Source organism: Kitasatospora sp. MMS16-BH015 (assembly GCF_002943525.1).
Classification (GTDB): Bacteria; Actinomycetota; Actinomycetes; order Streptomycetales; family Streptomycetaceae; genus Kitasatospora.
Map to the genome: position 1 here is coordinate 7130111 of NZ_CP025394.1, position 113465 is coordinate 7243575.

A 113465-nucleotide genomic window follows, 5' to 3' on the forward strand; every position below is an offset into this window, starting at 1 on the left:
TGGCCGAGCACGAGATGCCCGGTCTGATGGCCATCCGCAAGGAGTACGCGGCCTCCCAGCCGCTGGCCGGTGCCCGGATCGTCGGCTCGCTGCACATGACCATCCAGACCGCGGTGCTGATCGAGACCCTGGTCGCCCTCGGCGCCGAGGTGCGCTGGGTCTCCTGCAACATCTTCTCCACCCAGGATCACGCCGCCGCCGCGATCGCCGCCGCCGGCATCCCGGTGTTCGCCTGGAAGGGCGAGACGCTGGAGGAGTACTGGTGGTGCACCGAGCAGGCGTTCACCTGGCCGAACGGCGAGGTGCCGAACATGATCCTGGACGACGGCGGTGACGCCACCCTGCTCGTCCACAAGGGACTCGAGTACGCCAAGGCCGGTGCGGTGCCGGACCCGTCGACGGCCGACAACGAGGAGTTCCGGATCGTCCTGGAGCTGCTGGCCGACAGCAAGCTCGACTGGGCCCGGATCGCCGGCGAGATCAAGGGCGTGACGGAGGAGACCACCACGGGTGTCCACCGCCTGTACGAGATGCACCGTGACGGCAAGCTGCTGTTCCCGGCGATCAACGTCAACGACGCGGTGACCAAGTCGAAGTTCGACAACAAGTACGGCTGCCGCCACTCGCTGATCGACGGCATCAACCGGGCGACCGACGTGCTGATCGGTGGCAAGGTCGCCGTCGTCGCGGGCTACGGCGACGTGGGCAAGGGCTGCGCGGAGTCGCTGCGCGGCCAGGGCGCCCGGGTGATCGTGACCGAGATCGACCCGATCTGCGCGCTGCAGGCGGCGATGGACGGCTACCAGGTGACCACCCTGGAGGAGGTCGTCGGAATCGCGGACATCTTCATCACCACCACGGGCAACAAGGACATCATCCTTGCCGAGCACATGGAGAAGATGAAGCACCAGGCGATCGTCGGCAACATCGGCCACTTCGACAACGAGATCGACATCGCCGGCCTCTCGAAGCTCCCCGGCATCGTGAAGACCGAGATCAAGCCGCAGGTCCACGAGTGGCGCTTCGCGGACGGCCACACGATCATCATGCTGTCCGAGGGCCGCCTGCTGAACCTGGGCAACGCGACGGGTCACCCGTCCTTCGTGATGTCCAACTCCTTCGCGAACCAGACGATCGCGCAGATCGAGCTCTTCACGAAGACCGAGGAGTACCCGGTCGGCGTCTACGTGCTCCCGAAGCACCTGGACGAGAAGGTGGCCCGCCTCCACCTGGACGCCCTCGGCGTGAAGCTCACCGTCCTCTCCAAGGACCAGGCCGACTACATCGGCGTCCCGGTCGAGGGCCCGTACAAGCCCGAGCAGTACCGCTACTGACTGTCAATCAGATCAGATGAGGAGGTCGGTGGTGACCACTGCCGTCGAGGTCCGCGACCCGCAGCTGCCCGGGAGGCTGCTGCTCACCGAGCGGGACGAGCTGATGCCGCTGCTGCGCCGCACGCCGGAGGAGTACTTCGAGCGGCCGACCGCCTGCCCGGGCTGGACGGTCCGCGAGGTGCTGGCGCACTGCGGGGCCGCGCTGGTGCGGATCGTGGAGGGCAGGCTGCCCGCGTTCACCCCGGAGCACAACGCGGCCGACGTGCTGGAGCGCGTCGACTGGCCGTTGGCCCGGGTGCTGGACGAGCTGGACGAGGCGATGGTCACCGCCGGCCCCGCGATCGCGGCGGCCGACGGGGAGTTGGACGTGATCGCGCTCGGGGAGTGGGTGCACGCGGGTGATGTCCGCGACGCCTTCCAGGAGCCCGGCGCCTACCAGGGCGCCGGGATCGAGGACGCCCTCACCCTGCTCGCCACCGCGAGCCGGGTGCGGCTGACCCCGCGCGTGCTCGCCGACACCCCGTTCGGCGAGCTGAGCTTCGGCAACCTGGTGGACGGGCGCGAACCGGCCCGTCTCAGCACCGACCCGGGCACGCTGATCCGGCTGTACGCCGGCCGCCGGCCCGCACCGGACCGCTACCGCCTGGTCGGCGCGGATCCGGCGGAGCTGGTGATCTACCGCTGAGTTGAGGCGAGTTGGGGCGGTCCGGGCTCAGGCCCGGGCCGCCCCTTCGGCGTTCAGTGCAGGGTGGCCTGGAGGGCAGCCAGGGCCTCCCACCAGACGGTGCCCGGGGCCGGCACGAGGGTGGTGATCTCCCGGGCCTCGGCGGGGGAGAGGCGGGCCACCAGCCGCAGCTCCAGGTGGTCCAGGGCGACGCGCTGGGTGTGCCAGCGGACCAGGGCCGCGTCCTGGACGAGCAGGGCCGCCACCTCGGCGCAGTGCTGCGTGCAGTCGAGGGCGGCGGCCTGGTGCAGGTGGCGCAGCGCGGTGTCCAGCGCGGCCGCCTGGTGTTCGCTCGGGTGCACGCCGCCGATGGTGGCGAGGCCGAGCAGGTGGTGCGCCCGGGCGTCCCGGGGCTGGGTGGCGAGGTGCTGCTCCAGGGCCCGGACGGCGCCGGGGTGGTCCCCGGCGCGCAGCAGGCCCTCCGCCAGCGCGTGACGGCTCACGGTGGTGGTGTCGGACGACATTGTCTTCCCCCCGGGTAAGGCCCGCCGAGGCCCTCTTGACGGGACGGCGGTCAGCCCCATTAACCACCCCCGGCGCGCGCGGGGACAAGGCGCTCGCGGGGGCGCGCGGAGTCAGAGCGGCCTCACACCTTGACGACCTGGAACGCTTCGGCGAGCCGCCCGGCGGGCAGCCCGCCGTCGAGCGCGTGTTCCGTCTGCCAGTCGCGCAACAGCGCCTCCAGATCGGCGAGATGAGCGGTCTGCGAGGTGTGCACGCTGAGCGCGGCGAGCTTGCGGGGGAACTCCTCGGTGACGTCCACCCAGTGGTTGGGGGTGGGCCCGGTCATCAGCCAGAGCTCGGGCACCTCCCAGACGTCCAGCCCTTCCTCCTTGAGCAGCGCGGGGTGGGCGAAGGGGTTGCGGGCGTCGGGGTAGACGGCCCGCAGTGCGGCCTCGCCGGCGGCCCGGTGGTCGGGGTGCAGATCGGGCATCCGGCCCCAGTTGATCTCGGGGCTGGGCATCACGACGATCTCGGGGCGGGTCTGCCGGATCACCCGGGCCAGGTCGCGCCGAAGGTCCATGCAGGGCTCCAGCCGGCCGTCGGGGTAGGAGAGGAACCTGACGTCGTCCACCCCGCAGGACTTGGCGGCCATCCGCTGCTCGGCCCGGCGCAGCGGGGAGATGGACTGGCGGGGGAGCGCCTTGTCGAAGCCCCCGTTGTCACCGTCGGTGAGCACGCAGTAGACCACCTCGGTGCCCTGGTCGGTCCACTGGATCACCGTCCCGGCGGCACAGAACTCCACGTCGTCGGGGTGGGCCGTCACCACGAGCACCCGCTCCGGGCGGGCGGCGCCCGTGCGGCCCGGTGCGTGCGGGAGGGGGGCGGGTGTCATGGGGTCGTCCTCTCGGGTGGGCAGTCCTCCTGGATCGGCAAAATATCATGGCGATACAGTGATTTGGTCGGACCAAAAAACCTGCACACCGGCCGATCGGCAGGTGGCGCACCCACGCCAAGGCGGGTGCGCGCCTTGACCGGTGGCCGATCCGACCGGGTCAGGCTGGCAGCATGGTCGGCGAGAACAGGCCGTCCGGACGGAGCGGCCGATGAGATCCGAGCACCCGTCCACCGGCGCCGCCCAGCCCGGCCGCTCGGATACCCCGGACTTCGTCACCTTCGGTAGCCACGAGAAGGAGGTCCCACCCGTGACCGCCGCAGCATGGATCACCGCGACCCCGCCCACCCCCAACGGAGAGCTCCACGTCGGCCATCTCGCCGGGCCCTACGTCGCCGCCGACGTGCTGCGCCGTTTCCTGCGCGCCGACGGCGAGCCCTGCCGGCTCACCAGCGGGCTCGACGACCACGACAGCGTGGTGGAGCTGTGCGCCCTCACCCAGGGCCGCAAGACCGAGGAGGTGGCCGACGGCTACGGCGAGGCCATCACGGTGGACTGGCGCCGGGCCGGCGTCGAGTTCGACCAGATCACCCGCCCCCGGGCCGAACCCGGCCACCTGGCGGCCGTCCAGGGCCTCTTCCGGGAGCTGCACGGCGAGGGCGTGATCGTCGCCCGCAGCCGGCTGCTCCCGTACTGCGCCCCCTGCGACCGCCCGCTGCACGGCGCCTACGTGGCCGGCGGCTGCCCCTCCTGCGGGGCCCCCGCCCACGGCAACCTCTGCCGCTCCTGTGCCCGCCCCAACGACTGCGGCGACCTGCTCGACCCGCGCTGCGTGCTCTGCGGCACCCCCGCCGGGCTGCGCCAGGTACGGCGGCTCTACCTGCCGCTGGAGCAGTTCCGCCGCGAGCTGACCGAGTACTGGGGCCGGATCGTGCTGCCGCCCCGGCTCGCGGTGCTCTGCGACCGCCTGGCGGCCGACGGCCTGCCCGAGGTGGCCGTCAGCCACCCCGGCGAGTGGGGCGTGCCGGTGCCGGTGGAGGGCTTCGCCGACCAGCGGATCGACCCCCGGTTCGAGCTGGCCGCCGGCCGGCTGCACCAGCAACAGGGCCGGGGCGCGGGCCCGGTGGAGTTCTTCGGCTTCGACCGCGCCTACGTGCACCTCGCCCTGCTGCCCGCCGTGCTCTCCGCGCGCGGCGCCGCGCTGCCGGCCGGCTTCCAGGTCAACGAGCACTACCGGCTGGACGGCCGCCGCTTCTCCACCGGCGCCCGGCACGCCGTCTGGGCGCTGGACGCGCTCACCGAGGCCGGCTCCGACACGCTGCGCCGGCACGTGCTCAGCGGCCGCCCCGAGGGCCGCCCGGCCGACTTCGACCCGGCCGCCCTGGACGCCACCCGCGACCACCTGCAGGCCAGTTGGAACAGCTGGCTGGCCGCGCTGCTCGCCGCGCTGCGCGAGGAGTGCGGCGGGATCACCCCCGAGGAGGCGCCCGGCGGGGCCGGCTGGGAGCAGCTGCGCGAGCGCCTGGAGCGGGCGGCCGGCGAGCTGCGCTGCGCGTACGGCCCGGGCGGCTTCGCGCCCCGTCGGGTGGTCGCGCTGCTCGACGAAGTGGTCCGGCTGGCCGAGGACTTCCACGCGGTGAACGCCCACGAGAAGGACCGGCCGAGCGGAGCCGAGCGCTACCGGGCCTCGCTGGCGGCCGAGTTGGCGATCGCCGGCGCCCTGACGGCCTGGGCTCACCCGGTGATGCCGGAGGGCGCCGAACGCCTGGCCGGCGCGCTGGGGCTGCGCCCCGGCGGCCCGGTCACCGCCGCGGCCCTCACCCCGCCGGCCCCCGGCACCCGGCTGGCGCCGCCGAGCGGCCCGGTCTTCGGCTACTGAGCCCCCGGTCCGAGTGAGCCCCCGCCCGGGCGGCGGGGGCTTCCGGCTGCCCGGGGACGCTCCGGTCACGATCTTGTTCTCTCTCCGAACTGCCCTGTCCCTGAACTGCGCTGTCCGCCCTGATGAGCACCCTGATGAGCACGAGGAGCGTGTCTAGGTTGAGGAACTCCACTGTCGTAAAGAGGCCGTCGCTCGGGCGCGGCGGCCTCCGGGTGCGCCGGGTGGCGATGCTGAGCGTGCACACCTCACCGCTGCACCAGCCGGGCACCGGCGACGCGGGCGGGATGAACGTGTACATCCTGGAGCTGGCCCGGCGGTTGGCCTGTCTGGGCACCGAGGTGGACGTGTTCACCCGCCGCACCTCGATGGAGCTGCCCACCGTGGTCGAGGCGGCCCCCGGCGTGCGGGTGCGGCACGTGACGGCCGGCCCGCCCGGCCCGGTGGCCAAGGAGCGGCTGCCCAGAGTGCTGCCCGCCTTCGCCGAGGAGGTGGTCCGCTCGGCCCGCGAGGAGGGCGCCCGCTACGACGTGGTGCACGCCCACTACTGGCTCTCCGGCCAGGCCGGCCGGGAGATCGCCGCCCGGTGGGACGTGCCGCTGGTGCACACCATGCACACCATGGCCAAGGTCAAGAACGCCGCCCTGGCCGACGGCGACACCCCAGAACCGCTGGTCCGAGTGCTCGGCGAGATGGGCCTGGCAGACTACGCCGACCGCCTGATCGCCAACACCGCGGCCGAACAGGCCGAACTGGTCGGCCATTACGGCGCCGCCACCGAGCGCACTGCCGTGGTGCACCCCGGCGTCTGCCTGGACAACTTCCGCCCGCTGGACGGCCGCTCGGCCGCCCGCCGCCGGCTCGGACTGCCCGCCGAGGCTCTGGTGGTGCTCTTCGCCGGGCGGATCCAGCCGCTCAAGGCCCCCGACGTGCTGCTGCACGCCGTGGCCGGACTCCTGCGGCTGCGGCCCGCGTTGCGCGGCCGGCTGCTGGTGCCGGTGATCGGCGGCCTGAGCGGGGCCGGGGCCGCCTACCCCGAGCGCTGCCGCCGGCTCGCCGAGGAGCTCGGCGTGGCCGACTCGGTCAGCTTCCGCCCCCCGGTCCGCCAGGCCGACCTGGCCGACTGGTACCGGGCCGCCGACGTGCTCACCGTGCCCTCGCACAGCGAGTCCTTCGGCCTGGTCGCCCTGGAGGCCCAGGCCTGCGGCACCCCCGTGCTCGCCGCCGCCGTCGGCGGCCTGCCGGTCGCCGTCCGGGACGGCGTCACCGGCCTGCTGGTGCAGGGCCACGACCCGCTCGCCTACGCCCGCGCCCTCTGCCGCTTCGCCGACGACCCGGCCTGGGCGGCCGGCCTCGGCACGGCGGCCGTCCGGCACGCGGCCGGCTTCGGCTGGGAGGCCTGCGCCCGGGCCACCGAACAGGTCTACGCCGAAGCCCGGACGGCCCGTTGGGCCGCCCGCCACCTGGTCGGCGCCGTCGCCTCCTGAGTCCTGGCGGGGGCCGTGGCACGTCCACGCCATGGCTTGGGCGCGACGGCCCGGGCCATGGAGATCGGATGGTCGGCGGGGAAGGATCGAGCCATCGACCGGCGCCGCCGACCGCCCCCGGGTACGGGGCGGCGCCCATCCGCCCCCACCCCACCGGAGCCTCGCATGCCCATCGCCGAGTGTCGCCACGACATCCTCTGGCCGCCGCCCGCCCCGCCCGCCCCGCCGAAGAACTGACCCACTCCCGGCCGCCCGCACCCCCGGAAGGAAGACCGTGACCACCGCCGTACGCCCCGCCCCCACCGCCCGCCGAACCGGCCATGCTCCGGCAGCGGTCGCGCACCACGGCTGCGCCCTGCCGCCCCTGCACATCCTCGCCTTCGACCCGGCCGACCTCCCGCCCGGCCGCCGTGCCGGCATCCCGGCGGCCGATCTGGCCGATCACCACGCCCAGTTGGCGGTCATGCGGCGCGCTGCCGCGGAGGGCGACTCGCGTCAGTTCGCGCTCACCGCCACGGCCGCGGCACTCCTGACGGTCCGCCACCGACCCCGGCCGGTGGTCGAGCGCGTGACGCAGCGGCTCCAACTGTGGGGCGCGATCGGGCTCCAGGCGGAGCAGGACTCCTCGCTGCTCGGGCTCTTGTACGCTCCCGACGAGGCCGACTTGGATGCGCGGGTGGCCCGGGCCAGGGCAGGCCTGCTGCGGCTCGGCATCCACCGTACCTGGCGCTTCGATGCAGGCTGAACTCTTCTGCTGAGTCGACCAGTTGCATCACCCAGGGGCGCGGGGAACCGCGCGAGGGCGGAGGGCGCAGGGCTGCCACCTTCCGCACGCGCGCAGTCCCCCGCGCCCCTGAACAGTGCAACTAACGGCAGTCAGGACACTGGCCGTGGAAGATCAGCTCGGTCTCCGTCATCCGCCAGCCGCGGAGGCCCTTGCGGGGGGCCTCGGGGGTCTCGGCGGCCACGTTCGTGACGCGGCCGCACTGGCTGCACAGCGCGTGGTGGTGCGGGGTGCCGGCCAGCTCGAAGACGGCGGGGCGGCCGGGGCGTTCGAACTTGCGGACCAGGCCGGTCTCCATGAAATGGCGCAGCATCTCGTAGACGGCCTGGCTGGTCAGGGTGCCCAGGCGGGCGCGGGCCCGGTCGGTGATGGACTCCACGTCGAGGTGGTCGCCGGCGGCGAGGAGTTGGAGCACCTCGAGCCGGGGGCCGGTGACCCGCAGGCCGACGTCCCGGAGGCGCTGGACGACCGCGTCCCGCTCCGTGGCCAGACTCCCGTGCTCCATCAAGGCGTGCTCCAGCTGAACGGCCCAAATATTTGGCCCCATCGTAGCTGGCGCGGCCCGGCGCTGCGGGGCACTCAGTCCAGCCAGCCCAGCTTGGCCGCGCGGACGCCGGCCTCGAAGCGGCTGGTGGTGCCGAGCTCCTGCATCACCTCGGAGAGCACCCGGCTGAGCGTGCGGAGCGAGATGCCCAGCGAGCGGGCGATCCGCTCGTCCTTCATGCCGGCGCCGAGCATCCGGATCGCGGCGTGCTGCTGCTCGGTGAGGGGGTGGCCGCCGCGGCGCTGCTCCTCGGTGCGGCCGAAGACGGCGGAGGTGTGCCAGCAGTAGTCGTAGAGCGCCTGGTAGGAGCGGACCAGGGCCGGGCCGCGGGCCAGCAGGGCGCCGGTCTCCAGGCGCTCCGGGTCGATCGGCAGCAGGGCGAAGCGGCGGTCGCTGAGGATCATGTTGAGCGGCACCACGGGGGCCAGCCGCACCTCCACCCCCAGCTCGGTCTGCCGGGCGAAGAAGTCGGCCAGGGCCGGCACGGTGGCGAACCGCTGCTGGTAGATCGCGCGGACGTGGGCGCCGGAGGCGATCAACCGGCCGTCCCGCTCCAGGGCCTCGTGCAGGAACTCGCCGGTGGGCAGGGCGCCGGGGTGCATGGAGGCGATCTCGTGCTTGACGGTGTCGGAGAGGTCCTCCAGGGCCTGCGAGATCCGGCGCGGGCTGGTCAACAGCTCCACCTCGATCTCGGCGTTGGCGGCCCCGCCGCCGCGCATGTAGCGGCCGGCCAGGTCCTCGATCGCGGTGTACCGCTCCTCGGCGCGCTGCTGGCGGGCCCGCATGTCCTGCTGCTCGTAGGCCAGCATGCGCAGCAGGGCGATCTCGGGGTCGACCACGGCGATGGTGGTCGGCTCGTCCTCGGGGCCGGGTTCGGCGATCAGGCCGAGCTGGAGCAGCTCGACCCAGCAGCTCTGGGCGTCCTGGTCGGTCATGCCGAGTTCGGCGGTCAGCTCGCCGAAGTTGCAGGCGCCGCGGGAGCGGAGCTCCTGGTAGAGGGCGAGGGCCTGCTCCGACGAGTTGCCGCTGGCGGGCTTGGACACCCCGTAACACCGTCCCCCGTGCACTGTTCACGTACTTCCCGTACGGACCCTTTCACAGCTCCGCCGGACTGCCTGCGACAATGCGTCAGATGTGACCTGGATCACGAAAGATCCCGGCCCGGCGCCGGCGGGGTCGGCGGGCTCAGCGGGGGCGGCAGAGCAGGAAGACGCTCTCGGTGCGGGCGTCCAGCGGGTGGCTGTCGCGCAGGCTGATCCGCAGGCCGGCCGCGCGCAGGTCGGTGGCCAGGCGCTCGGGGTCGACCAGCCACTTCTCGGTGGCGTGCACCCGCCGCAGGCCGGCGGCGCGGGAGCGGGTGTGGAAGACGATCTCCTCACGGGCAGTGGCCGGCTCGAAGCTCTGGCGGGCCGTCACCATGTCGTCGTCGGCACCGTAACGGGGCACCCGGAAGACCCAGTTGCGCACCGGGTCGGCGGCCAGACCGGCCGGGCGGTGCGCGGTGTAGTCGAGGGCGAGGGCGCCGCCGGGGCGCAGGTTTGAGGCGAGTTCGGCGAGCAGGGCCGGGCGGGCGGCGGGGCGGACGGCGGAGATCATCGCGCCGGCCAGCATCACGAAGCCGTAGCCCCGCTGGAGCCGGAGTCCTTCGAGCTCGGCCGCGGTGGTGCGGACCGGGTGTCTGGTGGGTCGGCCGCCGCGCAGCGCCCAGGCGCGCAGGCGGCCCAGACAGCCCTCGTCCCGGTCCACCGCCTCCACCTCGAAGCCGTGGTGGGCGAAGGGCACGGCGAGCCGGCCCGCCCCGGCGCCGAGGTCGAGCACCGGGCCGCCGGTGGTCCGGGCGGCTCGCAGGTAGCCGAGGATGTCGGCGCTGTGCGGGTTGAGCAGGTGGTCCTGGAGCCAGTCGGTGGCGAGGGCGGCGGGGGCGACGGATTCGAGGCCGGGCAGCCAGCCCGGCTCGGGCCAGCCGGGCGCGGCCGCCCGTGGCGAGGCGGCCCGGGGCGCGCCGGCGGCCCGGCGCGGGGTGGACGGTACGGCCCCGGGCGGGCCGAGGACGGTGCCGGTGGACAGGCTGATGGCGGCCATGGCTCCTCCAGGTGTTCGCGGAACTCCTGGAATCCAACTCTCCGCCGCCCGGTCGGGGCCAGCCGGAGCGGGGGCGGGCACCTGCGATGGCGTGGGGACGCCACCTGACATACCGTCTTCTCCGCAGGTGGGAGGCGGTTCTCCGGCAGCGGGCCCGGGCCGCCGGGCCGGACACCCTGTCAGGTCGGCGCCACTGCGTCAGGTCGATGTCAGGTCGTGGCGCCCGGGCGCCGCCGGTCAGACCGCCCGGTGCATCCGGAGCAGGCCCGGGCCCTCCGTCCCGTCCTCGGCGGGGGCGGCCTCCTCCTCGGGAGTGAAGCCCTGGCTGGTGTAGAAGGGGTACATCGGGTCCTCGGGGCCGTACACGGCGACCCACTGCCGCTCGGCGCCGCGCTCGCGCTGCTGCTGGGTGACGGCCGCCATCAGCGCGGGGCCGATCCCGAGGTGCTGGTGCGCGGGGGAGGTGCAGAGGGTGTAGACCTCTCCGGAGCCGACCGTGGTGATACCGCCCGCACCGGCACCGGCGAGTTCACCCTCGGCCCGGGCGATTACCCAGCCCAGCCAGCCGTCGCCCGCGCCGGTGGCGCCAATCTCGGCGGAAATCCGGTCGACCGTGCAGTAACGCGCGATGAGCCGCTCGGTCCGGTAGCCACCGAGGAACTCCGCGTAGTTCTCCCGCCAGGAGCGTGCGAGGAGGCTGGAGATCTCTGCCGCCTCGGCCGCCACGGCGGGCCGCAGTACCAGCACGTCGTCCATCACACATCCCTTGTTCCGACTCGGGAGTCAGTGCGGTCAGTATATTCACCGCGATCAAGATCCAGAAGGAAACGTGGGTATTTCGAAACCTACTGTTCCCAGTGGCAACGCTGGTTCAGGGGAAATGCCCGATTCCTTGTTTCGCCGTGTTACGTGATGTGGCCCGACCGCGAAATTACTAAGGAATATGGTAGATCGCCGAATGCGCCTGAAGGCCGGACCATGACGGTCCGGCCCCCAGGGGTGACGGGTGCTCAGCGGTTGTCGGGCAGAGCCGCGAAGCTGCGCAGCCGGAGGCTGTTGGAGACCACGAAGACCGAGGAGAAGGCCATCGCGGCGCCCGCGATCATCGGGTTGAGCAGGCCGGCGGCGGCCAGCGGGAGGGCCGCCACGTTGTAGGCGAAGGCCCAGAAGAGGTTGCTCTTGATGGTGGCGAGGGTCTTGCGGGAGAGGCGGATGGCGTCGGCGGCGATCCGCAGGTCGCCGCGGACGAGGGTCAGGTCGGCCGCCTCGATCGCGGCGTCGGTGCCGGTGCCCATCGCCAGGCCGAGGTCGGCCTGGGCCAGTGCCGCCGCGTCGTTGACGCCGTCGCCGACCATCGCCACCTTGCGGCCCTCGCCCTGCAGGCGCTTGACCACGCTCACCTTGTCGGCGGGCAGCACCTCGGCGATGACCTCCGCGATGCCCACCTCGGCGGCCACCGAGCGGGCCACCGTCTCGTTGTCACCGGTGAGCAGCACCGGGGTCAGCCCGAGCGCCTTCAGCCGGCGGATCGCCGCCGCCGAGGTCGGCTTGACCACGTCCGAGACCACCAGCACGCCCCGGGCCCTGCCGTCCCAGCCGACCGCCACGGCGGTGCGGCCCTCGGCCTCGGCCGCCGCCTTGGCCGCCGTCAGCTGCTCGCCCAGCGGCTGGCTCCACTCCTCCAGGAGGCGGGTGCGGCCGACCAGCACCGCGTGGGTGGTGTCACCCTCGCCCGCCACCACGCCCTGCACGCCCAGGCCCTCGACGTTGGTGAAGCCCTCCACCTTGGGCAGTGCGCCGATCTTCTGGGTGGCGCCCTTGGCGATCGCCTGGGCGATCGGATGCTCGGAGGCGTCCTCCAGCGCGCCGGCCAGCCGCAGGATCTGCTCGGCGTGCTCCCCGTCGGCCGGGACGACCTCGGCCAGGGTCATCTGACCGGTGGTCACGGTGCCGGTCTTGTCCAGCACCACGGTGTCGATGCCCTGCGAGGACTCCAGCACCTCGGGGCCCTTGATCAGGATGCCCAGCTGCGCACCGCGCCCGGTGCCGACAATCAGCGCGGTCGGCGTGGCCAGCCCGAGGGCGCAGGGGCAGGCGATGATCAGCACCGCGACCGCCGCCGTGAACGCCGAGGCGATGCCCGCCCCGGTGCCCAGCCAGAACCCGAGGGTGGCCACGGCCAGTGCGATGACCACCGGCACGAAGATGCCCGAGACCCTGTCGGCGAGCCGCTGCACCTCGGCCTTGCCGTTCTGCGCGTCCTCCACCAGCCGGGCCATCTGGGCGAGTTGGGTGTCCGCCCCGACCCGGGTGGCCCGCACAAGCAGCCGGCCGCCCGCGTTCACGGTGGCTCCGGTCACGCCGTCACCGGGGGAGACCTCCACCGGCACCGACTCGCCCGTCAGCATGCTCGCGTCGATCGCCGAGGTGCCCTCGGTGATGATGCCGTCGGTAGCCACCTTCTCGCCCGGGCGCACCACGAACACGTCCCCGACGGCGAGTTGCGAGACCGGCACCCGCTCCTCCCGGCCGCCGCGCAGGATCGCCACCTCCTTGGAGCCGAGCTCCAGCAGGGCCCGCAGCGCGGAGCCGGCCTTCCGCTTGGAGCGCACCTCGAAGTATCGGCCGGCCAGGATGAAGGTGGTGACGCCGGCCGCCGCCTCCAGGTAGATGTTGCCCGCGCCGTCGCTGCGCCCGATGGTCAGCTCGAACGGGTGGCGCATGCCGGGCGTGCCGGCGGTGCCGAGGAAGAGGGCGTAGAGCGACCAGCCCATCGCGGCCAGCGTGCCGACCGAGATCAGGGTGTCCATGGTGGCCGCGCCGTGCCGCAGGTTCTTCCAGGCGGCCCGGTGGAACGGCCAGGCGCCGTAGGTGACCACCGGGGCGGCCAGGGTGAGCGAGGCCCACTGCCAGTACTCGAACTGCAGCGCCGGGACCATCGCCAGCAGGATCACCGGCACCGAGAGCACGATCGAGGTGACCAGCCGCTCGCGCAGCGGGCGGGTCGGGTCCTGGGCGTCATCGGCGGCGGTCTCGGCCGGGCCGCCCTCGGCGGCGGGCGGCGGCGGGAGGAAGGCCTGGTAGCCGATCTTCTCCACCTCGGCGACCAGATCGGCCGGGGCCACCGTGCCCGCGTAGCTGACCTTGGCCTTCTCGGTGGCGTAGTTGACGGTGGCGGTGACGCCCTCGAGCTTGTTCAGCCGCTTCTCGATCCGGGCCGCGCAGGAGGCGCAGGTCATCCCGCCGATCTCCAGCTCGATCTGTTCGGCCTTGGTCACCACGGCCGTGGTGTCGTGCGTCGCGGAGCTCATCGCCCCTCCTTGCGGGGTGTGGTCGGTGCGGGTCAGTGGTGGTGGGCGTGCTCGTCGGCCGCCGGCGCCGGGCCGGTCGGCTCGCCCGCGTGGGCGGTGAAGGCCGCGGTGTGCACGGTGTCGCCGTGCTTGAAGTCCAGGAAGAGCCGGTAGTCACCGGTGGTCGGCGCCGTCACGTAGAAGGTGATGCCGGGGCCGGCCGGGGTCCGGCCGTCGCCCGGGGCGCCCTCGGGGTGCACGTGCAGGTAGGCGAGGTCGCCGTCGCGCAGGGCGACCAGGTGCCCGTAGGCGGCCAGGTACGGCTGGAGGTCGCCGACCGGCTTGCCGTCCTTGCTGACGCTCAGGGTCACCTTGCTGCTGCGCCCGGCCTCCAGCCTGCCCTCCAAGGTGACGGTGTATCCGTCGATCTCGTAGCTCGCGGAAGCGGCCGGGAGCGGCTTCGGCTGGTAGTCACCGGCGGCCGAGAGGTCCGCCCCGAGGGTCATCGCCGGGCCGCCGGCCACCTGGAAGTCGGTGAACATCCGGTACTGGCCGGGCTCCGGCAGGGTCAGCGGGTAGTGCCAGGTGCCGTCCGCCGCGAGGGAGGGGTGCACGTGGAGGAAGTCGGTGAGGTCGCGCCGCACCACGATCAGGTGCAGATCCTTCTCGTGGGTGGCGGCGTACTGCGTGATCGGCTTGCCGTCGGGGCCGCGCAGGACGAAGGCCAGGTCCTGGGGCTGACCGGCCCGGAAGACCCGGGTCAGCGGTTCGAGGGAGTAGCCGTGCTGGGCGATCATCAGTCCTCCTGGGACGTCCTCGGCCGCGGCGCTCGCGCCGTGGCCGCTGTGCTCTTCGCTCGGGGTGCCGGAACTCGTCCCGTCGTGGTCCATCGAGCCCATCGGGTCCGTCGCGGCGTGGGCGGCGGGCTTGCCGGTGTCGCCGACCGGGCCGACGGCGTGGCCGATCCCGGCCGCCGCGCCGAGCACGACGGCGAGGCCCAGGGCGAAGCTGCTGAGTTTGGCGGGGGTGTTCACGGGGGGCTCCTTGCTGCGGTGACCTGCGGCGTTCCGGTGGCGACCGGGGCGGCGGGTGCCTGCGGCGTTCTGTGGGGTGCTTGCGCTTCCCGGGCGGGTGCCCGCGCTGCTCGGACGGGTGCCCGGGCTGCTCGGTGCCGGCGGTCAGGACCGGAGCAGGCGGGCGATCGCGGCGGAGGCCTCGCGCAGTTTGGCGTCGGCCACCGGGCCGCCCGCCGTCGCGGCCTCGGCCAGGCAGTGGTTCATGTGCTCGTCCAGCAGGCCCAGGGCGACGGCCTGCAGCGCCTTCGTGGTGGCCGAGACCTGGGTCAGGATGTCGATGCAGTAGGTGTCGCTCTCGACCATCCGCTGCAGGCCGCGGATCTGGCCCTCGACCCGGCGCAGCCGCTTCGTGTACTCGCCCTTGGAGCCGATGTACCCGACGGTGGCCGTGGTGTCGGCCGCTGCGCCGTGCGCCGCGGTGGTGATCGCCGTGCCGCTCATGCCGTGCCCTCCGATCGTCCCGTGCTCGCCGCCCGTGGGGGCCGATAACCAGAAGGTACCCCCAGGGGGTATCAAGCGCAAGTACCCCCCGGGGGTTTGTGTCAGGGCGAGGCGAAGCGGTGTCGCCCGGCTCGATCGAGTGCTATCTTCCTTCGCAGATACCTGCCTACATACCCCCAACCGGTATGGAGTACCTGATGTCCTCTCCCGGAACCTCCCCCAACTCCCGCAACAGTGCGGCACTCTGGCTCATCGCCGCGGCCCAGTTCATGGTCATCATGGACACCTCGATCATCGGCGTGGCCCTGCCGAAGATGCAGGGCGACCTGGGCTTCACCCAGGGCAACCTCTCCTGGGTCTTCAACGCCTACGTGGTCGCCTTCGGCGGGCTGCTGCTGCTCGGCGGCCGGCTCTCCGACCTGTTCGGAGCCCGCAGGCTGTTCAGCACCGGCTGGGCGATCCTGGCCGTCGGCTCGCTGACCGCCGGTCTCGCGGGCAACGTCACCGTCGAGCTGATCGGCCGCGCCGTGCAGGGCGCGGGCGCCGCGCTGATCGCGCCCGCCGCGCTCACCCTGCTGATGATGCTCTTCGGGCACGACCCCAAGCAGCTCACCCGGGCCTTCGCGCTCTACGGCGCCGCCGCCCCCGCCGGTGGCACCGCCGGCGTCTTCCTCGGTGGCGTGATCACCGAGTACATCAGCTGGCCCTGGGTGTTCTACATCAACATCCCGGTCGCGGTCATCGCCCTGATCGGCACCCCGCGCGTGATGCCCGCCGCCACCCGTCGCAGTGGCGGCATCGACCTCTTCGGCGCGCTCACCGTCACCGCCGGCCTGGCCCTCGCCGTGTACGCCATCGTCCGTGCACCCGACGTGGGTTGGGGCTCCGCCCAGACCTGGCTGGTGCTCGCGGCGGCCGTCCTGCTGCTGATCGTCTTCGTGGTGATCCAGTCCCGCCGGTCCGAGCCGCTGATGCGCCTGGCGATCTTCAAGGCGCCCAATCTGGCCGGGGCCAACGTGGCCCAGCTGCTGCTGGCCGGGGCCTGGATCCCGATGTGGTTCTTCCTCAACCTCTACCTCCAGCAGGTGCTCGGCCTCGGGGCCTTCCCCTCCGGCGCGGCGCTGCTGCCGATGACCGTGGCCATCATGCTCATCATGATCACCACGGCGCCGAAGCTGATCGCCAGGTTCGGCCCGAAGCCGCTCGTCGTGGCCGGCCTGTTCATCCTGGCCACCGGCCTGGTCTGGCTCTCCTTCGCCCGCCCGGACGGCAACTTCTGGGTGGACGTGCTGCCCGCCTCGCTGGTCGCCGCGATCGGCATGGCCGTCGCCTTCATCCCCTCGCTGGGCACCGCCATCTCGGCCGCCCGCCCCGAGGAGGGCGGCCTGGCCTCCGGCATCGTCAACACCAGCTACCAGGTCGGCTCCGCGCTCGGCCTGGCCGCGATGACGGCCGTCGCCGCCTCCTACGGCGCCGACAAGCTCGGCGACGTCACCTCGCTGACCGACGGCTTCTCCGCCGCCTTCCTCGGCGCCGCCGCGATCGCCGTGGTCGGCGGCCTGCTCGCCGTGGTGCTGCTGCGCAGCCCGAAGCCGGGGGCCGAGCAGTCGGCCGAGGCCGTGGCGGCCGAGCCGGCCCAGGTCTGAGTCCGTGCCGCATCGGGGGTGCGGGGCCCGCCGGGGCCCCGCACCCCCGCGTGCCGCGACGGATAGGCTGGGGCGGCCGTGGACGGACCGGAGGAAGGTGGGGGCGTGCGAGGCTTCGGCCAACTGGAAGCGGAGATCATGGAACGGCTCTGGGCCTGGGGGCGCCCGGCCAGCGTCCGGGAGGTCGTCGACGACCTCAACCTGACCCGCCCGGTCGCGTACACCACGGTCAACACCGTGGCCGACATCCTGTACACCAAGGGCTGGCTGACCCGCCACAAGGAGGGCCGGGCCTGGATCTACCGGCCCACCCGCTCCCGCGAGGCCCACAGCGCCGACCTGATGCACGAGGCCCTCGGTGAGAGCGGCGACCAGCAGGCTGCCCTGCTCCTCTTCGTCGAGGGCATCGACGCCGAACAGGCCCGCGTCCTGCGCGACCTGCTCGACCGGGGGAAGGGCGCATGACCGCCCCGGCCGTGCGTACGGCGGGGTGGGCCCGGTGACCGTACCCGTGCTGTTGGTGGGCTTCCTGCTCGCGGTCGGGTGGGTGCTGCCCGGGCGGCTGGCCGGGGCCCGGTGGGCCGCCCGGATGCCCCGGGTGGCCGTGGGCGCCTGGGCCGCGCTGATCAGCGCCGGGGCGGTCGGGGTGGCGATGCTGCTGCACTGGGGCGTGACCCCCGCGCACCGGTCGGAGACCCCGCTCGGGTGGCTGCTGCGGCGCGGCGCCACGCCCACCGAGGGGATCGCCGGGCACGTCGAGGCGCTGCTGCTCGCGCTCGCCGCGCTGGCCGTGCCCGCCACCGTGGTCGCCGCCGGCTGGCGCCGGGCGGCCCGGGCCCGGGCCCGGCACCGCGCCACGGTCGACCTGGTGGCCCGGCGCGAGAGCGAGTGGTGGGTGCTGGAGGAGGAGCGGGCGGCGGCCTGGTGCGTGCCCGGCCGGGGCGGCCGGATCGTGCTGACCCGGGGTGCGCTCACCCGGCTCTCGGCCGCCCAGCGCGAGGCGGTGCTCGCGCACGAACGTGCCCACCTGGCCGGCCGTCACCACCTGCTCACCAGCGGCGCCGCCGCCCTCGGCCGGGCCCTGCCCTGGCTCCCGGCCGCCCGGGCCGCCGCCGCACAGGTGCCCCTGCTGGTGGAGATGGCGGCCGACGACACGGCGCTGCGCAGCTGCGGCCGCCGCACCCTGGCCGAGGCCCTCGCCCTGGTCGCCACCGCCTCGACCCCCGCCGCCGGCCTCGGCGCCGGCGGCCACGCCGTGGTCACCCGGGTCCGCCGCCTGCTCGCCCCGGCCGCCGCCCTCCCGCGCACCGCCCAACTGCTCGGCTGGACGGCGGCCCTGCTGCTGCCCGCCGTCCCGGTCCTGCTGGCCTGCGGTCCCTGAGCGGTCCGGGTACCCGGGGTGGGGTTCCTTCCGGCGGCGTGATCTACTAAGTTCCTTGGAAGTCGACGCGCCTGCCGCGCCGCTCCGCCGATGCCGCCTGCCCGAAGGAGCCCGAGCAATGGGGAACCGTCGTAAGCCGAACCCGCCGAGCCGGGCCCGCCTGGCCGTGGTGACGGCGGTGGCCGGGGGCGGGTTCCTCGCCTCGGCGGCCACCGCGCACGCCGAGCCCACGCCCGGGCTGGCCGAGGTGAAGGCGCAGGTGGAGCAGCTGAACGAGGAGGCGGAGGCCTCGATCGAGCAGTACAACGGGCTCCAGGAGAAGCAGCGCAACCTCCAGGAGGACGCGGGCCGCCTGCAGGACCGGGTGGCGCGCGGCCAGGAGCAGATCAACCAGCTCCGGACCAGGCTCGGCGCGCTGGCCGCCGAGCAGTACCGCACCGGCGGCATCGACCCCACGCTCAGCCTGATGTTCACCGCCGACCCGGACGCGTACCTGGACGGCGCCTCGCTGCAGGGTGTGGCGGCCGGCACCCAGACCGACGCGCTCAAGCAACTCAAGGCCGAGCAGGCCAAGTTGGACCAGCAGCGGGCGGAGGCCGCCGAGGTGCTGGCCCAGGTGGAGAGCGGCAACGCCAAGCTCGCCACCCAGAAGCAGGGCATCCAGGACCGGCTGGCCAAGGCCCAGGCCCTGCTCGGCCGGCTCTCCGCCGCCGACCGCGCCAGGATCAACGCCCAGGAGGACGCGGCCGGAGCCGCCCGCGCCTCCCGCTCCGACAGCCGCACCCCGTACACCGGCCCGGCCACCGGCCGCGCCGCCGACGCGCTGCGCTTCGCCTACGCCCAGCTCGGCAAGCCCTACCAGTGGGGCGCCACCGGCCCGGGCGCGTACGACTGCTCGGGCCTGACCGGCGCCGCCTGGCGAGCCGGCGGAGTCAGCCTGCCCCGGGTGTCCCAGGCCCAGTGGAGCGCCGGCCAGCGGGTGGCCAAGTCCGATCTGCAACCCGGTGACCTGGTCTTCTTCTTCTCCGACCTGCACCACGTCGGGATGTACGTCGGCGACGGCAAGATGATCCACGCCCCGCGCACCGGCAAGAACGTCGAGATCATCCCGATGAGCTACATGCCCGACTACATGGGCGCCGTCCGCCCCTGAAATCCACTGGCGCGGGCGCCCGCAGGGCGGGCAGGCTCGGGGGCGTGACTCTTCATGCGAACGAGATCCCCGTGGACGAGGCGGTCGTGCGGGCGTTGCTGCGGGAGCAGCGGCCGGAGTGGGCCGAGCTGGCGGTCGCGGCGGCCGGGGCCGGGACGGACAACCGGATGTACCGGCTGGGCACGGAGCTGCTGGTCCGGCTGCCGCGGACGGCGGAGAACGCCGAGGCCGTCCGGAAGGAGCAGCGCTGGCTGCCCCGGCTGGCCCCGCACCTGCCCTGCCTGGTGCCCGAGCCGCTGCACGAGGGCGCCCCGGGGGCGGCCTTCCCGCTCGCCTGGTCGGTTTACCGGTGGATCGACGGCGCGGTGGTCGGGCCGGATTCGGTGACCGACTGGGCCACCTTCGGGGCCGAACTCGCGTCGACCGTCCGGCAGTTGCATGAGGCGCCGCTGATGGGGGCGGTGCGCGGCGGCGAGCTCGGCTGGTACCGGGGCGGCGCACCGGCCGCCGTCGCCGAGCCGTTCGCCGAGTACTTCGCGCAGGCCAGAGACCTTCCCGAGCCGGTGCCGGGCCTGGACCGGCTGTGGGAGATCTGGCGGCGCGGCCTGGAGCTGCCCGCGCCGGCCGGCCGCCAGGTCTGGCTGCACGGCGACCTCAAGCCCTCCAACCTGCTGGCCCGGGAGGGTCGGCTGCACGCCGTGATCGACTTCGGCGGCCTCTCGGTCGGCGCCCCCGACGCCGAGCACGCCACCGTCTGGGACCTCCCGGCCGAGGCCCGGGCGGCGTACTGGGCGGAGCTGCGCCTCGACCGGGCGACCTGGCTGCGCGCCCGGGCCTGGGCGGTGGGCATCGGGATCGGCGGGGTCACGTACTACTGGGACCGCGACCCCGCCTTCGCCGCCGAGTGCCTGGCCCGGCTGCGGTCGGTGCTCGACTCTCCCGAGGGGTGGTGACCCGACCGGGGGAGCCGGTGCCGGAGTCGGTGCCGGAGCCTGCGTCGGAGCCGGGGAACGCCTAGAGCGGCCGGATGGCCGCCCGCAGTCGGCCGACCGGGTGCATCACCACGCCGTAGAAGGTGTCCTGCGGCAGCTCCTGGAAGTCCAGGTCGTAGGCGGTGAGCAGGAGTTCGAGCAGGGCGGCCATCTCGCGGTAGCTGAACTGCTGCCCCAGGCAGGCCCGGGCGCCCAGGCCGAACGGGTAGAACGCCCCCAGCCGGGCCGGCCGGCGGCCCGGCTCGATGAACCGCCACGGGTCGAACTGCTCCGGCTCGGGCCAGAGTTCGGCCCGGCGGTGGGTCAGGTACGGGCAGCTCAGCACGTGGCTGCCCGCCTCGATCCGGTACCCGCCCACGGTGTCCTCCGCCGCCGCGTACCGGGGGATCAGCCAGACGGCCGGGTGCAGCCGGAGCGTCTCGTTGATCAGCGCGTGGACCATCTCCTGCCGCTGCTCGGGTGATCCGGTGCGGCAGACGGCCAGCGCGCGCTCGCGCACCTCCGGGTGCCGGGCGAGCCGGAGGAAGAGCCAGGTGAGGGTCTTGGCCGTGGTCTCGTGCCCGGCCACCAGCAGGTTGACCAACTCGTCCCGGATCAGCCGGTCGGTGTACTCGGGCTTGGTGCGGGCCGCCTCCAGGAGCAGCCGGAGCAGGCCGCCGGGCGTCGGGTCCGCCTCGCCCGGTGCGCCCGCCTCGCTCGCGGCCAGTCGGGCCCGGGCGGTGTCGATCGCCCGCGCGCAGGCGGCGTCGATCCGGGCCAGGGCGGCGGTGACCTCGGCCTGGTCGGCCGGGGCGGTGGCGGTGAGCGCCGAGAGGGTGGCCACCACCAGGTTGACGGCGTCCAGCTCCGCGCGGGTCTCCTCGTCCAGCGGATCGCCGGTCAGCGTGCGCCAGATGGTATCCAGGGCGAAGAACTGCATGTCGGCGTCGATGTCGGTCGGCCGGCCGGCGGCGGCCAGCGCGGCCCAGTGCCGCTCGGTGCGCTGCGCCGCCTCGGTGATCCGCTGCTCCCACTGGCGCAGCCCGACCGAGGTGAACTGGCTCTGCAGCAGCCTGCGTTGCTGCTTCCAAGCCTCGCCGGAGGCCGAGATCACCCCGGCGCCGAGCAGCAGCCCGGCCCGGTGCGACTGCTTGACGTAGCCGTCCGGGTGCTGGGCCAGCACGTGCTGCACCTGCTCGGCGCCGGTCACCAGTACGGTCCGCCGCTCGCCGAGGGTGAAGGCCGCCAGCGGGCCCAGTTCGGCCGCCCGGGTGAGCAGTTCGACCAGCGGGCCACCCCGGGCCTGCCAGGCGGCGACCTCCGCCGCCGGCAGCTCGGGCAGCGGCGCGCCGGGCGGGGAGCCGGGTGAGGATCCGCGCTGGGCGGCGATGCGGTCGGCTGCCGTGGTCATGAGCTCTCCCCAGGTGGGCCCCGGCGCGTCCCGCGACATGGCGCGCGGTGGGGGCGATGACGTGACTCGCCGGATTCTATTCGATACGGTGAGCCACGGGTGATCTTGGCGGGCCGTCATGGCCGTCGCCAAGTGCCCCGTGGCGGCCGGAGCTTGGCCGCCCCTCGGAGCCCGCCGGTCGGCTCATCCGGCCATCGCCAGGACAGTTCAGCCGACTTTCCGACCGGCCGCGCAGGTGGTGGCAGCCGGCTCCGGGGGAAGGTGCGGAACGGAATCGTGGACGGGTGACGCCGGGTGGCGGATCAACAAGTGGACGTGGCACGGCAACGGCTCGGCGTCGAGGAGTCGGTGGACTACGTCGATGCGGCGGACCGGGTGGTGCGGCGCGGCCCGCGCGGGCGGGCCGCCGAGGTCGGTCTGTACTACCGGGTGGCCGCCACCGTCTGCCGGGAGGGCGCGGACCGGGTGCTGGTCTACCGCCGCCCGGCGGAGGCCGCCGTCTACCCGGGCTGCCACGACGTGCTGATCGGCGGAGCCGTCCGGACGGGGGAGAGCTACCGGGCGGCGGCCGAACGGGAGTTGGCCGAGGAGCTGGGCATCCGCCCGGCCGTCCGCGAGGTGTACCGCACCCGCTGGGACTCGCCGGTCGGCCCGTGCTGGCTGGCCGTCCACCAGGCGCAGCTCGACGGCGCCGCACTGCGGCCGCAGGAGGCCGAACTGGCCTGGTGCGCCCTGGTACCCACCGCCCGGGTGCTGGCGGGCGAGCTCCGCCCGTTCGTGCCGGCCGGGCGGGAGGCGCTGCACCGCCTGCTCGGCCTCGGCTGAACCGCCGCCGCGTACCGGGGGAGCCGTGCCTTGTGTGTGGGGGGCGGGGGGAGTTCTGCCGTTCAGCTACCGGAAGGCTCTGATGAGCATCTCGCCACCCCTGACCGCCGCCGCCCCAGCTCGGGGGAGGCGGGCCGAGCGCTGGCGGCGCTGCCTCGACCGCCTGGCCGAGCGGGTCGGCGGGCGGGTCGGCGCGGACGGGCTGGTGAGCGCCCCCTGCGAGAGCCGGGTGCTCGAATCGGCGCTCCTGCTCCACCTGCTCACCGTCGAGGAGGCGCACCCCGCCGCCCGCGAGCGCCTGACCCGCTACCTCAAGACCACCCTCGACCTCACCCCGCCGGACGCCGTCCAGACCGCCGCCGCCCGGGCCGCCCTCGGCGAGGCCGTCCCCGGCGACGCCTACGCCGTCCGGGCCCTGGGCGGTCCGGCCGTCCCGGCCCAGACCAAGGACCCCGCCGGTGGGCGCGAGAGCTGGTCCCTTGACTCCTTCGACCACTTCACCGCCGACCGCAAACGGGTGATGTTCCGTACGCTGCTGGCCGAACTCGGCGCGGTCGACCACCACCCCACCCCACCGGGGCTCTTCGCGAGCGGGGGCCAACAGAGCTGGCTGCAGCTGGAGATGACGGCCCTCAAGGTCTTGGCTCGCCACGGCGCTGCGCCTGGTGGCTCCGCAGGGGCCGGCGGGCTCTCCGAGGCGGAACTGGCCGCGCTGGCGCCGGCGTTGCGGCCCGGGCCGGTCTGGGAGGGGAACCACCTGGCCCGGCTGGTCGGCCTGGCCGCGCTCCGCAAGCACCCGGCGCAGCGGCAGGCCGTGCGGGCGGCGCTGGACCGGGTGGTAACCGATCTGCGGCCGGACGGGGGCCTGCCGTTCGTCACCGGCCTGGACGTGTTCGCCACCGCCATCGCGGGCCTGGCCCTGGCCGGCTCCACCCGCCCGGCCGGCCTGCTCGCCCGGATGGGCGAGGGGCTGGCCGCCCGGCAACACCCCGACGGCGGCTTCGGCTTCACCCGCGGCGTGGACCAGAGCGACGTGGACGACACCTCGTACGCCGTCGAGTTCCTCCGCGCGCTCACGGCCGTCCCGGCGGCATCCCACCCCGACGGAGCCCTGACCGTCCCGCCCAGCCGCACCCCCACCCCCGCCGCCAAGCCCACCCCCGCCGCCAGGTCCAGGCTCACCGCACCGCTCACCGCACCGCTCACCGCGGCGCTCGCCGCCGCCGAGCAGTACCTGCTCGCGCAGCAGAACCCGGACGGCGGGATGCCGACCTTCGCACGCGGGTGTCCGTCGGAGACGGCGATGACGGCGGCGGCCGTGAATGCGCTGGCGCCCGAGCCGCGGCACCGGGCGGCCGTGGACCGGGCGCTGGGCTTCCTGGCCGGGCAGGCCGAGTCGCAGGCCACCTCGGCCTTGCTGGAGCGGAGTTGGAGCCGCAACGTCACCAATGTGGTGTTCCGGGCCGTGCTCGCCTGTGAGGCGGCGGCGGAGCCGGGGGAGTACCGGGGGCTGCGGCGGCGGCTGCTCTCGCACCTGGCCCGGGGGCAGAACGAGGACGGCGGCTGGGGGCACCAGGCCGGCGATCCGAGCGATCCGATCAGCAGCGCGTACGCGGCCATCGCGCTCAGCCGCAGCCCGAGCCGGGCCGACCGGCTGGCCCGCTGCCTCGACTACCTGGCCGACTGCCAACTGCCGTGCGGGGGTTACCGCAGCCGGCCGGACCAGGCCGGGCCCCGGCCGCTGCTGTACGACGTGCCGGTGCTGGCCGAGGTCTGCGTGCTGCTCGCCCTCGCGCACGCGCTCGGGCCGGAGCCGCGCTGAGGGCGGTCGAGCGGGTGTGTGCGTTCACACCTTCGTACGCGCGCTCGGGCCGAGGGCCGCCGGGCGGGTGAGTGCGTTCACTCGTTGGGGTCGGCGGCCGGTCGCGGCTTGTGGCGGGTCTGGCGGGCGAGGTTCGATCGGTGGCCCGTCCGGCGTCGGCCGGTCGAGGGTGATGACGACGGTCGCTCGGGAACGACGATCAGGAAGCAGGGGGTGAGCCGTGGGGTGGCGCTGCGCCGCAGGTCCGGCCGGGTCGACGGCTGCCCGCCAGCCGGCTGCCGCTCCCGGTGCGCTGCCGCTGCTGGGCCACGCCTGGCCGTTGCTGCGGCACCGGTTGGCCTTCCTGGAGTCGCTGCGCCAGTACGGCGCGGTGGTGCCGATCCGGCTCGGCCCGAGCCGGGCGTACGTGGTGAACGACCCGGCGCTGGTGCGCGAGGTGCTCACCCGGCGGGCGGCCGAGTTCGGGCTCAGCCCGCAGTTCAAGGTGATGCGCCGGATCATCGGCAACGGCCTGCTGGCCACCGACGGGCCGTTCCACCGGGCGCAGCGCAAGCTCATCCTGCCGGCCTTCCAGCACGCGAAGATCGCCGGGTACGCGGCCGCCATGAGCACCCTCACCCGGGCCCGGCTGGAGGGTTGGCGGTCCGGCCGGGTGGTCGACCTGGAGAAGGAGTTCAGCGAGCTCGCCACCGAGATCGCCGTCCGCTGCCTGTTCTCCGCCGGGGTGGACCAGCGCGGGGTGGACGAAGTGGTGGCGGCGCTGCCGCAGTTGATGGCCTGGGCCGGCAGCCGGGGGCTGGACCCGAGCGGGCTGCTCGCCCGGCTGCCGACTCCGCTGAACCGGCGCTTCCGCCGCGCCATGGCCGGGTTGGACCTGCTGCTCGGCGACATCGTGGCCGGCCGACAGGCCGAGGGCCGGGGCGCCGAGGGTCAGGACCAGGTCGGCGCGGACGACCTGCTCTCGATGCTGCTCGCGGCGCGCTACGCGGACACCGGCCGGCCGATGGCCGCCCAGCAGGTGCACGACGAGGCGATGTCCTTCCTGGTGGCCGGCACCGAATCGGTCTCCCGGACGCTGGCCTGGAGCGTCCACCTGCTCTCCCGCGCACCCGAGGTGGCGGCCCGGCTGCGCGCCGAGGTGGACGCGCAACTCGGCTGCCGGATGGCCGGGTTCGAGGACCTCGACCGGCTGCCGTACACCCGGATGGTGCTGCACGAGGCGCTGCGCCTCTACCCGCCGGGCTACCTGATCTCCCGGGCGGCGAAGGTGGCGACCGAGCTGGGCGGCTGCCGCGTCCCGGCCGGGGGCGTGGTGATGTTCTCCTACTACGCGCTCCAGCGCGACCCGGCGGCCTTCCCGGATCCGGCCCGCTTCGACCCCGAACGCTGGCGCGAGGGCGGGCCGCCCGGGGCGGGACGGGAGGCGTTCCTGCCGTTCGGCCTCGGTGCGCACGGATGTCTGGGCGAGGGCTTCGCCTGGTGCGAACTGACCATCGTGCTGGCCTCATTGGCGGCTCGTTGGGAGTTCGAGCCGCTCACGCCCGGGCCGGTGGAGCCGATCCCCACCTTCTCCCTGACGCTGGACGGACTGCCGGTGCGCCTGCGCGAGCGGACCCCGGCCGGCGGTCCGATCACCGGCCAGGCCACCGACCCGCGGGCCGTCGGTCTGACGGCCGAGCCCTGAGTACCGCCCACCACCCTAGGGAGCAAGGACCATGTCGTTCGAGGAGCTGAAGGCCGTACTGCTGGAGCTCGGCGCGCCGGAGGAGGCGCTGGTGCCCGAGGCCGTCCGGGAGGAGGCCGGGCTCGACTCGCTGGCCACGGCCGAGCTGGTGCTGGTGCTGGAGCGCGACCACGGCCTGCGGGTGACCGAGGAGGAGGTGCACGGCACGGCCACCCTCGGCGAGTTGGCCGAACTCCTGGCGGAGCGCGGCCGGTCGGCGGTGGTGGCGCCGTGAGCCCGGCCGAGGTCTGTGTCACCGGCCTGGGGCTCTACACCCCGGCGGGCGACGGGGCCGCCGCCACCTGGGGCCAGGTCTGCAAGGGCCTGCCCACGGCCGAGTTGGTCGGCAGTGAGGGCGGGAGCCCGCGACTGGCCTGCCGGGCCCCGGCCTTCGACCCGGCCCGGCTGGGCCGGGCCCGGGCCCGCAAGCCCGACCGGGCCACCGCCTTCGCCCTGCTCGCCGCCCAAGAGGCGCTGGCTGACGCGGGGTTGGACCCGGCCGAGTGGGACGGGGCTCGGGTGGGCGTGGTGCTGGGATCGGGGCTGGCCGGGGTGGCCACCTACGAGGGCGAGCACCGCAGCCTGCTGGCCGGCGGCACCCGCAGCCTCTCGGCGCTGGCCTTCCCGAGCACCCTGGGCAACTCGCTCTCCGCCCAGCTGGCGATCGAACTCGGCGTCACCGGGCCTTCGTTCACCGTCAACACGGCCTGCGCGGCCGGGGCGACGGCGATCGGCCTGGCCCTGGACCTGCTCCGACTCGACCGCTGCGACCTGGTGGTGACGGGCGGGGCCGACGCGGCCCTGACGCCGTACTACTACGCGGGCTTCGACCGGGTGGGCGCGCTCTCCCGCCGGTACCACGACCCGGCGGGCGCGCTGCGGCCGTTCGACGCGGAGCGGGACGGGTTCGTGATCGGCGAGGGCGCGGGGGTGCTGGTGCTGGAACGGACGGCGGACGCCCGGGCCCGGGGTGCCCGGCCACGGGCCCGGCTGCTCGGCTACGGGCTCTCCTCGGACGCCCACCACGTGGTGAAGCCCGACCCGCTCGGGGTGGGTCTGCGGGCCTGCCTGGAGGGCGCGTTGGCCGACGCCGGGGTGGCACCCGGCGAGGTGGCACACGTCAACGCGCACGGTACCGGCACCCCGCTGGGCGACCGGGCCGAGGCCGAGGTGCTGGCCCGGCTCCTGCCGCACCGGCCGGTGGTGAGCGCGACCAAGGCCGTCACCGGCCACCTGCTCGGCGCGGCGGGCGCGGTCGAGGCGGCGCTCACCGTGCTCGCGATCGAGGCCGCCCTGGCCCCGCCCACGGCCAACCTCACCACCCCCGACACCGGACTCGACCTCCTCACCACGGCGCAGCCGCTCGCCATCCCGGTCGCGCTCTCCACCTCGGCGGGCTTCGGCGGGCAGAACGCCGCCCTGGTCCTCGCCTCGGCCTGACCGGGAGACCCCGTGGCCCTCGACTCCGCCCCCCGCCCGGCCGACCCGGCTCGCACCACTCCGCCCGGCCCGTCCCCGGCCGACCTCGTCGGTACCGTCCCGGCCCGGCCGCCCGTGGCCCCGGCGCCCGGGCGGCCGCTCGGCACCCAGGACCGGCTGGTGCTCGACCTGGCCCGGCGGGCGCCGGACCCGGCCATGCACCTGGGCTTCACCCTGCTGCTGGACGGACCGCCGCCCCGGCTGGCCGAGTTGCGGAGCTTCCTGGCCCCGAGGGTGGCGGCGCTGCCCGAGCTGGCCCTGCGGCTCGACCCAGGGCGCCCGCCGGCCTGGCGGCCCGATCCGGGCTTCGAGCTCGGGCGGCAGCTCTACCGGCTGCCGCCGCTGACCGACCCGAGCCCGGCCGCCGCGCTCGCGGCCACCCTCGACCAGGTGCTCCCGCGTGACCGGCCGCTCTGGTCGGTCAGCCTGCTGCGGCGCCCGGGCGGGTACGCGATCGGCTACCGCGCCCACCACGCCTTCCAGGACGGGCTGGCCGCCGCCGAGACGGTCGAGGCGCTGTTCGGGCCGGTCGGCCCGGCCCGCCGGGCCGGCGCGGGCGGCGCGGATCGGCCGCCGCGCTGGGACGCGGACCTGCTCCGCGAGTTGCTGCCGCCGCCGCGCCGGAGCACGCCCTGGTCGGCCCTGGCCACCCCGCTCAGCGGACGGCGCTCGGCCCACCCGGTCACCGTGGAGCTGTCCCGGCTGCACCGCCTGGGCCGGGCCACCGGGGCCAACCTCAACCAGCTCTGCCTCGCGGTGCTCACCAGCGCCCTGCGCGCCTGGCACCCGGCCGACTGGTCCACTCCGTCGGCCGGCCTGCGGGCCACCCTCGCGGTGAGCGTCCGCCCGGCGGAGGACCCGTACCGCCTGCTCGGCAACTGCAGCGGGGTGGCCGGGGTCGAGCTGCCCTGCGGCGAGGCCGACCCGCTGGCCGCGCTGGCGCGGCTGCGGGAGCGGGTGACCTTCGCCCGGTTCGCCGAACTGGGCCGTCGGCACCGGGTGTTGTACCAGCGGATGCCCTACTGGTGCGGCCGGCTCAGCCTGGACCGGAGCATCGACCCGCGCCGCACCCCGCTCACCCTGGCCGACGTGCGGTTCCGTCGCGGCCTGGCCTGCCTGGGCACCCCGGTGCGGGCCGTGCTGCCGCTGCCGGTCTCGGTGCCGGGCCAGCCGCTCTTCGTCGGCTGGACCGTCCACGGCGGCAGCCTGACCACCACCTTCCTCACCGACGCCGCCCTCCCGGCCGCCGAGGGCCTGCCCGCCCGCTGGCTGGCGGCCCTGCAGGCACTGGAGGCGGCGGTCCAGGGGCAAGGCCGGTGACCTTGCGCTAGCCGTGGTGCTCGATGCCCTCGGGGGTGACCCGGTACGCCCGCTCGACCCGGGCCACGTGGACGGCGAGGGCCTCGTACCAGTTGACGCGGCTGAACTCGCGGGTCAGGGTGTGCTCGGCGTGGTCGCGCCAGGCGGCGACGGATTCGGCGTCGCGCCAGTAGGAGACCGAGATGCCGAAGCCCTCGGCGTCCCGGGCGCCCTCCACGGCGAGGAAGCCGGGCTGCTGCTCGGCCAGTTCGCGCATCCGGACGGCGACGGCGGCGTACTCCTCGGCACCCTCGCCGTTGCGCAGTGAGGTGAGGATGGCGGCGTAGTACGGGGGCTCGGGCAGGCGGGCGGGGAGGCGACCGGGCACGGTGGGGCTCCTGGGGCGGCAGACGGCTGGGAGCCGTCCACCCTATCGGGAGGGGCCACCCGGTTGATCATGACGGAGTGTCAGCCTGGTGTCACTGGGGTGAAAAGTATCTGCCGGGCCTCTTTCGCGGCCATGTGATGTATGCAATGGTACATGTCACACTCCCCACCGTGTGCACGACAGCCGGGCCCCCAACTGCCCGGTTGCCGCTTCGGACACGGTCCGCACCTCCAGGCTGCGCCCCTAACGCAGCCGCAGACCGGCCGGGAGGCCCCCCACATGAAATCCGCCCTCAAGCGGCATGATTTCGCCAGAGTGCTGATCGCACTCCTGGCCTGCTGTCTTGGTTTCGGCCTGTTCGCGCCCGCCGCCCAGGCCCGCACCGCCGCCCCGTCCGGCGGCCCCAAGGCGCCGACCCCCACGGCCCGTCCGGGCCTGGCGCCGCAGCCCGCCACCGGCACGGTGGCCGCGCAGGCCGCCGCCGACGAGGCGCCCGCCGCCGGCAAGGCCGGCTCCGCCAAGCAGCGCGCCCCGCAGCAGGCCCCGGTGCAGCAGCAGTTGGCCGCGAAGCAGGCCGCCAAGCAGGCCACCCGTGGCCTGGCCGCCGCGGCCGCCGCCTCCTGCACCGCCGCCGACTTCGGCAGCCGCAGCGGCTCCGCGCTGGTGCAGCAGATCACCGCGTCGAGCCTCGACTGCATCAACTCCCTCTTCACGCTGAAGGGTTCGGACGGCCACGCGGTGTTCCAGGAGTCCCAGATGGTGGCCGCCGCCAATGCACTGCGGGACGCCTCGGTGAGCTACCCCGGTGACGACTCCACCTCCGTCGGCCAGCTGGTGCTCTTCCTGCGGGCCGGCTACTTCGTGCAGTGGTACGACAAGGACGACGTGGGCGCGTACGGCAGCGCCCTGCAGACCGCCATCCGCGGCGGCCTGGACGCGTTCTTCGCCAACGCCCACTCCAAGGACGTCACCGAGGCCAATGGCGCGACCCTCGCCGAGGCCGTCACGCTGATCGACAGCGCCCAGGAGAACGCCCGCTACCTGTACGTGGTCAAGCGCCAGCTGGCGGGCTACAACAGCTCCTGGAACAGCTCGTACTCGATGCTGCTCTCGCTCAACAACGTGTACACCGTGCTCTGGCGCGGCCACCAGAACGCGGACTTCCTGCCCGCCGTCCAGGCCGACCCGAGCGTGCTGACGGCGCTGCACGACTTCGCCTTCACCAACAGCGCGCTGCTGGGCACCTCCAACGACTACCTGGCCTCCAACTCCGGTCTGGAGCTGGGCCGTTTCCTCCAGCACCCCGAGCTGCTGAGCACCGTTCAGCCGCTGGTCAAGGACGTGCTGAACCGCTCCTCGATCGACGGGGCGAGCTCCACCCTCTGGGTCAACGCGGCCAGCCAGGCGTACTACAACGACCAGGCGAACTGCTCGTACTACGGCGTCTGCACCCTGCCGGCCGACCTCAAGGCCAAGGTGCTGACCATCACCTACGTCTGCAGCCCGAGCATCACGATCCTCGCGCAGTCGATGAACTCCGACCAGCTCGCGGCCAGTTGCTCCAGCCTGACCGGTGAGGACGCGTTCTTCCACAACATCGTGAAGGACAAGGGCCCGGTCGCGGACGACTACAACTCCGCGATGAAGCTCGCGGTGTTCAACTCCTCGGCGGACTACAAGAAGTACGCCGGCATCATCTTCGACATGAGCACCGACAACGGTGGTATGTACATGGAGGGGAACCCGGCCGACAAGACCAACCAGCCGCTCTTCGTCTGCTACCACGCCGAGTGGGTGCCGGACTTCTCGATCTGGAACCTCAACCACGAGTACACCCACTACCTCGACGGCCGCTACGACATGTACGGCAACTTCGCGGCCGGCACCTCGACCCCGACCGTCTGGTGGATCGAGGGCTTCGCGGAGTACGAGTCCTACGCCTACCGCAACGTCCGCTACGACGACGCGATCACCCAGGCGGGCCTGAACACCTACAAGCTGAGCACCCTGTTCGGCACCACCTACGACAACGCCGACCAGACCCGGATCTACAACTGGGGCTACCTGGCCGTCCGTTACATGCTCCAGTCGCACCGAGCCGACGTGGACACCATGCTCGGCTACTTCCGGGTCGGCAACTGGGCGGCGGCGCAGGCGCTGTTCAACACCACCATCGGCACCCGCTACGACGCCGACTTCGCCGCCTACCTGGCCAAGTGCAACCAGGGCGACTGCGGCACCCTCGGCCAGACCAACCAGCCGCCGACGGCCGCCATCGCCGCCGTGGTGAGCGGTCTGAACGTCAACTTCACCGACGCCTCCAAGGACGCGGACGGCACCATCGCCTCCCGCGCCTGGGACTTCGGTGACGGCACGACCTCCACCGCCGCCAACCCGGCCCACTCCTACGCGAAGTCGGGCAGCTACACGGTCAAGCTCACGGTGACCGACAACCAGGGCGCCACCGCCTCGGCCACCCAGACCGTCACCGTGGCGGGCACCCCCGAGTGCAGCGACCCCGACACCCGGGTGCTCGGCAAGAACTGCGCCCGCAGCGGCCTCTCGGCCACCACGGGCAACTACAAGTACTTCTACGTGCTGCTGCCCTCCGGCGTCTCCACCCTGAAGATCAACACCTCGGGCGGCACCGGCAACGCGGACCTGTACTACAGCAACAACGGCTGGGCCACCACCAGCAACTACAGCACCGCCTCGGTGCGCACCGGCAACACCGAGTCGCTCACCATCAAGAACCCGCCGGCTGGCTACACCTACATCAGCCTGTACGCGAAGTCCGGCTTCAGCGGCGTCACGCTGACCACTTCGTTCTGATGGGTTCGTGCTGATCCGTTCGTTCTGAGCGGTTCGCCGAGGTGAGCAGGCGCGGAGGGGACAACTCCCCTCCGCGCCCGTGTCGTTCGCGGGTCAGCCGCGCGGCAGCACCAGCTGCTGGACGCTCGGCAGGTGGCGCCAGTCGCTGGAGACGATGCTCGCGTGGGCGGCGGCCAACTGGGTGGTGCGGGCCTGGGCCTGATCGGCCGTCGGGTCGGTGGCGCTGATCGCGGGGGCCACGTTCTGGGCGTCCGTCATCACCAGCAGGTAGTGCCGGGCGTCGTACCAGGAGGTGTCGATCCCGCCGCCCAGGTAGGCGGAGGCGTCACCGTCGAAGACCACGAACCACGGGCGGATGGTCGAGTCGGAGTACGCGGTGCGGGGGTCGCCGGCGGCGGCGTTGTGCACCACCGGGAAGACTTGGGCCTGGCCCGCCTTGCCGGCCGCCACCAGGTCGCGCAGGTGCCGGGAGTACTCGACGTCGGTGTGCAGGGTGTCGAAGGGGTTGTTCTCCTCCACCGTGCCGGGTATCACGTCCACCAGCACCCGGCCCGAAAGCGCCTGCCGACTCGGCCAGTTGCCCGCCTGGGCCGCCGCGTCCAGGGTCGGGTACGAGCCGCCGCCGGGCTTGGCCAGGAGATCGGCCGGGCGGAAGACCCGGCTGCCCAGGTGGGCGGCGATCAGCGCGTCCAGCTGGTCCGGCCCCATCCCGTTGTTGGCCGAGAAGCCCGCCTTCAGCTCCAACTTGACCACCAGCGGCCCGGATTGCGGGTGCGCGTCGAGCCAGACCCGCAGGTCGTCGAAGCAGCTCTCCAGGTCCTTGTTGGCCCCGCCCGAGTAGAGCTGCGCGGCGCTGCTCGCATTGACGCAGTTGTTGCTGTTGCCCAGCGGGTTGGAGTGGCTGACCTTCCACTCCTTGGTCACGATGTCGGTCCACGCGTCCAGCTCGACCATGCTGGTGCCGGTGTCCAGCGCCTGCGCGAGGTAGCCGAAGGCGGCCGGGTCGTAGGTGTTGTGCAGCCCGACGGTGGTGGCCGAGGCGAACGGCAGCTGCCCGGCCCCGCTCGCGGTCGCCTGCTGGGTGGGCAGGGCGAAGGCGGCGGCGGCCACGGCCAGCAGAGCGGCGGCGACGGTACGGCGGACGGTCAAGGGAGTCTCCTGTCGAGGTGTCAGCTCGGCGCCACGGAGGGCGGCTGCCGTGCAGCAGCATGGGCCATCCGAGCGGATTCGAGGTGACATGACAAGGAAAAACTACTGACGAGTTGTGAAGCTGCCGTCCTACTTCAGCAACCGGGAGAGGCGGCGGTCGGCCAGCACCCGGCCGCCGGTCTGGCAGTGCGGGCAGTACTGGAGCGAGGAGTCGGCGAAGTTGACCGAGCGGACGGTCTCCCCGCAGACCGGGCAGGGCAGGCCCTCGCGGCCGTGCACGGCCATCGCGCTCTTCTTGTCCGATTTGAGCGTGTCGGCGGCGGCCCCGGCCCGGGCCCGGTCGAGGGCGGCCCCGAGGGTGGCGCGGATCGCGGCGTGCAGGGCGGCCAGCTGTTCGGGCGTCAGGCCGGCCGCCAGGGCGTACGGGGAGAGCCGGGCGGCGTGCAGGATCTCGTCCGAGTAGGCGTTGCCGATCCCGGCCAGGACCGTCTGGTCGGTGAGGAGGGTCTTGAGCCGACGGCGGACTCCGGCGGTGAGGGCGGTGAGCTGCTCGATGGTGAGGCCGAGCGGGTCGGCGCCGAGCTTCTCGATGCCGGGCACCTGGTGGGGGTCGGTGACCACGTACGCGGCGAGGCGCTTGGTGGTGCCCTGCTCGGTGACGTCGAAGCCCGAGCCGTCGTCCAGGTGCAGGCGCAGCGCGAGGGGCCCGCGGCCGGCCTTGAGCGGCTGACTCCGGGCCGGGAAGCTCGCGTGGTGGCGGATCCACCCGGCGCGGGCCAGGTGCAGCACCAGGTGGAGCCCGTCGGCCGTGACCAGGTCGAGGAACTTCCCGTGCCGGCCGACGGCCCGGATCGCCTGCCCGTGCAGGGCCGTGACCGGCGGGTCGAAGGTCTTGAGCACCTGGAACGAGAGCACGTCGACGCGGGCCAGGACCCGCCCGGCGCAGAGCTCCGCCATCCGCTCGGCCAGGGCTTCTACTTCCGGCAACTCAGGCATACGGCTAGGTTGCACTCTCCTCCAGGGGCGCGGGGAACGGCGCGCCCGGCCATGCACTCTGTCGCACGGGACGCACTGTGACCCGGTTGCACTATCCGATCGGGGTGCACCTGGCCATGAGCGTCAGGCGACGACTCCGCTGCTTCCGATTTCGCGCAGTTCCCCGCGCCCCTGAAAGACCACCTTGGGTTCTAGGAGTCGTTGCAACACCCCAGTTCAGGGGATGCGATGGACTTCGAGATCCGTGGCAACCGCAGACCGCAGGGTCGGCGGAAGCTGCTGCGGGAGCGGGCGGCATACTCCCGGCTCGTGCAGCAGGGCGTGAGCAACACCGAGGCATGCCGGATCGTCGGCGTCGACCGCAGGACCGGCCAGAAGTGGCGTAACGGGCGCAAGCCGACCGGCACCCAGCGCACGGCGCCGGCTCCCCTCGACCTCGACGGGAAGCCGGCGCCGCCGACCGGGCCGGCAGGGCGGTCACGGTTCCTGACCGAGGCGGAACGGATCCACATCGCCGACCGGCTGCGGGAGAAGGCCACCGTCCGGGCAATCGCCGCGGAACTCGGCCGCAGCCCGTCCACCGTCAGCCGGGAGATCACCCGCAACGCCCACCCGGTCAGCGGCGCCTACCGCCCGCACGCGGCCCAGGCCCGCGCGAACGCCCGCCGGCCCCGCCCCAAACCGCGCAAGATCGGGCAGACTCCCGAGCTGCGGGACTTCATCCAGCACCTCCTGGACCTGAGGTGGAGCCCGGAGCAGATCTGCCAGGCTCTACGGGAAACCTTCCCCGACCGGCCGGAGATGCACGTGGCTGTCGAAACCGTCTACCAGACCCTCTACCTCCAGGGCCGGGGCGAGTTGCGCCGCGAGGTCGCCGCCGCCCTGCGCACCGGCCGGGCCCGGCGGATCCCGCACCGGCAGGCCGCCACCCGCCGCCCCCGCTTCGCCCACCCCATGGTCATGATCAGCGAACGCCCCGCGGAGGCGGACGACCGGGCCGTCCCCGGCCACTGGGAGGGCGACCTGATCATCGGCAAGGACGGCGCCTCGGCGATCGGCACCCTGGTCGAGCGCGCCACCCGCTACGTCATGCTCCTGCACCTCCCGGCCGGCCGCGGCGCCGAACAGGTCCGCGACGCCCTCGTGGCGACCGTCCAGACCCTGCCCGCCCACCTCAGGCGGTCCCTGGCCTGGGACCAGGGCGCCGAGATGGCCCGGCACGCCGACTTCACGATCGCCACCGACGTCCCGGTCTACTTCTGCGACCCCGCCAGCCCCTGGCAGCGCGGCTCCAACGAGAACACCAACGGCCTGCTCCGCCAGTACTTCCCCAAGGGCACCGACCTGTCCGTCCACAGCCCCGAACACCTGGCCGCCGTCGCCGCCCAACTCAACGGCCGCCCACGCAAAACGCTCGACTGGGACACCCCAGCCGAGCGCCTGCATAAACTCCACACGGCCTAGACAACCAACCACGTGTTGCAACGACCGCTAGAAACCACCCCACTTCCCCGCGCCCCTGGAAATACCGCCCCACTCCTTCCACGACCTGGGTCGTGGTCGGGGCGGCAACGTAGCTCAGGCGGACGAAAGCCCCGGAGGGCTCTGCGGCGAAGTAGGGGCGGCCGGGGGTGAGGGCGACGCCGTGGCGGAGGGCTTCGGCCACGGCGTAGCGGTCGTCGGTGCCGTCGGGGAGGCGGAGCCAGAGGTGGTAGCCCCCGTGGGGGAGGTGGGCCGGGAGGAGGCCGGTGGGGGCGAGGGCGGTGGCGGCGGCGGTGCGGCGCTCCCTCAGGGCGGCGGAGAGTTCGCGCAGGTGGCGGGGCCAGACGGGGGAGCCGACCAGTTCGAGGGCGGTCTCCTGGAGGGGGCGGGGGACGAAGAAGCTGTCGGTGGACTGGACGGCGCGCAGGCGCTGCAGGGCGGGGCCGCGGGCGGTGAGGGCGCCGACCCGCAGGCTCGGGGAGGTGGGCTTGGTGAGCGAGCGGACGTGCACCACCACGCCGTCGGGGTCGTCGGCGGCGAGCGGGGCCGGCAGCGGCGGGGCGTCGGCGTGGCCGAGGAAGCGGGCGAAGTCGTCCTCGACCACGAAGGCGCCGGCGGCCCGGGCGATGGCCAGCACCTCGCGCCTTCGCGCGGGGGAGAGCACGGCCCCGGTCGGGTTCTGGAACAGCGGCTGGCAGACCAGGACGCGGGCCCGGGTGGCGCCGAAGGCGTCGGCGAGCAGGTCGGTGCGGATGCCCTCGGTGTCCATCGGCACGGGGACGGGCCGCAGGCCGGCCGCCCGGGCCACGGCCAGGGTGCCGGGGTAGGTGGGGGACTCGACCAGGACGGGGGCGCCCGGGGCGGCGAGCGAGCGCAGGGCGGTGGTGAGGGCGCTCTGGCCGCCGGCCGAGACCAGCACCTCGGAGGTGGTGAGGGAGCCGCCGATGTCGCGGGCGAACCAGGCCCGCAGCTCGGCCAGGCCGTCCACCGGCGGGCGCTCCCAGGCGCCGGGGCGGCGGCCGGCCCGGGCGAGTGCGGCGGAGAGGGCGCGTTCGGGTTGAAGCGAGGAGTGCAGGTAGCCGCTGTTCAGGTCGATCACGTCCGGCGGCTGCACGGTGAGCGCGCCGAGCACGCCGGAGGGGTCGGTGGAGCGGGCGGGGGGCTGCCCGGCCTCGGCGCTGAGCGCCACCTCCTGCCAGGAGAGGTCGGCGGTGGCGGCCGGGGGTCGTGGGGGCGCGGTGCGGAAGACCCCGGCGCCGGGCCGGGAGACCACGGCGCCCTCGGCGACCAGCTGGGCGATGGCCCGGGAGACCGTCACCGGGCTCACCTGGTGACGCTCCATCAACGCCCGACTCGAGGGCAACCGGCCGCCGACCGGGTAGCGGTCGAGTTCGCTGCGGAGGATGGCGGCGAGTTCGGCCCCACTGCTACGCTCGTTCATGACAGCACAAGATAGCGCTATCCGTCCGGTCTCGGTAGCGGTCGGCGGCTCCACCGCCGCCCTGGCCGTGCTCGCCTTCTCGTTCAGCTTCCCCGCCACGGTCTGGACGCTCCAGGGCTTCGGCCCCTGGACGGCCACCGCCCTGCGCGGCCTGATCGCCGCCGTCGCCGCCGCGATCTGCCTGCGCGCCGCCCGCGCCCCGCTGCCCACCCGCCGTCAGTGGCCCGGCCTGCTGGCCGTGGCGGTCGGCTGCGTGCTGGGGTTCCCGCTGCTCACCACGCTCGCGCTGCGCACCTCCTCCACCGCCCACTCGGCCGTGGTGATCGGGCTGCTGCCGCTGGCCACGGCCGTGGTCGGCGCGCTGCGCACGGGGGCCCGCCCGGCCCGGGCGTTCTGGTTCGCCGCGCTGGCCGGGGCGGCGGTGGTGCTGGCCTTCACGCTGGGTCAGAGCCACGGCGCGTTCTCGCGGGCGGACCTCTACCTGTTCGCGGCCCTGCTGGTCTGCTCGGTGGGCTACGCCGAGGGCGGGCGGCTGGCCCGGGAGCTGCCGGGCTGGCAGGTGATCGCCTGGGGCGTGCTGCTGGCGCTGCCGGTGCTGCTGCCCACGGCCGTCTGGGCGCTGGCCACCGAACCGGTGCACCTGGGGTGGCACGCAGTCACGGGCCTCGCCTACCAGGGGTTGGTCTCGCAGTTCGGCGGATTCGTGCTCTGGTACCGGGGCATGGCCCGGATCGGGGTGCCCCGGGCCAGCCAGTACCAGCTCGGTCAGCCGCTGCTCACCCTGGCCTGGGCGGTGCTGCTGCTCGGCGAGCCGCTCGGCCCGGCCGCGCCGCTGACGGCGCTGGCGGTGCTCGCCTGCATCGCCGTCACCCAGCGCGCCCGGGCCTGAGGAGGCCTCCGGTCAGTGCACGCCGGCGTCCTGGCAGGCGGCGGCCACCTCGGGGGTGCAGATGTCGGCGGCCTTGTAGAGCCCGCCGCCGACGATGGTGGAGGCGACGTTCTGCTTGGTCACCACGATCGGGGTCAGCAGCATCGAGGGGATCTGCTGGTCGCCGCTCTGGATGTTGCCCCGGGCCACCGAGGCGACGTCCAGGCCCTTGAGCAGGTACACCGCGATGTCGGCGGCGGCGTCGGCCTCCGGCTTGTACGGCTTGTAGATGGTGTAGGACTGGTCGCCGGTGAGAATGCGCTTGATCGCGTCCAGCGAGGCGTCCTGGCCGCCGATCGGGACGTTCTTCATCCCGGCGGCGTGCATGGCGTCCACGATCGCGGCGGCCATGCCGTCGTTGGCCGAGTAGACGCCCTGGATGTTGTCCTTGCCGAGGCTGCGGATGGCCTCGTTCATCTTCTGGGCGGCCAGGGTGGGCTGCCACTCGCCGGACTGCTCGTAGCCGATCGCCTTGACCTTGCCGTCCAGCGTCTGGTGCGCGCCGGCCTTGAAGGCGGCGGCGTTCGGGTCGGCCTCGGCGCCGTTGATCATCACGATCTGGGCGTCCTTGGCCTTGGGGCCTATCGCGTCGGTCAGCGCGGTGCCCTGGAGCTCGCCGGTGCGCTCGTTGTCGAAGGAGACGTACGCGGCCACGTTGCCCGCGGCCAGCCGGTCGTACGCGATCACCTTGGCGCCCTGGCGGTTGGCCTCGTCGACCCAGGCGGCGGTGTTCTTGGCGTTGACCGGGTCGAGCAGGATCACCTTGACGCCCTTGGTCAGCAGCGCCTCGAACTGTTCCTTCTGGGTGGACTCCTCGCCGTTGGCGTTGGCGTAGTCCACGGAGCAGCGGGAGCACAGGCCCATGATCGAGTCGGTGATCAGCGGCTTGTCGAAGGCCTCGTACCGGTTGGACGAGGCCTTCTCCGGCAGCAGCAGGCCGATGGTCTTGGCCCCCGTGGCCGAGGCACTCGGGGAGCCGTCGCTCGACCCGCAGGCGGCCAGTGCCAGTGCCAGTGACACGGCGGTGGTGCCGACGAGGGTGCGACGGAGGATCGCGTTCATGGTGGGTGGTGCCTCCCTGACAGCGCCGCGGCTTTGCGGCTGAGGGGAGGGAGTCAAGCCGCCCCACCGACTTGGCGTCAAGAATTAAAACACCAACTCGGAGAAATCACCCAAGTCGTTGTGAAACCCGAAGATCATTACCGCTTCGAAGACGCAAGTCGGGCTGTGAGATTGACAACTCTTCAAGACGTGTACGACAAGGCGTGCCGATGCCGTGCGACTACGAACCGAATCCCCGGCCGGTGGTGGGCAGCCAGGGGCCGGTCTCCGGCCGGGCCTCGCTGTCGGTGCCCGGCCAGGGCGGCATGGTCACGGCCAGCACGTGCAGTGCGCGCCCGCCCGGATCGGCGCGGAACTGGAAGGCCGTGCCCAGCGGGACCGTGAGGGTCACCCCGGGGCGCAGTTCGGTCTGCTCCTGGTGCCCGTCCTGACACCGCCACATCCACCCCGAACCCTGGACGACGTGCCAGATCTCCTGCACGGTGGCGTGCGAGACCGCCCGCGAGACGGCCCCCGGGGCCAGCTCGAACCGGGCCAGCCCACCGAGCCCGGGCAGCGCCAGCAGCGGCCGCACCGTCGAGCCGTCGGGCGCCGTCACCTGGCCGGCCTCGCCGAGCTCCTGCTGTTCGAACGGGACGTGCTCCATCGGACCCCTCCCCTTCCGTGCACCGTCAGCGTTCGGTCCGCACCACCAGGCAGACCCCGGCCACCACGATCGCACCGCCCAGCAGCACCGGCCAGGTCAGCGGTTCGGCCAGGATCAGCCAGCCGAGGAAGACCGCCACCACCGGGTTCACGTACGCGTAGGTGGCCACCAGCGGCAGCGGGGCGTGCTGGAGCAGCCAGGCGTACGCGGTGAAGGCGAGCAGCGAGCCGAACAGCACCAGGTAGCCGAGGGCCAGCCAGGAGGCGGTGGAGACGGTGCTCGGCTCGAAGCCGGTGAGCTCGCCCCGGACGGCGGCCAGCACGAGCGCGCCGAGGCCGCCCGCGAGCATCTCGTACACGCTGGCCACCAGGGCGTTGCCCGGCATCGGCAGCCGGGCGGCCAGGAAGGAGCCCGAGGACCAGAGCACGGTGGCCCCGATCACCGTGAGCATCCCGCCGAGGCGCACCTCGCCGCGCAGGCCCGGCACGGTCAGCACGCCGAGCCCGACCAGGCCGACCAGCACGCCCGCCAGGGTGGCGGCCGGGGTGCGGTGGCCGGTGGCCCGGCGCAGCAGCACCACCCAGAGCGGCACCGCCGCGACCAGCAGCGCGGCCAGCCCCGAGGGCACCGACCGCTCGGCGAAGACCACCAGCCCGTTGCCGCCGACCAGCAGCATCAGCCCGACCAGGGCCGCCGAGCCCAGCTGGCGGCCGGTGACCGCGAGCGCCTTCGGGCCCTGGCGCAGGCTCAGTACCACGGCCAGCAGCAGGCCCGCGCAGAGGAAGCGGATCGCGGCGGAGGTCATCGGCGGCACCGTCTCCACCGTCACCCGGATCGCCAGGTAGGTCGAGCCCCAGACCACGTAGACCACACCGAGGGCGGCCCAGGCCACCCGGGAGACCTGGGCCGGGTCGTCGGCCTTGCGTAGGTCGGGGGCCTGCGAGGTGGAGGGTCCGGAGGCTGCTGTCATCTGTCTCTCCCGAGGTTGCTCCTGTACACGGCCCTGCAAGGCGTATGCCACCACACCTGCCCCCGGAGCGCGAGGGCCGGGGCCCGCCTTTCCGGAGCACGGGCTCCGTGCGCCCCACCTCGGCGGTGGGTTCGACGGCCCACCGGGTACGGGTGCGCGCCGCTCCGCTGCTCGCCAGTCGCGTGAACTTCGCGCCGCGCCGCGGTCGGTGGGCGCACCGGGCCCGCCGGCGGGTGCACCCTGGGGCGATGGAGTGGATCGCGGCGCCCGACTACTGGCTCGGCCGGCTGCTCTGCCAGCGCCTGGTGGCCGCCGTCTACCTGCTCGGATTCCTGGCCGCAGCCCGGCAGTTCCGCGCGCTGATCGGCGCCCACGGGCTGCTCCCGGTGCCGCGCTTCCTGGCCCGGGTCCGCCCCCGGCAGGCCCCCAGCCTGTTCCACCTGCACTACTCGGACCGGGCGTTCGCGGCGCTCGCCTGGACCGGCGTGCTGCTGGCCGCCGCCGTGCTCGCGGGCGCGGCCGAACTCCTGCCGCTGGGTGGGGCGATGGCACTCTGGGCGGTGCTCTGGGTGCTCTACCTCTCGATCGTCAACGTCGGGCAGACCTGGTACGCCTTCGGCTGGGAGTCGCTGCTGCTGGAGGCCGGTTCTCTGATGGTCTTCCTGGGCAACGGGCAGGTGGCGCCGCCCTGGCCGGTGCTCTGGCTGCTGCGCTGGCTGGTCTTCCGGGTCGAGTTCGGCGCCGGCATGATCAAGATCCGGGGCGACGCCTGCTGGCGCCGCCTCACCTGCACCCGCTTCCACCACGAGACCCAGCCGATGCCCGGCCCGCTCAGCTGGTTCTTCCACCACCTGCCCGCCCTGCTGCACCGGATCGAGGTGGCCGCCAACCACTTCGTCCAACTCCTCGTCCCCTTCCTCCTCTTCACCCCGCAGCCGGTGGCCGGCTGGGCCGCCCTCGCGATGATCACCACCCAGCTCTGGCTGGTCGCCTCCGGCAACTTCGCCTGGCTCAACTGGCTCACCATCGCCCTCGCCGCCGCCACCCTCCCGGGCCGCGCCCCGGCCGGTTCGCTCCCGCGCCCCACCCCGCTCTGGTTCGGCGTCCTGGCCTGGGCGGTCACCGCCCTGGTCGCGTACCTGAGCTACCGGCCGGCCCGGAACCTGCTCAGCCGCCGCCAGCAGATGAACCGTTCGTACAACCCGCTGCACCTGGTCAACGCGTATGGCGCCTTCGGCTCGGTCAACCGGATGCGGCTCGAAGTCGTGATCGAGGGGGAGCGGGCCGGCCACTGGCAGGAGTACGGCTTCCGGGGCAAACCCGGCGAACTGCACCGAATGCCCCGGCAGTACGCGCCGTACCACCTGCGGCTGGACTGGCTGATGTGGTTCGCCGGGATCTCCCCGTCCTACGCCCGCCCCTGGTTCACCGGCCTGGCCGCCCGGCTGCTGGTCAACGACCCGGACACGCTGCGGTTGCTGCGCCACAACCCCTTCCCGCACGGCCCGCCCGAGCGGGTCCGCGCACGGCTCTACCGCTACCGGTTCACGGACTGGCGGGAGTTGCGCACCACCGGCGCGTGGTGGCGGCGCGCGCTGGTGCGGGAGTACCTCGCGCCGGTGACGCTCCACGAGGTGGGCCACCTGCTCGACGACCACCCCCACCGTCCCCGCCCATGACCGCCCCAGTCCTCACCATTCCCTCACGCCACGGCGCGAGACAGCCGACCGGGTGCGTGCACCCCTCGAACGCCCACCCGTATCCTGGGCGTCCGACTCAGCCGTCCACCCCGCACCGGGGCGGACGGCCCGGCGGTCGCCGCCACCCCGCCCGCCTGCCTCCCGCCATCCCTGCCATCCCTGCCATTCCTGCCACGAAGCGGACTTCCCCATGACAGTGAGCTACCTGCCCGAATCCGGCCCCGAGGCAGTCGACCCGGCCGACGGCTCCGACGCCACCACCCTGGGCCCCCGCGAGGCCCTCGCCCGCTACGCCGAACTCGGCGGCTTCACCCTCAGCGCGGAGACCAGCCCCTGGTACGCCGCCACCGAGACCATCACCACCCCCGAGGACGCCCGCTCCGCCTCCACCCTGCTCGCCGAACTCCGCGGCGGCGACCTGGCCGCGACCCGGGCCGCCGTCCTCGACCTCGCCCCCGAGGGCACCTTCGCCGAGCCCGACACGCTGCTCGCGCTCGGGCTGATCGCCAAGGTGCTGCTCCGGGTGCAGGGCACCACCGGCAAGCTGCGCAGCGAGGCGTACGAGGCCGACCTGGAGACCTTGGCCGCCGCCACCGCCGACTCGCGCTGGCGCAAGGAGCGCGGCGTCCGCCTCTCCTGGCTGCGCCGCCGCAGCCTGGTCGCCCAGGCCCGTTCGCTGGCCCTCACCAAGGGCGTCAAGCGGGCCGAGCTGCACGAGGCCCTCTCCTCCGCCGCCACCGAACGCTCCGCCTGGACCACCCTCGGCGGCACCGTCCGCCCCGCCGCCCCCACCGACCCGGCCCGCCTCACCGAGGTGGCCCAGGCCGTCGATGCCCTTACCCAGGCCGCCCGCGCCCTGGAGGGCCTCCTCCCCGGCCACGCCCTCGAAACCCTCCCCCTCGCCGACCTCACCGACCTCGTCGACCGCCTCGCCGCCGACGAGGGCACCCTCTACCGCCTCCCCACCCTCCGCACCCTCCGCACCACTCTCACCACCCACCACCTCACCCCCCTCCTCGAAGACCTGACCACCCGCCAGGCCACCCGAGACCTCGCCCTCACCACCTACGACCGCGAACACCCCACCCTCGTCCCCGAGCCCCGCGCCGCCGAGCCGGCGGCAGTGGCGGAGCCGGCGGAGCCCGTCGAGCCCGCGGCGGAGGCCCCCGAGGTGGCGGATGAGACCGCTGCGCCGGCGGCAGAGGTTGCTGCTCCGGCGGAGGAAGCCGTCGAGCTGGTGGCCGAGGCCCCGGAAGCTCCGGAGACCCCGGAGGCTTCGGAAGCTCCGGCGGAAGGGGTCGAACCCGCCGTGGCCGCCGAGGAGCTCACCGAGCCGACGGATGAGGTTTCGGCGGAGCCCGCTGAGCCGACGGACGAGGCCGTCACCGATGCTCCGGCCGAGCCGACTGCGGAGATCGCCGCCGAGATGGAAGCCGTGGCCGTGGCCGCAGCCGAACTCGCCCGCGAACTCGCGGCGGAGCCGGTGGCCGTGACTGAGCTTTCGACCGAGGAACTGCAGGCAGAGGCCGAGGTCGAGGCGGAGGTCCAGCCGATTGCCGAGGCCGAGCCGGTGGCTGAGCCCGAGGTCGAGGCGGTCGCCGAGGTCGAGGCTGACCCGGTTGCCGCAGTCGAGCCCGATGCTGCAGCGGCTGTCGACGCCGAGTCCGAGCTCGAGCCGACCGCGGAGGCCGTTTCCGCCGCCGCCGAAGCCGATGCCGAAGCTGCTGCCGAGCCGACGGACGAGCCCGAGACGGAGCAGGTTGCAGCCGTCGAGCTCGAAGCAGACGCCGCGCCCGTGGAGACCGTCGAGTCGGCCGCTGCCCCCGAGGCCGCCGTTGAGCCTGGCGCTGCTGCCGAGCTGTCGGCCGAGCCGGAGCCCGCCGACGCCGACGCCGACGCCGACGCCGACGCCGAGTCCGAGGTCGAACCCGCCGTGGCCGCCGAGGAGCTCACCGAGCTGGAGCCGGCCCCGGAAGCCGCTCCCGCGGAGGCCGAACTTCCGGCCCAGGACGAGCCCGAGGCGACCGTCGAGGCCGAGCCGTCGGCAGAGGAGCTCGCCGAGCCGGAGGCCGCCCCCGTCGAGGAGCCCGCTGCCGCCGCCGACTCCTCGAACCGTCCCGCGAAGCCCGACCTCACCCCGGGCCGTCCGGTCACCGCGTACAGCGCCGACGAGCTGACTGCCCTCGTCCGCTGGATCGACAGTGACGAAATCACCCGCACGGACGACGAGTTGCTCCGCGCGGCGATGAAGGAGCTCGGCTTCTCCCGCCTGGGCCCCCGCATCAAGGAGGCCCTCGGGACGGCCGTCACCACCGCCCGCAGCTGAACCCGACCGGGGGCGTCCGGGACCGACCAGTGGCCAAGTGCATCACCAGCACCGCCACTTCAGTCGCCCCGACGCCCCCTTCGTCATGTCGGACCGCCGCACTACGGTGACCCGGACCAGTCGGAACGGATCGGGGGAGCCAAGCCATGCCCAACAGTCGGATCATCGCAGCCGCACTGATTGGCGCCCCGGAGCAGCTGACAGACATCCTCGGCCCGGACGACCTGCTGTGCGTCGCACCCGAGTTGTCCAGCGTGTTCACGGTCCGGACCACGTCCACCGATGGCACCCAGACGGCAATGGTCGACCTCCCCGGCAGCACTGCGTTCGTCCGGCTACCACGCTCCTTCCGTCTACGACAGATCACTCACGACGGCGGACACTTCACCCTCACCAGCACCGACGGACGGTCCGTCACCGGCACTCCACGGCAATTCAGTACCCCCTACAAGGTGATCGCCGAGGAGTACAACCCTCGGTACGAGCAGCACCTCGAGGAAGCCTTCCTCGCAACGGGCCGACTCCCGGTCGATCCGACACCGCCCCACACCCTCCAACTCTCCTCCCCGGCAGCAGAACGGCAGCTGGAGCTCCACTTCGACAGCGCCGGCCCGGAGAAGGTCACCGACCTGCTGCCCCACGCACACCACCTGGCGTCCGAGCTCGAACGCATCCACCGCGAAGGCACCGCTTTCATCTGGTCCGCGTTCGCCGAGGGCGACGAGACCGCCGAAGAGCAGTCCCGCTTCCCTGAGTTGATGGTGCCGCAGGCCCTGGTCGTTTACCGCTCGGGAGACTTCGAGCTTCACTTCGAGGAGCCGGAGCACCACTACTTCATGGCGGGCTACTGGCCCGCTGTCCAGTACCGTGCCGACCTGACACCCGTCCACATCACGGTCGAATCCTGACCCCGGCCGACCTGCTTCCGGGATACCCCCGGAGGCGCCCGCCTCCAACGAGCGACCGGCAGGGCTGGGCGGGCCGCCTTCTCTGGTCCTCGCGGAGCTGACCCCGCAGGCCCCCGTCGCGGACTACCGGTAGGTCAAGGCATCTTGGCAGAGGGCGCCCGAGGCCGTGCAGAGCTGGGGAGGCTGGAGGTCCGGCGGCTCTATGACGGGGGACTGGGTGGCTGCCGTGCCCCAGTTGTAGTGGGCAATGGTGTAGGTGACGCCGTTCGTGGCCGTGGCAGTCCGCTGGTTCAGTGGGCCGATCCGGGGGTAGCTGCCCCGGAGTTCGAGCGGCTCGCGGGCGCCCGCCACGATCTCGAACCACTCCGAGCCATGGGCGTCGCTCAGGCCCAGGTACCGGGGGCCGTAGACGATCGAAGGCGCGTCGGCCGGCGACCGCGCCGGGACGTCGACGCAACTGCTCGACTCGTAGGCCATGCTGCCGGAGTCGGCGGAGTTGCGGAAGGCAGAGAGCAGGCAGACCCGGCCGCTGTCCGGCATCCAGGCGGCGTCCACGTGCCCGGTGCCGGTGCCGTCGAGCACCATCAGCTGATCGGCCGTCAGCGGTGAGAGTGCGTCCTTGGGCTGGTAGGCGAGCGCCCTGGCCAGGGCCCAGTCGTCCGGCTTCACGTAGACAGCGGCCGGGTTGGCGAACACCTGATACCGGACGGCAGGGGCCGTCGCCGACGGCTGGCTCGGCGGCGACGGGGCGGGCGGCTGCGGTGTGGGTGAGCTGCAGGCGCCCGCCAGCGCTGTCATGAGCAGGACCGCCCCGGCGCGGCGGCCCGCGGTGAAGCGGCCGTTCAATGTTCCCCCCCGATCGAACGTTCGTGTCGGTGCATCCTCGCACCTGTCGGCCGGGGCGGCACGGGAGTTCTCGATCGGAGGCAGCTGGTCAGCGCGGTGGTCCACCGAGCCGCCCGAAGGGCTTCGGCCAGCGCGCTCGGACGCAGCCCGATTACCTTGACGAACCCCATTGAGGCACCCCCGGGTCGGTATGCTCCGAATCTAGGGGCGGGTCTGATCTAGCGTCCAACACGTTTTCACCAGGCGAGAGTTGTGGTCCGACTGGTGGTTGTGAGCTGATCCGTCGGCCGATCGCCCGGCGGAACTCGATCCTGTTCTCCGCCCGGCGAAGGGGGACCGCTCAGGCTGCGGCCAGCCACGCCTCGTACCAGTCACGGAAGTCGGGTCCGGGCATCAGCCCGGCCCAGATCTGGTCGTCGATCCAGACCTGGCCGGCGTGCGCTCCGGTGACCACCAGCCGTGAGAACGTGCCGCAGCCGATCTCTCCGATGACCAAGGTCCCCGTCACCGAGTAGCGGTCCGTTCCGCCCTTGCCCGGCCCGGGGCATGCTTCGGTGTGCGGGAACGGGGTGGAGAGGAAGTCGGCGCGGAGCCCATCTGCCCGAAGGTCGTGCAGGGCCTCCTCCTCGTCCACCTCCTCGGTGAGGCCCACGATCCCGTAGTACGGGCCTGCCCCTCCGTCGGCGACGTCCTCGAGGAAGCTGCGGAAGGACGGGGGGAGGGTGATGCCGTGTCCTTGCTCGAACGAACGGAGTGTTCCTTCCGGCAGGGGTGGTCGGAGCAGGTAGCCGTGGTGGGACGAGCCGAAGCGCCGCTGCTCCGGGTCGCCCTGGGCGAGGGCGGCGACGCGGGCGTGCACCTGGGTGCTGTCCCAGGAGGTGGTGCTGTTCATGGGTGCACGGTATCTGGGTGCTGCTTCAGTCCCGGCGGAAGAGGGCCGTCCAGAGGAACGGTACGCCGAAGTAGGGCGAATCCGGCGGGAGTTGGTGCATGCGGCGGAGGGAGAGTTCGGTGAGGTCGGCGAAGATGTGGCGGAGGGACGTGGGGGTGTAGGCGAGGCCGCCGTGGAGGGTGTGGGTGGAGTACAAGGTGGCGTCGGGGAGTTCGGTGCCCATGCCGTCGGGGCCGGCGGCGAAGGTGGTGAGGGCGAGGTGGCCGCCGGGGCGTAGGGCGCGGTGGAGGAGGGCGAGGTAGCTGATGCGGCGGTGTGGGGGGAGGTGGTGGAAACAGCCCGAGAGCCCGTCCAGGAGTGTGAGGACGTCCTGTGCGTGCGGTCCGGTCCATTCGGCCCCCTTTCAACTCTGCTCGATGGTAGGGGTGTTGGGGGAGAAAAGCCAGGTCAGGAGGGGTGGGGCGAAGGGCTCGAAGGGGTGGCCGGCGGGCGGGGAGCGGGCGGTGCGCCCGCCAGGGGCGGGGAGGGGCGTGGGGCGGCGAGGGGGTGGTTCGAGGGGCGTGATGGGGCCGTTGGGCGGGGTGGCCGGGGAGGTTTTTCGAGAAGTCATGCGGGCTCCTCGGCGGCGGCCGGAGCCGGGGAGGGGGAAGTGGCCGGAGCGGGGGTGGGGGTCGACGGGATGCGGGTGGGGACGAGGGCGATCACGGCGAGCAGGAGGGCGCCCGCGTAGAAGGGGAGGCGGATGCCGCCCGCGGAGGCGAGGAAGCCGGCGATGGCGGCGCCGAGGGTGAGGCCGGCGCCGTAGACCATCTGGTGGGCCATCGTGACGCGTCCCAACAGGGCGGTGGGGACCAGGCGTTGGCGGAGCGAGACGGTGGCGATGCCCCAGGAGATGCTGGCCGCGCCGTAGAGGGCGATGCCGCCGGCGGCGAACAGGCCGGAGTGGGTCCAGCCGAGGAGGGCGGCGGCTGCGGCGGTGGTCAGGACGGTGCCGCGGAGCAGCCGCCCCACGCCGAGGCGGCCGGTCAGGCGCGGGGTGAGCAGGGCGCCGGTGACGCCGCCCAGGGCGAAGGAGGCGACCAGCAGGGCGAAGCCCAAGTCGCTGAGCTCGAGGGCCTGGTGGGCGTAGAGGACCAGCACGGCCGTCAGGCCGGCGCCCACCAGATTGGCGAGGCCGGAGAGCAGGCAGAGGCGGCGCAGGGCGTGGTGCTGCCAGAGCCAGCGCACGCCGTCGGCGACGTCCCCGCGCAGGGAGCGGATGGGGGAGGAGGAGGTGGTGGTGCGGGTCGAAGGCCTGAAGTCGCCGCGGAGGAGGAAGGCGAGGAGGGCTGCGGCGGCGAAGGAGGCGGAGTCGACGGCGAAGGGCAGGGCGGCGGCGAGGCCGAAGAGGACGGCGCCCAGCGGGGTGCCGAGCAGGGTGTCGGTGATCAGGGCAGCGGCCTGGATGCGGGAGTTGGCGCGGGTGAGGTCGGCCGGCGCGACGATGGTGGGGACCATGCCCGACCAGCCGCCGTTGTAGAGGGTCTGGCCGCAGCCGAGCAGGAAGCCGGCGGCGATCAGGAGCGGGATGGTGACGGCGTGGGCGGCCACGGCCAGCGCGAGGGCGCCGACCAGGACGGTGCGGACGGCGTCGACCAGCCAGAGGATGCGGCGGCGGTCGAGCCGGTCGGCCAGCGCGCCGGCGAACAACGCGAGGAGGAAGAACGGGAGTTGCTCCGCCATGGCGACGGCGGCGACCCGGCGCGGGTCGGTGGTGAGGCCGGTCGCGAGCAGCGGCAGGGCGACGAACCGCATGCCGTCGCCGAGGCTGGAGATGGTGACCGAGGCCCAGAGCCGGTGGAAGTCCGCGCCGAGCGTGCTGTTGGTCCGTCGTGATGGTGCCCCCGTGGAAAACATGAACCGAACTCTGGTTCGTGTTTTAAGGTATGTCAAGGAAGCAAGGAACCCCGTCAGAATGGCCCTGGAACGGGATGGCACGAACGGGCACCGCCCACAGAGGGCCGGCGCCGGGAGGAGATGGGGTCGAGCGTGGGTGAGCAGACCGCCGCACCGCAGCAGCAGCGTAGCCGGGAGAAGGTGGCCCGGATCCTGGCGGCTACCGCCGGGCTGTTGGAGACCACGCCGTACGAGGAACTCGGCACCAAGCTGATCGCCGCCGAGGCCGGCGTCTCGATCGGCGCGCTCTACCGCTACTTCGCGGACCGCGAGGCGATCCTGGTCGCGCTGCTCCGGGGCTGGCAGCGCTCGGACGTGGAGATCGCCGAGCGCCTCACCGCCGACCCACTGCCCGAGCGCTCCCGCCAGCTGATCGGCCGGCTGCTCACCGCGTACGCCGACCGGTTCCGCACCGTGCCGGGCTACCGCTGGCTCTGGTACCACGGCCCGCGCCTCCCGGCGCTCCGCGCCGAGGGCGAGCAGGTGGACCGGGAGATCGCCGCCCACCTGCACCGCGCACTCTCCGCCGGCTACGGCTACCCGGAGACCGAGGACGCCCGCCGCCGGGTCCGCCTGGCCGTCACCGTCGGCTCCTCGCTGCTCGACCAGGCGTTCAAGGAGGACCCGGAGGGCGATTCGCTGACCCTCGACGACGCGGCCCTGATGATCGACCGCTACCTCTTCGCCCCGACGGCGGGCTGAAGCACCCGGCTAGGGAAGGCCCGGGCGGCGAGCTTCCGCGAGCTTCCGCGAGCTTGCGTGGGCGGCCGTCGCGGCCGTCTGAGCCGCCGGAGCCGCCGGGCCCGGCGCCTCAGAAAGTGTTGGGTAATTGATCGACTGCTTGGTGTGATGTGCGGCCGGTGATCTTCGTGGTCGAGGAGCCCGCGAGGATCACCGGTATGTGTGTCTGTTCGTGCAAGCCTTCGTACGACTCGTCGTTGACGGATGCTCAGTGGGCGGTGATCGAGCCGCTGCTGCCGGGGCGGGATCCGCGCAGGGGCGGCCGGCCGCTGAAGTTCCCTCGCCGCCTGGTCGTCGACACGGTTCTGTACGTCCTGGTCAGTGGTTGTGCCTGGCGGCTGGTGCCGCACGACCTGGCGCCGTGGGACGCGGCCTACCGGTGGTTTCGTGCGTGGAGCGCCGACGGGACGTGGGACCGGGTCCACGACGTGTTGCGTGACCGGGTGAGGGTCGCGGACGGTCGGGATCCGCAGCCGTCGGCGGCGGTGCTGGACTCCCAGTCCGTACGCAGTCACCAGGGCGGCGAGGCGATCGGCTACGACGCGGGCAAGCGTGTCCGGGGCCGCAAGCGGCACCTGCTGGTGGACAGCTGTGGACTGGTCCTGAAGGCGGTCGTGCACTCCGCGTCCGTCCAGGAGCGGGCGGGCGCGAAGCTGGTCCTGGCCGGCATCCGTGGTCTGTTCCCGCAGGTCGGGCTGGTCTGGGTCGACGGCGGCTACGTCAACGCGATCGATGCCGGTCTGGTCGGCTGGGCTGCCGCGCACGAGAACCTGACGGTGGTGGCGGTGCCGCGCAACGCGGATGTGAAAGGCTTCCAGGTGCTGCCCCGCAGGTGGGTGGTCGAGCGGACATTCTCCTGGCTGGGGCGGTGCAGACGGTTGGCACGGGACTACGAGCGCAAGACCGCGCACGCCGAAGCGATGATCAAGGTCGCCATGATCCGCCTGATGGCCGCCCGCCTCGCCGGCGAGGAGGTCGAACCACGCGGCCCCATCGAGACCGAAGCAGCCCGCCGCCTCGCCGATGACCTCAAGAACGAGTAGTCACCCGCTTACCCAACACTTTCTCAGGCGGCCCGAGTGGCGGCCGGAGTGGCGGCCGTGCCCGGCTTCACGGCCTCGACGGCCGCGACCAGTGGAGCCAGGTCGGGGTTGCGGGCGGCCTCGTCGAGCGCGGCGCGGAGGGCGGCGTCGTTGGTCGGCCGGGCCGCTTCGAGCAGGGTGAGGCCGGCTTCGCTGACGTTGGTGTAGATGCCCCGGCGGTCGGTGGGGCAGAGGTAGCGGGCCAGCAGGCCCCGGTCCTCCAGGCGGGTGACCAGGCGGGTGGTCGCGCTCTGGCTGAGCACCACCGCGTCGGCCACCTGCTTCATCTGGAGGTGGCCGCCCTCCTCGTCGTGCTGGCGGCTGAGCACGTCCAGCAGCGAGTACTCGCGCACGCTCAGGTCGTGCTCGGCCTGGAGAGCGCGCTCGATGTGCGCCTCGATCCGGCCGTACAGCACGTACAGGGCGGACCAGCCGCTGGCGAGGGCGGTCAGTGCGGGGTCGGTGGCGGTCATGGGTGCCGCACTCCTTCCAGGGGCCGGGTGTCGAGATGACCCCAGGATAAGCCGCCCGAGTCGTTACCGGCCAGGGCCGGTAGCAGGCTTCTGCAAGCACCGGCGCCGCGCACTTCAATGCCCGCCGCCCGTCCCGCCCCCTCCGGCACCCAGGCCCAGGTGTCCCCTCCGGCACCCAGGCCCAGGCGTCCCCTCCGGCACCCAGGCCCAGGCGTCCCCTCCGGCACCCAGGCTCAAGCGGCGATCGGGCAATGCCAGCGCTTGCACATATAGCGCGCCTGCAACTATTGTCGAAGCTCGTAAGACGCACAGGCAATCGCACGGAGGGTAGCGCCATGCCTCTCGCACTCCTCGCCCTGGCCATCGGGGCCTTCGGGATCGGCACCACCGAGTTCGTGGTCATGGGCCTGCTGCCCCAGATCGCCGCCGACTACGGCGTGTCCATCCCCACCGCCGGGCTGCTGGTCACCGGCTACGCGATCGGCGTCGTCCTCGGCGCGCCGGTCATGACGGTGCTCGGCACCAGGATCAGCCGCAAGACGGTGCTGATGCTGCTGATGGGGCTGTTCACCGTCGGCAACCTGCTGTCGGCGCTCGCGCCGAGCTTCGGGCTGATGCTGGGCGGCCGGATCGTGGCCTCGCTCGCGCACGGCGCGTTCTTCGGGATCGGGTCGGTGGTGGCGGCCGAGCTGGTCGCCCCGGACAAGAAGGCCGGCGCCATCGCCACCATGTTCACCGGGCTGACGGTGGCCAACATCGTCGGTGTGCCGCTCGGCACCTTCATCGGGCAGGCCGTGGGCTGGCGGGCCACCTTCACGGTGGTCGCCGCGCTCGGGCTGGTCGGCCTGCTCGGGATCGCCAAGCTGGTGCCCGAGCTGCCCCGGCCCGAGGGCGCCCACCTGCGCCGCGAGCTGACCGCCTTCCGCAACCCGCAGGTGCTGCTCGCGATGGCGATGACCGTGCTCGGCTTCGGCGGGGTGTTCGCCGCCATCACGTACATCGCCCCGATGATGACCAACGTCGCCGGCTACTCCGAGGGCGCCGTCACCTGGCTGCTGGTGCTGTTCGGGGTCGGCATGTTCCTCGGCAACCTGCTCGGCGGCCGGTACGCCGACCGCAGGTTGATGCCGATGCTGTACGTGAGCCTCGGCGGGCTGGCCCTGGTGCTCGGGCTGTTCACCGTCACCGCGCACAGCAAGGTGGCGGCCGCCGTCACCATCCTGCTGGTCGGGGCGCTCGGCTTCGCCACCGTGCCGCCGCTGCAGAAGCGGGTGCTCGACCAGGCGCACGGCGCGCCCACGCTGGCCTCGGCCGTCAACATCGGCGCCTTCAACCTCGGCAACGCGCTGGCCGCCTGGCTCGGCGGCCTGGTGATCACCGCCGGCCTCGGCTACACCGCACCGAACTGGGTCGGCGCCGCGCTGGCCGCCGCCGCCCTGCTGCTGGCCTTCTGGTCCGCCGCCCTGGAGCGCCGCGCCCCGGCCACGACAACCACCGTCCCGGGCGCCACCCCGGCCGCCGCGCCCAGCCCCGTCCTCCACTGAACCCACCCCCGCACCAAGGCAAGGAACCGATCATGACCACCGTCCCCACCGTGCAGCTCAACAACGGCGTCCGGATCCCCCAGCTCGGCTTCGGCGTCTTCCAGGTCCCCGACGAGGAGACCACCACCGCCGTGAAGACCGCCCTGGCGACCGGCTACCGCAGCATCGACACCGCCGCGATCTACGGCAACGAGGCCGGGGTCGGCCGGGCGCTGGCCGAGTCCGGGGTGGCGCGCGAGGAGCTCTTCCTGACCACGAAGGTCTGGAACGCCGACCAGGGGTACGAGGCGACGCTGCGCGCCTTCGACACCAGCCTGGCCAGGCTCGGCCTCGAGTACGTCGACCTCTACCTGATCCACTGGCCCACCCCGGCCCGCGACCTCTACTTGGACACCTGGCGGGCGCTGGAGCGGCTGGCCGCCGACGGGCGGATCCGGGCGGCGGGCGTCTCCAACTTCCAGCCCGCGCACCTGGAGCGGCTGCTCGACGCGAGCGAGCTGGTGCCGGCCGTCAACCAGATCGAGCTCCACCCGGGGCTCCAGCAGGCCGAGCTGCGCGCCTTCCACGCCGAGCACGGCATCGCCACCGAGGCCTGGAGCCCGCTGGCCCAGGGCGCGGTGCTGGACGACCCGGCGATCACCGCGATCGCGGCCCGCACCGGCAAGTCCCCGGCCCAGGTGGTGCTGCGCTGGCACCTCCAGCTCGGCACCATCGTGATCCCGAAGTCGGTCACCCCGGCCCGGATCGCGCAGAACCTGGACGTGTTCGACTTCGAGCTGACCCCCGAGGAGCTGGCCGCCGTGGCCGCCACCGACCGCGGCCTGCGCACCGGCCCGGACCCGGACCGGTTCAACTGAGGCTGCTCGGACGACAGCGGCGCGCGGCGCCCCCCGGACTCGGGGGGCGCCGCGCGCCGCTGGGTGGGACGAAGGTCAGACGTTGACCGAGTGGGCCCGCAGGTAGGCGACCGGGTCGATGTCGGAGCCGTAGTTCGGGGTGGTGCGGATCTCGAAGTGCAGGTGCGGGCCGGTCACGTTGCCGGTGGCGCCGGAGAGGCCGAGCTGCTGGCCGGCCGTGACGGACTGGCCGGCGTGCACCTGGAGCTTGGAGAGGTGGGCGTACTGGGCGTACTTGCCGTCGGCCAGGCGGATGACCACCTGGTTGCCGTAGGCGCCACCCCAGCCGGCCGTCACCACGGTGCCGTCGCCGACGGCCCGCAGGCTGGTGCCGACGGAGGCCGCGAAGTCCACGCCGGTGTGGTGGCCGCTGGCCCACAGGTGACCGGGCACGCCCCAGTTCTCGACGATGCTCGGTTCGGCCAGCGGGGCGTAGAAGTCCGGCGCGGCGGGCGCGGGCGCAGTGACCGGAGCCGGAGCCGGAGCTGCGGCGGGGGCCGGAGCAGCGGCCGGGGCGGGGGCCGGCGCGGCGGCGGGGGCCACGGCGGGGGTGGCGGCCGGGGCCTGGTGGGTGGCGACCGGGGTGGCGGCGTCCAGGCCGAGGCGCTGGGCGACGTCGGCGAGGCCGGCCTGGGCGGCGGGCTTGCCGGTGTGGACCGGGTGCCAGTCGCCGTCCACCAGGTGGTGCGCGGTGGGGTCGGCGGCCTTGGCCGGGTCGGTGAGCGTCTTCGTGGCGGCGGCGGGCGCGGTGTGCGCGACGTGCTGGGCGTCCACGCTGCTGGTGAACGAGTGGTGGCCGGAGCCCGAGTCGGCGAGGGCCGAGGCGGTGGTGACACCGACCAGGGGGAGCGCGAAGGTCGCGGCCAGCGTGGTGGCGATGGCGACCTTGTTCAGCTGCGGGCGGGTGTGACGGCGTGCGTGCTTGCCCCGTGCGGACATGGGTGTTCCTCTCCGACGCCGACGAGGTGAGCTGTCGGGTTCGGGCTGGAGATGCCCGGCCGCGGAATGCGGCTTCACCCCAAGCCGCCCGGACGTGTCCGGACGGCGTACTGACCTGGGTCCCCCGCTCCTGCCGTTACAGAGCTCGGTAGTGCCCACGGGTGCCGGCAGGACTAGGCGTTGCACCCGGTGGACCCGCTCGGTCAGTGGCCGGGCGGTCCGATGAAGCAAAACCCACGAACCGGACAAAAGCAAAGGTGACGGTTGGATAACTGCCGGAATTGGTGACCGAAAGCGCTCGTCGAATCACCATCCGTGCACGAAACATAAGCAAGAGGTGAAGGTGGGAGGGCCCAAAGTGAGATTCGTGGCGGAATGCGACGGTGGAATCGCGGTGGGTGGTCGAAACCGGGCCGGGCGGTGAGCCTGCTCACGGCGGGCGGCCCGTAGGCTGCCGGTATGCGAGATCTTGCGGTGGGGATGAGGCTCCTTTTCCAGGGCCAGAAGTGGGTGGCCCGGCACGGGCGGTGGTGGGGATTCGGGATGATCCCGGCGCTGATCACGATGGTCGGGTACCTGGTGGCGATGGCCGCCCTGGTGGTCGAATCGGGCGGGTTGGTGCGCTGGATGACGCCGTTCGCCGACGGGTGGGGCTCGCCCTGGCAGGGGGTGCTGCGCGGGGTGGTGACGGCCGCGCTGATCGGTGGCGGGGCGCTGCTCGCGGCGGTCACCTTCACCGCCGTGACGCTGCTGGTCGGGCAGCCGTTCTACGAGTCGCTGGCCGCGAAGGTGGACGAGACCGAGGGCGGCGCCCCGGCGGCGCCGGAGCTGTCGCTCTGGCGGGAGCTGGTGATCGCCACCAGGGACAGCCTGGCGGTGCTGCTGCGGGCCGGCGGGTTCGGGGTGCTGCTGTTCGCCTGCGGGTTCGTCCCGGTGGTCGGGCAGACGGTGGTGCCGGTGATCGGGGTGGGGGTCTCGGGCTTCTTCCTGACCGTGGAGCTGACGGCCGTGGCGCTCCAGCGGCGCGGGGTGCCGCAGCCCGAGCGGCTGCGGATGCTGCGCGGGCGGCTCGGACTGGCGCTCGGTTTCGGTGCGCCGCTGGTGCTGCTCTTCCTGGTGCCGATGGTCACCGTGCTGCTGATGCCCGGCGCGGTGGCCGGGGCGACGCTGCTGGCCCGCGAGCTGGTGCCCGTGGAGAACGGCGCGGACGGCGAGGAATCGGACGAGAACGACGATATGACGAGCGCAGAAATGCATTCGAACGCACAGTAAAGGAAATTTGACATTCCGTCAGGCGGTACGCGATACAGGGTCGATGACCGCCACGGGTGTCCCCGCGCAGCACGCTCACTCCGTTCACGGGCCGGGGCCGAACCCCGCCCAGCCGGAGTTCTGGCAGCTCCCGGCCGAGGCCAGGGCCGCAGCCTTCGCCCGGCTGCGGGAGCTCGACCACCCCGTCCGCTGCACCGACCCCCGGACGGGCAAGGGCTTCCACGCGCTGGTCCGGCACGCCGACGTGGTGCGGGCCAGCCGCAACCCCGCGCTCTTCCTCAGCGGCCCCGGCGTCACCACCCCCGAACCGCCGCGCTGGGTGCGGATGGTGTTCGGCGACTCGATGGTCAACCTGGACGACCCGCACCACGCCGGGCTGCGCCGGATCGTGGCCCGGGCCTTCACCCCGCGCCTGATAGCCCGGGCCGAGGCCGACATCCGGCGGACGGCCGCCCAGCTCGTGGACGAGGTGGTCGCGCAGCGGCCCACCGACTTCGTCGCTGCCGTCGCCGCCCAGCTGCCGTACCGGGTGATCTGCGACCTGATGGGCGTGCCCGAGGCACCGCGCCGGGCCATCCTGGCCGAGATCGACCGGGCCACCGCCCCCACCGGGGTGCGGCGCACCCGGCTGCGGGTGCCGGGGCGCGGGCTGGCCGCGCTGGCCCGGCTGTACCTCACCATCGCCGCGATCGGCCGCGAACGCCGCCGCCGGCCCACCGAGGACCTGATCTCCGCCCTGGTCACCGCCGACGTGGAGGGGCACCGGCTCGGCGCCCGCGAGCTCGGCGCCTTCTTCTCCCTGCTGCTGGTCGCCGGGGTCGAGACCACCCGCAACGCGCTCGCCCACGGCCTGCACCTGCTCACCGTCCACCCCGAGCAGCGCGCGCTGCTCACCGCCGACCTGGGCGGGCGGCTCCCCGGCGCGGTGGAGGAGATCGTCCGGTACGCCACCCCGATCGTCCAGTTCCGCCGCACCGTGGCGGCCGACTGCGAGTTCGGGGGCGCGCAGCTGCGCCGGGGCGAGAAGGTGGTGCTCTTCTTCGGCTCGGCCAACCGGGACGCGGCCGTCTTCGCCGACCCGGACCGGTTCGACCTCACCCGCTCGCCCAACCCGCACCTGGGCTTCGGCGGGGGCGGCCCGCACTTCTGCCTCGGTGCCCACCTGGCCCGGCAGGAGATGCGGGCGGTGCTCGGCGAGCTGTACACCCGGCTGCCGGAGCTGCGGTCCACCGGGGAGCCCGAGCTGGTCGCCTCCAGCTTCGACCACCGGGTGCGGAGCCTGCCGTTCACCTTCTGAGAGCGACCGGGAGGCACCGTTCACCTGCCGAGACGGGCCGGGAGACAAGGGTCGGGAGGGCGGAAAGGGCGGCCCGCTTTGTCCGTTCCGGCGCGGGCCGGGCGGGGCGCGCGGGCCCTAGCGTGCCGGACACACCCCGACCCGTCCCGGAGGCTCCCGTGCACTGGCTCATCCACGACTACCGCGAGGACGACCTCGCGGCCGTCGTCCACCTGATCGACACCACGGCCGGCCTCGGGCAGGAGTCGGTGTTCTCGCTCGCCGAGTGCCTCTCGGCGCTCACCTCCCGCCAGCCCGCCGTGGTGGCCGTCAGCCAGGGCGAGCCGATCGGCGCGGCGCTCGCCCACCTGGCGGGCGACCGGGCCTGGGTGATGCGGATCGCGATCGCCCCGGCCTGGCGCGGCCGGGGCCTGGCCAGTGCGCTGCTGCGCGAGCTGGAGCGGCGGCTGCTGGGACAGAAGGTGCGGCGGATCGCCTACGTGCTGCCGGAGGAGGAGCTGCTCGGCGAGGGGCTGCGCAACGCCGGGTACACCCGGCGCCCGGCCGTGGCCTACTTCGAGAAGACCGAGCCGAACGGACCGGGCGACGGCCTGCTCGACGAGCTCGGCGGGCGGCTGCTGCCCGGCGACCTCTGGGAGAAGGTGGCCGGGATGACGGCGGAGAAGAGCCTGATCGAGCGCCGGGTGGTCCGGCCGCTGGCCGAGCCCGAGCGGGCCGCCCGGCACGGGGTGCTGCCGCCCCGCGCGGTCGCGCTGTTCGGGCCGCCCGGCACCGGCAAGACCACCTTCGCCCGGGCGGTGGCCTCCCGGCTCGGCTGGCCCTTCGTCGAGCTGCTGCCCTCCCGGCTGGCCGACGAGGGCAATCTGGCGGCGGCGCTGCGCACCGCCTTCGCCCGGATCGCCGAGCTGGAGCGGGTGCTGGTCTTCATCGACGAGGTGGAGGAGATCGCGCCGGTGCGCGGCGCCGGGGCGCCCGGCGGCATGCACGGGGTCACCAACGAGCTGCTCAAGCTCATCCCCGGCTTCCGGGAGGGGGAGGAGCGGCTGCTGGTCTGCGCCACCAACGCGATCGGCTCGCTCGACCCGGCCTTCCTGCGGCCCGGCCGGTTCGACTACCTGATCCCGATCGGCACCCCGGACGCGGCGGCCCGCACCGCGATCTGGTCCCGCTACGCCGCCGCCCGCCCCGAGGTCGACCTCGCGGTGCTGGTCGCCGCCAGCGAGTGGTTCACCCCCGCCGACATCGAGCACGCCGCCCGGGCGGCGGCCCAGACCGCCTTCGAGCGCGACCCGGGCCGGGGCGAGGCGGAGCCCGGGGCCACCACCGAGGACTACCTGACCGCCATCGCTGCCTGCCGACCGACCGTCACCCCCGAGCTGCTGGCCGCCTTCGAGACGGACATCGCCGCCCACGCCCGGGTCTGAGCCCCCGGCGGGCCGGGCCGGGTCAGCCCTGGGCGACTCCGGGGTGGGTGCCCACGGCGTCGCGGATCTGCTCGCCCAGGCCGCCGTCGCGGCGGGCGCAGTTGGCGCAGCAGAAGAACTTGCCGGAGACCTCGACCCCGTGGCCGACGATCCGCACCTGGCAGTACTCGCAGCGGGGCGCGAGCTTCTCCATCGCGCACTCGAAGCTGTCGAAGGTGTAGGTGTCGCCGCTGACCGTCTTGATCTCGAAGGCCAACCAGTAGTCGTTCTTGCACACCACGCAGACCGCCATGACCGCTGCACTCCGCTCGTCCTCGCCGGAGCGTCCGCACCGGGCGGGCGGACGCTGCCTCCGAGTCTTCGGGGGTGCGGGGGCTCCGGCAATCGGCGCGCGGCCGAACGGGCCGCGGGCCCCCGCACCGGGCTCTCAGCCGCAGCCGAGGCCGGAGGAGCGCCAGCCGGCCGCGTCCACCATCTGCGGGGTGACGGCCACCTCGGCAGGGAAGGGCGTGCCCTTGCGCAGCCGGTCGTACATGGTCTGGACGGCCCGGGCGCCCACGTCGGAGCCGTTGATGAACAGGGCCGCCTTCATCCCGGTCGGCTTGCCCGCCTGCCAGTCCTGGCAGGCCAGGTAGGCGCCCAGGCCCACCCCGAGGATCGACTCGGTGGGCACCCCGGCGGCCTGGAGCGCGTCGATCCCGCCCTGCACGTTCTCGTCGTTGCAGCCCCAGACGATCCAGTGCCGCACGCCGGCCTGGGCCCGGATCAGCTGGGCGAGCTGCGCCTTGGCGCCGTCCACGGTGTTGTCGGTCGGCACGTCCAGCTTCTGGATGCTGGCCCCGGCGGTGTTGATGAAGGTGTCCTTGGCGGCGTTCATCCGGTCGGTGCAGACCGTCACGTCGAACTTCCAGAGCGAGACGATCCGGGTGTCCGACTGCGACCAGCCGGCCTTGGTGTACTCCTCGGCGCTGCGCTTGCCGATCGCGGCGCCGAGCTGGCTGCCGTTGAAGCCGATCCGGGGCACCAGGTCGGTCTTCTTGCAGGCGGACGGGTCCGGGTCGCTCGCGCAGACCTGGTCGTCCGAGGTCAGCAGCGGCAGCCTGGCGTCGTTCGCCGCCTGCACCACGTCCGGCCCGGCGGCCGGGTCGGGCAGCACCGCGATCACCCCGTTGCTGCCGCCCTGGGCGGCGGCCTGCACCTCGTGCACCGCGCGCCGGGGGTCGGTGCCCAGGTCGACCACCTTGAGGTCCACGCCGAGTTGGGCCGCCTTGGCCCGGGCGCCGGTCGCCTCGGTCTTGAAGTACCCCTGGTCGCCCTGCTTCTGGAGGTACGTGAGGGTGATCCGCCCGGTCGCCATCGGCGCCGCGCCGTCGCTGCCACCGGAGGAACAGGCGGTGGCGCCGAAGGCGGCGACCAGTCCGAGGACGGCGGCGGACCGGTGAGGACGGGGTCTGGACATGCGGGGGCTCCTGGCGTGGCGAGGGTATTCCGATCAGAATCGGACACCCACTGAAGCGCATTCAAACGCAAAGCGCCAGGAGTAAACAAGAGTTAACGGTCCATGAGGGCAGACTGCCCCGTGGGGACGGCCGGTCACCGTCGCCCTCGGGGGCAGGTCGGGTCAGACGATCACCCCGGCGAGCGCCTCCTCGGCGTACGGCGGCCGCACCTCGGCCGGTACGTGTGCCACCGGGGCCAGCGCGAGCGCCGCCCGGGCGATCGAGTCCGAATCGCCCAGGGTCACCGAGTCCACGCCCGGGCGGATGCCCGCCGCGGTGACCCAGTGCACGGCCTCGGTCGGCACGCCGTAGGCGAACCGGCGCGGGTGGGCCCGGCCCCTGGCGTCGACCAGCCGGTAGGGGCGCTCAGTGACGGCCAGGCCGCCGGTCTCGTAGCTGGTGCCGTCCTGGCCGTCGATCCGGAAGGTGGTGGCCTGTTCGGTCTTGAGCAGGTGCAGCAGTAGCGGGTCGGCGGTGCGGCGCAGGTCCGGCTCGGGCAACCGGGCCTCGATCAGCACCGTGGAGCGCACCGGCGGGCCGGGCACCGCCTCGGAGTTCATCACGTAGGTGCCGCCGGCGACGTCGATCCGCACCACGGTCTGCGGGCCGGTCAGCTCCAGCACGCCCGCCTCGATCAGCGCGATCATCTCCTCGACCCGCGAGGCCGGCGGCCCGATCGAGAGGAAGGCGTTGAGCGGGGTGTACCAGCCCTCCAGGTCGTCCCGGTGCGAGTCGCCGTCCAGGCCGCCGTGGTCGACGGCCAGCCGGATCTCGTTGCGCAGGTCGCGCAGCACGTCCAGGGCGGCCTTGAGCGGGCCGCTCAGGTTGCCCAGGTGGGCGGCCCGGACGTCCCGGCGCAGGTGGTCCAGCAGCCACTCGCGGAATTCGGCCCGGTCGGCGAAGACCCGGTCGCCGTACGGCCGGGAGAGCTCGGCCCAGGACCAGCGCTCTTCCACCGGCACCTCGAACTCGTCGAGCAGCGCCTCGAGTTCGGACTCCAGGTCGGCCGCGAGGTAGCGGTCGGCCAGCTCCTCGCCGTCGGCCGGCCGGCCGTGCGAGTCGAGCAGGGTCTGGTAGTAGACCGTCTCCACCTCGCGGCTGATCAGCGGCCACAGGTCGAGGCTGAACTGCACCGGGTCCTCGCTGCCGGCCCGCTTGCGCAGCACCTCGATGTAGTCGGCGGTGAGCAGCTGGGGGTGGTAACGCCCGTACGGGCCCTTCTCGTTCTCGCCGCGCGCGTGGTACGGCACGCCCCGGCGGGAGCTGGCGTAGAGCTTGGGCTCGAAGCCGGAGGGGCGGTAGGTGAGCCGTCCGCCCGCGCGGACGAAGTGGCCGCCCCGGCCGGAGGTGAGCAGGGCCAGGTGGTCGAAGAAGCTGAGCCCGAGGCCCCGGATCAGCACGTTCTCGCCGGGCCGGATGTCGGCCAGGTCGAGGTCGGCCGGGTTGGCGGGGGTGATGTAGGCGAGGTGGTGGATCCGGGCCAGCGCCGCCGTCCGCTCCTCGCGGGCGGTGAGCCGGGCCGGCACGTGGCCCTGGGCCAGCACGATGGCGTCCAGCTGGTTGAGCCGGGTGCCGTCCTCCAGCCGGACGCCCTGCGGGCCGCCGGCCACCCCGTACACGTCGGACATGGCCACCGCCCGGCTGCGGTGCACCAGCACCATCACGTGCGCGGGGGCGTTCTGGACGACCCGCAGGAAGCTGGCGTTCAGGTAGCTGCCGTAGAAGGCCCGGCTCGGGTAGGTGTTGGGGCCCAGGTCGCGGGCCTCGGCGAGGGTGACGTCGTCGGCCTCGCCCCGGCCGCCCGGCTCCAGCAGGCTCTTGGCCCACTCGTAGAGGCTCGGGCCCGGCTCGATCGGGCCGTCGATCCGGACGCTGTGGTCGGTGTAGACGGTGATCTGGGAGGCCACGGTGTTCATCAGGAGGTGGCGCGACTGCTGGGGGCGCCACACCGCTCCTGCCCCGGGCGCCGCCGGGTCGACCACGTGCACGGTCACCAGCGGGTGCGTGGGGGAGTGCCGCTCGTTGGCGCACAGGCGCTCGAGGACGGAGAGCCCCCGGGGGCCGGCGCCGACGATGCAGATCTCGATCTGACTCTTGCTCATGAATACCCTTTCGATCCCGCCGGGTCGGCGTGGTCTCGGGACGGGAGACGGGTGCTGACGGCGGCAGCCTCTCAGCGGATCCGCCCGGTACCGTCGGGCATTCGGAGGATTCGTCAATTGCCGGACGGGGTAGCGGTGAATTCGCCCCTACCCCGTCAGATCGGCCCTGCGGGCGCCCGGCTCAGGCGGCGGCCCGGACGACCAGGCCGAGCGCGCCGGCCACCTCCAGCACCCGGCGGGTCTGGGTCTGCACGGCGGTGATCGCCTCCAGCTCGGCGTGCACCGGCTCCACGCCGTCCGTGCCGTCCTCGAACTCGTCGGCGGAGCCCGCGAGTTCGGAGCGGCGGGCGGGCACGATCACGGCACCCCAGTGCTGGAAGGCGTTGTCCAGGGCGGGCAGGCCGCGCTCGTGGCCTCCGCACGGGCCGGTGGCGCAGACGAAGGAGGAGACCACCTTGCCCCGGCAGCAGATCCGGCCGGTGGTGTCGATGAACTGCCGTATCTGGGCGGCCGGTTGGCCGAACAGGGTGGGTGTGCCGAGCAGCACCGCGTCGGCCCACTCCAGGTCGGCCAGGGTGGCCACCGGCAGGTCGGCGGTGGCCGCCGCGTGCGCCGCCCAGGCCGGGTCGGAGGCGATCAGCGGGGCCGGGGCGAGCTCGGCCACCCGGCGCAGCCGGACGGTGGCGCCCGCCTGCTCGGCGGTGGCGGCGGCGGCCACCGCGAGCTCGTGCACGCTGCCGGTGGCGGAGTAGTAGATGACGGCGACATTGATCACTGCGGCTGCTCCCGGGCTCGGGGCCGCCCGTACCTGCGGGACGGCCGTCAAGGGTCAGCATGCGAGCGGCACCATGCGCGGGCCAATGACGCCCCTTGATTCAGTCAGCTCCGGCCGTCCCCGAAGGAGTCCGGTCGCCACTGCCCGCCGCCGGGTGCGTCAGTTGCGCCAGACGCGCACCCAGTCCACCGACATCACGGCGGGGAAGACGGTGCCGGCGTCGGGCGGCCCGGGCCAGTCGCCGCCCACCGCGAGGTCGAGCACCAGGTAGAACGGCGCGTTGAAGACCCAGCGCCAGCCGGCCTGGCTCTGCAGCACGGTGTGGTGCACCACCCCGTCCACCGAGAAGAGCACCCGGTCGAACCGGCGCTCCACCCCGTAGACGTGGTAGTCCTCGCAGAAGCGCTGCCCGGCCGGCAGCGCGTGCGCGGTCACGTCCTGGAAGCCGCCCGGGCCGTGCAGCGCGCTGTGCACGGTGCCCGGCTCCGAGCCGATCTGCTCCATCACGTCGATCTCGCCGCCGGCCGGCCAGCCGATCCGGTCGGTGCTGGTGCCCAGCGCCCAGAAGGCGGGCCAGAGCCCGGTGCCGCAGGGCAGCTTGATCCGGGCCTCGAACCGCCCGGGCGCGGCGGCGGAGAACAGCCCGTCGGTGTCCAGCCGGGCCGAGGTGTACGTGCACGGCCCGTACCAGCAGGTGAGCCCGGCCGCCGGGTCGGCCGCCCGGGCGGTGATCAGCAGGTGCCCGGCGCCGTCCAGCGCCGCGTTGGCCGGATCGGCGGTGTAGTCCTCCAGCTCGTGGTTCCCGTGCCCCTGGCCGTCCAGCACGTGGTGCCAGTGCTGCGGGTCCGGCGCGGTGCCTTCGGGGCCGGCGAACTCGTCCGACCAGACCAGCGTGGGCCTCGCGGCGTGCGCGGGCGTGGGTGCCGCCTGCAGGGGCGCGAGGGCGAGGGCGAGCGCCCCCAGCAGGGCGGCGTACCGGCGGTGGTTCCTGGGCACGGCGGATCTCCTCGGGGCGGGCCGATCGGGGTTCGTGTGCGGTGCAGCATCCCCGGGTAGGGGGCGAAGGAGGTGAGAGATTGACGATCAATCAGTCATCCGGTCGTCACCCGTACGACCGATCGGCTCAGTTACACTCCGGCGGTATGACGCATGAAGGGTGGGGGGCCCTGCCGGTCGAGCCGTACGGCAACCATTACCTCGTCTGCGGCGGCAACGCACTGGCCCACCGGCTCGTCCGCGAGCTGGTCGAGCAGTACGAGGTCCCCGTGGTCGTCCTGGTGCCCGAACTGACGCGCGATCACGCGCCGCAGATAGCGGCCCTGCCCGGGGTCGCCGCCGTGCTGGAGTACGGCAGCCTGACCGCCGAGGCGCTGCGCGCCGCCGGGGTGGAGCGGGCGCGCGGCATCGCCCTCGTGGACGGCTCCGACCAGGACAACATCCACGCCGCGCTCCAGGCCCAGACCCACAACCCGGGCATCCGGATCGTGCTGCGGATGTTCAACCAGCGGCTCAGCGAGCACATCGGCCGGCTGCTGCCGAACTGCGCCGCCCTCTCCGGCTCGGCCACCGCCGCGCCGGCCTTCGCCAACGGCGCGCTCAGCCGCCCCAACACGGTGCGGGTCGGCGACCGCTACCTCTACGTGGCCTACGACGATGACATCCAGTCCAACCAGATCTGCGTGGTGGCCGACCAGATCGACCGCCACGACATAGGGAAGCTCCGCCTGCTGCCCGAGGCCCGCCACCGCTCCGCCGAGTTCATCGCACTCGCCCAGCGGACGGCCTCGGACGGGCCGGTCGAACTGCCCCGCGCGGTGGAGGGCGAGCCGGCGGCCGCCGCGTCGGCCGGGGGCATCGCCGCCCTGCAGACCCTGGGCAGCGAACCACCGGTGGCCATCCCCTGGTGGCGCCGACTGAGCTGGGGCCTGCTGGACGCCCTGCGGTTCTTCACCAGCGCCCGGCTGCGGCTGCTGCTGATCACCGCGTTCACCGCGGTGCTGCTCTCGGCCGGCGTGATCTGGTACTTCACCGGCCAGTTCGGCTGGACGGTCTACCTCACCCTGCTCGACATGGCGGGCGCCGCCCAACCCGACCAGGGCGCCCACGCCTCGGCCTCCGACGCCCTGCAACGTGTCGCCCAGGTCCTGATCACCTTCTGCGGCATCACCTTCATGCCGGTCTTCACCGCCATCGTGGTCGACGCCCTCGCCACCGGCCGCCGCGGCCTCCCCAAGGCCCCCGGCGCCGGCACCCGCGACCACGTGGTCGTGGTCGGCCTCGGCAACGTCGGCACCCGGGTCGCCACCCTGGTCCGCGAGGCCGGCGTCCCGGTGGTCTGCGTCGAACGCGACCCGCAGGCCCGTGGCATCGCCGCCGTCCGTGCCCTCGGCCTCCCCGTCCTGGTGGGCGACGCCCCGCTGGAGAGCCAGCTGCTGCGGGCCCGCGTCCAGCACTGCCGGGCGCTGGTCGCCGTCACCCCGGACGACGCGACCAACCTGGAGGCGGCGCTGGAGGCGCGGGCCCTGCGGGGCGAAGTCCGGATCGTGGTCCGCCTGTTCGACGACGACTTCGCCCAGCACGTCTACGCCACCCTGGGCAACGTCGCCTCCCGCTCGGTCTCCTACCTCTCGGCCCCGGCCTTCGCGGCGGCCCTGATGGGCCGTGAGGTGCTCGGCACCCTCTCGGTCTACCGCCACGTCCTGCTGATCGCCGAACTGGCCGCCGACGAAGGCTCCGGCCTCCTGGGCCTCAACCTCAACGAGATCGAACACGGCGGCGGCGTCCGGGTGATAGCCGTCCGCCTGGCCCGCCGCCCCGACGACTACCAGTGGAACTACGCCGACCGGGCCCGCCGCCTCACCCCCGGCGACCACGTGGTCGTCGCCGCCACCCGCGGCGGCCTGGCCCGGCTGAGCACTCCGCCGGAGCCCATGGCAGATGCTTCATGAGTACGGTCCAGGGGCGCGGGGAACGGCGCGGCCAGCCCGGTATGTGTCGCAACTTTACACAGTGAGCCACTTGCACTATCCGTTGACGGTGCAACTGGGCATCTCTGCGATCTGCGGCGAGCTCCCGGGCTGGGCGCGCAGTTCCCCGCGCCCCTGATGGTGCAACTACCGGTTTTCGAACTTGGGCGGGCGCTTCTCGGCGAAGGCCGTCATGCCCTCCTTCTGGTCCGCCGTGGCGAAGGCGGCGTGGAAGAGGCGGCGCTCGAAGCGGACGCCCTCCGCGAGGGTGGTCTCGAAGGCGCGGTTGACGCTCTCCTTCATGGCCACCGCAGCAGGGGTGGACATGGCGGCGATGGTCTCGGCCACCTTGAGGGCCTCGGCCTGGAGCTCGGCGGCGGGGACGATCCGGGAGACCAGGCCCGCGCGCTCGGCCTCCTCCGCGCCCATCATCCGGCCGGTCAGGCAGAGCTCCATCGCCTTGGCCTTGCCGACGGCGCGGGTCAGCCGCTGGGAGCCGCCGATGCCGGGGATGACGCCCAGCTTGATCTCGGGCTGCCCGAACTTCGCGGTGTCGGCGGCCAGCAGGACATCACAGAGCATGGCGAGCTCACAGCCACCGCCCAGCGCGTACCCGGCCACGGCGGCCACCACGGGCTTGCGGAGCTGGCCCAGGCGGTCCCAGGGGCCCAGCCAGTCGTCCAGGTAGACCTCGGGGAAGGTGTTGGTCTGCATCTCCTTGATGTCCGCGCCGGCGGCAAAAGCCTTCTCCGAACCGGTGATGATCATCGCACCGATCTCGGGGTCGCGGTCGAAGGCGGTGGCGGCGGCCACCACCTCGTTCATCAGCTGGTTGTTGAGTGCGTTGAGGGCCTCCGGCCGGTTGAGGGTGATGACCCCGACCCGCCCCTTGCGCTCGACCAGGATCGTCCCGTACTCGCCCATGCGTTCCAGCTCCATCCCTGTGGGCCGACAGACTCGGCGGACTGTCGACTGACTGACGCCGCCTACGATCTACGACCGAGTACCCTCGGCGCCAGTCTCAGCCCGCGAGACGGAGGTCACCCCCGGCGGGGTCAGCAGCCGGGCCGGGGCTCGGCGGGTTCGGCGGGGGAGCAGGCGACCAGCTCGGCACAGACGGTGAGCAGCCGATCCACGTCCGCCGCGTTGCTGGCCGCGCCGACCGAGGCGCGGATCGCGCCCACCACCGGCCGCCCGAGTCGGCGCAGATAGTCGGCGGTGGTGAGTGGGGCGCCCCCGCGCAGTGCCTTGCCGATCCGATCGGCCGTCAGGCCGTTCTGCTGCTCGCCCACGCCGGGGTTGCAGAAGCAGCCGGTCCGTACGCTGATCCCGGCGGCGGCCGTGGCAGCCTGGGCCAGGCGTTCGTCCAACGGGGTGCCGTCGGGCCGCAGCAGATGGAAGGCGACCGTGGGGCCCCGGTCGGCCGTCCCGGCCGGGCCGAGGATGCGGGCGGCAGGCTCGCCACCGGGGTGGCGCAGGGTGGTCAGGCCGTCGAGCAGACGGCGGGTCAGCAGGGTGCTGTGGGCGGCGAGGGCGGGGTAGCCGATCCGGCCGTGCCAGTGGGCGGCGGCGGTCACGTCGGGGAGGGCGAGGAAGGCGGTGGTGCCGTCCTCGAAGCCCTCCGGCGGCGGGGCGGGCAGGTGCCAGGCGGGGGCGGCGGCGGAGACCCGGACAGTGCCGCCGGCGAACCAGGGACGGCGCAGCGCCGCCAGCGCCTCGTGCCGGGCGAGCAGGCAGCCCACCCCGCTCGGGTAGCCGGTGATCTTGTACCAGGAGAAAGCCACGAAGTCGGCCTGGCAGGCGGTGAGGTCGAGCCCGGCGGTGGGCAGCAGGGCGGCGGCGTCCAGCAGCACGGCCCAGCCCTGCCGCCGGGCCTCACTCACCCAGTCGAGCGAGTGTCGCACCCCGGTCGCGTTGGACTGGGCGGGGTAGGCGAACAGGCCGGGCGGGCCGGCCGCCAGCGCGGCGGTCACCGCCGTGGCCTCGGCCCGCAGCTCCGGGCCGAGCGGCAGCACCCGCACCGGGGCACCGGCGGCGGCCGCGTGGCAGCGCAGGCCGAGCACGGAGTTGTGGTTGTCGCGGAGCAGCGCGAGCGGGCGATGCGGCCCGAACGGGAAGGCCTCGGCGACCAGCCGGAGCGCCCCGGTGGCGTTCGGGGTGAAGACCACCGCGTACTCCTCGGGCGCGGCGCCGCAGAAGTCGAGCATGGCCCGCCGGGCCTCGGTCAGCAGCCCGGTGGAGGCCAGCGAGGCGGGGCTGGCCGTGTGCGGGTTCCCGTACGCCCGCCCGGTCAGCCGCTCGGCGCTGCCCCGCACCAGCGAGACCGGCGCCAAGGCGGCCCCGGTGTAATCCAGGTACGCCTCACCGTGCGCATCCAGGTACGGGAACTCCTCGGCTCGCAGGCCGCTCAGTGGACCGGTGTCAGTCACGATCAGCTCCCTGCGCCGCCCTCCGGGGGGGCGGGGGCAGTTCCTCGCATATCCCCGCTCGTTGCATGGCCCATGCCCGGGTTCGGCCACTCGGGTGAGGGCCGACCCTGGGGCCGGTCACTTGCGGCCGGGCGTCCAGGACATCCCGAGCCGGTAGGCCCGCGAGATCGCCTCGTGCACGCTGACTCCCTGCTGGGGCGTGAACCAGCGCACCTCGCGCTCCACCACCAGCTCACCGCGCTGGCGCTTGATCAGGGCGATCGCGCAGCCCCGGGCCCCGGGCGGGCTGTCGTCCAGGTGCACCTCGAAGCGGTCGCCCCGGTCGGAGACCAGGCTGGTCACCGCGTCCAGGCCCCGGAAGTCACCGGAGCCCCCGTAGATGTAGACGAAGAGCAGCAGCTTCTTGAACTCGGCCTGGTGGTCCAGGTTGATTACCAGGTTCTCGCCGCCCGCGCTGGCGCCGGTGCGGTCGTCGGCATCCAGGGCGACGTACGGGTAGCCGTGCACGGAGCCGAAGGAGTTGCCCAGGGCCTGGACCACGGTCTTGCCGCCGTCGGCCAGCAGGATCATGCAGCCGAGGTCGAGGTCCACCTCCTTGGCCGCGCCGGCCCGCAGCGACGCCTTCATCCGGCCGAAGAACCCGGTCGCCTCGGTGGCCCGCCGCTCGGCGGCGGTCTTGGGGGAGGCCCAGTTGAGGTTGACGCGGATCAGCCCGGAGGCCGCGCCGTGCTTGGCGAGCGAGACGGTCGGGGAGCCCTTGGTGAGGATCACGGGAGCAGACATCGGCAGCCACCTTGCCACCCGGGCCGCCCCGGTCGGCGGCCGGCCACTTCCCATCAGACCCGCTGCGGCCGGTCGCCGCCCGCTGGTCCTGGCGGCCGGGCCCCTGCCGGACCCGAGTACGGTGTCCGGACGGATGTCACCGAGGGAGTGGAGCGGGCGGATGAGCACCGACGTACGGCTGTCCATCGAGCAGGGGGCCGGGCGGATCCGGTTGGACCGGCCGCGGGCTCTCAACTCGTTGACGTACGGGATGGTCCGGGAGATCCACGCGGCGTTGACGGAGTGGGCGGCCGACGGGGCGGTGCGGTCGGTGGTGCTGAGCGGGGCGGGGGAGCGGGGGCTCTGTGCCGGGGCTGACATCCGGGCCTTGCACGACAGTGCGAAGGCCGGGGGCGGGGAGGCGCGGGGGTTCTTCCGGGACGAGTACCGGCTGAACCACCTGATCTCGCGGTACCCGAAGCCGTACCTGGCCGTGATGGACGGGATCACCATGGGCGGCGGGGTCGGGATCTCCGCGCACGCGAACCTGCGGGTGGTGACGGAGCGTTCGGCCGTGGCGATGCCGGAGACCCGGATCGGGCTGATGCCGGACGTCGGCGGCAGCCGGCTGCTCGGGCGGGCCCCCGGGGAGATCGGGACCCACCTGGCGCTCACGGCTGCCGCGATGACCGGCGGCGACGCGCTGTACTGCGGCTTCGCCGACCACTTCGTGCCCTCCGCCGCGCTGCCCGAGCTGCTGGCCGCCGCGGATCCGGTGGCCGCGCTGCCCGAGTACACGGCCGAGGCTCCCGAGTCGCCGCTGGCGGCGCAGCGGGCCTGGATCGACGAGTGCTACGCGGCCGACACGGTGGAGGAGATCGTGGCCCGGCTGCAGGCGGCCGGTCTGCCGGAGGCCAAGGAGGCCGCCGAGCTGATCCTGGCCCACTCACCGACGGCCCTCAAGGTGACCCTGGCCGCCCTGCGGCTGGCCCGGCGCCACGCCGACCTGGCCGAGACCCTCACCCAGGAGTACCGCCTCTCGGTCCACGCCCTCACCCACCCCGACCTCCCCGAGGGCATCCGCGCCCAGGTGATCGACAAGGACCGCAACCCCCGCTGGACCCCGGCCACCCTGGCCGAGGTGACGGCGGCCGACGTGGCGGCCTTCTTCGCCGTGCCGGCCGAGGGGGAGCTGGAGCTTTCAACGTCCCGCTGACGGTGGGATGTTGGGTGCGGGAGGATGGGCGGGTTGGTCCGACGAGCCCAGGGGGAGCCCGTGTTCCGTTCGAAGCCCGGTGATCCGGTGCCGCACATTCCGACCGACGCCGAGCAACTCGCCGCCTACGGTGGGCGGGTGGCCATGCTCGTCGCTCCGCCCGCCGAGTGGATCTACGTGCTCGGCAGGTCCGGCCAGAACGGCCTCGTCTACCAGTTGGACGTCACCTACGCGACGCCTGGCCAGAACCGCCTGCTGGTGGCCACGGCCCGGCCCAGCGTGCGGCACCCCTCCCTCGCGGAGGTGCTGACGAACTTCGCGATGAACGCCCAGGACCTGCCGAGGGGTGTCAGCATCCCGGAGTGGCTGGACGGTTGGGACTTCGTCCGGCACCTGGAGACGACCGCGACCTCGCTCCGGGTGGACGGGAGCGAGGTCGCAGGCAGGCGGATGGCCTTCGAGGGGTTCTTCGGGGTGGAGCTGGAACTCACCGCTGAAGAGCTGGTGTTCGTCTGTGGCCGGGCGGAGATCGAGGAGCTCGCCCGCGAGCTGGTCACCGGGACGGAGCTGCGCGGGATGCCCTACCCCCGGCCGCCCTGGGCGAGTTGAGGAAGCGGGCGGCTACTTGACCGAGCCGGCGGTCAGGCCGGAGACGACCTGGCGTTCGATGAAGGCGAAGAGGATGACCACCGGGACGATGGCGACCACGGAGCCGGCGAACAGGTAGTTCCACTGGACGGTGTAGTTGCCGATGAAGTTGTTGATGCCGACCGTCAGGGGCTGGCTGCTGGGGATGGTGGTGAGCCGCAGGCCCATCACGAACTCGTTCCAGGCCGAGATGAAGGTGAAGATGACGGCGGTGACGATGCCCGGCATGGCCAGCGGGATGGTCACCCGCCGCAGTGCGCCGAGTCGGCCGAGGCCGTCGATCTGGGCGGCCTCCTCCAACTCGCCGGGAATGGAGGAGATGTAGGCGGTGAGGATCCAGATCGCGAACGCCAGGTTGAAGGCGGCGTTGCAGATGATCAGCGTCCAGACCGAGTTGAGCATGTGGAACTGGTAGAACTCGCGGTAGAGGCCGACCAGCAGCGAGGTGGGCTGGAACATCTGGGTGACCAGCACGAGCAGCAGGAAGAGCTGCCGGCCCCGGTACTTCATCCGCGCGGTGTAGTAGGCGGCGGGCAGCGCGACCAGCAGGACGAGCAGCGTGGAGCCGCCGGCCACCAGCAGGGTGACGCGCAGGTTGGTGCCGAGGGTGGAGTCGGACCAGACGTTGACGAAGTTGGACCAGGCGAAGTGCTTGGGCAGGTACGTCGCGTCGCGCAGCTCGTCGGCCGGCCGCAGCGCGGTGACGATCATCTCCAGGTAGGGCAGCAGGAAGAGCGCGGCCAGCAGCCAGGCCACCGCGGCGGTGACCAGCGTGCGCGGGCGCAACCGGGGCTTGAGTACGTAGGCTTGCGTGGCCATCAGCTCTCCTCGTTCCAGCGGCTGACCTTGAGGAAGGCCAGCACCATGACCACGATCAGTCCGAAGTTGACCACCGACATCGCGGCGGATTCACCGATGTCGGTGTTCATCAGCTGGAAGGCGAAGACCGTGGTGGTGGCCGTGGCGCTGTCCGGGCCGCCCTGGGTGGTGCCCCAGATGACGGGGAAGGAGTTGAAGACGTTGATCAGGTTGATCACCAGGCCGACCAGCAGGGCGGGCCGCAGCAGCGGGAGGGTGATCAGCCGGTAGGTCTGCCAGGTGGAGGTGCCGTCGACCTTGGCGGCCTCGTAGACCTCGGCGGGCACGGTCTGCAGGCCGGCCAGCAGGGTGTAGGTGGTGAAGGGCAGCGAGACGAAGACCGCGATGAAGATCATCCAGGGCTTGGCGGAGGACGGGTCACCCAGCCAGTCCTGCGGGGCGTCGATCAGGCCGAGGTCCACCATCACGGTGTTGAGCACGCCCGCCGTGCGGTCGAGCATCCACTTGAAGCCGATGGAGGTCATCAGCACCGAGGCCGCCCAGGGGGCGATCAGCGCCCAGCGGGTGAGCCGGCGGCCCGGGAAGTTCTGGTTGAAGAGCTGGGCCAGGGCGAGCGAGACCACCATGGTGAGCAGCACGACCGCGGCCGTCCAGATCACCGTCCAGCCGAGCACCTGGTAGAAGTCGGATTCGCCGAATAGCTTGGTGTACTTGTCGAACCCGGCCGAGCCGCGGACGAACCCGCTGGTGCTGATCCGCAGGAACGAGGTGTGCACCATCTCGTAGACGGGCCAGACCACCACGAAGAGGATCAGGAGCACTGCTGGGGCGATCCAGGGGAGCGGGCCGAGCCGGGCGAGGCCGGAGCGCCCTGCCCCTGGTGCGCCGGATTTGAGCGACAAGGTCGTGCCTTCCTTGGGAGTACGAGAAGTGCGGGAGGTGAGAGGAGATCACCTCCCGCACGGGACGGGCTACTTGTCGGCCGCGGCGGCTTCGGCCTTCTTCTGCAGGTCACCGAGCACCTTGGCCGGGTCGCCGGCGACGGCGGTGCCGCCGCTCTTCTTGATCTCGGCGGAGACGGCGTCCCAGCTGGTGTCGCCCAGCGGGTAGAAGGTGGCGCTCGGCAGCAGGCTGAAGAAGGGCTTCAGGTCGGCGTGCTTGGGGTCGGCGCTCATGGTGGTCAGGGTGTCCTTGGTGACCGGCATGAGGTTGTAGAGCTCGTCGAACTTGAGCGTGTTCTCGGTCTTGTACGCGTAGTCGAGGAACTTCTTGATCTGGTCCTTGTGGCCGTTCTTGTTGAAGGCCATCATCCAGTCGGCCACGCCGAGGGTGGACTTGAGCGGGCCGGTCTTGCCCGGGATCGGCACGGCGGCGTAGTCGACCTTGCCGTCCTTGGCCTTCTGGATCAGCGAGGGGTGGCCGTTGAGCATGCCGACCTTGCCGGCGCCGAAGTCCGCGAAGGCGGTCTTGCGGTCGGTGGTGGCCGGGTTGGCGTAGGTGAGGCCGGGGTCCACCAGGTTGGTCTTCAGCCAGCTGAAGGTGTCGATGTTCGCCTGGGAGTTGAGGGTGTACTTGCCCGAGGCGTCCTGGTAGCCACCGCCGTTGCCGAGCTCCCAGATCATGCTCTCGCCCTGGGCCTCCTCGGGGCCGAGCGGCAGCGCGTACGGGGTCACGCCCGGCACCTTGGCCTTGATGGCGGCGGCGTCGGCCTTGATGTCGTCCCAGGTCTGGGGGGCGGCGGTGATGCCGGCCTGGGCGAAGAGCGCCTTGTTGTAGAAGAAGGCGCGGGCCGAGGAGACGAACGGGATGCCGTACTGGGTGCCGCCGACCTGGCCGGCCTTGGCGAAGGTGTCGATCAGGTTGGACTGGGTGGCGGGGGAGAGCACGTCCGAGGCCGGGTAGAGCAGCTTGTCGGTGACCTTGTCGGCGTAGCCGCCGGTCTGCAGCACGTCCGGCACGTTGCCGCTCTGGATCATCGTCTTGACCTGCTTGTCGATGTCGTTCCAGTTGACGACCTGCAGATCGACCTTGATGTCCGGGTTGGCGGCCTGGAAGCCCTTGACCACGTCGCCCCAGTACCCCGTCGAGGAGTTGGCGGCGGAGTCGCCGTAGTCGGCGGCGACGAACTTGATGGTGACCGGGCCGCTGTTCTTGCCGCCGGCCGAGTCCTTGGAGTCGCTGCTCGCGCTGCTGCTACAGGCCGACAGGGCGAGCACACCCACGGCGCAGAGCGCGGAGAGGTTGAGGAGCTTCTTGTTCATGGGGGATACCCGCCTTCGGCGTCAAAGGTGCGCGATATTTCGGCAGTTGGGCCGGGTCGAGCGCCGCTCTCCCGGGGACGGCACCCAGAGTGCACCCAGCGCGAACACAGGTCTACACCAGTTATCCAGTTGCGGACTTCGTTGCACCCCGCGCAACACCGAATCGGGCAAGCCGCCCATAATGACCATTGGTACGTACCAATGCGGCGAAACTCTCGGGGATTTCTCAGGGTGGCCACCTCGGGGACGCTTCCGGGTCGTCACCCGATGCCGGTCGGGGGCGGGTCTCAATAGCGTGATGCACATGACCACTTCGCGTGCAGCCTTCATCGCCGCTCCACTGCTCACCGGCGCCTACGGGGTGTTCCGGCTCGTCAACGGGATGGGCGGTGAGCGGCAGCCGGGCTTCAGCTGGACGGCCGGTCACCTCTGCTTCCTGCTCGCGCTGGGGTGCTTCGTCCGGGCCTTCGCGGTGATGCGGGCCCGGGCGGGGGCGGGCCGACTGGCGACGGTGGGGTACTGGCTGGCGACGGTGGGGGCGACGGCGGTGGCCGGGCAGTTCGCGATCGACCTCGTGGTCGGGTGGATCTCGCCGGACCGGGCCGCGATGGCCCTGCGGTACGACCAGATCCAGGCCGTGCCCGGGGTGATGCCGGTGTGCTACACCGTCCTGCCCCTGCTGTTCTTCGTCGGCCAGACCATCCTGGTGGGCCAGTTGGCCCGCCGCCGGGTGCTCCGGCCCTGGGCACCGGTGCTGGTGCTGGTCGACAACCTGCTGCCCTTCGCGGACAAGGACCTGATCCCGCTCGGCGCGGTGCTGCTGCTGATCTCCTATGCCCCGCTGTACCGCTCGGAGCCGACCCCCGAGCTGCGGTTCTCCTGAAGCTCTGCCTTCATGCATACCGGGTATGCCATACTCCGTATGCATCGAGCCGTCGTTCACGGGAGGTTCCGCAGTGCCTCGTCATGCCCGCACGCCCAAAGCGCTCCGCCTCGGCCTGGCCACCGTCCTCACTCTGGCCCTGGTCGGCCCGCTGGTCTCGGTGGCCCAGGCCGCTGAATCCGACCCCGTCCCCGCCCTGGTGGCTGGGGACGGCACCTCCGCCCCGCAGCTGGTCACCGGCCTGGCCGACCCGGCCGCCGGCGACCCCGTCGCGGCGAGCCGCGCGTACCTGGCGGCCCATCAAGACCGCTACCGGATCGACGTCCGGCAGCTGACCGTGCTCGACACCCAGTCCACGTCCGGTGGTGGACACACCGTCAGGTTCCAGCAGACCCACGGCGGCATACCCGTGCTCGGCGCGCAGTACCTGGTGCACCTGACCGGGGAGGGGGCCGGACAGCGGGTCGTCTCGGTCGGCGGCAAGTACTTCACCGACCTCGCCGCGCCGACCACCGCCACTGCCCCGGCCGAGGTGCTGCGCGCACTGGCCCTCGGGGCGCTGAAGGGGGCGCGGGCCGGAGCCGCCGCCGAGGACCGGGGCCAGGTGGTGCTGCCCGCCGGCGCCGGTCGACTGGCGCGGCACTTCACGGTGACCGGCACCGACCAGGCCACCGGCCACCGGCAGGCCCGCGAGGTCTACCTGGATGCCGCCACCGGCGCCGTCGCCCTGGCCTACGACACGGTGGCCCGCGTCCCGACCCCCGCCGCCGCGCGAGCCGCTTCCGCACCCGCCGGGGGCGGCGCGGTGCCCGACACCGCCACCGCGCCCGACGCGCACGGGAAGACCGTGTCGGTGAAGGTCGGCCGACTCCCCGACGGGAACTACGAGTTCACCGACCTGACCCACTCCTCGCCGATCACCACCTACGACGCGGCCGGCGCCGACCAGTCCGTGGGCATCCCGGCGGGCAGCAAGCCGGTAAGCTCCCCGAGCCGCGCCTTCCCGGCCTCGGCCGGCACCAGCGGCGCCACCGATGCCCAGCTCAACGCCGGTCTCGTGTACGACTTCTACCACGACCGGCTGGGCCGGGACGGGCTGGACGGCAAGGGCGGCGCGATCACCTCGGTGGTCAACGTCTCCGACGGCGGCGACCCGTACCTCAACGCCTTCTGGGACGGGCAGAAGATGGTCTACGGCAACGGAGACGCCGCCCACTTCCCGTTCTCCGTCGCGCTCGACGTGGCCGGGCACGAGATGACCCACGGAGTCATCCAGCACACCGCCGACTTCGTCGACTACGGGCAGCCCGGCGCGCTGAACGAGGCGCTGGCCGACTACTTCGGCAACGCCATCGAGGTCACCGCCCGGGGCGTGTCGATGACCGACCCGCAGGCCGCGCTGCTCGGCGAGAGCCTCTGCCGCACCGGCACCCCGGAGACCTGCGCGACCCGCCGGATGGACGACCACCGCACCATGGCGGAGGACTACCTGGGGGTGGGGGCCGACGTGGACAGCGGCGGGGCGCACCTCAACTCCACCATCGTCAGCGGCGCGCTCTGGGACATCCGCCGCACCCTGGACCCGCTCACCGCCGACCGGGTGGTCTACCGGGCGCTCTCCGGCTACCTCACCCCGCTGGACGACTTCGTGGCCGCGCGGGCCGCCGTGCTCGCGGCCGGCCAGGAACTCGGGCTCACCCGGGCCCAACTCAAGTCGGTGGCAGCCGCCTTCGACGCGCACGGGATCAAGGCCGGCTGGCAGAAGAGGATCGGGGTGGACAGCCGGCTGCTACTGGGCGACGTCTCCGCCTCGGTCGCTCCGGCCGTGGCCGACGGCCGCTGGGTGATGGCCAACGTGGCGGGCGGCAAGGGCAATTCGGCCGTCTACACCGGTTCCACCGCCGCCGCCGGCACCCCGCTGAAGCTGAGCCCGGACGACGGTCGGACGCACAACTCCCCGGCCACCGACGGCACCACCGCCGCCTGGCTGGCCGTGGGGACGGACGCCCAGGGCAAGTGGGGGATGTCGGTGCTGGCCGCCCCGACGGCCGGCGGCCCGGTCCGCACGCTGTTCAGCTCGGCGAACCAGGAGCCCGGCGGGATCCAGGTGTCCGGCGGCGACGTGGCCTTCACGGTGACGGACTTCGCCACCGGCCACAAGCGGGTGCAGCTCTCCCGTGCCGGCGGACCGGCAGTGGAGCTCCCGCTCCCCGACGGCCACCGGCCGGAAGGGCTGACTTTCAAGAACGGACTGCTCGGCTGGGTCGAGTCCTGGGCGGCCGGCGCCGGGCAGGTCTACGCGCCGACGGTCTACTCCGTGGCCACCGGCAAGGTGACCGCCCGGTACGTGCTGGGCAACGCGGACGGCAGCGGCAAGGTGATGGCGGAGAGCACCCTGCTCGCCGGCGGGCGACTGCTCTGGACGGAGCGGCAGCTCGACGGCGAGCACCGCGCCTCGGTCCGCTCGGGTGCGGTGGACGGCTCGGGCACGACCAGCCTGCTGGCGGCGGACTCCCCGCTGGCCACCCAGCTCAACAGCCTGGTGGCCTCCGACCGGGCGGTCACCCTGGTGGTCGGCTCCACCACCAAGCCCACCGCGGGCTGGTCCAACGCCGCCCTGCCCAAGCTCTGGCAGCTGCCGATCACCGGTGGCGCCCCCGTACGGGTCTCCTGCAACCGGGGCAGTCAGGAGGCGCCCGCCGCCGCCCAGGGCAGCAAGCTCCTCTGGCTCGACTCCACCGCCGGCCGCACCGACCTGGTGACCAGGACGAAGGCGGCCGGCACCTGCTGACCGGAAACACCGAAGCCGGCCGGTCAGCCTCCGCTGACCGGCCGGCTCGCACCGGCTACGGGACGATGCGGCCCGTCACCTCGCCGAAGCCGATCACGGTGCCGTTCGGGCCCGGGGCGGTGGCGGAGATGGTGACCTCGTCCTCGTTCTCCAGGAAGGTGCGGGTGGTGCCGTCGGGGAGCTTGACCGGGTTCTCGCCGTTCCAGGTGAGCTCGATCAGGGCGCCGCGGGTCTCCACCTCGGGGCCGCTGACCGTGCCGGAGGCGAACAGGTCGCCCGGGCGCAGCGAGGCGCCGTTGACGGTCATGTGGGCGAGCTGCTGGGCGGCGGTCCAGTACATGCCGGCGAACGGGGGGCGGGAGATGAGGTGCCCGTTGAGGCGGACCTCCATCGAGATGTCCAGGCCCCAGGGCTCGCCCTCGCGGTCGTCCAGGTAGGGCAGCGGCTCCACGTCGCGGGCCGGCGGGGTGACCCGGGCCGATTCCAGGGCCTCCAGCGGCACGACCCAGGGGGAGACGGAGGTGGCGAAGGACTTGCCGAGGAAGGGGCCGAGCGGCACGTACTCCCAGGCCTGGATGTCGCGGGCCGACCAGTCGTTGAGCAGCAGCACGCCGAACACGTGCTCCCGGAAGGCCTCCAGCGGCACCGAGCTGCCGAGCCGGGTGCCGGCGCCGACCACGAAGCCGACCTCGGCCTCGATGTCCAGGCGGCGGGACGGGCCGAAGGAGGGGGTGGCGTCGGTCGGGGCCTTGCGCTGGCCGTGCGGGCGCACCACCGGGGTGCCGGAGACCACCACGGTGCCGGCCCGGCCGTGGTAACCGATCGGCAGGTGCTTCCAGTTGGGGGTCAGCGGCTCGGTGCCGGGGCGGAAGATCCGGCCCAGGTTGCTCGCGTGGTGCTCGGAGGCGTAGAAGTCGACGTAGTCGGCGACCTCGAACGGCAGGTGCATCTCCACCTCGGCGCGGGGCACCAGGCAGGGGCCGACGGCCTCGCGGAAGGACTCGTCGCTCAGCCAGGCGGTGAGCGAGGCCCGTACCGACTGCCAGACCGGACGCCCGGCGGCCAGCAGCGGGTTGAGGGTGTCGGCGTCGAGCAGCACCGAGGGCTCGCCGACGGCGCGGGCGGCGGCGCCCGCGTCCAGCACGGAGTCGCCGACGGCGACGCCGATCCGGCGCCGGCCCGGCTGGTCGGGCGCGGTGAAGACGCCGTACGGCAGGTTGTGCAGGCCGTAGGGCGAGTCCTGCGCGGAGGCGATCCAGCTGGCGGTCACGGGGTCTCCTGGTGCGGAAGCAGGCCGAGGGCGGCCAGGTCGTCGAGCGGTTCGGCGATGCTACAGGTGCCGAAGGCGGTGAACGCGGAACGGGCCTGCTCGATCTGACCGGGCGTCAGGTCGAGGACGGCCGAGGCCAGCAGCTTGCCGGAGCGCTCGGCCAGCACCTCCTCGGCCCGGGCCGGGTCGGCGGCGGCCAGCAGCACGTTGAGGAAGCCGTGGTGCTCGAAGCCGGTGGCGTGGTCGGTGTGCCGGACGGCGTTGTGCAGGCCGGCCGTGCACTTGAACGGCAGGTCGCGCTCGGCGCAGGCCCGGATGAAGGCGGCCAGCTCGGCCTCGGTCGGGAAGGCTTCGGCGGCCAGCCCGCCGGTGCGGTACTTGGCCCGGTAGGGCGTACCGGCCAGCACGTCCAGCTCCTCGAACAGGCCGGGCCCGCGCGGGAGTTCGACCGCGCCGGCGACGCCGTCCGGCAGCTGTGCGAAGGCGGCCAGCGCGGCCCGGGCCCCGGCGGCGAGCTCCACGCCCACCACGGTCAGCCCGGCGGTGGCCGCCAGCGCCGGGGCGAGCTGCTCGGGCCCGCCCGGCAGCACCAGGGCCACCGGCATGCCGGGCTCGGCCAGCGCGGCCAGGTCGGCGAGGCGGTTGGCCCCGCAGAGGAAGGGGCCGACCAACTCGGCGTACCAGGCGTCCTGGTGGGCCAGGTGGGCCGGCACGGCCTGGGGCAGCGGCAGGTCTCCCGGGGGGAAGACCGCCGCGTCGTCGAAGAGCCCGTCGAACGGGCCCGGGGTGGGCAACGGGTTCACTGCTGCGGCCCCCGACCGGACCAGGTCCAGGCGTACTTCGGGTCCTCGCTGGCGGTGGCGCCCTCGCCGAGCTCCAGCGGGCGGAAGGTGTCCACCATGACGGCCAGCTCGTCGAAGTACTCCGCGCCGATCGAGCGCTCGTAGGCGCCCGGCTGCGGGCCGTGGGTGTGGCCGCCCGGGTGCAGCGAGATCGAGCCCTGCTTGATGCCCGAGCCCTTGCGCGCCTCGTAGTTGCCGCCGCAGTAGAACATCACCTCGTCGCTGTCCACGTTCGCGTGGTAGTACGGCACGGGGATGGAGAGCGGGTGGTAGTCCACCTTGCGCGGCACGAAGTTGCAGATCACGAAGTTGTGGCCCTCGAAGACCTGGTGGGCCGGCGGCGGCTGGTGGATCCGGCCGGTGATCGGCTCGTAGTCGCTGACATTGAAGGCGTACGGGTAGAGGCAGCCGTCCCAGCCGACCACGTCGAACGGGTGGTGCGGCACGGTGTACCGGGTGCCGACCACGCCGCCGGGGCCGGATCCCCGGTGCTTGACCAGCACGTCCACGTCCTCGCCCTCGACCAGCAGCGGGCCCTCGGGCCCGCGCAGGTCGCGCTCGCAGAACGGCGCGTGCTCCAGGAGCTGGCCGTACTTGGAGAGGTAGCGGCGGGCCGGGGTGATGTGGCTGTTGCCCTCGATGCAGTACGCCCGCAGCGGCTCCTCGCCGGTGGGCACCCAGCGGTGCGTGGTGGCCCGGGGGATGATCACGTAGTCGCCCTGGCCGACCGTCAGGGAGCCGAAGACGGTCTCCAGGACGGCCGTGCCGGACTCGATGTACACGCACTCGTCACCGAGCCCGTTGCGGTAGAGCTCGCTCGGGGCACCGGCGGCCACGTAGCTGATCCGTACGTCACCGTTGCCGAGCAGCAGCCGGCGGCTGGTGACGGCGTCGGCCGACTTCCACTCCTGGCCGGGGAAGAGCTCGTGCAGCTTGAGGTGGCGCGGCAGCAGCGGCAGGTTGGGCGTGGTCGCCTGCTCGGGCAGCTCCCAGACCACCGCGTTCACCACCGAGGACGGGATGCCGCGGTGGTAGAGCAGGGAGGAGTCCGAGGAGAACCCCTCCTCGCCCATCAACTCCTCGTAGTACAGCCCGCCTTCGGGGGTGCGGTGCTGGGTGTGGCGCTTGGGCGGGATGCTGCCAAGCTGCCGGTAGTACGCCATGGTCACCCTCTCCTCGGTGTGGCGGGCAGTCTACGATCAGAGGTTGCCGCGACGGTCCTGCTCGCGCTCCAGGGACTCGAACAGCGCCTTGAAGTTGCCCTTGCCGAAGCCGAGTGAACCATGCCGCTCGATGAACTCGAAGAACACCGTCGGCCGGTCGCCCTGGGGCTTGGTGAAGATCTGGAGCAGGTAGCCGTCCTCGTCCCGGTCGACCAGGATCGCGCGCTTCTTCAGCTCCTCGACCGGCACCCGCACCTCGCCGATGCGCTTGCGCAGCTCCGGGTCGTCGTAGTAGGAGTCCGGGGTGTTGAGGAACTCCACGCCGCGGGCGCGCAGCACGTCCACGGTGGTGAGGATGTCGTTGGTGGCGAGCGCCAGGTGCTGGCAGCCGGGGCCGCCGTAGAACTCCAGGTACTCGTCGATCTGCGACTTCTTCTTGGCGATGGCCGGCTCGTTGAGCGGGAACTTCACCCGGTGGTTGCCGCTGGCGACCACCTTGCTCATCAGCGCGGAGTACTCGGTGGCGATGTCGTCGCCGACGAACTCGGCCATGTTCACGAAGCCCATGACGCGGTTGTAGAACGAGACCCACTCGTCCATCTTGCCGAGCTCGACGTTGCCCACCGCGTGGTCCAGCGCCTGGAAGAGGCGCTTCGGGGCGCCCTCGGGGCGCTGCACCTTGGTCTCGGCCACCACGTAACCCGGCAGATACGGGCCGTGGTAGCGGGAGCGGTCGATCAGGGTGTGGCGGGTCTCGCCGTAGGTGCCGATCGCGGCGCGGCGGACGGTGCCGTGCTCGTCCGAGACGTCGTTGGGCTCCTCCAGGATGCGGGCGCCCTGGGCGCGGGCGTGCTCGATGCACTTGTCCACGTCCGGCACCTCGAGGGCCAGGTCGACCACGCCGTCGCCGTGGCGGCGGTGGTGGTCCAGGATCGGGCTGTCGTTGGTGACCCCGCCCTTGATCACGAAGCGGCAGGAGCCCGAGCGCAGCACGAAGGACTTGCGGTCGCGGCGGCCGGTCTCGGGGCCCGAGTAGGCGACCAGCTCCATGCCGAACACGGACTGGTAGAAGTGCGAGGTCTGGGTCGCGTTGCCGACCACGAAGACGATCGCGTCCTGGGCGATCACGGGGAACGGGTCACCGGCGGCGTCGTGCTCGACCAGGCCCACCAGGCGGCGCAGCTGCTCCGCGTCGAGGCCGGCTTCGAGCTCCTCGGGGGTCAGTTCGACGGCGTTGGCGGTCATCGGTGGCTCCTCCACGTTGAGGCGGCGCGGCGGGTGGGTGTGGGGTGCCGCGTTCGAGCGCTGAGCTTGCTCCAGTCGGACGGGTTGGGCAACAGCTGGCCTTTGCACTGCACAGTGTGTACAAGGTGAGCAGGAAGCCCCTGCTAGCACTGGTCAGATTGTCCAGCGTTTCCGGGCGGCGTGTGCGAACTGTCCGGCCCGGGTTTGAAGTGCCGGCCGAACCATTCGGCGGCCAGCGAGGCCACCGCCGGCAGCGCCCCGGGCTCGGCGAAGAGGTGGGTCGCCCCCGGCACCACGGCCAGCGCGTGCTCGCAGGTCAGTGCGGCGGCGGCCGTCCGGTTGAGGTCGAGCACCGCGTGGTCCGCCCCGCCGACGATCAGCAGCGTCGGCGCCCGGGCCCGCCCCAGCCAGGGCCCCGCCAGGTCCGGCCGCCCGCCGCGCGACACGATCGCCGCCACCCGGGCCGTCGGCTCGGCCGCCGCCCGCAGCGCCGCCGCCGCACCCGTGCTCGCCCCGAACCAGCCGAGCGGCAGGCCCGGCGGGCAGCACCGCTCGGTCACCGCGATCAGCCGCTCGGCGAGCAGCGAGAGGTCGAAGACCAGCTCCCGGTCCTCCGCCTCGGCGGGGGTGAGCAGATCGGTCAGCACGGTCGCCAGCCCGGCCCGCCGCAGCGCCGCCGCCACGGAGCGGTTGCGCGGGCTGAGGCGGCTGCTGCCGCTGCCGTGCGCGAACACCACCACCCCGAGGGGATGGGCGGGCGAGGTGAGTTCGGCGGTGAGCGGCGTGGTCGCGGTCTCCACCGCGAAGGTCTCGGTCAGCTCGGGCCGGGGCGCCGCGGCGGCCAGGCAGGCGACCACCTCGGCGTCGGTGGTCTGGTCGAAGCGGGCGTAGTACTGCCCGATGGCCCGGAACCCGTGCGGGGTGAGCGGGCAGACCAGCTCCTCCGCCGCGCCGGCCATGGTGCGGGTCCAGTCGGACGGGGCGACCGGGACGGCGAGCACCAGGTGGGCGGCGCCCCGGGCCCGGAGGATCGCGCAGGCCGCCCGGGCGGTGGCGCCGGTGGCCAGGCCGTCGTCGACCACCACCACGGTGCGGCCCGCCACCGGGACGGCCGGGTGGCCCCGGCGGTAGCGGTCCACCCGGCGGGCCAGCTCGGCGCGTTCGGCCCGCTCGACCTCGGCCAGCTGCGCCTCGGTGACCCCGGCGACGGCCAGCACCTGCGGGTTGAGCACCCGGGCCCCGTCCTCGCCGATCGCCCCCATGGCCAGCTCCGGCTGCCCCGGGCAGCCCAGCTTGCGGATCACGCACAGGTCCAGCGGAGCCCCGAGGGCCGCCGCCACCCGGGCGGCCACCGGCACCCCGCCCCGGGGCAGCCCGACCACCACCGGATCGGCGCCCCGCAGGTGGCCGAGCACCTCGGCCAGCCGCAGGCCCGCCTCGGCGCGGTCGGCGTACCCGTCGGCGTACGGGTCGGTGTGCCGGTCGGTGTACCGCTGTGGGTGATCGCTGGCCATGGTGCGGGCACCTCCGCAGGGTCTCGCCCCCACTGTCCACCGTACGGCGCCGGGCTCGCCGGGGGCGGCCGCCGGTCCGGGGTCCCAGGGACCAGGTCGAGACCGTACGCCCGTGCGGCCGGGACACCGGGATGGCGACCGTGGAGGACAAGAAGTCCTGCCGTGACGAACGTGACGAAGGAGGCCGGTGTGCCTGCCAAGCGAGACGACTCTCACGGGCTCTACACCCTCGGGGAGCCCGTCACCGGGTGGACGGTGACCACCGCCCTGCCGGTGACCTACCAGGTGAGCTTCAGTCCGGGGGTGCTCAACCCGGCCAACCCGGCGCTGGCCACGGCCGGGGCCACCCCCGGGCGGCGGCTGGTGGTGGTGGACGCCACCGTGCACGCGCTGCACGGCCACCGGATCCGGACCTACTTCGAGGCCCGGGGCCTGCCGCACCGGATCTGCGTGCTGCCCGCCCACGAGCAGCTCAAGACCATGGACTCCGTCTTCCGGGTGGCCGAGGCGATGGAGGGCTTCGGCTTGGCCCGACGGGGTGAACCGGTGATCGCCGTGGGCGGCGGCGTGCTGATGGACGTGGTCGGCCTGGCTTGTAGCCTCTACCGGCGCTCGACCCCGTTCGTCCGGGTGCCCACCACGCTGATCGGGCTGGTGGACGCCGGGGTCGGCGCCAAGACCGGGGTCAACTTCGGCCCGCACAAGAACCGGCTGGGCACCTACCACCCGGCCACCGCCACCCTGCTCGACCCGGCCTTCCTGGCCACCCTCGACCGGCGCCACCTGAGCAACGGCCTGGCCGAGATCCTCAAGGTGGCCCTGATCAAGGACCGCCGCCTGTTCGACCTCCTGGAGCAGGGCGGGGAGACCCTGCTGGCCCAGCGCTTCCAGGGCCCGGCGGCGATCGGCGGCGAGGTGCTGGTGCGGGCCGTGCACGGCATGCTCCAGGAGCTCCAGCCCAACCTCTGGGAGCACCGGCTGGAACGCTCGATGGACTACGGCCACTCGTTCAGCCCGACCGTGGAGATGCGGGCACTGCCCGAACTGCTGCACGGCGAGGCGGTCTGCGTGGACATGGCGCTGACCACGGTGCTCGCCCAGCGGAGGGGACTGGTCGAGCCCGGGCAGCGGGACCGGATCATCGAGCTGATGCGCCGCCTCCGACTGCCGGTCTGGCACCCGCTGATGGAGCCGGCCACCCTCGGCGAGGCGCTCACCGACACCGTCCGCCACCGGGACGGCCGCCAGCGCCTCCCGCTCCCGGTCGGGATCGGCGAGGGCTGCTTCGCCGATGACCTCACCGCCCGCGAACTGGCCTCCGCGGCAGCCGAATTGAAGGAACTCTCATGCGTCACGCAGTGATCGTCGCGGACACCCGGCAGCCTGCCGAGGTGCACGGGGTGCACGGCACCCGGGGCCGCACCCGCTGGGCCTGCCTGGCCCGCCGGGCCGGCCTCGGCGGCGGCTGGGAAGCCGTCGAATGGGCCAGCGTGCCCCCGGGCGGGGTCAGCGGTGAACACCGCCACACCCGCACCGAAGAGGTCTACGTGCTGCTCGGCGGCCGCGGCGAGATCACCCTCGACGGCCGCCCCCACCCCGTCGAGGCCGGCGATGCCGTGCTCACCGGCCTCGGCACCACCCACGGCCTGCGCAACACCGGGCCGGAGAACCTGGACTGGCTGGTGATCGAGATGCCCGCTGCTCCTGTTGCCGATGCTACCGACGCCACCGACGGCCCGGTGGTCCGCCACAGCGTGGTGACCAACCTCCGCCGGGTCGGCCCGGTCGACCCGGCGGCCGTCTTCACCGGGCCGCTGCGCCTGCTCGAACACGTCACCCTGCCGCCGCGCGAGCGCGCGGTCTTCCGTACCGAGGGCGTCGAACACACCCTCTACGTCACGGCCGGCTCCGGCCGGGCCGCCACCGGTGACGTCCGGGTGCCGCTGATGCCCGGCCGGGCCCTCACCCTCCCGCTGGGCACCGGCGCCGCCCTGACCGCCGGCCTGGAGGGCCTGGAGTACGTCCACGCCGTCCTCACCGTCCCGCCCCGAGAGGTCGACCGATGATCGTCGCCGACATCGCCTACGCCACCGTCCACCTGGGCCCCGGCACCCAACGCGTCCGCACCCGCTGCCTGGCCCGCCGCGGCATGCTGCACAGCGAGTGCGAGTCCGTCGACCACGTCCGCCTCAGCCCGGGCGCCTGCTACGACCTGGCGGGCCGCACCGACACCGAGGCCGCCTGGTACGTCCTACGCGGCCCGGTCGCGTTGATCGACTGCTGCGACCACCCCCAACGCACCCTGCACGACGGCGACTTGCTCCTCGCCCCGGACGGCGAACGGGTCCACCTGCACGGCGGCCCGCTGGGCGCGGAGCTGCTCTGCCTGGCGGTCCTCCCGGCCGGGGTGAGCGGCGAACTGCCGGAGCGGCGGCCGGACTTGCCGCACTGAGGGCTCGGTGGCTCAGTCGGCCGGGGTGAAGGTCAGCCAGGGTAGGGGGGTGCCCGGGCGGGAGATGTCTTCGAGCAGGTCGGCGCAGGTCCGGCCGGTCTCGGCGAGGTGATCGGCGGCCTGGGCCAAGGCGCCCGGGAGGTTGCCCAGCGCGGCCGCGAGCACGATGAGGTCCGCGCCGGGTTCGTGCGGGAGTCGGGTGCTCAGATAGCTCATTGCTTCCGACGTGTGGTACTCGTGCACGGGATGGACCAACAGGCCTGTCTGGGACAGCACGCCGTACCGCCGCCGAGTGGTCACCAGAGTGCGTCCGGTCGGGCTCGATGGCGGCCAGAGGTTGGACAGATCGGCCGGGTCCAGCAGGTCGTCCAGCACCACCAGCCACCGGCAGGGTGGCTTCGTTCCCTTGGCTTCGAGCCAGGCCAGGAACATCCTCGCGGAGACCTCGGCCTCCTCGACCTCGGAGGGGATCAGTTCGGCGGTGGCCTGGGCGAAGCCTGCCACGATGCCCGCGCGGCTCCGAGCGTCGACCCAGACCAGCACGTCCAGGTCGCCGCGACCCTGGCTGCCCCGGGCGTACTCCGCAGCGAGTTGGGTCTTGCCCACCCCGCCTAGGCCGACGAGCGCCACCCCGTCGTGGTCGTCCAAGAGACGGGCCAACTGTGCGCTCTCGTCGCGTCCTTGGTACGAGAATGCCTGCCGGGGCACCACGCCGACCTGGTGCGGCCAGGGGGCCGGTTGGCGGGGTGCCGGCTGGACGATCGTGACACTGCTGTGGCCGCCGATCGTGATGTGGCTCGGCTCCGGCCTGGCGGGCTCTGCCGGCGGCAGCAGGCGGACGGTGACGAAACCCTCCTCCTGAAGCACGAGCGGCTGAGCGTTGCCCTTCTCCCGGCAGGCCTGGACGGCGGTCGGGATGCCGCTGCCCTCGCCCTCCACGTACCGTGACCAGGTGAGCATCCGGGCCAGTTGGTAGTTGCGCTTGCGCGAGTGGCTCTCCAGGGTGCCGAGCTCCACCGGGGTGTCTCCGGCCGGGGATTCGCCGTACCAGGTGCCGGGGCTGCTGACCTCCAGGCGGTCCGCGAAGACCCGGACGTGGACGCAGGAGTCGAGCCGGCTGAAGTCGCGGTGGACCACGGCGTTGGCGATGATCTCGCGGACGGCGATCTGCGGGTAGGGGTGGTAGGGCTCGGCCTTGGCGGAGGACGAGGAGGGGAGCTCACCTCGGACGGTGTGCGCGGAGATGAACTCCCAGGCGCCGTCGATCTGGGTGAGCACGGAGCCCTCCAGCGTCACCGCGTCGCGGCTCGCCGAGCGGTCGGTACCGTGGTAGCGGACGCACTTGACGGCGTAACTCGCCTGCCCGGGCGAGGGATGGCGGGCGAAGAGCACAGCGCCGGTGCGGGTCAGCGAGCCCTGGGCCCAGAGCCCGGCCAGCTCCAGGAAGTGCCGGGCCGGCAGCGCCGGCGGATACTCGGCCTGGACCTCCTCGCGCATCCCGCTGCGGAACTCGTGCAGGAGCAGGTGGTCGAACTCGGCGATGCCGCTGGGCTCGTCCAGGTACTGGCCCCCGGCCACGGTGACGCCAGGGGAGACCGGCTCGGGCGGTGGTGGCGGCAGTGTGGGCGGGAACTTGTCGTGCAGGGCAGCGATCAGGCGGGCCATGGCCTGCGCCGGGTCGTCGCAGTAGCGGGCCACCTCGGTGCCGACGGCGAGGTGGTCCACATACGCGTCCCGGTGCATCTGGACCACGAACACCGGCAGGCCGCCGACCCGGGCGGCGTTGACCAGTTGGTTGGTCCAGGTGCTGCCGGCGGCCTCCTTGGTGGCGCAGAGCACCACGGGGGTGTTCCGCTTCAGTGCTTCGGTCGCCGCCGCGATGATCGAATCGCCCACCCGCACCGTGCCGTTGTGGAGGACCACGTACCCCTCCGCCGCCAGCGGCAGCGCGAGCTCCTCGGCCAACTCCCGTTCGCCGTCCGCCGCGGCGACGTACACCTGCTGTCGTTCCATCACCGCCCCAGGTGCCCCGCCCCGCTCCAGGCGGCTGAGTCTAGCGGGACCGGAGCGGGCCCAGGACAGGACCGGCTGCCCGTGCGGCCGGGACGGCGGGCGCCGCACGGTGGAGGGGAGAAATCGCCGAGGGAGGGCCGAGATGGCCGACTCGTACCGGCTGGACCGGTTGTTGTGCGTGGGGGCTGCCCAAGTACCGCTGCGGGTACGGGAGGGGGACCAGGGATGGGACGAACTGGTACGGGAGATCGCGGGTTTGGCGGCTGACCGGTACGTGCTGCTGACCGACGGCGTGGTGCCGGAGCAGCTCGCTGCCCGGCTGCCGGCCGGGCAGCGGCTGCGGGTGCCGGGGGTGGTGAGTCTGCAGACCGTGCAGCGGCTGGCCGAACGGGTGGCGGCCGAGGGGGTCGGCCGGCGCACGGTGCTGATCGCGGTGGGCGGGGAGGGGCTGTGCGGCACGGCCGGAGTGCTGGCCGGGCTGCTGCTGCGGGGGTTGCGGCTGGTCCTGGTGCCGACCACGCTCGCGGCACTCGGTGGCTCGGCACTCTCGCTGCGGCAACGGCTGCCCTGCGGGCCGGACTTGGGCGCAGCGATCGGCGTCTGGCACGCTCCGGCCCTGGTCTGGGGCCAACTCGACCTCCTGGCCGCCGCTCCGCCCGACCGGCTCCGGGCCGACCTGGTCACCGTGGCCCGCCACGTCCTCGCCGTCTGCCCGTCCCAGCTCGACCGGATCGCCCCGGTTCTCGGCCCGACCATCGGCGCGGTTCTCGGCTCGGCTCTCGGCCCGACCGCAGACCCGGCGCTCGGCCCGACTCTCGGCCCGACCGTCGGCCCGGCCGAGCTGACGGCGTCCGTGGCGATCTGCGCGGACGCCCGCGCGGCCGTGGCCGAGCACGACCCCCAAGAGGTGGGCCCGGCCCGGGCGTTGGAGTACGGGCGAGTGCTCGGGCAGGCGATCGTTTCGGTGGCGGGGGAGGGCTCGGCGTGGAGCCGCACCGACGGTCGCGGCCGACTGCCGGCGCAGGCCGACGGCCCCGGGCTGTCCTCGGGCGCCCATGGTGCTCCCGGCGGGTCGCCGGGGCGGGCCGGTGATCCTGGGCTCTCCTCGGGCGCGCTCGGCGGTATCGGCCGGCCGTCGGGCCGGGCCGGTGGCCACGGCTTGCTGCCGGGGTACGCCGACGGTCTCGGTCTCCTGCTGGCGGCGCGGATCGCCGGGGTCCTGGGCCTGCTCGACCCGGCGGGGGAACGGGCCCACCGCGACCTGTTGCGCCGGATCGGTGCCCCGGTCGCACTGCCGCCCGGCATCGACCTCGCCGCGCTGCTCGAAGCCGTCGGCCGCGCCATGGCCGCCACCGGCGAGCCGGGCCTCCTCCTGTTGGCAGGCCTCGGCCGACCGCACGTGGCCGAGGGCAGCCTGCTCACCCGGATCGGGCCCGACACCCTCCGGAGCGCCCTCGACTCCCTGCACACCACCCCGACTTCGGAGCGGAGGAGCACCACCCTGGCTCCCGCCTCCGCCTCGGCGACCGGGGGCGCCGCTCCTGCCTCCGCCCCCGGTCCTGCCTCCGCCCCCGTTCCGGCTCCCGCCCCCAGTCCCGTTGTTCCGGCTGCCCGGGCGGTGTCGGAGGCGTGAGAGGGGCGCGCTAGCCTGCCGAGATGGGGATGACCACCACGTACCTGGAGATGACGGCGCCGAGTGAGCTCCGTCCGGCTGCCGTCGTGCCCGAGTTGGGGCTGCGGCTGCTCGACCGGTCCTCGCCGTTGGTGCGCGGCACCCAGGCGGCGGTCGGCGCGGACTACGGCTGGCGGAGTGCGACCTGCACCGACGAGCAGTGGCTGGCGAAGCTCGCGGCGCACCCGCTGCGGCAGTACTGGCTGCTCACCCACGGGGAGGAGCCGGCCGGGGTGGCCTACCTGGAGCCGCAGGCCCCCGGCGAGGTGGAGCTCACGGCCTTCGGGCTGGTGCCCGAGTACCTCGGCCGGGGGTTCGGCGGCTACGCGCTCACGTTGGCGTTGCAACAGGCCTGGGCCACCGAGCCGCTGGCGGCTGAGCGGGTCAACCGGGTCTGGCTGCACACCTGTTCCGACGACCACCCCCATGCGTTGGCGAACTACCTTCGGCGCGGCCTGCGTTCGTACCGGGTGGAGACCGAGTGAGGGCCGGGGTGGGCGGTTACGCTCCGTTCGAGTGAACGCGGCGGATGTGACTGGCCGTGTGCGGATGATCACTGCTACCAATTGCTGTGTACTCGAACCGAAATGCTCGGAGCGAGCCTCGAGTGCACCGATCGGCCGTGCCCGCATGGCACGGCCTACCAGTGAGAACGGAACCGCCCCATGGCAATCGCCCTCCGCAAGACGCTTGCCCTCGCCACCCTGGCGCTGACCGCTTCGCTCCTCCCCGCCGGTACGGCGGGCGCCGCCGCCCCGGCGGCCCAACCGGCCAAGCGCACACCCGGCCTCTACTGCCTCGCCAACGCCTGGAGCACCCCGAACGTCGGCACCAAGCCGTGCGACGGGGGCGACCAGGGCCAGCACTGGACCGTCACGGGCGAGCAGATCTCCCTCTCCGGCGCTCGGGCCTACTGTCTCGCCAACACCTGGGGCAAGCCCGACATCTCCACCAAGGGCTGCAACACCGGTGACCAGGGCCAGTACTGGAGCATCCAGGGCGACCAGATCCACCTGACCTTCGCCCCCGCCTACTGCCTCGCCAACACCTGGAACACCCAGAACGTCTCCACCAAGCCCTGCGACTCCGCCGACAAGGGCCAGCACTGGGTGGTCTTCGGCGACCAGATCAGCCTGGGCCAGGCCTGACCGACCCCTCGGTGCCCGTGGCGGCTGCAGCCGCCACGGGCACCGCTGTCGTACCGGGGGCCTTCCCGTCCCGGGCCGCCCGTCCTGACGTGCTCCTGAAGGCACTCCCGAACCGGCCCGGGACCGGGGCGGGAAGGCCGGGCCCGGGGTGGGACGGGAAGACGGGACCGGGTGCCCGTGTGGCCGGGACAGCGGGCGGGTGAGAGTCGAGGACAGAACGGAGTACAGCGAGGAGCACCCGAGATGTCCAGCACTGCGATCACCGCCCTGCACCGGGGCCGCGCCGTCGACCCCGGGCAGGTGCTCACCGGCCCGCTGCGTGGGGTCGGGCTCTCCTGGCTGGAGCCGGGGGAGAGCATCCTGCTCGAGGCCGACGAGGTCGAGCACGCCGTGTACGTCACCGCCGGCAGTGGCCTGGCCGCTGCGGAGGGTGACGGGGAGGGCCCGGACGAGGAGGTCGAGGTACCGCTCGCCGAGGGCACCGCGCTGACCCTGCCGCTGGGCGGCGAGGTCACCATCGTGGCCGGGGAGGCGGGGCTGGAGTACTTCCACGCCGTCCTGGCCGTGTCGCGAGGAGGCATCCGATGATCGTCACCACCGCAGGAGCGGCCGCCATGGTGGTCATGGGCCGGGGCAGCGAGCGGACCCGCGTCCGCTGCCTGGCCCGCCGCGACCTGCTGCACAGCGAGTGCGAGGCCTTCGAACACGTCCGGCTCAGCCCCGGCGGCTCGCACCGCCGGAGCGGTCGCCGGGCCACCGAGACCGCCTGGTACGTGCTGCGCGGCCCGGTGCTCGCCGTCCAGGGCCCGGACCCGGTGCAGCACCTCGCCGACACCGGCGACCTGCTGCTGATCGGCCGGGGCCAGGACCTCGACCTGGCGGCCGGCCCGCTCGGAGCCGAGCTGCTCTGCCTGACCATCGGCGCCGAACCCGCCCTCCCGGTCCTCACGGCCGCCCGGCGGGCCCGCCCCCGGCGGACGGACCGGCCGTGACCACCGCGGCCCAGGCCGGCCCGAAGGTGCCCGCGCAGGCGGGCACCATGGCGGCGCTGCGGATCGAGGGGCCGCACCGGGTCGCGCTGGCCCGGGTGCCGCGCCCGGAGCCCGGCCCGGGCAGTGTGCTGGTGCGCACCGCCCTGGTGGGCCTCTGCGGCACCGACCTGGAGCTGCTGCACGGCACCGCCTCGTACCTGCGGGACGGGCGGGCGGGCTACCCCGTGGTGTTCGGCCACGAGTGGACCGGCACCGTGGTCAGCCCCGGCCACGAACTCGCCGTCGGCGAACGCGTGGTGGGCCACACCATGCTGCACTGCGGCTACTGCCGGATGTGCCTGCGCGGGCGCCGCACGCTCTGCGAACGGCTCCGCGAGGTCGGCCTCTACGGCCAGCAGGGCGCCGCCGCCGAGTACGTGGTGATGCCCGAGGGTTCGCTCAGCCGGGTGCCGGACGGGGTCACCGACCGGGCCGCGGCGCTCACCGAGCCCGCCGTGACGGTGGTCGGCGGCCTGGAGCTGGCCCGCTGCGGGCTGGCCGACCGGGTGGCCGTGATCGGCACCGGCACGATCGGCCTGCTCGCCGTCCAACTCGCCGCCCGTACCGCCGGATCGGTGGACGCGATCGGGATCGACCCGGCCGGTCTGGAGCTGGCCCGTCGGTGCGGGGCCCGGCGCGGGCTCACCCCCGAGCTGGCCGGCCGCACCGGGCTCGGCCGCTACTCCCTGGTGGTGGAGGCCAGCGGCGCGGCCAGCGCCTTCCGGCTGGGCCTCGACCTGCTGGAGCCGGGCGGCCGGCTGACCGTGATCGGGGTGGCCGGCGCCCCCGCCGAGGGCTTCGCCCCGGGCGAGTTGGCGCTGCGCGGCCTGGAGGTGATCGGCGTGCGGCACGGCCTCGACTACTACGACCGCACCCTGCGGCTCTACCAGGACGGCGTCCTGGACGCCGACCCGCTGATCGCCGCCGTGCTCCCCGCCGCCGAGGGCCCCCGTGCCTTCGAGCTGCTGGCGAACGGGCGCAGCGGCCCCCCGAAGCTGCTGCTCGACTTCTCCGACTCGGCCGACCGTGGCCGAGCTGACGGTGACCGGGCCGACCGCAACCAGGCCGACCGCAACCAGGCCGACCATGACCCGGCCGACCACGACCGAGGAGGCTCCCGATGATCCTGGTACCCGCCGCGATACCCGAACGAGCGCCGTGCTTCCGGCGGTTGATCGACCTGCAGCTCTTCCCGCAGGCCCTGGGCGGCGTCACGGTGGAGGCCGTGCACGCCGGGACGCGGGCCGAGGAGTCGACCGGGGCCGAGGCCGTGACGGTGCTGCTGACCGGCCGGGCCGGCTGGCCCGGCGGTGAACTCCGGCCCGGCCACGGGCTCTACCACCCGGCGGGCACCCGGTACGGGATCAGCGTGGGCCGCTCGCCGGCCGTGCTGCTCACCGTGCACGCCCGTCCGGAGCCGGGGCCGCGCTGTGTCCTGCCCGCCGCGCGCAGCGAGGACGGGCACGGCGAGCACGGGGGGAGCGTGCCGCTGGCCCGGCGGCGCGAGCGGGGTGAACTCCGGCGGGCCGGTGGCTTCGAGGGGATGGCCGTGCACTGGCTGGCCACCACCGGCACCGTCGGTTCCCGCCGACTGGCCGTGGCCACCTCCACCTTCGTGCCCGGCGGCACCCACCACCTGCACCGGCACCCGGCGGCGGACGAGTTCTTCCTCGTGCTGCTCGGCGGCGGCGACCACCTCACCGAGAACGGGCGGGTGCGGCTCGGCCAGGGCGACTTGGCGTACGTGCCGGCGGGGGAGTGGCACGGCTTCCGGACCAGGCGCGGGGTCACCACGGTGGCGCTGTACGGGTACCTGGGCGCGGGGAGCCTGGCCGGGGCCGGGTACCAGGTGCGCGAGGAGGCCGCCTGATGGCCGCGATCGTGACCGGGGGCAGCTCGGGGATCGGCCGGGCGGTGGTGCTGGCCCTGGCGGCGGCCGGGCACCAGGTGGCCGTGGGGTACCGGAGCGACCGGGCGGGGGCCGTGCGGACGGCCGAACTGGCCGGTCAGGGGCTGGTGTTCGCGCTGGACCTGGCGGACCCGGCCGGCGCCGCGGCGGCCGTGGGGCGGGCGGCCGAGCGGTTGGGGCAGGTGGACGTGCTGGTCAACTGTGCGGGGGTGAACCGGCGTTCGCCGGTGCTGACGGAGACGCTGGCCGAGTGGCAGCGGATCCTCACCGTCGACCTGACCGGCCCGTTCGCCTGCGCCCAGGAGGCGGCCCGCCGGATGGTGGCGCTCGGGCGGGGCGGCCGGATCGTCAACGTCACCTCGGTGCACGAGTACGTGCCGATCCTCGGCGGGGCCTCCTACTGCGCGGCCAAGGGCGGGCTCGGCGAGCTGACCAAGGTGATGGCGCTCGAACTGGCGCCGTACGGCATCACGGTCAACGCGGTGAGCCCCGGCGAGACGGCCACCCCGATGAACGGCGTGCCGGACGGGCAGGACGCCGCCGAGTACCCCCGCCCCGAGATCCCGCTCGGCCGGCCCGGCCGGGCGGCCGAAGTGGCCGCAGCCGTGGCCCACTTGGCCGCACCCGAGGCGGCCTACACCACCGGCGTGACGCTCACCGTGGACGGCGGGCTCAGCCTGACGGCCGCGCTGGCCAACCAGCGCTACGCCGCGATCACCGAGAACGGAGACCCGCGATGACCGGCCATTCCCCCCAGCGCGGCATACCGGGTGCCCTCGCCGTGCACCATGTCGCCTACACCGTGCCGGATCTGGACCAGGCGGTGGAGTTCTTCACCACCGTGCTCGGCGCCCGGTTGCTCTACCGGATCGGACCGGTGGCGGACGCCGAGGGCGACTGGATGACCCGCCAACTCGGCGTCGACCGGGCCGCCTCCGCGCAGATCGCGATGCTGCGGCTCGGCCCGGTGACCAATCTGGAGCTGTTCGAGTACACCGCTCCCGACCAGCGCCGCACGCTGCCGCGCAACAGCGACTGGGGCGGCCACCACCTGGCCATCGCGGTGGCGGACGTGGACGCGGCGGTGGCCTACCTGCGGGCGCAGCCGGGCGTGGAGGTGCTCGGCGAACCGCAGACCATCACCGACGGCGGCCCGATCGACGGCGACCGCTGGGTCTACTTCCGCGCGCCCTGGGGCCTCCAGCTGGAGGTGCTGCGGATGCCGCCCGGCATGCCGTACGAGCGGGCCACCGAGGCCCGGCTGTACGCCCCGGACGGGCCCTGGAGCACACCGGGCGAAGGGAGTTGAGCGATGAACCTGGCGACGCAAGCGGCCGTGGTCCGCACCCCGGGCGGCCCGTTCGAGCTGGAGCAGGTCTGGCTGGACGTGCCCAAGGCGGACGAGGTGCTGGTGCGGATCGAGGCGGTGGGCATCTGCCACACCGACCTGAGCGTCCGAGCCGGGCGCACCCCCGGGCCGCTGCCCGCCGTGCTGGGGCACGAGGGCAGCGGGGTGGTCGAGGCGGTCGGCCCGGCGGTGACCCGGGTGCGGCCCGGGCAGCGGGTGGTGCTCACCTTCGCCTCCTGCGGCGGCTGCCCGCCCTGCCGGGAGGGCAGCCCGGTGCGCTGCGAGCACTGGCCGGCCCTCAACCTCTACGGCGGCGCCCGGCTGGACGGCAGCGCCACCCTCTGGGCCGCCGACGGATCGCCGCTGCACGGTCACTTCTTCGGCCAGTCCTCCTTCGCCGGCCATGCGTTGGCGAGCGAGCGGAACGCCGTCCCGGTGCCGGACGGACTGCCGCCCGAGCTGCTCGCCCCGCTCGGCTGCGGGGTGCAGACCGGGGCCGGTGCCGTGCTCAACGTGCTGCGGCCCGGGCCGGGCGAGACGCTGGTGGTCTTCGGCGCGGGCGGGGTCGGCCTGGCCGCTGTGCTGGCCGCCCGGCTGACCGCCGCCACCCGGATCCTGGTGGTCGACCTGCTGCCCGCCCGGCTCGCGCTCGCGCTGGAGCTGGGCGCCACCGAGGTGATCGACGCCGGGGCCGAGGATGCGGTGACCACCGTCCGGCGGCTGACCGGCGGCAGGGGGGCCGAGCACGCGCTGGAGACCACGGGCAGTGTGCGGGCGCTGCGGCAGGCGGTGGAGTGCCTGGCCGTCGGCGGCGCCTGCGGGGTGGTCGGCGCCCCGCCCGCCGGGACGGAGGTGGCCCTGGACGTGCCCGCGCTGCTCGGCCGGGCGCCCCGGATCCTCGGCATCAACCAGGGCGCGGCCCGGCCGGCCCGCTTCCTGCCCGCGCTGGCCGAACTGGTCCGGTCCGGGCGGCTGCCGGTGGAGCGGCTGGTGCGGTGCTACCCCTTCGCCGAGATCGAGCGCGCGGCCGAGGCGGCCCGCTCCGGAGAGGTGGTCAAGCCGGTGCTGGTTCTCACCTGATCGAGCGATCCTGACCAGGGAACCTATCGGGCTCGGCCGCGCGTTGGTCAGCTTGCGACAACGGATGATCACTTCGGAGGAGAGATGGGCGCGATCCTTTCCCGTGGCGGGAACGCATCGCTCGGCAAGGAGGCCCCCGGGGCCGCCGCCGTCACGGTGGCACTGGGCTGGCAGGCCGGGCCCGGCCTCGACCTGGACGCCTCGGCGCTGCTGTGCGACGCGGCCGGCCAGGTGGTCTCCGACCGGCACTTCGTCTTCTTCAACAACCTGCGCAGCCCCGACGGTTCGGTCACCCACGCGGGCGGCAAGGCCACCGGTACGGACCGGGAGCGGATAGCGGTCGCGCTCGGCGCCGTGCCGGCCGCCGTGGAGAAGATCGTCTTCGTGGTGGCGATCTACGAGGCCGAGCAGCGCCGCCAGAGCTTCGGCCAGGTCGGCGGCGCCTACATCCGCCTGCTCGACGCGGCCGACGACCGCGAGGTGTTCCGCTACGACCTCGCCGAGGGCACGGCCGGCGAGACGGCGATGCTCTTCGGCGAGCTCTACCGCCACGGCGCCGACTGGAAGTTCCGCGCCGTCGGCCAGGGCTACGCCACCGGCCTGCGCGGCATCGCCACCGACTTCGGCGTGGACGTGGGCGGCCCGGCCACCCCGGCCGCGCCGCCCGCCACCCCACCGGCCGCCGACCCGTACGCGGCGCACCCGGCCCCGTCGGCCCCAGCCGCCGCAGCGGGAGCGCGGCCGGCCGCACCTCCGTCGCCGCCGGCCGCACCCCCGCAGTCCTTCACCCCGCCGCCGCAGCCCCTCGGGCAGCCGCAGCCGCAGCCGCAGTCGCAGTCCTTCCCCGCCCCCATCCCGAGCAGCCTGCCCGTACCCCAGGAGAGCCCCGTGACCTGCTTCTTCGACCCCTCGCACGGCCCGGGCACGGCGGTCGCGCTCTGGTCCCCGCAGTGGGGCGTGCCGCGGCAGATCCAGTCCTGCCCGGCCTGCGCCCAGCGCGTCCAGACCACCGCCCCGCCGTTCTACACCCCGCAGCAGGGTTACCCCCAGGCCGGTTACCCCCAGCAGGGTTACCCGCAGCAGGGGGGTTACCCCCAGGGCGGCGGCTACCCGCAGCAGGGCTACCCCCAGCAGTACCAGCCGGAGGTGCACCAGCCGCAGCAGCAGCGCCGCGGCTACGGCACCGGCGCGCTGATCGGCGCCGGCGCGGCCGGCCTGGTCGGCGGTGCGCTGCTCAACGAGGTGTTCAGCGACGACGAGCCCGACGTCAACATCGTCAACGTCTACGAGGAGTAGGCCGAGGAGCGGCCCCCGCGTCAGCGGGCGTAGTAGGTCTCGATCGGCACCCGGGCCTCCGCGAGGAGGGCCGGGCCCTCGGCCGGCACCGGCGGCCACTGGCCGGAGGGCGGGTTGAGCTCGACCAGCTGCTCGGTGGCGAGGGCGTAGACCACCCGGCCGAGGCCGGAGCGGAGGATGGCGCCCTCGCACATGCCGCAGGGCTGGCAGCTGGTGTACATGGTGGTGCGGGCGGCCACCTCGGGGCTGAGGTGGCGGGCCGCCCAGCGGGCCAGCTTGAGCTCGGGGTGGGCGGTGATGTCTTCGTCCCGGCGGACGGTGTTGTGCTCCTCGGCAAGCACGGTGCCGTCCTCGGCCGCGAGCAGCGAGCCGTACGGGGCGTCGCCGAGGGTGATCGCGCGGGCCGCGAGGCCGATCGCGCGGCGCAGCAGGGCCTCGTCGGCAGGGGTGGTCATGCGTGCCTCCAGTAGGTGGCCACGGTGGTGAGGGCCCGCCAGGCGTCCTGGGGGCGGCGGGTCTCGGCCGGATCGCCGTGGTAGGGGTCGAGCACGACGGCCTCGGCGCCGAGCTCGCGCAGGGCGCGGAGGTCCTCGATCACCTGCTCCACCGTACCGACCCCGGCGAGCCGTTCGGGGTCGTGCACCGGCGCGTCGGTGAGTCGCAGCGCGATCCGGGGTGCCAGGCCGGGCAGGTCCTGGCCGGCCAGGGCGGAGCGCAGCCAGGGCAGGGTGACCCGCAGCGGGTGCCAGGCGTCGCCGAAGGCGAGGGTGCGGCGCAGGCCGGCGGCGCTGTTGCCGCCGATCCAGAGCGGCACAAAGACGCCCTCCTCCTGCCAGGCGGTGCGCAGCGCGGCCAGCGCCTGGTCGGTGCGGCGCCCGCGCTCGGCGTACGGCACCCCGAGGGCGGCGAACTCCTGCCGCGCCCAGCCCACCCCGACCCCCAACACCAGCCGCCCTTCGCTGAGTTGGTGCAGGTTGGTGGCCATCCGCGCGGTGAGCAGCGGGTGCCGGTAGGGCAGGATCAGCACGGTGGTGCCGAGCCGCACCCGGCTGGTCTGCCCGGCCAGCCAGGAGAGCGTGGTGAACGGCTCGTAGAACGGCGCCGGGTACCGCTCGGCCACGTCCTCGGTGATCGCCACGTGGTCGGAGACCATCAGCAGGTCGAAGCCGAGGCCCTCCACCAGCTGCGCCCATTCGCGCAGCACGCCGGGGTCGGTGCCGGGGCCGAAGTTCGGTACGTTGACGCCTAGTTGCATGCGTTGGTGCATGTCACGAGGCTAGCTCGAAGATCACTTCCGGCGGAACGGACTTCTCCCGGCAGAAGGGGCTTCTGACCGCCGAATTCCAGGTAGCATCGCGCCATGGCCGTGAATCTCGACGAAGTCGACTGGGCGATCCTGGAACAGCTCCAGCAGGACGGCCGCATCTCGCTCAGCGAGCTGGGCCGCCGGGTCAACCTCAGCCCCTCCGCCACCACCGAGCGGGTTCGCCAGCTGGAGACCCAGGGGGTGATCACCGGCTTCCGGGCCGTGGTCGACCTGGAGAAGGTGGGGTACCCGGTGCTGGCCGTGGTCCGGCTCAAGTACCCCGGCAACCGGCACCAGCCGCTGCGTGACCTGCTCGGCGAGCGCCGGGAGATCCTGGAGTGCCTGCGCACCACCGGCGACGACTGCTACACCCTCAAGGTGGCGGCCACCTCGATGGGCCACCTGGAGCAGCTGATGGACGAGCTGGCCGGTTTCGGCTCCACCACCACCAGCGTGGTCTACAACCAGACTCTCCCGTTCCGCGGCCCGGTGCGCCCCTGAGGCATCAACCACCTTCGCATGCAGTCGAGTTGGGGATACCCTACGGAGTTGCCGACCCTCGCCGAGGGCCGGCGTCTCAGCGACGGCATGACGGGGGAAGTCATCAACACACGCCTGAGAACCTTGGTGAGCGCTGCCCTGCTCGCCTTCACCCTGCTCCTGGCCTACGGCTTCGGGGCCGACGGCGCCCTGGCGGAGAGCGGTGGCCACCAGCTCAAGGCCACCGTGGCCACCACCGGTTCGTCCTACACGCCGATCACCCCGACCCGGGTGCTCGACACCCGGAGCGATCACGGGGCGGCGGTGCCGCCGGGCGACACGGTCGTGCTCCGGCTGGCCGGGCGGTACGGCCTGCCGGAGCACGGGTTGACGGCGGTGACCTTGAACGTGACGGTCACCCAGCCCACCGCCCCGGGCTACCTGACGGTCTACCCGACCGGGGTGCCGATGCCGGTGGTCTCCAGCCTCAACTGGACGGCCGGCCAGACGGTGCCGAATCAGGTCACCGTCCAGGTGGTGGACGGGTCGGTCAGCCTCCACAACGGGAGCCAGGGCACCGCGCACCTGGTGGTGGACCTGCTCGGCTCCTACGCCGAGACCGGCAACGGCTACCACGCGGACGCGCCGAAGCGGCTCCTGGACACCCGGACCGGCCTGTTCGCGGAGCAGCGGCCGGTGCCGCCGGGCGGCTCGATCGACCTCCGGCTGCTAGGGGTGCCGAGCAGCCCGCCCGAGGTGATGACGGCCGTGACGCTCAACGTGACGGTCACCCGGCCCACCGCCCCGGGCTACCTGACGGTCTACCCGACCGGAGTGCCCAGGCCGCTGGCCTCGAACCTCAACTGGACGCCCGGGCAGACGGTGGCGAACCTGGTCACCGTCCCGGTCAAGGACGACCGGATCACCTTCTACAACGGCAGCTCGGGCACCGTGCAGGTGGTGGCCGACCTGGCGGGGCACTTCGCCGAGACCGGGCTGCGCTACTACCCGGTGACGCCCCAGCGGCTGATCGACACCCGTGGCCGCTTCGGCCACGGCCCGCTGGTGCCCGGGGCCCGGTTCTTCTACAGCGGGCAGTGGTTCGACGGTCTGCCGGCGGCCCGGGTGCTGAACGTCACCGTCACCCAGCCCACCGCCCCGGGCTACCTGACGGCCTTCGGCCAGGGTGACGTGCCGCCGCCCGTCTCCAGCCTCAACTGGTCGGCCGGGCAGACCGTGGCCAACGGCGCGGTCACCACGATCGACGGCTACAACGAGATCGGCTTCTACAACGGCAGCCAGGGCTCGACGCACCTGGTGGTCGACCTCTTCGGCTCCTACGCCTACTGATCGGCGGTCAGGGAACCTACTGATCGGCGGTCAGGAAACCTGCTGATCGGCGGTCAGGAGTGGCGGAAGCCCTCCAGGGAGACGGTGTACTCCCCGGTCGCGGGGTGGTGGCGGAGGCAGTACCGGTCGGGGTACCAACCGGGCCGCTGCCACCCCGCCGGCCGTTTGACGGCGGTGCAGTCGGTGGCGGGGGAACGGAGTTCCGCGACGGTGATCATCGGCTCCAGGAAGGTGATCGCGCCGCCGTAGGCACCGTAGATGAAGGTGCGGGTGAACGGGCCGCCGCGCCACTCGGGGCCGGCCGGGTCGACCAGGTGGTTGCCCATCGCGGGCTCGACCAGGTGGCGGTCCTCGTAACCCGGCGGCAGGTACTCGGGCGGGACGGGCTCGGTCGCGGTCGCCTGGTCGGCGCAGTCGACCAGGACCTGGCAGGGGCCCGGGCGGATGGCGTCCCGTTCGGCCTTGGCCTGCAGGTAGAAGTGCACGTCGAAGTGCGCCCAGTCGTAGACCATCGGCGGCCCGTGGCCCAGCGGGTTCCAGTTGAGCAGCAGCCAGGAGTACGGCGCCGGTGCGCCCGGCGGCAGGTCCAGGACGTGCTCGTGGCCGTCCGAGCACTCGTGCACCGGGTCGATCCGGCCGTCGCCGTCCAGGTCGTAGCAGTGGTGGCCGTCGTTGGCCACGGTGGGCAGGTGGTCGAGCGCACCGGGGGTCAGCGCGAGGCCGAGGGCCAGCGGGCGCTCGCCGTCCCAGACGGCGTAGCTGCGCGCCGCGCCCGCGCCGAGCGCGACGGCCGGCCCGTACGAGACGCAGGCCGCGCGGGGGCAGGCGGCGGCCGGGGTGACGGGCGCGGCGAGGGCCAGCCCCGTGAGGGTGAGCGCGCCCAGCAGGGGGATGGTGCGTCGACCGCTCACGGCCGCTCCTCTCACGCGCCGGTGCGGCGCCGAAACCCCGCCCACCAGGTGCTGAACCTCCGCCCGCCCGCTGCCGGAGCCCTGCCGACGCGACACTGAGCCCCCGGCGGCGGCCGGTCCAGCATGTCACGGAAAGTCATACTGCGCTCACTGGTAGTGTCGGCCGGGTGGATGAGCAGCTGCGGGATGGGCAAGGCACGGCGGGGCCGGTTCGGGTACTGATCGTCGACGATCACCCCCTGTTCCGGGAGGGGCTGAAGGCGGCGCTGGAGAGCGCCGAGGGGGTGAGCGTGGTGGGGGAGGCCGAGACGGTGGCCGTCGTCGCGGAGGCGGTGGCGCAGAGCCGGCCCGACGTGGTGGTGATGGACCTGACGCTGCCGGACGGTTCGGGGCTGGACGCCACCCGGCGGATGGCCGAGCAGGGGCCGGCGGCGCCGCCGGTGCTGATGCTGACCATGGCGGACGACGACGGCAGCCTGCTGGCCGCGCTGCAGGCGGGCGCCCGGGGCTACCTGGTCAAGGGGGCCGGGCGGGACGAGGTGCTGCACGCGGTGCGGACGGTCGCCGCCGGCGGGGCGGTGTTCGGGGCCGAGATCGCCGGGCGGATCACCGCGCTGCTGGCCGGCACCAAGCTGCGCGAGGCCGGGCAGCTCTTCCCCTCGCTGACGGCCCGCGAGGCGGAGGTGCTGGCGCTGGTCGCCCGGGGCTTCGACAACCACCGGATCGCCCGCGAGCTGGTGGTGGCCGAGAAGACCGTGCGCAACCACGTGACCCACATCTTCGAGAAGCTGCACGTGGCCACCCGCGCCGAGGCGGTGGCCCGGGCCCGCGACATGGGCCTCGGCGAGGAGTGAACCCCGGCGCCGCGGGGGCGGCGGCAGGACGGGACTCCAGGCCCTCGCCCCTGGGACGGCGGGCGCAGCAGCATGGCGTCCACAGCCCGGCCACAGGAGGGTCCCCATGAGCCAGACCGCGCCGTTCCGCGAGTCCGTCGCCACCCCGAGCGGGCGGGCGGCGCCCGTCCTGCGACAGCGGCTGGCCCTGGCCGCCTGCGGGTTGACCCAGCTGAGCGGGTTGGCCTGGGCGGTGATGGCGCTCTCCCACCCGCACGCCGAGGTGAGCTTCTTCTACACGTACTTCGGCGGGCTGCTCGCGCTGGCGATGTGCTTCTCGCTGGTCGGCGCCTCGCTGGTGATCCGCCGCAAGGCGGCCGGGCTCGGCGTGGTCTTCCTGGTCGACGGCCTGCTGGAGGCCGTCACCCTGGCGGCCACCCTTGGGGCAGCGCTGACCGGGGCCGACGGCCTGGTGCTGGACGTGCTCACGGCGGTGGCGGTGGTCTTCTGGATCGCCAACAACTTCCTGATGATGGCCCTGCCGCTCTGGCTGCCCGACGGCCGGCTGCCGGGCGGCCTGCTCGGGCGGGGCCTGGTCGCGCTGACCGGGCTGGCCGCCGTGCTGCTCGGGTACTTCACGGCGGCCGGGTACCCGATCTGGTTCGTGGTGGACAACCCGCTGGCCCACGGGGTCTGGGGCGAGCTGGAGGACGGCCTGACCCACCTGCTCGGCGATCCGCACGCCACCGTGCAGATGGCCCAGCACGTGTTCGTGGCCTTCATGGCCGTCAACCTGCTGGTGGCCGTCCTGCGCTGGCGCCGCTCCACCGGCCCGCACCCGGGGATGGCCGGGGTGCTGGTCGCCTACCTGCTCTGGGCCACCGCCATCACCCTGCCGTACTACCTGGGCGTGGACGGCTGGCCGCTGGACGTGCTGACCATCCTCGGCCCGGTGCTGGTGGTGCCGCTGCTGGTGCAGGGGTACCTGCGGGACCGCTCGCTGCCGCTGGACCGCTCCACGCTGCGCTGGCTCGGCGCGTACACCTGCAGCGCGCTGCTCCACCTGCTGGCGGTGGCGCTGGTCTACGTGGTGCACGAGCTGCTGCCGGGGGTGCACTGGGGCGGCTCGGTCTGGTGGTGGAGCGTGCTCGGGGCGCTCGCGGCCGGGGCGCTGCTGCGGCCCGGGGCCGAGCGGGTGGTGCGCGCGGTGGACCGGTACTTCTACGGCGACCGCGCGCAGCCGTACCACGTGGCCCGCGGCCTGGCCGAGCAGCTGCGCCGCACCGTCGACCCGGCCGACGCGCCCCGGCTGCTCTGCGAGACGGTGGTCGGCTCGCTCGGCATGCCCGCCGCCGCCGTGCGGGTGGAGGGCCGGGGCGGTCGGCGCGAGCTGGCGGCGCTCGGGCCGGTGGACCGGGTGGCGGTGGTGCCGGGGGAGAGCTTCCCGCTCAGCTACGAGGGCACCGCGATAGGAGAGCTCTGGGTCAGCCCGCGGGCCGGGCAGAACGCCCTCGACCCGCAGGACCGCGAGGTGCTGCAACTGCTCGCCGACCAGGCCTCGCCGGCGATCGCCTCGCTGCGCCTGTACGAGGACCTCCAGGCCAGCCGCAAGCAGCTGGTGCTGGCCCGGGAGGAGGAGCGACGCCGGCTGCGCCACGACCTGCACGACGGGCTGGGCCCGGCGCTCTCGGGCCTGCGGCTCCAGGTGGACGCGGCCCGGGCCGGGCTGTCCGGGCCCGCCGGGCAGACCCTCGCCTCCGCCTCGGCAGGCATCGGGCTGGCCATCACCGAGCTGCGCCGGATCACCGACGGGCTGGCCCCGGCCGCGCTGGGCAGCGAGGGCCTGGGCGGGGCGCTGCGCCAGCTGGCCGAGCGGCTGAACGCCAGCTCGGTGCGGATCGCGCTGGACCTCGCCCCCGACCCGCTGCCGCCGCTGCCCGCCGCCGTGGAGGTGGCGGTCTACCGGATCAGCGGCGAGGCGCTCAACAACGTGGTGCGGCACTCGGGCGCCACCGACGTGCGGCTGGTGGTCCGGGTGGACGAGCAGGACGTCACGGTGGAGGCCCAGGACAACGGCGCCGGCTTCCCCGGCCACACCGACGGCGCGGGGGTGGGCCTGCGCTCGATGGCCGAGCGGGCCGAGGAGCTGGGCGGCAGCTTCAGCGCCGCCAACGACCTCAAGGGCGCGGTGGTCCGCGCCGTCTTCCCCCGGCCGAACGCCCTGCAGGAGGGCTGAGCCGACGGTCCCGCGCGGGCGGGCTGAGCCGATGGTCCCGCGCCGGAAGTCGGGACTCCGGGCTCATGTGGCCGGGACGGTACCGGGTCGATAGTCGATACATCGAGCAGTCGACACCTCGGAACCAAGGAGGAGACGAGATGGCCGCGATATCAGCCCGCAAGGGCGCGGTGGTGGCCGGCGCACTGGCCGTCGCCGGTGCGGCGGTGACCTGGGTGCGCACCCGCCTCGGGGCGAACTGCCTGGTGGCGGAGCCCGCGGGCACCAGCGTCCCGCCGCCGCCGACGCAGGGGTTCGCGGAGCCGCCCGGCACCAGCGTCCCCCCGCCGCCCAAACACGGAGCGGTCCAGCCGATGGGGACCAGCGTGCCCCCGCCGCCCCACCACTGACCCGCACTGGAAGCCCACCCGTCCCGAGGCCGGAGCCGCCGCTCCGGCCTCGGCCTCGTCCTGCCTGGGGTCAGAGCCCGACCCGGACGGTGCGGCTGCCGGGGCGGAAGCGAGCGAAGGACTGGTGCCAGGCGTCCTGCGGCCAGAGGTAGGAGACGCTGCCCTCGGCCGGGCGGTAGGCGGCGGTGTAGAGGGTGCCGAAGCCCTGGTCGTACTGGGTGCGGTAGAGCGGCCGGCGGGCCAGCGCGGCCAGCACGGTGGCCACCGGATCGTCCCCCGGCTCGGCCCGGGCGGCGCGCAGCGCGGTGAGCCGGGCCCTGGTCTGGGTGAACCGCTCGGTGGCCTCGTTGACCCGGCCGTGCTGGTGGTTGGTGGTGCAGATCTCGGCCACCGGGGTGGCCGGGATGTCCGGGCCGATGTGCACGGTGAGCGCCTGCTCGCCGTCGACCAGGGTGAGGTTCTGCACGGTGGCGGCGGGCAGCCGCTCCAGTGCCTTGACCGCCTCGGCCACGCTCGCGCAGGTCTCCAACAGGTAGCGGACGATCATCATCACGCTGAACCCGCGCCCGTGCTCGGTGCGCCCGCCGAAGGTCAGCGAGACGGCCAGCCCGGCGTCGTTCATGCCGTCCAACAGGCCCCAGAGCAGCTCGGACATGCCGATCACCGGCCGCAGGAAGGTGCTGGAGAGGACCGTCCGGCAGGCGTAGCGCGGGTCGAAGTCGTAGGTGCGCAGCAGCTGGCCGGCCACGGCGGTCTGCGAGCAGTTGGCGAAGAACGGTCTCAGCCCGGTGTGGGTGAGCAGTTCGGCCCCGCCGGGCCGGTCCAGCTGTTCGGCCAACCGGTCGAGCTGGGGCAGGAGTTCGGGCATGTGCCGGGCGAAGAGCGCCCGGCCGGCGGCGGCTCCGGCCGGGGTGCGGGATTCGGCGGCGAGCCAGCGCTCGGCCTCGGGCCAGCGGGCCTGGGCGGTGGCCGCCCAGCGGCCGTCCGTGCCGTCTCCGGCCTCGACGGCGTGGAACTCCAGTTCGGCAAGCACGGTGGTACGGCCCCCTCCGACGGCGATGGCGAATGCCGCGCAGCCTACGGCCCAGGTGACCGGATTTTCCAATCACCCAGGCCAGTTGACGGTACGTCAGGACATGGCCGCCCGGCCGTCACATACCGCCGGTCGCCATCCCGCCCATCCCATCCATCCCGCCCATGCCGCCCGTGCCGCCGGTCAGGTCGAGCACGGCGCCCGGGGTGACGGTGAAGGGCCGCATCATGCCGTCGTCCTCGTGGTCGAGGATGTGGCAGTGGTACATGAACTTGCCGGTCGCTCCGGTGAACTGGCCCGCGATCCGGACGAGTTCACCCGGTGACACCTTGATCACGTCCTTCCAGCCCTGGTCGGCGGGCGGGATCGGGGTCTCGGTGCCCCAGGTGACCGGCGAGCCGATCGGGGTGCCGCCGCCCTGGAAGGAGGAGACGTCGCAGACAGCTCGGGTCAGCTCCTGGAAGCGGATCAGGTGCAGGTGCACCGGGTGCAGCGCCACGCTCAGGTTGACGAAGGTCCACTGCTCCCAGGAGTCCTGCCGCACCCGGAAGTCGAGCCGGTCGTCGAAGTCGGCCGCCACCCGGCGGTAGGTCCGCACCGGCTGACCGGCCTGCTGGATCTGCACGTAGCCGTCCACCGTGGTTCCGGCGGGCGGGAGTTCGGCGTCCGGCACCGGCTCCATCTCCCAGAGCTGGAAGACCCCGGCGGTCGAGCGGCCCAGGGCCACCACGCGGTGCTCGTGCTCGGGCAGGGTGTCGTGGGAGAGGCGCCGGTAGCTCGGCGAGAGCACCGGGGGCAGGGTGAAGGGGTCAGGTTCGGGCTCCGGGGTGGCGCTCACCCGGAACTCCAGCACCTCCGGGTCGGGCAGCCGGTTGGCCGGGTCGGGCACCCCGACCGGGTCGGTGTCGCCGATCGGCTGGCCGTCGTAGGGCTGCGGGGCGGAGTTGACCAGCCGCAGCCGGCGGCCGGCCAGCGCGCGGAAGTCGATCAGGAGGTCGGCCCGTTCGGCGGCGGCCAAGGTCAGCCCCTGGGCCGGGAGTTCGGCCGGGGCGCCGAGCAGGCCGCCGTCGGTGCCGATCTGCCGGCAGATGCCGGGCACCCGCTGGTTCTCCTCGTCCACCAGGTGCAGCCGGAAGGCCCGCGAGCTGGAGGCGTTCAGCACCCGGAACCGGTACCAGCGGGCCCGCACCTCCAGGTGCGGCCAGATCGCGCCGTTGACCAGGGTGTACCGCCCGGCGAAGGGCAGCGGGCCGACGGTCTTGAAGAGCAGCTGCCCGGTCAGCGCGCCGTCGGCGTCGGTGGCCAGATTGCGGTCGCAGAGCACCAGCGGCACCTCGAACTCGTCGGCGGGCAGCCCGAGCGCGTCCTCCTCCTCGTCCCGGACGAGGTAGAGGCCGGCCAGCCCGGCGTTGACGTTCAGCCGGGTGATGCCCATCGCGTGGTCGTGGTACCAGAGTGCGGTGGCCGCCTGGTCGTTCGGGTACTCGGCGAGCTGCGACTCACCGGTGAGCACCCCGTTGTCCGTCCAGCCGTCGTGCCCGCCGCCGGTCACCCCACCGTGCAGGTGGGTGACCGTCCAGGCGGGCAGCGCGGCGGCCTTGGCGTCGACCAGCGTGGGGTCCAGGCCGGGGGAGTTCTCGGCCGGCGGCTGGGCGATGGCGGCCAGCCGGCCCACCTGGGCCGGGTACGGGGTGCTGAGCTGGTTCTGCCAGGCCACCCGCAGCCGCTGCCCGCGCCGCACCTCGATGGTGGGCCCGGGGAAGCTGCCCTCGTAGGTCCAGAGCGGGGTGGGCGGCAGCTCGGAGTGCAGCCGCTGCTCGGCGGGCAGCAGCCGCACCGTCAGCTCGGTGCCCGGCCGGAGCACCGGCGGTACGGGCAGCGGATCGGCGAACTTGGTCAGCTCGGTGGTGACAGCGGTGACGGTGGTGACAGCGGTGGCGGTCGGGGCAGGTGCGGTCATGGCGGGTGACTTCCTGGGCGGTGGTTGTTGCCACCGCCCAGCGTCACGGGCCCGGTGTCCCGGCCGCATGAGGCACCGGCCCCGGAGTGCTACGCCTTACGGCTGCATCTCGTACGCGCCGGAGAGCGCCTCGACCTTCGCCCAGACCCGCGCGGTGCGCTCGGCGTCGGCGACGGGGCGGCGCACCTGGGAGAGGGCCCAGGCGGCCTGCTCCTCGGTGGTGGAGGTCTTGCCGTGCAGCTCGGTGGCGTGGGCGGAGAAGTCGCGGACCAGGAAGTCGAAGATCTGGTCCAGGGTGTCCGCGTCCAGGCCGGTCAGCTCGGCCTGCTCGAGCACCAGCTGGCCGTAGACCACCAGGGCGAAGAGCTGGCCGATCTCCAGCAGGAAGTCCAGGTCGGCCTGCTGGGCCTCGCTCGGGGCGTGGGTGAGCAGCAGGGCGCAGAGGCCGTCGGCCTGCTCGCGGAAGCGGGCCACGTTGGCCAGCGAGGCGTGCTTGTCGTAGGCGGTGCGCCAGTCGTGGAAGCGGATCGCGCCCAGGCCGCGGGCGGGGCCCTGCTGGAAGAGGAAGGCGTCGTCGGCCGCGTCCAGGCGGGTCGGCACCGGCGCGTACTCGGCCGGGGCGAACAGGTAGTTGGCCATGAACTTGAGGATCAGCGCCAGGTTGACGTGGACGGTGCCCTCCAGCTTCGGCAGGCCGCGGATGTCGCGGGCGGCCTTGTCGAAGTAGGTGTCCGCCTCGAAGCCCTTGGCCGCGATGACGTCCCACATGAGGTCGATGACCTTCTCGCCCTCGGTGGTGACCTTCATCTTGGTCATCGGGTTGAAGAGCAGGTAGCGGCGGTCCTCGGGGGAGGCGGTGCGGAAGTAGTCCACGGCGCGGTCGCTGAACAGCTTCATCGCGATCAGGCGGGCGTAGGCGTCGGTCAACTCCCGGCGCACGTGCGGGAAGTCGGTGACCTTCTGGCCGTAGAGCTCGCGGTTGTGGGCGTGCGTGATCGCCTCGTACATCGCGTGCTCGCAGATGCCGATCGAGGCGGTGCAGAGGTTGAACTTGCCGACGTTGACGGTGTTCAGCGCGGCGGAGAAGGCCTCCTTGCCGGTGTGCAGCACGTCCTCGGCCCGGACGGGGTACTCCTCCAGGCGGAACTCGCTGACGTACATCTGCGCGTTCACCACGTTCTTCACCAGGTGGTACGCCTCGTGGCGGCTGTCGGCGGCGAAGAAGACGTAGCCCTCGGGGCCCTCCACGTCGGAGCGGCGGCCGAAGACGGAGACCAGGCCGGCCACGTTGCCGTTGCCGATGTAGTACTTGGAGCCGGTGGCGGTGAAGCCGCCGTTGCCGTCCGGGGTGAGGATCATGTCGGTGGAGTAGATGTCGGCGCCGTGGCTGCGCTCGGAGAGACCGAAGGCCATCACGTGACCCTCCGTCAGGAGCTGGGCCGCGCGGGCCCGGACGGCCTCGTTCTCGCTCTGCCAGACCGGGCCGAGGCCCAGGATGGTGACCTGCCAGGTGTACCAGTAGCCCAGGCCGTAGAAGCCGAGGATCTCGTTCAGCTCGGCGATCCGCGCGGTGTCCCAGCGCTTGGACTCGTCGCCCGCGGCGTCGGCGCTCGGGGTCAGGAAGGCGGCGAACAGGCCCTCCTTGGCGGCGAATTCGAGGAAGTCCCCGTACCAGGCGCGGTCGATGTAGGTGTCGATCAGCGCCTTCTTGCCGCGCGTCTCGAACCAGTCGACGGTGGCGCGCAGCAGCCGGCGGGTCGGCTCGTCGAACTGCTGCGGGTCGTAGTTGCGCGGGTTGAAGAGCAACGGAACTCCTGGTCCTAGAAGGTCACTTGGCGAGCTTGTGCAGGGTGGCGAGGACGTCGTCCAGCCAGGCGAGGGTCATCCGCTCGTACTCGATGCCGCCGCGGAGCACCACGTGCTGGAGCTCGGCGGCCGGGGTGAGCGCGGTGAGGTCGGGGAAGTCGCGCTGCTCGCCGCTCAGGTAGCGGGCGAGCAGGGCCGCGTGGCCCGCGCGGTGGCGCTCGACCTCGGGGATCAGCGCGGCCGGGTCGTCGAAGGCGGCGGCCCGGATCCGGACGGCCAGCTCGTGCCGGACGGTCTCCGGCTCGACCGGCTCGCGGAGCCAGCCGGCCAGCGCGACCCGCCCGGGCTCGGCGGCCCGGTACACCTTCTTGTCGGGTCGGCCGTCCTGGGCCACCTCCTCGGCGGCGATCCAGCCGTCGGTCTCCATCCGGCGCAGCACCCGGTAGATCTGCTGGTGGGTGGCGGTCCAGAACCGGCCGATCGAGCGGTCGAAGCGACGCGCCAGCTCGTACCCGGAGCCCGGCTGTTCGAGCAGGGAGACGAGGATCGCGTGTTCGAGGGCCATGAGGGCATCTTGCTATGCACCGAGTTGCATAAGCAACGGGGTGCACCCGCAGTGAGACGGTGGTCACGCGGGGGAGAAACGTGACAGAACGGGACGAACTGTTAGATCTGCGTAAAAATGGGTAATGAGCATGCGCCTGCCATGGATCGGAAATCGAGGAGGTGGTCCTGGTGTCGACCCAGCTTCCGATGAGCATGGAGCATCACCCGGACATCGTGGCTCTGCGGGAACAGTACGAACGGGCGTCCGTGACGCCGAGGGCCCAGGCCGTCGAGGCACTGGCCGTGGTCGCCGGGCTCTTCCTCGCCGTCTCGCCCTGGGTGGTCGGGTACAGCGCGGCCTTCTCGGCGCTGAGCGTCTGCAATCTGATCCTCGGCCTGGCCTTCGCCGGCCTGATGGGCGGCTACGGCACGGCCTTCGAGCGCACCCACGCCCGCGCCTGGGCCTGCGCCCTGATCGGCGCCTGGACGGTCATCGCCCCGTGGGCGATCAACGGCGGCGCGCACGTCCGCCGGACGATCCTGACCAACTGCATCACCGGCGGCCTGATGCTCTGCCTGGCGCTGGCCGCGGCCGGGATGGCCACCTCGATGATCACCACCCGCCGGGCCAGGTCCGGCGGCTGACTCCCAGAGGAGGGTGCGGCCCGGGCGGGCCGCACCCTCCGGGCGTCACGGGTGGGTCATCCGCAGCACGTCCAGCGCCTCGTCGAGCTGGGCCTCGCTGAGCAGCCCGCGCTCCAGGTAGCCCCGCTCGACCACCACCTGCCGGATGGTCTTGCGCTCGGCCAGGGCCTGCTTGGCCGTTTTGGCGGCCTCCTCGTAGCCGATGTAGCGGTTGAGCGGGGTGACCACGGAGGGGGAGGACTCGGCGTACTCGCGGGCCCGCTCGACGTTGGCCGTCAGGCCCTCGATCGTGCGGTCGGCCAGCAGCCGGGTGCTGGTGGTGAGCAGCCGCACCGACTCCAGCACGTTCCGCGCGATCAGCGGCAGCATCACGTTCAGCTCGAAGTTGCCGCTCGCGCCGGCCAGGGTGACGGCCGCGTCGTTGCCCACCACCTGGGCCGAGACCATCAGCACCACCTCGGGCAGCACCGGGTTGACCTTGCCCGGCATGATCGAGGAGCCCGGCTGGAGATCCGGCAGGTTGAGCTCGCCGAGGCCGGTGCGCGGGCCGGAGCCCATCCAGCGCAGATCATTGGCGATCTTGGTGAGGCCGACCGCGACGGTGCGCAGCTGACCGCTCAGCTCCACCAGCCCGTCCCGGGCGCCCTGGGCCTCGAAGTGGTCCCGGGCCTCCGTCAGCGGCAGGCCGGTGGCCCCCGCCAGCTCGGCGATCACGGCCGCCGAGAAGCCCGCCGGGGTGTTGATCCCGGTGCCCACCGCGGTGCCGCCCAGCGGCAGCTCCGCCACCCGGGGCAGGGTGGCGCGCAGCCGCTCCACCCCGTACCGGACCTGCGCCGCGTATCCGCCGAACTCCTGGCCCAGCGTCACCGGGGTGGCGTCCATCAGGTGGGTGCGGCCCGACTTCACCACCTCGCGCCACTCGGCCGACTTGGCGGCCAGCGCCGCCGCCAGGTGCTCCAGCGCCGGGATGAGCTCGCCGGTGACGGCGGCGGTGGCCGCGATGTGGATCGAGGACGGGAACACGTCGTTCGAGGACTGGCTCGCGTTGACGTGGTCGTTGGGGTGCACGGGGCGGCCGAGCCGCTCGCTCGCCAGGGTGGCGATCACCTCGTTGGCGTTCATGTTCGAGGAGGTGCCCGAGCCGGTCTGGAACACGTCCACCGGGAAGTGGTCGTCCCAGCGCCCCTCGGCCACCTCCTCGGCCGCCGCCCGCACGGCCTCGGCCGTCTCGGCGTCGAGCACCCCGAGCCGCCCGTTCACCACCGCCGCGGCGGCCTTGATCCGGGCCAGGGCGGCGATGTGCGAGCGCTCCAGACGCAGGCCGGACACCGGGAAGTTCGCCACCGCCCGCTGGGTCTGCGCCTGCCACTTCGCCCCGGCGGGCACCCGCACCTCGCCCATCGAGTCGTGCTCGACCCGGTACTCCTGCTCGTCACCCATGGCACCCATGACACTCATGACGCGACCACCTCCTGCTCCCCAGCAGCCGCGTCCGCGTCGGGGCTATTCCCGGCCCGTCACACCGTCAGCCGTTCGGCTGCCCGAACGCACTCGGCCGGGCCCGGCGGAACAGCAGGAAGGCGGAGGCGGCGGTGTCGACCTGGTCGAAGTCCAGCTTGTCGAGCGCCCACCCCAGCGCCTCGACCGTCTCGATCAGCTCCGCCACGGCCGGCAGCGAGCCCGACTCCCGGGCCTCGAAGGTGCCCTTGTTGAGCCGGCAGACGAAGACCCGCCGACCGTCCGCGAGCGCCTCCTTCGCCTGCAGGGCAATCGCGGAGACCTCTTTGCTCTTGTACCAACCCATCGCCGTACCCCCGTCGGGAAACCGGCCGCCCGGTCGGCGGCCGTGCCGCCCAGCAGGCTAGCGGCCGCGATCCGGAGGTTCGCGAGCAGGGCGGGCTCAGATGACCTTGGTCGAGTCGTCCGGGGTGGAGCCGTCGGAGCCGTCGGAGCCGCCGTGGGAGACGGACGGGAGGCCGAGGG

At 73.3% G+C, this 113465-nt stretch carries 104 protein-coding genes, 1 pseudogene and 1 riboswitch (2 of these 106 running past the window's edge); of the genes and pseudogenes, 54 read left to right on the forward strand and 51 right to left on the reverse strand.

Annotation, left to right across the window (positions count from 1 at the left end):
* Both ahcY and CFP65_RS30385 read left to right on the forward strand, forming a co-directional pair.
* On the forward strand, positions 1-1334 hold the 3' portion of the coding sequence (gene ahcY / locus CFP65_RS30380; RefSeq protein ID WP_104819183.1) for an adenosylhomocysteinase. The gene continues 82 nt to the left of window position 1, outside the view; only the last 1334 of its 1416 coding nucleotides appear in the window; its start codon lies off the left edge, out of view; the stop codon is at positions 1332-1334.
* A gap of 31 nt (positions 1335-1365) precedes the next feature.
* On the forward strand, positions 1366-2019 hold the full coding sequence (locus CFP65_RS30385; protein ID WP_254552644.1) for a maleylpyruvate isomerase family mycothiol-dependent enzyme: 654 nt from the start codon (positions 1366-1368) through the stop codon (positions 2017-2019).
* Between the two features lie 53 nt (positions 2020-2072).
* Here the strand turns inward: CFP65_RS30385 and CFP65_RS30390 are convergent, their stop codons facing one another.
* The gene (locus CFP65_RS30390) at positions 2073-2522 is read right to left on the reverse strand and encodes a tetratricopeptide repeat protein (protein ID WP_104819185.1); all 450 of its coding nucleotides are present in this window, start codon (positions 2520-2522) and stop codon (positions 2073-2075) included.
* A 122-nt stretch (positions 2523-2644) separates the two neighbouring features.
* On the reverse strand, positions 2645-3394 hold the full coding sequence (locus CFP65_RS30395; RefSeq protein ID WP_104819186.1) for a PIG-L deacetylase family protein: 750 nt from the start codon (positions 3392-3394) through the stop codon (positions 2645-2647).
* Between the two features lie 211 nt (positions 3395-3605).
* Here CFP65_RS30395 and CFP65_RS30400 point away from each other — a divergent pair, with 211 nt between their 5' ends.
* The 3 genes from CFP65_RS30400 (at position 3606) to CFP65_RS30410 (ending at position 7502) form a co-directional block, all read left to right on the forward strand.
* Complete coding sequence (locus CFP65_RS30400) at positions 3606-5273, forward strand: class I tRNA ligase family protein (protein ID WP_254552645.1); 1668 nt, start codon at positions 3606-3608, stop codon at positions 5271-5273.
* A 122-nt stretch (positions 5274-5395) separates the two neighbouring features.
* Positions 5396-6757, forward strand: a complete 1362-nt coding sequence (mshA, locus tag CFP65_RS30405; protein WP_371682482.1) for a D-inositol-3-phosphate glycosyltransferase — start codon at positions 5396-5398, stop codon at positions 6755-6757.
* A 274-nt stretch (positions 6758-7031) separates the two neighbouring features.
* Positions 7032-7502, forward strand: a complete 471-nt coding sequence (locus CFP65_RS30410; protein ID WP_104819188.1) for a hypothetical protein — start codon at positions 7032-7034, stop codon at positions 7500-7502.
* 121 nt (positions 7503-7623) lie between these two features.
* On the opposite strand, the gene CFP65_RS30415 is transcribed toward CFP65_RS30410, so the two are convergent.
* The 7 genes from CFP65_RS30415 to CFP65_RS30445 all read right to left on the reverse strand — a co-directional run bounded on the left by CFP65_RS30415 (position 7624) and on the right by CFP65_RS30445 (position 14974).
* A complete protein-coding gene (locus CFP65_RS30415) occupies positions 7624-8046 on the reverse strand; it encodes a Fur family transcriptional regulator (RefSeq protein WP_254552646.1) in 423 nt (140 codons plus the stop codon).
* A gap of 74 nt (positions 8047-8120) precedes the next feature.
* Positions 8121-9128 (reverse strand): helix-turn-helix transcriptional regulator, encoded by a 1008-nt coding sequence (locus tag CFP65_RS30420; protein ID WP_254552647.1) that lies wholly within the window; start codon positions 9126-9128, stop codon positions 8121-8123.
* Between the two features lie 142 nt (positions 9129-9270).
* Positions 9271-10167 (reverse strand): bifunctional 2-polyprenyl-6-hydroxyphenol methylase/3-demethylubiquinol 3-O-methyltransferase UbiG, encoded by an 897-nt coding sequence (locus CFP65_RS30425; protein ID WP_104819190.1) that lies wholly within the window; start codon positions 10165-10167, stop codon positions 9271-9273.
* Between the two features lie 237 nt (positions 10168-10404).
* A complete protein-coding gene (locus CFP65_RS30430; RefSeq protein WP_104819191.1) occupies positions 10405-10923 on the reverse strand; it encodes a GNAT family N-acetyltransferase in 519 nt (172 codons plus the stop codon).
* 254 nt (positions 10924-11177) lie between these two features.
* Positions 11178-13478 carry a cation-translocating P-type ATPase gene (locus CFP65_RS30435; protein WP_104819192.1) on the reverse strand — a complete coding sequence of 767 codons (2301 nt, stop codon included), beginning with the start codon at positions 13476-13478 and terminating at the stop codon, positions 11178-11180.
* Positions 13479-13510: 32 nt separating this feature from the next.
* The gene (locus CFP65_RS30440) at positions 13511-14491 is read right to left on the reverse strand and encodes a hypothetical protein (RefSeq protein ID WP_104819193.1); all 981 of its coding nucleotides are present in this window, start codon (positions 14489-14491) and stop codon (positions 13511-13513) included.
* A gap of 144 nt (positions 14492-14635) precedes the next feature.
* Positions 14636-14974, reverse strand: a complete 339-nt coding sequence (locus CFP65_RS30445; RefSeq protein WP_104819194.1) for a metal-sensitive transcriptional regulator — start codon at positions 14972-14974, stop codon at positions 14636-14638.
* A 197-nt stretch (positions 14975-15171) separates the two neighbouring features.
* Here CFP65_RS30445 and CFP65_RS30450 point away from each other — a divergent pair, with 197 nt between their 5' ends.
* From CFP65_RS30450 to CFP65_RS30470, 5 genes are all read left to right on the forward strand, one after another.
* Positions 15172-16620 carry an MFS transporter gene (locus tag CFP65_RS30450; RefSeq protein WP_104819195.1) on the forward strand — a complete coding sequence of 483 codons (1449 nt, stop codon included), beginning with the start codon at positions 15172-15174 and terminating at the stop codon, positions 16618-16620.
* 105 nt (positions 16621-16725) lie between these two features.
* The gene (locus CFP65_RS30455; RefSeq protein WP_104819196.1) at positions 16726-17085 is read left to right on the forward strand and encodes a BlaI/MecI/CopY family transcriptional regulator; all 360 of its coding nucleotides are present in this window, start codon (positions 16726-16728) and stop codon (positions 17083-17085) included.
* Between the two features lie 34 nt (positions 17086-17119).
* Positions 17120-18001 (forward strand): M56 family metallopeptidase, encoded by an 882-nt coding sequence (locus CFP65_RS30460; protein WP_158702435.1) that lies wholly within the window; start codon positions 17120-17122, stop codon positions 17999-18001.
* 118 nt (positions 18002-18119) lie between these two features.
* A complete protein-coding gene (locus CFP65_RS30465) occupies positions 18120-19154 on the forward strand; it encodes a C40 family peptidase (protein WP_104819198.1) in 1035 nt (344 codons plus the stop codon).
* Positions 19155-19198: 44 nt separating this feature from the next.
* On the forward strand, positions 19199-20107 hold the full coding sequence (locus CFP65_RS30470; RefSeq protein WP_104819199.1) for an aminoglycoside phosphotransferase family protein: 909 nt from the start codon (positions 19199-19201) through the stop codon (positions 20105-20107).
* Positions 20108-20168: 61 nt separating this feature from the next.
* Here CFP65_RS30470 and CFP65_RS30475 read toward each other — a convergent pair whose 3' ends face one another.
* Positions 20169-21536 carry a cytochrome P450 gene (locus CFP65_RS30475; RefSeq protein WP_104819200.1) on the reverse strand — a complete coding sequence of 456 codons (1368 nt, stop codon included), beginning with the start codon at positions 21534-21536 and terminating at the stop codon, positions 20169-20171.
* A 315-nt stretch (positions 21537-21851) separates the two neighbouring features.
* Here CFP65_RS30475 and CFP65_RS30480 point away from each other — a divergent pair, with 315 nt between their 5' ends.
* From CFP65_RS30480 to CFP65_RS30505, 6 genes are all read left to right on the forward strand, one after another.
* Entirely contained in the window at positions 21852-22361 is a 510-nt protein-coding gene (locus CFP65_RS30480; RefSeq protein WP_104821234.1) for an NUDIX domain-containing protein, read from the forward strand.
* A gap of 82 nt (positions 22362-22443) precedes the next feature.
* A complete protein-coding gene (locus CFP65_RS30485; RefSeq protein ID WP_104819201.1) occupies positions 22444-24183 on the forward strand; it encodes a prenyltransferase/squalene oxidase repeat-containing protein in 1740 nt (579 codons plus the stop codon).
* A 220-nt stretch (positions 24184-24403) separates the two neighbouring features.
* The gene (locus CFP65_RS30490; protein WP_104819202.1) at positions 24404-25867 is read left to right on the forward strand and encodes a cytochrome P450; all 1464 of its coding nucleotides are present in this window, start codon (positions 24404-24406) and stop codon (positions 25865-25867) included.
* Positions 25868-25898: 31 nt separating this feature from the next.
* The gene (locus CFP65_RS30495; protein ID WP_104819203.1) at positions 25899-26141 is read left to right on the forward strand and encodes an acyl carrier protein; all 243 of its coding nucleotides are present in this window, start codon (positions 25899-25901) and stop codon (positions 26139-26141) included.
* Positions 26138-27346 (forward strand): beta-ketoacyl synthase, encoded by a 1209-nt coding sequence (locus tag CFP65_RS30500; protein WP_104819204.1) that lies wholly within the window; start codon positions 26138-26140, stop codon positions 27344-27346. Before CFP65_RS30495 ends, CFP65_RS30500 begins: the two co-directional genes overlap by 4 nt.
* A 12-nt stretch (positions 27347-27358) precedes the next feature.
* Positions 27359-28705: a wax ester/triacylglycerol synthase domain-containing protein gene (locus CFP65_RS30505; protein WP_158702436.1), complete on the forward strand. Its 1347-nt coding sequence runs from the start codon at positions 27359-27361 to the stop codon at positions 28703-28705.
* A gap of 7 nt (positions 28706-28712) precedes the next feature.
* On the opposite strand, the gene CFP65_RS30510 is transcribed toward CFP65_RS30505, so the two are convergent.
* Positions 28713-29072 carry an antibiotic biosynthesis monooxygenase gene (locus CFP65_RS30510; RefSeq protein WP_104819205.1) on the reverse strand — a complete coding sequence of 120 codons (360 nt, stop codon included), beginning with the start codon at positions 29070-29072 and terminating at the stop codon, positions 28713-28715.
* Positions 29073-29387: 315 nt separating this feature from the next.
* On the opposite strand from CFP65_RS30510, the gene CFP65_RS30515 reads away from it, so the two are divergent.
* Positions 29388-31904, forward strand: a complete 2517-nt coding sequence (locus tag CFP65_RS30515; RefSeq protein ID WP_254552648.1) for a collagenase — start codon at positions 29388-29390, stop codon at positions 31902-31904.
* 93 nt (positions 31905-31997) lie between these two features.
* On the opposite strand, the gene CFP65_RS30520 is transcribed toward CFP65_RS30515, so the two are convergent.
* Both CFP65_RS30520 and CFP65_RS30525 read right to left on the reverse strand, forming a co-directional pair.
* Positions 31998-33053 (reverse strand): phosphatidylinositol-specific phospholipase C domain-containing protein, encoded by a 1056-nt coding sequence (locus tag CFP65_RS30520; protein WP_168219641.1) that lies wholly within the window; start codon positions 33051-33053, stop codon positions 31998-32000.
* A 129-nt stretch (positions 33054-33182) separates the two neighbouring features.
* Complete coding sequence (locus CFP65_RS30525) at positions 33183-34049, reverse strand: Fpg/Nei family DNA glycosylase (protein WP_104819207.1); 867 nt, start codon at positions 34047-34049, stop codon at positions 33183-33185.
* Positions 34050-34370: 321 nt separating this feature from the next.
* Between CFP65_RS30525 and CFP65_RS30530 the strand changes: the two genes are divergently transcribed.
* On the forward strand, positions 34371-35513 hold the full coding sequence (locus CFP65_RS30530; protein ID WP_371682514.1) for an IS30 family transposase: 1143 nt from the start codon (positions 34371-34373) through the stop codon (positions 35511-35513).
* Here CFP65_RS30530 and CFP65_RS30535 read toward each other — a convergent pair.
* The gene (locus CFP65_RS30535) at positions 35440-36972 is read right to left on the reverse strand and encodes a PLP-dependent aminotransferase family protein (RefSeq protein ID WP_104819208.1); all 1533 of its coding nucleotides are present in this window, start codon (positions 36970-36972) and stop codon (positions 35440-35442) included. The two genes, CFP65_RS30530 and CFP65_RS30535, sit on opposite strands and share 74 nt — an antisense overlap.
* Here CFP65_RS30535 and CFP65_RS30540 point away from each other — a divergent pair.
* Positions 36971-37861 (forward strand): DMT family transporter, encoded by an 891-nt coding sequence (locus CFP65_RS30540; RefSeq protein ID WP_104819209.1) that lies wholly within the window; start codon positions 36971-36973, stop codon positions 37859-37861. The two genes, CFP65_RS30535 and CFP65_RS30540, sit on opposite strands and share 2 nt — an antisense overlap.
* A gap of 12 nt (positions 37862-37873) precedes the next feature.
* On the opposite strand, the gene CFP65_RS30545 is transcribed toward CFP65_RS30540, so the two are convergent.
* The 3 genes from CFP65_RS30545 to CFP65_RS30555 all read right to left on the reverse strand — a co-directional run bounded on the left by CFP65_RS30545 (position 37874) and on the right by CFP65_RS30555 (position 40578).
* Positions 37874-38962, reverse strand: a complete 1089-nt coding sequence (locus CFP65_RS30545; protein WP_104819210.1) for a sugar ABC transporter substrate-binding protein — start codon at positions 38960-38962, stop codon at positions 37874-37876.
* 220 nt (positions 38963-39182) lie between these two features.
* Positions 39183-39608 (reverse strand): cupin domain-containing protein, encoded by a 426-nt coding sequence (locus tag CFP65_RS30550; protein ID WP_104819211.1) that lies wholly within the window; start codon positions 39606-39608, stop codon positions 39183-39185.
* Between the two features lie 25 nt (positions 39609-39633).
* On the reverse strand, positions 39634-40578 hold the full coding sequence (locus tag CFP65_RS30555; protein ID WP_104819212.1) for an EamA family transporter: 945 nt from the start codon (positions 40576-40578) through the stop codon (positions 39634-39636).
* 248 nt (positions 40579-40826) lie between these two features.
* Here CFP65_RS30555 and CFP65_RS30560 point away from each other — a divergent pair, with 248 nt between their 5' ends.
* From CFP65_RS30560 to CFP65_RS30570, 3 genes are all read left to right on the forward strand, one after another.
* On the forward strand, positions 40827-42257 hold the full coding sequence (locus CFP65_RS30560) for a lipase maturation factor family protein (protein WP_104821237.1): 1431 nt from the start codon (positions 40827-40829) through the stop codon (positions 42255-42257).
* A gap of 211 nt (positions 42258-42468) precedes the next feature.
* Positions 42469-44604: a hypothetical protein gene (locus CFP65_RS42220; protein WP_158702437.1), complete on the forward strand. Its 2136-nt coding sequence runs from the start codon at positions 42469-42471 to the stop codon at positions 44602-44604.
* Positions 44605-44750: 146 nt separating this feature from the next.
* On the forward strand, positions 44751-45512 hold the full coding sequence (locus CFP65_RS30570) for a hypothetical protein (protein WP_104819213.1): 762 nt from the start codon (positions 44751-44753) through the stop codon (positions 45510-45512).
* Between the two features lie 123 nt (positions 45513-45635).
* Here CFP65_RS30570 and CFP65_RS30575 read toward each other — a convergent pair whose 3' ends face one another.
* The 5 genes and pseudogenes from CFP65_RS30575 to CFP65_RS30590 form a co-directional block, all read right to left on the reverse strand.
* Positions 45636-46208 (reverse strand): hypothetical protein, encoded by a 573-nt coding sequence (locus CFP65_RS30575; protein WP_158702438.1) that lies wholly within the window; start codon positions 46206-46208, stop codon positions 45636-45638.
* Between the two features lie 490 nt (positions 46209-46698).
* Entirely contained in the window at positions 46699-47250 is a 552-nt protein-coding gene (locus CFP65_RS30580; RefSeq protein WP_104819215.1) for an SMI1/KNR4 family protein, read from the reverse strand.
* A gap of 25 nt (positions 47251-47275) precedes the next feature.
* Positions 47276-47593, reverse strand: a pseudogene (locus CFP65_RS30585) (SAM-dependent methyltransferase); the annotation flags it as partial.
* 60 nt (positions 47594-47653) lie between these two features.
* Positions 47654-47860: a hypothetical protein gene (locus CFP65_RS39325; RefSeq protein WP_158702439.1), complete on the reverse strand. Its 207-nt coding sequence runs from the start codon at positions 47858-47860 to the stop codon at positions 47654-47656.
* Complete coding sequence (locus CFP65_RS30590) at positions 47857-49146, reverse strand: MFS transporter (protein ID WP_104819216.1); 1290 nt, start codon at positions 49144-49146, stop codon at positions 47857-47859. The genes CFP65_RS39325 and CFP65_RS30590 overlap by 4 nt, the downstream gene beginning before the upstream one ends.
* Before the next feature lie 132 nt (positions 49147-49278).
* Between CFP65_RS30590 and CFP65_RS30595 the strand changes: the two genes are divergently transcribed.
* A complete protein-coding gene (locus tag CFP65_RS30595; protein WP_158702440.1) occupies positions 49279-49887 on the forward strand; it encodes a TetR/AcrR family transcriptional regulator in 609 nt (202 codons plus the stop codon).
* A gap of 197 nt (positions 49888-50084) precedes the next feature.
* On the forward strand, positions 50085-50969 hold the full coding sequence (locus CFP65_RS30600) for an IS5 family transposase (RefSeq protein WP_104821039.1): 885 nt from the start codon (positions 50085-50087) through the stop codon (positions 50967-50969).
* A 23-nt stretch (positions 50970-50992) separates the two neighbouring features.
* On the opposite strand, the gene CFP65_RS30605 is transcribed toward CFP65_RS30600, so the two are convergent.
* Positions 50993-51481 (reverse strand): MarR family winged helix-turn-helix transcriptional regulator, encoded by a 489-nt coding sequence (locus CFP65_RS30605; protein WP_104819218.1) that lies wholly within the window; start codon positions 51479-51481, stop codon positions 50993-50995.
* A 335-nt stretch (positions 51482-51816) separates the two neighbouring features.
* On the opposite strand from CFP65_RS30605, the gene CFP65_RS30610 reads away from it, so the two are divergent.
* The gene (locus CFP65_RS30610; protein WP_104819219.1) at positions 51817-53025 is read left to right on the forward strand and encodes an MFS transporter; all 1209 of its coding nucleotides are present in this window, start codon (positions 51817-51819) and stop codon (positions 53023-53025) included.
* Between the two features lie 32 nt (positions 53026-53057).
* Positions 53058-53882 (forward strand): aldo/keto reductase, encoded by an 825-nt coding sequence (locus CFP65_RS30615; protein WP_104819220.1) that lies wholly within the window; start codon positions 53058-53060, stop codon positions 53880-53882.
* Positions 53883-53957: 75 nt separating this feature from the next.
* Here CFP65_RS30615 and CFP65_RS42225 read toward each other — a convergent pair whose 3' ends face one another.
* The gene (locus CFP65_RS42225; RefSeq protein ID WP_104819221.1) at positions 53958-54860 is read right to left on the reverse strand and encodes a M23 family metallopeptidase; all 903 of its coding nucleotides are present in this window, start codon (positions 54858-54860) and stop codon (positions 53958-53960) included.
* Between the two features lie 3 nt (positions 54861-54863).
* Positions 54864-55021: riboswitch (cyclic di-AMP (ydaO/yuaA leader) on the reverse strand.
* Positions 55022-55319: 298 nt separating this feature from the next.
* On the opposite strand from CFP65_RS42225, the gene CFP65_RS30625 reads away from it, so the two are divergent.
* The 3 genes from CFP65_RS30625 (at position 55320) to CFP65_RS30635 (ending at position 58853) form a co-directional block, all read left to right on the forward strand.
* Positions 55320-56132 (forward strand): EI24 domain-containing protein, encoded by an 813-nt coding sequence (locus CFP65_RS30625; protein WP_104819222.1) that lies wholly within the window; start codon positions 55320-55322, stop codon positions 56130-56132.
* A gap of 43 nt (positions 56133-56175) precedes the next feature.
* Positions 56176-57429, forward strand: a complete 1254-nt coding sequence (locus CFP65_RS30630) for a cytochrome P450 (protein ID WP_104819223.1) — start codon at positions 56176-56178, stop codon at positions 57427-57429.
* 158 nt (positions 57430-57587) lie between these two features.
* Positions 57588-58853, forward strand: coding sequence for an ATP-binding protein (locus tag CFP65_RS30635; protein WP_104819224.1), 1266 nt, complete (start codon positions 57588-57590; stop codon positions 58851-58853).
* Between the two features lie 22 nt (positions 58854-58875).
* On the opposite strand, the gene CFP65_RS30640 is transcribed toward CFP65_RS30635, so the two are convergent.
* From CFP65_RS30640 to CFP65_RS30660, 5 genes are all read right to left on the reverse strand, one after another.
* Positions 58876-59145 carry a Prokaryotic metallothionein gene (locus tag CFP65_RS30640; RefSeq protein ID WP_104819225.1) on the reverse strand — a complete coding sequence of 90 codons (270 nt, stop codon included), beginning with the start codon at positions 59143-59145 and terminating at the stop codon, positions 58876-58878.
* Positions 59146-59280: 135 nt separating this feature from the next.
* On the reverse strand, positions 59281-60312 hold the full coding sequence (locus CFP65_RS30645) for a substrate-binding domain-containing protein (RefSeq protein ID WP_104819226.1): 1032 nt from the start codon (positions 60310-60312) through the stop codon (positions 59281-59283).
* A 162-nt stretch (positions 60313-60474) separates the two neighbouring features.
* Complete coding sequence (locus CFP65_RS30650; protein WP_104819227.1) at positions 60475-62454, reverse strand: FAD/NAD(P)-binding domain-containing protein; 1980 nt, start codon at positions 62452-62454, stop codon at positions 60475-60477.
* A 181-nt stretch (positions 62455-62635) separates the two neighbouring features.
* Positions 62636-63229 (reverse strand): flavodoxin family protein, encoded by a 594-nt coding sequence (locus CFP65_RS30655; protein ID WP_104819228.1) that lies wholly within the window; start codon positions 63227-63229, stop codon positions 62636-62638.
* 159 nt (positions 63230-63388) lie between these two features.
* Positions 63389-64225, reverse strand: a complete 837-nt coding sequence (locus tag CFP65_RS30660; protein WP_158702441.1) for a family 16 glycosylhydrolase — start codon at positions 64223-64225, stop codon at positions 63389-63391.
* Positions 64226-64371: 146 nt separating this feature from the next.
* Between CFP65_RS30660 and CFP65_RS30665 the strand changes: the two genes are divergently transcribed.
* Positions 64372-66177: an NAD-binding protein gene (locus tag CFP65_RS30665; protein ID WP_104819230.1), complete on the forward strand. Its 1806-nt coding sequence runs from the start codon at positions 64372-64374 to the stop codon at positions 66175-66177.
* Between the two features lie 165 nt (positions 66178-66342).
* Here the strand turns inward: CFP65_RS30665 and CFP65_RS30670 are convergent, their stop codons facing one another.
* The 3 genes from CFP65_RS30670 to CFP65_RS30680 form a co-directional block, all read right to left on the reverse strand.
* A complete protein-coding gene (locus tag CFP65_RS30670) occupies positions 66343-67134 on the reverse strand; it encodes an enoyl-CoA hydratase (protein WP_254552649.1) in 792 nt (263 codons plus the stop codon).
* Between the two features lie 116 nt (positions 67135-67250).
* The gene (locus CFP65_RS30675) at positions 67251-68624 is read right to left on the reverse strand and encodes an aminotransferase class V-fold PLP-dependent enzyme (protein ID WP_158702442.1); all 1374 of its coding nucleotides are present in this window, start codon (positions 68622-68624) and stop codon (positions 67251-67253) included.
* Positions 68625-68741: 117 nt separating this feature from the next.
* Positions 68742-69407 (reverse strand): hypothetical protein, encoded by a 666-nt coding sequence (locus CFP65_RS30680; protein WP_254552650.1) that lies wholly within the window; start codon positions 69405-69407, stop codon positions 68742-68744.
* A gap of 160 nt (positions 69408-69567) precedes the next feature.
* On the opposite strand from CFP65_RS30680, the gene CFP65_RS30685 reads away from it, so the two are divergent.
* Together CFP65_RS30685 and CFP65_RS30690 are read left to right on the forward strand one after the other, a co-directional pair.
* Positions 69568-70602: an enoyl-CoA hydratase/isomerase family protein gene (locus CFP65_RS30685; RefSeq protein ID WP_104819233.1), complete on the forward strand. Its 1035-nt coding sequence runs from the start codon at positions 69568-69570 to the stop codon at positions 70600-70602.
* 60 nt (positions 70603-70662) lie between these two features.
* Positions 70663-71211 (forward strand): hypothetical protein, encoded by a 549-nt coding sequence (locus tag CFP65_RS30690; RefSeq protein ID WP_104819234.1) that lies wholly within the window; start codon positions 70663-70665, stop codon positions 71209-71211.
* 12 nt (positions 71212-71223) lie between these two features.
* Here CFP65_RS30690 and CFP65_RS30695 read toward each other — a convergent pair whose 3' ends face one another.
* The 3 genes from CFP65_RS30695 to CFP65_RS30705 form a co-directional block, all read right to left on the reverse strand.
* Positions 71224-72069 carry a carbohydrate ABC transporter permease gene (locus tag CFP65_RS30695; protein ID WP_104819235.1) on the reverse strand — a complete coding sequence of 282 codons (846 nt, stop codon included), beginning with the start codon at positions 72067-72069 and terminating at the stop codon, positions 71224-71226.
* A complete protein-coding gene (locus tag CFP65_RS30700) occupies positions 72069-72971 on the reverse strand; it encodes a carbohydrate ABC transporter permease (protein WP_104819236.1) in 903 nt (300 codons plus the stop codon). The genes CFP65_RS30695 and CFP65_RS30700 overlap by 1 nt, the downstream gene beginning before the upstream one ends.
* Before the next feature lie 69 nt (positions 72972-73040).
* Positions 73041-74330, reverse strand: coding sequence for an extracellular solute-binding protein (locus tag CFP65_RS30705; protein ID WP_104819237.1), 1290 nt, complete (start codon positions 74328-74330; stop codon positions 73041-73043).
* A 304-nt stretch (positions 74331-74634) separates the two neighbouring features.
* Here CFP65_RS30705 and CFP65_RS30710 point away from each other — a divergent pair, with 304 nt between their 5' ends.
* Both CFP65_RS30710 and CFP65_RS30715 read left to right on the forward strand, forming a co-directional pair.
* The gene (locus CFP65_RS30710; protein WP_104819238.1) at positions 74635-75213 is read left to right on the forward strand and encodes a hypothetical protein; all 579 of its coding nucleotides are present in this window, start codon (positions 74635-74637) and stop codon (positions 75211-75213) included.
* 73 nt (positions 75214-75286) lie between these two features.
* On the forward strand, positions 75287-78004 hold the full coding sequence (locus tag CFP65_RS30715; protein ID WP_158702443.1) for a M4 family metallopeptidase: 2718 nt from the start codon (positions 75287-75289) through the stop codon (positions 78002-78004).
* A 55-nt stretch (positions 78005-78059) separates the two neighbouring features.
* Here the strand turns inward: CFP65_RS30715 and fahA are convergent, their stop codons facing one another.
* The 5 genes from fahA to CFP65_RS30740 form a co-directional block, all read right to left on the reverse strand.
* The gene (gene fahA, locus CFP65_RS30720) at positions 78060-79274 is read right to left on the reverse strand and encodes a fumarylacetoacetase (protein WP_104819240.1); all 1215 of its coding nucleotides are present in this window, start codon (positions 79272-79274) and stop codon (positions 78060-78062) included.
* Positions 79271-80077, reverse strand: a complete 807-nt coding sequence (locus CFP65_RS30725) for a hypothetical protein (RefSeq protein WP_254552651.1) — start codon at positions 80075-80077, stop codon at positions 79271-79273. The genes fahA and CFP65_RS30725 overlap by 4 nt, the downstream gene beginning before the upstream one ends.
* Positions 80074-81279: a homogentisate 1,2-dioxygenase gene (locus CFP65_RS30730; RefSeq protein WP_104819241.1), complete on the reverse strand. Its 1206-nt coding sequence runs from the start codon at positions 81277-81279 to the stop codon at positions 80074-80076. Before CFP65_RS30730 ends, CFP65_RS30725 begins: the two co-directional genes overlap by 4 nt.
* Positions 81280-81315: 36 nt before the next feature.
* A complete protein-coding gene (gene hppD, locus CFP65_RS30735; protein ID WP_371682556.1) occupies positions 81316-82452 on the reverse strand; it encodes a 4-hydroxyphenylpyruvate dioxygenase in 1137 nt (378 codons plus the stop codon).
* A gap of 215 nt (positions 82453-82667) precedes the next feature.
* A complete protein-coding gene (locus CFP65_RS30740; protein WP_104819243.1) occupies positions 82668-84038 on the reverse strand; it encodes a phosphoribosyltransferase family protein in 1371 nt (456 codons plus the stop codon).
* A 189-nt stretch (positions 84039-84227) separates the two neighbouring features.
* Here CFP65_RS30740 and CFP65_RS30745 point away from each other — a divergent pair, with 189 nt between their 5' ends.
* Genes CFP65_RS30745 through CFP65_RS30755 form a run of 3 tightly spaced genes read left to right on the forward strand, consistent with a single transcriptional unit; the run spans position 84228 to position 86490 of the window.
* Complete coding sequence (locus CFP65_RS30745; protein WP_104821240.1) at positions 84228-85400, forward strand: sedoheptulose 7-phosphate cyclase; 1173 nt, start codon at positions 84228-84230, stop codon at positions 85398-85400.
* Entirely contained in the window at positions 85385-86104 is a 720-nt protein-coding gene (locus CFP65_RS30750; RefSeq protein ID WP_104819244.1) for a cupin domain-containing protein, read from the forward strand. The genes CFP65_RS30745 and CFP65_RS30750 overlap by 16 nt, the downstream gene beginning before the upstream one ends.
* Positions 86101-86490, forward strand: a complete 390-nt coding sequence (locus tag CFP65_RS30755; protein ID WP_217368203.1) for a hypothetical protein — start codon at positions 86101-86103, stop codon at positions 86488-86490. Before CFP65_RS30750 ends, CFP65_RS30755 begins: the two co-directional genes overlap by 4 nt.
* A 12-nt stretch (positions 86491-86502) precedes the next feature.
* Here CFP65_RS30755 and CFP65_RS30760 read toward each other — a convergent pair whose 3' ends face one another.
* Positions 86503-88503, reverse strand: a complete 2001-nt coding sequence (locus CFP65_RS30760; RefSeq protein WP_104819245.1) for an ATP-binding protein — start codon at positions 88501-88503, stop codon at positions 86503-86505.
* Positions 88504-88645: 142 nt separating this feature from the next.
* Here CFP65_RS30760 and CFP65_RS30765 point away from each other — a divergent pair, with 142 nt between their 5' ends.
* The 11 genes from CFP65_RS30765 (at position 88646) to CFP65_RS42230 (ending at position 97987) form a co-directional block, all read left to right on the forward strand.
* Positions 88646-90136 carry a hypothetical protein gene (locus tag CFP65_RS30765; RefSeq protein ID WP_158702444.1) on the forward strand — a complete coding sequence of 497 codons (1491 nt, stop codon included), beginning with the start codon at positions 88646-88648 and terminating at the stop codon, positions 90134-90136.
* A 23-nt stretch (positions 90137-90159) separates the two neighbouring features.
* Entirely contained in the window at positions 90160-90660 is a 501-nt protein-coding gene (locus CFP65_RS30770; protein WP_104819247.1) for a GNAT family N-acetyltransferase, read from the forward strand.
* A 180-nt stretch (positions 90661-90840) separates the two neighbouring features.
* Positions 90841-91323, forward strand: a complete 483-nt coding sequence (locus CFP65_RS30775; RefSeq protein WP_104819248.1) for a ricin-type beta-trefoil lectin domain protein — start codon at positions 90841-90843, stop codon at positions 91321-91323.
* Between the two features lie 243 nt (positions 91324-91566).
* On the forward strand, positions 91567-91911 hold the full coding sequence (locus tag CFP65_RS30780; RefSeq protein ID WP_104819249.1) for a hypothetical protein: 345 nt from the start codon (positions 91567-91569) through the stop codon (positions 91909-91911).
* Positions 91908-92315: a hypothetical protein gene (locus CFP65_RS30785; RefSeq protein WP_104819250.1), complete on the forward strand. Its 408-nt coding sequence runs from the start codon at positions 91908-91910 to the stop codon at positions 92313-92315. The genes CFP65_RS30780 and CFP65_RS30785 overlap by 4 nt, the downstream gene beginning before the upstream one ends.
* Positions 92312-93478 (forward strand): zinc-binding dehydrogenase, encoded by a 1167-nt coding sequence (locus CFP65_RS30790; RefSeq protein ID WP_254553161.1) that lies wholly within the window; start codon positions 92312-92314, stop codon positions 93476-93478. The genes CFP65_RS30785 and CFP65_RS30790 overlap by 4 nt, the downstream gene beginning before the upstream one ends.
* Positions 93475-94224: a cupin domain-containing protein gene (locus CFP65_RS30795; RefSeq protein ID WP_104819251.1), complete on the forward strand. Its 750-nt coding sequence runs from the start codon at positions 93475-93477 to the stop codon at positions 94222-94224. Before CFP65_RS30790 ends, CFP65_RS30795 begins: the two co-directional genes overlap by 4 nt.
* The gene (locus tag CFP65_RS30800) at positions 94224-95003 is read left to right on the forward strand and encodes an SDR family oxidoreductase (protein WP_104819252.1); all 780 of its coding nucleotides are present in this window, start codon (positions 94224-94226) and stop codon (positions 95001-95003) included. Before CFP65_RS30795 ends, CFP65_RS30800 begins: the two co-directional genes overlap by 1 nt.
* Complete coding sequence (locus CFP65_RS30805) at positions 95000-95572, forward strand: VOC family protein (RefSeq protein ID WP_104819253.1); 573 nt, start codon at positions 95000-95002, stop codon at positions 95570-95572. The genes CFP65_RS30800 and CFP65_RS30805 overlap by 4 nt, the downstream gene beginning before the upstream one ends.
* A gap of 3 nt (positions 95573-95575) precedes the next feature.
* Positions 95576-96691, forward strand: coding sequence for an NAD(P)-dependent alcohol dehydrogenase (locus CFP65_RS30810; protein WP_104819254.1), 1116 nt, complete (start codon positions 95576-95578; stop codon positions 96689-96691).
* An 84-nt stretch (positions 96692-96775) separates the two neighbouring features.
* Positions 96776-97987: a TerD family protein gene (locus tag CFP65_RS42230; RefSeq protein WP_104819255.1), complete on the forward strand. Its 1212-nt coding sequence runs from the start codon at positions 96776-96778 to the stop codon at positions 97985-97987.
* A gap of 20 nt (positions 97988-98007) precedes the next feature.
* On the opposite strand, the gene CFP65_RS30820 is transcribed toward CFP65_RS42230, so the two are convergent.
* Both CFP65_RS30820 and CFP65_RS30825 read right to left on the reverse strand, forming a co-directional pair.
* A complete protein-coding gene (locus CFP65_RS30820) occupies positions 98008-98442 on the reverse strand; it encodes a nucleoside deaminase (RefSeq protein ID WP_104819256.1) in 435 nt (144 codons plus the stop codon).
* On the reverse strand, positions 98439-99242 hold the full coding sequence (locus CFP65_RS30825; protein WP_104821243.1) for an LLM class flavin-dependent oxidoreductase: 804 nt from the start codon (positions 99240-99242) through the stop codon (positions 98439-98441). The genes CFP65_RS30820 and CFP65_RS30825 overlap by 4 nt, the downstream gene beginning before the upstream one ends.
* Positions 99243-99347: 105 nt before the next feature.
* On the opposite strand from CFP65_RS30825, the gene CFP65_RS30830 reads away from it, so the two are divergent.
* Positions 99348-99794, forward strand: coding sequence for an Lrp/AsnC family transcriptional regulator (locus CFP65_RS30830; RefSeq protein ID WP_104819257.1), 447 nt, complete (start codon positions 99348-99350; stop codon positions 99792-99794).
* 126 nt (positions 99795-99920) lie between these two features.
* Positions 99921-101123, forward strand: a complete 1203-nt coding sequence (locus CFP65_RS30835; protein ID WP_104819258.1) for a hypothetical protein — start codon at positions 99921-99923, stop codon at positions 101121-101123.
* A 53-nt stretch (positions 101124-101176) separates the two neighbouring features.
* Here CFP65_RS30835 and CFP65_RS30840 read toward each other — a convergent pair whose 3' ends face one another.
* A complete protein-coding gene (locus CFP65_RS30840) occupies positions 101177-102034 on the reverse strand; it encodes a hypothetical protein (protein WP_104819259.1) in 858 nt (285 codons plus the stop codon).
* A gap of 167 nt (positions 102035-102201) precedes the next feature.
* On the opposite strand from CFP65_RS30840, the gene CFP65_RS30845 reads away from it, so the two are divergent.
* From CFP65_RS30845 to CFP65_RS30855, 3 genes are all read left to right on the forward strand, one after another.
* Positions 102202-102888: a response regulator transcription factor gene (locus CFP65_RS30845; RefSeq protein ID WP_254552652.1), complete on the forward strand. Its 687-nt coding sequence runs from the start codon at positions 102202-102204 to the stop codon at positions 102886-102888.
* 106 nt (positions 102889-102994) lie between these two features.
* Positions 102995-105103: a sensor histidine kinase gene (locus CFP65_RS30850; RefSeq protein WP_104819260.1), complete on the forward strand. Its 2109-nt coding sequence runs from the start codon at positions 102995-102997 to the stop codon at positions 105101-105103.
* 140 nt (positions 105104-105243) lie between these two features.
* Complete coding sequence (locus CFP65_RS30855; protein ID WP_104819261.1) at positions 105244-105492, forward strand: hypothetical protein; 249 nt, start codon at positions 105244-105246, stop codon at positions 105490-105492.
* Between the two features lie 70 nt (positions 105493-105562).
* Here CFP65_RS30855 and CFP65_RS30860 read toward each other — a convergent pair whose 3' ends face one another.
* From CFP65_RS30860 to CFP65_RS30875, 4 genes are all read right to left on the reverse strand, one after another.
* Positions 105563-106525, reverse strand: coding sequence for a C45 family autoproteolytic acyltransferase/hydolase (locus tag CFP65_RS30860; protein ID WP_104819262.1), 963 nt, complete (start codon positions 106523-106525; stop codon positions 105563-105565).
* A gap of 118 nt (positions 106526-106643) precedes the next feature.
* A complete protein-coding gene (locus tag CFP65_RS30865) occupies positions 106644-108485 on the reverse strand; it encodes a multicopper oxidase family protein (RefSeq protein WP_104819263.1) in 1842 nt (613 codons plus the stop codon).
* Between the two features lie 96 nt (positions 108486-108581).
* Entirely contained in the window at positions 108582-110291 is a 1710-nt protein-coding gene (locus CFP65_RS30870) for an acyl-CoA dehydrogenase (RefSeq protein ID WP_104819264.1), read from the reverse strand.
* A 22-nt stretch (positions 110292-110313) separates the two neighbouring features.
* The gene (locus CFP65_RS30875) at positions 110314-110856 is read right to left on the reverse strand and encodes a PadR family transcriptional regulator (protein ID WP_104819265.1); all 543 of its coding nucleotides are present in this window, start codon (positions 110854-110856) and stop codon (positions 110314-110316) included.
* Between the two features lie 170 nt (positions 110857-111026).
* Between CFP65_RS30875 and CFP65_RS30880 the strand changes: the two genes are divergently transcribed.
* A complete protein-coding gene (locus CFP65_RS30880; protein WP_104821245.1) occupies positions 111027-111482 on the forward strand; it encodes an SPW repeat protein in 456 nt (151 codons plus the stop codon).
* 45 nt (positions 111483-111527) lie between these two features.
* On the opposite strand, the gene CFP65_RS30885 is transcribed toward CFP65_RS30880, so the two are convergent.
* The 3 genes from CFP65_RS30885 to CFP65_RS30895 all read right to left on the reverse strand — a co-directional run.
* Complete coding sequence (locus CFP65_RS30885; protein ID WP_254553163.1) at positions 111528-112931, reverse strand: aspartate ammonia-lyase; 1404 nt, start codon at positions 112929-112931, stop codon at positions 111528-111530.
* A gap of 76 nt (positions 112932-113007) precedes the next feature.
* Entirely contained in the window at positions 113008-113286 is a 279-nt protein-coding gene (locus tag CFP65_RS30890) for a hypothetical protein (protein WP_104819267.1), read from the reverse strand.
* 96 nt (positions 113287-113382) lie between these two features.
* Positions 113383-113465, reverse strand: the final stretch of a protein-coding gene (locus CFP65_RS30895; protein ID WP_104819268.1) for a DUF4190 domain-containing protein. It continues 1309 nt past the right edge of the window; only the last 83 of its 1392 coding nucleotides appear in the window; the start codon falls outside the window, past its right edge; its stop codon occupies positions 113383-113385.

Excerpts from the sequence above, each read along its gene's own strand:
- CFP65_RS30645 (WP_104819226.1), bottom strand. The coding sequence starts at position 60,312 with ATGTCCAGACCCCGTCCTCACCGGTCCGCCGCCGTCCTCGGACTGGTC.
- CFP65_RS30610 (WP_104819219.1), top strand. The coding sequence starts at position 51,817 with ATGCCTCTCGCACTCCTCGCCCTGGCCATCGGGGCCTTCGGGATCGGC.
- CFP65_RS30615 (WP_104819220.1), top strand. The coding sequence starts at position 53,058 with ATGACCACCGTCCCCACCGTGCAGCTCAACAACGGCGTCCGGATCCCC.
- CFP65_RS30535 (WP_104819208.1), bottom strand. The coding sequence starts at position 36,972 with ATGAACGAGCGTAGCAGTGGGGCCGAACTCGCCGCCATCCTCCGCAGC.
- CFP65_RS30545 (WP_104819210.1), bottom strand. The coding sequence starts at position 38,962 with ATGAACGCGATCCTCCGTCGCACCCTCGTCGGCACCACCGCCGTGTCA.
- CFP65_RS30625 (WP_104819222.1), top strand. The coding sequence starts at position 55,320 with ATGCGAGATCTTGCGGTGGGGATGAGGCTCCTTTTCCAGGGCCAGAAG.
- CFP65_RS30665 (WP_104819230.1), top strand. The coding sequence starts at position 64,372 with ATGACGCATGAAGGGTGGGGGGCCCTGCCGGTCGAGCCGTACGGCAAC.
- CFP65_RS30830 (WP_104819257.1), top strand. The coding sequence starts at position 99,348 with ATGGCCGTGAATCTCGACGAAGTCGACTGGGCGATCCTGGAACAGCTC.
- CFP65_RS30550 (WP_104819211.1), bottom strand. The coding sequence starts at position 39,608 with ATGGAGCACGTCCCGTTCGAACAGCAGGAGCTCGGCGAGGCCGGCCAG.
- CFP65_RS30710 (WP_104819238.1), top strand. The coding sequence starts at position 74,635 with ATGACCACTTCGCGTGCAGCCTTCATCGCCGCTCCACTGCTCACCGGC.
- CFP65_RS30650 (WP_104819227.1), bottom strand. The coding sequence starts at position 62,454 with ATGAGCAAGAGTCAGATCGAGATCTGCATCGTCGGCGCCGGCCCCCGG.
- CFP65_RS30810 (WP_104819254.1), top strand. The coding sequence starts at position 95,576 with ATGAACCTGGCGACGCAAGCGGCCGTGGTCCGCACCCCGGGCGGCCCG.
- mshA (WP_371682482.1), top strand. The coding sequence starts at position 5,396 with ATGAGCACCCTGATGAGCACGAGGAGCGTGTCTAGGTTGAGGAACTCC.
- CFP65_RS42230 (WP_104819255.1), top strand. The coding sequence starts at position 96,776 with ATGGGCGCGATCCTTTCCCGTGGCGGGAACGCATCGCTCGGCAAGGAG.
- CFP65_RS30805 (WP_104819253.1), top strand. The coding sequence starts at position 95,000 with ATGACCGGCCATTCCCCCCAGCGCGGCATACCGGGTGCCCTCGCCGTG.
- CFP65_RS30740 (WP_104819243.1), bottom strand. The coding sequence starts at position 84,038 with ATGGCCAGCGATCACCCACAGCGGTACACCGACCGGCACACCGACCCG.
- CFP65_RS30475 (WP_104819200.1), bottom strand. The coding sequence starts at position 21,536 with ATGACCACGGCAGCCGACCGCATCGCCGCCCAGCGCGGATCCTCACCC.
- CFP65_RS30730 (WP_104819241.1), bottom strand. The coding sequence starts at position 81,279 with ATGGCGTACTACCGGCAGCTTGGCAGCATCCCGCCCAAGCGCCACACC.
- CFP65_RS30590 (WP_104819216.1), bottom strand. The coding sequence starts at position 49,146 with ATGTTTTCCACGGGGGCACCATCACGACGGACCAACAGCACGCTCGGC.
- CFP65_RS30395 (WP_104819186.1), bottom strand. The coding sequence starts at position 3,394 with ATGACACCCGCCCCCCTCCCGCACGCACCGGGCCGCACGGGCGCCGCC.
- CFP65_RS39325 (WP_158702439.1), bottom strand. The coding sequence starts at position 47,860 with ATGACTTCTCGAAAAACCTCCCCGGCCACCCCGCCCAACGGCCCCATC.
- CFP65_RS30430 (WP_104819191.1), bottom strand. The coding sequence starts at position 10,923 with ATGGACGACGTGCTGGTACTGCGGCCCGCCGTGGCGGCCGAGGCGGCA.
- CFP65_RS30415 (WP_254552646.1), bottom strand. The coding sequence starts at position 8,046 with ATGGAGCACGGGAGTCTGGCCACGGAGCGGGACGCGGTCGTCCAGCGC.
- CFP65_RS30765 (WP_158702444.1), top strand. The coding sequence starts at position 88,646 with ATGGCCGACTCGTACCGGCTGGACCGGTTGTTGTGCGTGGGGGCTGCC.
- CFP65_RS30525 (WP_104819207.1), bottom strand. The coding sequence starts at position 34,049 with ATGCCTGAGTTGCCGGAAGTAGAAGCCCTGGCCGAGCGGATGGCGGAG.
- CFP65_RS30605 (WP_104819218.1), bottom strand. The coding sequence starts at position 51,481 with ATGACCGCCACCGACCCCGCACTGACCGCCCTCGCCAGCGGCTGGTCC.
- CFP65_RS30560 (WP_104821237.1), top strand. The coding sequence starts at position 40,827 with ATGGAGTGGATCGCGGCGCCCGACTACTGGCTCGGCCGGCTGCTCTGC.
- CFP65_RS30580 (WP_104819215.1), bottom strand. The coding sequence starts at position 47,250 with ATGAACAGCACCACCTCCTGGGACAGCACCCAGGTGCACGCCCGCGTC.
- CFP65_RS30855 (WP_104819261.1), top strand. The coding sequence starts at position 105,244 with ATGGCCGCGATATCAGCCCGCAAGGGCGCGGTGGTGGCCGGCGCACTG.
- CFP65_RS42225 (WP_104819221.1), bottom strand. The coding sequence starts at position 54,860 with ATGTCCGCACGGGGCAAGCACGCACGCCGTCACACCCGCCCGCAGCTG.
- CFP65_RS30705 (WP_104819237.1), bottom strand. The coding sequence starts at position 74,330 with ATGAACAAGAAGCTCCTCAACCTCTCCGCGCTCTGCGCCGTGGGTGTG.
- CFP65_RS30600 (WP_104821039.1), top strand. The coding sequence starts at position 50,085 with ATGTGTGTCTGTTCGTGCAAGCCTTCGTACGACTCGTCGTTGACGGAT.
- CFP65_RS30555 (WP_104819212.1), bottom strand. The coding sequence starts at position 40,578 with ATGACAGCAGCCTCCGGACCCTCCACCTCGCAGGCCCCCGACCTACGC.
- CFP65_RS30820 (WP_104819256.1), bottom strand. The coding sequence starts at position 98,442 with ATGACCACCCCTGCCGACGAGGCCCTGCTGCGCCGCGCGATCGGCCTC.
- CFP65_RS30670 (WP_254552649.1), bottom strand. The coding sequence starts at position 67,134 with ATGGAGCTGGAACGCATGGGCGAGTACGGGACGATCCTGGTCGAGCGC.
- CFP65_RS30400 (WP_254552645.1), top strand. The coding sequence starts at position 3,606 with ATGAGATCCGAGCACCCGTCCACCGGCGCCGCCCAGCCCGGCCGCTCG.
- CFP65_RS30540 (WP_104819209.1), top strand. The coding sequence starts at position 36,971 with ATGACAGCACAAGATAGCGCTATCCGTCCGGTCTCGGTAGCGGTCGGC.
- CFP65_RS30570 (WP_104819213.1), top strand. The coding sequence starts at position 44,751 with ATGCCCAACAGTCGGATCATCGCAGCCGCACTGATTGGCGCCCCGGAG.
- CFP65_RS30450 (WP_104819195.1), top strand. The coding sequence starts at position 15,172 with ATGTCCTCTCCCGGAACCTCCCCCAACTCCCGCAACAGTGCGGCACTC.
- CFP65_RS30695 (WP_104819235.1), bottom strand. The coding sequence starts at position 72,069 with ATGGCCACGCAAGCCTACGTACTCAAGCCCCGGTTGCGCCCGCGCACG.
- CFP65_RS30795 (WP_104819251.1), top strand. The coding sequence starts at position 93,475 with ATGATCCTGGTACCCGCCGCGATACCCGAACGAGCGCCGTGCTTCCGG.
- CFP65_RS30865 (WP_104819263.1), bottom strand. The coding sequence starts at position 108,485 with ATGACCGCACCTGCCCCGACCGCCACCGCTGTCACCACCGTCACCGCT.
- CFP65_RS30390 (WP_104819185.1), bottom strand. The coding sequence starts at position 2,522 with ATGTCGTCCGACACCACCACCGTGAGCCGTCACGCGCTGGCGGAGGGC.
- CFP65_RS30800 (WP_104819252.1), top strand. The coding sequence starts at position 94,224 with ATGGCCGCGATCGTGACCGGGGGCAGCTCGGGGATCGGCCGGGCGGTG.
- CFP65_RS30770 (WP_104819247.1), top strand. The coding sequence starts at position 90,160 with ATGGGGATGACCACCACGTACCTGGAGATGACGGCGCCGAGTGAGCTC.
- CFP65_RS30435 (WP_104819192.1), bottom strand. The coding sequence starts at position 13,478 with ATGAGCTCCGCGACGCACGACACCACGGCCGTGGTGACCAAGGCCGAA.
- CFP65_RS30755 (WP_217368203.1), top strand. The coding sequence starts at position 86,101 with ATGATCGTCGCCGACATCGCCTACGCCACCGTCCACCTGGGCCCCGGC.
- CFP65_RS30885 (WP_254553163.1), bottom strand. The coding sequence starts at position 112,931 with ATGGGTGCCATGGGTGACGAGCAGGAGTACCGGGTCGAGCACGACTCG.
- CFP65_RS30465 (WP_104819198.1), top strand. The coding sequence starts at position 18,120 with ATGGGGAACCGTCGTAAGCCGAACCCGCCGAGCCGGGCCCGCCTGGCC.
- CFP65_RS30485 (WP_104819201.1), top strand. The coding sequence starts at position 22,444 with ATGAGCATCTCGCCACCCCTGACCGCCGCCGCCCCAGCTCGGGGGAGG.
- CFP65_RS30425 (WP_104819190.1), bottom strand. The coding sequence starts at position 10,167 with ATGGCCGCCATCAGCCTGTCCACCGGCACCGTCCTCGGCCCGCCCGGG.
- CFP65_RS30685 (WP_104819233.1), top strand. The coding sequence starts at position 69,568 with ATGAGCACCGACGTACGGCTGTCCATCGAGCAGGGGGCCGGGCGGATC.
- CFP65_RS30775 (WP_104819248.1), top strand. The coding sequence starts at position 90,841 with ATGGCAATCGCCCTCCGCAAGACGCTTGCCCTCGCCACCCTGGCGCTG.
- CFP65_RS30495 (WP_104819203.1), top strand. The coding sequence starts at position 25,899 with ATGTCGTTCGAGGAGCTGAAGGCCGTACTGCTGGAGCTCGGCGCGCCG.
- CFP65_RS30680 (WP_254552650.1), bottom strand. The coding sequence starts at position 69,407 with ATGTCTGCTCCCGTGATCCTCACCAAGGGCTCCCCGACCGTCTCGCTC.
- CFP65_RS30630 (WP_104819223.1), top strand. The coding sequence starts at position 56,176 with ATGACCGCCACGGGTGTCCCCGCGCAGCACGCTCACTCCGTTCACGGG.
- CFP65_RS30780 (WP_104819249.1), top strand. The coding sequence starts at position 91,567 with ATGTCCAGCACTGCGATCACCGCCCTGCACCGGGGCCGCGCCGTCGAC.
- CFP65_RS30750 (WP_104819244.1), top strand. The coding sequence starts at position 85,385 with ATGCGTCACGCAGTGATCGTCGCGGACACCCGGCAGCCTGCCGAGGTG.
- CFP65_RS30850 (WP_104819260.1), top strand. The coding sequence starts at position 102,995 with ATGAGCCAGACCGCGCCGTTCCGCGAGTCCGTCGCCACCCCGAGCGGG.
- CFP65_RS30640 (WP_104819225.1), bottom strand. The coding sequence starts at position 59,145 with ATGGCGGTCTGCGTGGTGTGCAAGAACGACTACTGGTTGGCCTTCGAG.
- CFP65_RS30760 (WP_104819245.1), bottom strand. The coding sequence starts at position 88,503 with ATGGAACGACAGCAGGTGTACGTCGCCGCGGCGGACGGCGAACGGGAG.
- CFP65_RS42220 (WP_158702437.1), top strand. The coding sequence starts at position 42,469 with ATGACAGTGAGCTACCTGCCCGAATCCGGCCCCGAGGCAGTCGACCCG.
- CFP65_RS30875 (WP_104819265.1), bottom strand. The coding sequence starts at position 110,856 with ATGGCCCTCGAACACGCGATCCTCGTCTCCCTGCTCGAACAGCCGGGC.
- CFP65_RS30785 (WP_104819250.1), top strand. The coding sequence starts at position 91,908 with ATGATCGTCACCACCGCAGGAGCGGCCGCCATGGTGGTCATGGGCCGG.
- CFP65_RS30825 (WP_104821243.1), bottom strand. The coding sequence starts at position 99,242 with ATGCAACTAGGCGTCAACGTACCGAACTTCGGCCCCGGCACCGACCCC.
- CFP65_RS30445 (WP_104819194.1), bottom strand. The coding sequence starts at position 14,974 with ATGAGCGGCACGGCGATCACCACCGCGGCGCACGGCGCAGCGGCCGAC.
- CFP65_RS30890 (WP_104819267.1), bottom strand. The coding sequence starts at position 113,286 with ATGGGTTGGTACAAGAGCAAAGAGGTCTCCGCGATTGCCCTGCAGGCG.